Origin of the sequence: Paenibacillus xylanilyticus (assembly GCF_047246825.1) — a bacterium.
In the GTDB taxonomy this organism is placed as follows: domain Bacteria; phylum Bacillota; class Bacilli; order Paenibacillales; family Paenibacillaceae; genus Paenibacillus; species Paenibacillus xylanilyticus_B.
In genome coordinates this window covers 530,273-645,615 of the sequence record NZ_JBFOLB010000003.1, presented here as the reverse complement: position 1 = coordinate 645,615, position 115,343 = coordinate 530,273, and the positions used below count along the sequence as shown (strand labels likewise).

Sequence of the window (115,343 nt, the reverse complement as noted above, 5' to 3'; positions counted from 1 at the left end):
GAATCGTACATAATTAGGTTCACCAAAAACAAACGGACTAAGAAAAAGTGAAGTAAGTAATGACCTTAGTGATGGACAAAGCAATGAAGATCTGCAAGTATCAGCGAAAGATATGAAGTTTGAGACACTAATTTTAAGGAGAATTCCTATGCCTAATCAATTCGCAAAAAGTATCATCGTATTTTGTTTGGTTCTTTTATTATTACCGACAACAACAATTTTGGCAGCATCGGTTATCAAAGATCCAGTTTTGGCAAAAATCATTCGAGCAGATCTGAAGCTGTCGGCTAAAAAAGAACTAAAGGCAAGCGATTTGAAAAAATTAAAATCCTTGTACTCTATGGATGCAAAAAGTAAGATTTCTAATCTCCAAGGGCTTGAATATGCGGTTAACATAGCGGAGTTAGTTCTGCCCGGTCATAACATCAAAAATATAAAACCGCTCACCAAGCTGAAAAAGATAAATTTCTTGGCTTTAGATGGGAATCAAATTACAGATTTATCTCCACTCTCAGGATTAAGTAAACTGGAGAGTTTATTGATTAGCGATAACCATATCAAAAGTCTGGAACCTTTAAAAAATTTACGCAATCTTACAAGTTTGCTTGCAAGCGGCAATCAGGTGTCGGACCTAAGACCTCTCCAGAAGACAAATCTTGAATGGATTATTATGGACCATAATAAAATTCAGGATTTGACACCGCTAAAGAACCATCCAACATTAGAACATCTTTATCTGGAAAATAACCTCATTCAGGATATTGCAGTGCTCGAAACCATTCCTCATTTAACTGAGGTATATTTGGCCAACAACCCACTGAATGAGCGTGCAGAGCAGGTTGTGCAAAACTTGGAGAGGAACGGTGTGATTGTAAGTTTGGAAAATGATGAAGCGGATCAATCGGAATAAATTCGGATTGAGAAGACAAATTCAGAAAAAAGTTTGATTATTTTACTCTTTATAAAGGACAAAAAAGGCCGTAGATAAAATCAACGGCCTTCTTTGTCTGTGGTGAAAGAAATTTACGTTAATACGCGCATCCACCACTATGTTATTCCACCTCAATTTCCTTCACCGTTTCGCCCTCAATCAGGACAGGCTGGTAATAGGTATTGGTGGGCAGATCCTTTTTGCCTTGCAGCTTCTTGATGACCCAGTCGGCGGCGTCACGGCCCATTTGCTCCTGGGGATGGGTTAGTGTCGTGAGTTGGATATTGGCATTCTTGGCGATGTATGAATTGTCCTGTCCAATAATGGATAACTCATCCGGAATGGATATGCTCAGTCTCCGGCAAGCATGAACCACTTCCAGCCCAACCTCGTCGTTATAGCACACAATGGCAGTTAGCGCCTCCCTGTTTTCATTCAGGAACGTTTCCACATTGGTGGACAGATCCGGCTTCGACGCCGTATCGAACGAAAGCACCTGCTCTGGATGAAACCGCAGTTTGGCTTCGCCTAACGCTTTGATGTACCCCTTCATCCGGTACTTTCCTTGTAAATCATCCATTTTTGCAATAAGCCCAATCTGGGTGTGTCCTTTGGCAATGAGTTCCCGGGTGGCGAGATAACTCGATTGCACGTCATCCAGACAGAAGAAGGGAACCTCCAGCTCTTCGTAAAAGGCATTGATCATGGTGAACGGGACATCCTGTTCCTTAAACGACAGATAGTACGCAATGTTAGGGTTATATAGATTGCTTTTGGTCGGCTCCACAATCAGCCCATCGACGCCATAGGAAAGCATCATTTCCAGTGCCTTTTTCTCTTGTGCCACATCATTATTGGTGCTGGCCAGCAGCAGCGAATAATTATCCTCATTCAATCGGCTTTCTATGCCGCGAATGATCGAGGGGAAGATGTAATCGGAAATGTACGTTGTGATGACGCCGATCGTCTTTTTCATCGTATTTCCGCCGGATCTGGATCGGTATTGGTTGCTGACATAGGTGCCCGAACCCTTTTCACTTCTCAAAAAACCTTCGTTTGACAGCTCCAAAATGGCCTTCCGAACCGTCTGGCGGCTCACGTTGTAACTCTCCTGCAAAGCGGACTCCGTCGGAATCTGTTCGCCTACATTATATGTCCCCGAAAGGATATGGCTCTTTATATCGTCAATAATGATCTGGTATTTTGGCTTCACGCAATCCACTTCTTTCATCATTACTCATCTATAGAAACGGTATTGTTCAAATAGTTGTACGTACATATTTTATCATGATTCTGTTCTAATGAAAATGAAACAGCATATTTTCCGAAAAGAACCGTACAATTCTGGACTTATTACATGAAACTGTACCCTACAGCATACCTTAAATCAAGTAGAGATTAGCACAGGAATAGGCAATATCGTGTTTATTGTAAGTATAACTATTATATATTATTGACAAATGTACGTACAAAAAATATACTAAGGCTGTCAGAAAAGGAAAGCGCCTTCTTAAATAGGATGGTTACTGTTCTCTCACTTGAGAGACGTAACAGCAGGAAATATTTTTATACGAATTCATGAATTCATCATAAAGTCACTGCAGTTTTAGAGCTTCAACATAACGATCAGCCTTCGGTTATAAAACTGCGATCAGAGAGGGGACAACCATGGTTATGAGTCATGAAGAGATGAAAGAGGCGATTGCGAAGGGAACCACTTCACTTGGCATCGAATTCGGATCGACACGGATCAAGGCCGTATTGATTAACGAACGTTTCGACACCATCGCATCCGGGAGTTATGAGTGGGAGAATCTCCTGAAAGACGGATATTGGACATACAACCAAAAGGATATTATTGCAGGCATGCAAACCGCATATCGCGAGATGAAGCAGGATGTGGAACAGAAATACGGCATCACGCTGCAAACCATCGGTTCTATCGGATTTTCAGCCATGATGCACGGATATGTTGCATTGGATCGCACGGGTGAACTGCTGGTGCCGTTCCGGACGTGGCGTAACGCAACCACGGGGGTTGCTGCCAGGGAACTAACGGATCTCCTTCAATTCAACATTCCGGAACGCTGGAGTATTGCGCACCTGTACCAGGCGATTTTAAACGAAGAGGAGCATGTGCCTCGTATCGATAGCCTGACCACGCTGGCAGGATATATTCACTGGTTGTTGACCGGGAATAAAGCGATCGGGATTGGTGACGCTTCGGGCATTTTCCCAATTGACGAGTCTACACATAACTACCACCCATCCATGATCGGGCAGTTCGATGAGTTGATCGCAGGCAAAGGTTATCCGTGGAAGGTCGAGGACCTTCTTCCGAAGGTATATCTCGCTGGCGAGCATGCAGGTGCATTAACGGAGGCAGGAGCGAAGCTGCTCGACCCTGCGGGAGACCTGCAAACAGGCATCCCGCTATGTCCGCCGGAAGGCGATGCCGGGACAGGTATGGTCGCAACGAACAGCGTCAGAAAACGCACAGGCAATATATCAGTTGGCACGTCAGTTTTTGCCATGATTGTGCTGGAGAATGAGCTGTCCAAAGTTTATCCCGAGATCGACATGGTCACGACGCCAGATGGCAGTCCGGTGGGCATGGTGCATGCCAACAACTGCTCCAGCGACATCAACGCCTGGATCGGATTGTTCCGTGAATTCTCTGAAGCAATGGGATATGAAGCCGACAACGGCAAGCTGTTCAGCGTCCTGTTTAACAAAGCGCTTGAAGCAGACCCGGATGGCGGTGGACTGCTGAGCTACGGATATTACTCCGGCGAGAACATTACGGGGATCGACAAAGGCCGTCCATTGTTCGTTCGCTCACCGGAAAGCCGTTTCAACCTGGCTAACTTTATGCGCACGCATCTGTTTACCGCATTCGGCGCGCTGAAGATCGGAATGGATATTTTGACGAAGAACGAGCATGTCGCCATCGACAGCATTTTGGCCCATGGTGGATTGTTCAAAACGCCAGTCGTTGGACAGCGAATCGTAGCCGCCGCCATGAATGTACCGGTATCCGTTATGTCTACAGCGGGTGAAGGCGGAGCCTGGGGCATGGCGCTTCTCGCTTCGTACATGATCAACAAGGATGCGCAGGAGAGCCTGGATGTGTTCCTGGAGCAGAAAGTCTTTAGCGAAGTTGCTGGGGAAGAGGTTGCCCCGGATCCATCGGATGTCAAAGGGTTTGAAGCATTTATCGAACGCTACCGGAAGGGCTTGGCCATTGAGCAGGCGGCTGTCGACCATCTGGTAGAGAACGGGAGGGACTAGGATGTTAGAACAACTGAAACAAGAGGTTTATGAGGCGAATCTGGAATTGCCGAAGCATGGACTCGTAAAATTCACATGGGGCAACGTCAGCGCGATTGATCGGGATAGCGGGCTATTCGTCATCAAGCCAAGCGGCGTTAGCTATGATGCAATGAAGCCAAGCGATATGGTCGTTGTTGATCTCGACGGCAATGTGGTGGAAGGCGAGATGAGACCATCCTCGGATACAGCGACACATGCCGTTTTATATAAGCATTATTCTGAGATTGGCGGCATCGTGCATACGCACTCCACCTGGGCGACCATCTGGGCGCAAGCCGGATTGGATGTACCTGTAATGGGAACAACGCATGCGGACACGTTCTATGGGGCGGTACCTTGTGCGCGTTTCCTGAATCAGGACGAGGTTGATCGCGGATACGAAGCGGAGACAGGACGCGTCATTATTGAAACGTTTGAACAGCGTGGGATTGATGTTATGGCAGTTCCAGCAGTACTGCTCCATGGTCATGCACCGTTTACGTGGGGGAAAGATGCCAAGTCTGCGGTGGTGAACAGTGTCGTACTGGAGGAAGTGTGCAAAATGAACCTGTACGCGCGGCAATTGAATAACTTCGCGAAAGAACTGCCGCAAGGCATTTTGGATAAACACTATTTGCGGAAGCACGGAAAAGACGCGTATTACGGACAGAAGTAATTTGGTTATGTAGCGATCGGTTGATAATAATTCAAGCGAATAAGTTGTTTGTAACTACTACCAATGAAGTTGTATAAAAACTTTTACACGATAACGGAGAGTGCAGAACCAATCTGGAGAAGCGAAGCTAAAAGCTTTCTGCAAGAAAGCTACTTCGGAAGGATATACTTCGCCTTTATCCCCGGATATCATCCTTATTAGATCAAAGAAATCCGGGGATAACCAGCGATCGAAAGATGGTACTGCAATCGGAGTGGTAAGTGTAACCCACTTGTTCAACTATAAAAATGAAATGAGGATGATTATATGTCAGCAGCAAAAGAGTTCTGGTTTGTGGTCGGTTCACAGCACTTGTACGGAGAAGAAGCACTGGGCGAGGTCAAAGCCAATGCACAGAAAATCACGGACGCTCTGAATGCAAGCGGCGTTCTGCCATACCCGCTCGTATTGCAGGATCTGGCGGTAAGCGCAGATAAGATCACGAGCATTATGAAAGAAGTCAACTATCGCGACGATGTAGCGGGCGTGATTACATGGATGCATACATTCTCTCCGGCGAAAATGTGGATTCGTGGTACGAAATTACTGCAAAAACCTTTGCTGCACTTGGCTACCCAATTCAATGAAAGCATTCCGTGGGCAACCATCGATATGGACTTCATGAACCTGAACCAAGCGGCACACGGTGACCGCGAATATGGTTTCATCAATGCCCGTCTCAGAAAACAGAATAAAATCGTGGTTGGCTACTGGGAGCGTTCTGAAGTGCAGCAGCAGGTTGCGGATTGGATGGACGTGGCTGTTGCCTATAATGAAAGCTTCAACATCAAAGTTGCCCGTTTTGGCGATAACATGCGTAACGTGGGCGTAACCGAAGGGGACAAAGTGGAAGCACAAATCCAATTTGGATGGACTGTCGATTACTTCGGCATCGGTGACCTCGTACAGGTTGTAAATGCTGTAACCGAGCAGGAAATCGATGATCTGATCGCTCAGTATGCGGAGCTGTATGAATTCGATTATGGTACCAACAGCAAGGAAGCTTGGGAGGCTAGTGTACGCGTTCAAGCAAGTTATGAGATTGCCATTAAACGTTTCCTGGACGAAGGTGGTTACAGTGCCTTCACTACGAACTTCGAAGATCTGCATGGCATGAAGCAGCTTCCGGGTCTGGCTGTGCAACGTCTGATGGCTCAAGGATACGGTTTTGCCGGTGAGGGTGACTGGAAAACAGCTGCGCTGGATCGCTTGCTAAAAATCATGGCCCATAACGAGAACACGGGCTTCATGGAAGATTACACATACGAGATGGCCGCTGGACAGGAAGCTATCCTGCAATCTCACATGCTTGAAGTAGATCCTACACTCGCTAGCACGAAACCGAGAATCATCGTGTCCCCACTGGGTATTGGCGACCGTGAAGATCCGGCGCGTCTGGTATTCGATGGCAAAGCTGGCGAAGGTGTTGTCGTATCCATGGCTGACTTCGGTACACATTACAAACTGCTGATCAATGAAGTATCTGCATTCGAGCCTACCGTACCAGCACCGAATCTGCCAGTGGCACGTGTACTGTGGAACGTGAAGCCAAACTTCCAGGATGGAGTCAAGGCTTGGATCGAGAACGGTGGCGGTCACCACACGGTCGTTTCCTTGAACCTGACAACAGATCAGATCGTAACGTATGCAAAGCTGGTTAACCTGGAGTACGTTGTCATTAAATAAGCGTGAAATAAATTATTATAATTGGACTCATATCCATTATTGCCTAGCGGCCGGGGGATTCCCTCGGCCCTTTGTCATGCAGTGAGACTGAAGGTGTGGCAAACTGCAATCCGTGTTAGTGTCAATCTCAGGAGGGGGCTCAGTCTACCGGAGAGCTCGCTTTATTTTGCTATAATAGCCCAAAGGAGGTTATCCATTAACCATGCATACTCAAGAAAGCTTGCTTGATCAACTGCACGAGCTTGGCATTGACGGACAAGGCACGCTGCTCGTGCACTCTTCGATGAAAAGTTTGGGTGAGGTCGAAGGTGGAGCAGACACCGTGTTGGATGCCTTTACTGACTATATGAAAGATGGACTGCTGGTGCTGCCAACGCATACATGGTCCACCATCAATGCGAGTAACCCGATGTTCCACGTGGAATCCTCGCCATGCTGTGTTGGGATCTTACCCGAGCTTTTCCGTAAACGGCCAGGCGTGGTGCGTTCATGGCACCCTACACATTCAGTTGCAGCAAAGGGCTTCGATGCAGAGACTTTCACGAAGGACGATCACCTATATGACACACCCTGTGCGAGAGGATCGGCCTGGGGGAAGCTGCTCGATCGTAAAGCGACCATTCTCCTGGTCGGCGTTGACCTGAAACGAAACACGTTTATCCATGGCGTTGAGGAATGGGTGGATATTCCGGGACGTTTAACGGATGAGCATGAGCAGTTAGTTACCATATTGCCTGATGGAACAGAGATTTCAGTGCCTTCCCGCAGGCATTGTGGGTTATCGTGGTCAGAGCATTTTTGGAAAGTAGATGAAGTGCTGGAGCATAAGGGGGCGATGCGCCAAGGAAAACTTGGCGATGCAGTCGTAAGAGTGTGTGATGCGGCCAAGGTGGCAGAGATTATCACAGAGATGCTTAAGGAGAATCCGGATTTATTCTCGGATAACCTCCCGCTGGCGCAAGCTTAGATACAACTCAATGCCGCTCGGTAACGGGCGGGGGATTGCCTTGCTTTTCTATGATAAACGTTCTAAACCATTCACAAATGGGCAAAAATAGTTGCAGAAATAAATCAGTGCTTGGCTGTATTTCCATTGTATGGCCTACTCACCCTTTTAGCTGTATGATAAGATATGGGTAATTTAACCAAAAGTTTTTGTAGAGGAATAGCAGTTATAGTTTTAATGGAGCATCACTTAGGGGTTACGAAACAACCTAGCTCATTGATATCGTAGTAGTCGCAACCAAGAAGGAGAAGATTTGTGAGCCCATTGGTATGGTATGATCTTTTTTTATTCGTCCTGTTGTTTGGTGTATACGTCTATATTTTTGCTACTGCTAGAATTACGAATTTACATAAGGTTTACTTTTTATTTCATGGTTTGATGATGCTCTGGCCCTTCTGTCAATTTGCCATCGTGTTGTCGGATAATCCAGGCTGGCAGTTATTTTATGTGACCCTATCTTTCGTCGCCGTCTCACTGCTTGGAAGTGGTTGGCTTCTGTTGACCATCTTTATCACCGGATATGCTGATCGATTAGGTAAAAGAAGATCCTTCCTGCTGTTTACTCCAGCAATTGTTGCAGCCGTAGGAGTGGTGATGAACCCGCTCAATTGGTTTGTAACCCCTTTGGAGGGAGGTTATGTAGAACGGGCATACGGACCATGGTTCTGGTTTGTGATGATTGTTCTCGTAAGTTATTTTGTGGCTTCCCTCTTTATTTTGTTTGGGGCACTTCGTGCCTCCGATAAATCACCAACGATTAAAAAACAGGTGAAAATCACGCTGTGGGGCATATTCGTGCTGGCTATTTTCGCGGCGATTGATGCCCTTCTGAATGTAGTTTTAAGAGCATGGATACCGTTCATCATTCCCGGACTGACTTCGCTGGGGATTTTTCTGTCGGATTTATTTTTTGTATATGTCATTAAGCGATATAATGTCTTCGACCTGGTGTCCATTGCCCATGAGGATGTCATTAATACGATTCCATATGGGATTCTTGTATTGGATGAGAATGATACCATTATTGAAGCTAACAAGGCATCCAAATCCGTTATAAATCTGTATGTCGGGGATTGTTTTGATATGGAGGCGTTTCTGAGGTCTGTTCGCGTAGAGGGCAGTAGCCAGCCGTTTCTGGATCAGTATAAGAAAAAAGAAAATAAGTTGTCTCAGATAGAAGTTATCGTGGAGCGTGACATCGAGCGTCATTTCATACTCCAAACGTCTCCAATCGTTGATACGTTCCAGCTGCCTATTGGTTATATCCTTACGCTTCAGGATGTCTCGCAAGAGCGCTACTATGTAAAGGAAATGAACCGGCAGAATGAAATGCTTCAGGAACGCAACCATGCCCTGGATCGCATTCGGCAGGAGTTATCCGAGGCCAATCGTAAACTGGAGGAGCTGGCCCTTACGGACAGTTTGACCGACTGTTACAATCGCCGTTATCTGACACAGCAGCTAACGCATGAGGTGATTACGAATGTTCATTATAAGACCCCGTTTTCACTCCTTCTCCTGGATGTCGATTACTTCAAAGCGATTAATGATCGCTATGGTCATGTCATCGGGGATGAAGTGCTGTACCGTACGGCTCAGGCAATAAAACAATCCATTCGGGGTACCGATATTCTGACGCGCTATGGTGGAGAGGAATTCATGATCTATCTGCCGCACACCGAGCGCCAGTTAGCTCAGAAAATAGCGGAACGCGTAAGGTTATCCGTAGAGTCCAACCACATGGTGGTGAATCATGAGATTGGGCAGGTATCCATTACGATCAGTATAGGAATTCTCTCCATTGAGGATTTTGAAGTTGAGCATGTACCGGATAATCCCGAGGGGTATTTGACTCAGCTGTTCGCTACGGTAGACAAGGCACTGTACCAGGCGAAGCAGAATGGGCGTAATCGGATTGAGTTTGCGGAGTTTGAGCGGGAAGTTTCTTGATTAAGATGAGAATAAAGGCACTTCTATAAATATAGCTTACAAATGGCACCAAGCGGATTGGTGCCATTTATTTTTCTCTGAACCCATTCAAAAATTTATAGCACTAATTTTATGCCAGTTGAATGGTAAGTGATTTAAAGTGGGTATATGCATATAGGACCATAGCACCGATGCTCAGAACAAACACAGTTATTAATTAGGTAAAATCAGGATGTTAGCCAGATGTATTGCTGCCAGACTTCTGCTAACATAGTTTAATCCTATTATAAATGAGCGGAGATACATATGAGTACAATCAAAGTTACCCCTGAGCAGCTGCATCATGTATCCAATCAGGTAGATCAGGCCAGACAACAGTTGGAGAGTATACAAGGTGATCTTACCAGGCAGATTATGTTCATCCAGGCGATGTGGATGGGTGCAACGCAGGAGCGTTTTTACTATGAGTTTGAACGTTCCAAGCCTATACTAGAGAAAGCACTAGAGAGTATGGTTAACACATCCAAGGATTTGAAGGATATCGCTACCCGCTTCCAGGAAGCAGATGCTGGGCAGGTAAGTCTGGCAGGTGCAACCGGAGCCGTTGGTGCGATGGGTATGATGACGAAATCAGCAGGTGATTCAAGTTCGGGTGATAAGGGCTATCGAATGGCAAAGATCGATATGTTTGGAAAGTGGACGTGGATGCCTGTCAATGAGAATGGTGTTGCGGATCAGGCTGCTTTTCAGGCTTATGAGAAGGATAAGGGACATCTTAATTTCAATCGTATGCAAGCTGTGAACGTTGAACCGCCTGGGGAAGATATTTTTGCGTTACAGATCAAGGCGTTTGAGATGGGCATTCATCCTACGACAGGAGAACCTGTATCAGATAACTTTGCTCAGATGATGGTGACATCTCTGAAGTTTAGTCAGATTTTTATGGCTGTTTCGATGGTTAAAGGGAGTATGCCGGGAGGCAAAGGTCCATTCCGTTTGCCATCATCCAGCCCAGCTGTGGCGAAGATTAAGAAGAACATTGAGGCTTCTAAGGCTAAGAAAGATAATACAGAAGGTGGAGTTCTAGGTGAAAATAATAAACCTAGAATCAGTGAGGGGAATATTCGGACTGAACCATCTTTAGCAAAAGGTGCTTCACCTGAAGGTAACTATGCTGTGGGGAAAGATAGAGGCTGGACTAAACAGAATGAGTCAGCAAATACCTTCGCTAAAGAGGGCTATCATATTAAAATGCTCGATGAAATTGATGGAGGAAATGGGTACGGCATTAAGGAAGGAAGTAATCCTGACTTCTTAATTGAAGGGAAAGTATTTGACCATTATGCACCTATTAATACTAAAAGCGCCAATGGAATAGCTGAAGAGATTAAGCGTAAGACTAAAGATCAGGCAGATAGGGTTATCTTAAATTTAGATGGTTTCACAGATGCAAGAGTAGCAGAAGTGAGTCAAAAAATCTTGGGGAAAACTAACCCAAATGGAGATTTAAGACGGCTACAGGAATTATTTATTATTAGAGACGGGAAAATAGATCTGCTCTTCTGGAGGGAATAGTATGGATTTAGCATTGTACCTATTTTATAAAAAAGACACGAAACAATTAGCAGAATTATTGTTGAGTTCTCTAAAAGATTTTTCACAGGAGACTCATATGAAATCTAAAGAGGATTATTACTCAATCACCAATCCAAATTTCTCGGTTATTGTACAAGACGATGATGAATTAGTGAATTTTACGAGAGAGGAGTTAAATTTAAATATTAATTACTGTATCAATATTTCTGTTTTTTCACGTTCACCCGAAGAGGGATTACAAGTCATATTTCAAGCGATTAATACTCTAACAGACAGGTTGGATGAGGATATTGCATTGACAGATAGTGAATCTGGCGTGATCTTTCTGCGGTCTGACGGTCAACTTGTCATTAACTCGCATTGCAGAGAGAACCCTGATATCTATAATTGGCCTTATGATTTACTGGATGGAGACTTTATTGAGAAGGATATGGCAGGGTTGATTTGAGATTTGGAGCTCCATTGATGCATTCATGACCGGGTAATTTTGGGTAAATTAATATACTCCGTAGATCAAGATGTTCAGACAGAAAATGCCGTTTTGAAAAAAATCGATATAAATCCCGGATTAAGATCCCTGAACGTGTAGGTATGATCTCATTTAAAGAGGGAGATTAGCATAAAAAGGGAGTGCCTAAGTTCACTCTGTTAGAGCAGAGATAAGGTCCTTTACAAGCGTTGGAGAGTTAAGCTATGAGAGAAGAAAAAGTTAATGATACTTACTATGTTGGATACGAAGGATATCCTAAAATCCTAATGTTATTTGAAAACTCTACCGAACAGAATGTTCTAAAGATGTGGAATGGATATCTTGAGACATTATTGGATCTTATGTGCCATTATGAGTCTACTGACAATGGTATTCTACAAGAACACTATGCCCATGAAGGTTGGTATGAGGAAAGTCCATGGGAAATACAGGACCTTGATTCAGCTATTCATTTATTTAAATCCTTCAATGTGAGTAAAGTAACTGGTGAGCAAATAGAGAATGTTAAGAATATTGTTCCTACTCTCCCAGAAGCAGCACATCAGATATCAACATTTTTAGAATTAGCCAAAACGAACGGTTGCAGCGTGTATATTGAATACGACTGATAAAGATCAAGGAACATACTTTCAAACGATAACGCAGTTGCTAGGGCTGCGTTATTTAGTCTTGTACGTAACTCTAAATAGGTTAATAGTCGATTGATAGGGGAGCAGCGCATGGGGCATCTACTAACCACAGCTATTGAACGTTTGTCGTCTATTTCATTTGAGGATACCGAAGATAGCTCACTAGAATCGTTTCATGGTCTGATTAAAGAATATCTGAGAAGCGTTATTCAATTATTAAATGAGATGGATGCTTCAATAGATCAATATCCCCTATTTAGTATTGCTAAAATCCTTGGGAAAAGCCATAGATGAAAAAGTATATCGAGCCTGTTCAAAACTGGACACGCTGGGAAATCCTTATGTGAAGGTAATTTGCTATGGTTATTTAGAAGTCTCCGAATTAGCAGATCAAGGAGTAGATGAAGCAATTCAATACATCGACCTCTACGACCCGATAATAAAATTCTTTGAACGAGGTGGGAGTTTTACCATAAGACAAGGCGAAATGGTTGTAGGTGGTTCAGCGTATCCACTAACGTATTGGAGAAATTAGAATATTTCTATTCAGGATATCAACGATGTTGCTTTAGAGAGAGTGTCGGTAAGGAAGGATAATAGATATAACTAAGTTTGCATGGGCTGCCCCGACCATATTAGAACGTAGACAATCCTTTTCTTTACTGGAAACCGTATATAGAAGGGAACTCCTACCATTAATCTGGAATGAAGAACATTCGTTTAGAAACCAGAAAACCCGCTCTTTTTTAGAGAGTCGGGTTTCTTTTTGCGTGCTTCAACATGATATATATCTTGTAAAAACGTAATCATTACGATATGATAATACTCATTGTTCAAATCATAATGATTACGATTAAGAAAAAGATAGATAGAGAGGGGCAATACCTTGAAAAAAAAGACGCCGCTGCTGGTGCTGACCTCCCTGGTCCTAGGCGCCGGACTGCTGAGCGCCTGTGGATCTTCCGAAACGAGTCCCGCTGCGCAGCCTTCCACCGACAAAAACGTTCACTTCCTATATAATTTCTCCACCAGCTCATTGGACCCGCATGTTGATTCCAGCTACGTTCCGCTTCGTGCGGGCATCACGGAAACGCTGGTTCGTCTCGACGAAGAGAATCTGACCGTCGCTCCATGGCTCGCCGAGAGCTGGGAGAGTGAAGACGGCCAGCATTGGACGATTGACCTGCGTGATGATGTGACGTTCCAGAACGGTAAGCCAATGACTGGAGACTCCGTCAAGGCATCACTGGAACGTGCGCTGCAGGAAAGCGCTGCAATTCAAAATGCACTCAAGATCGATACCATTGAAGCTGAAGGCGACAAACTGGAGATCACAACGACCCAGCCATTCCCGGAATTTGCGTCCGAGCTGGTTAATCCGAATACGGCGATTATCGATGTAAGCGAGCCGGACATCGTAAACAAGCCGATCGGCACCGGGCCGTTCAAGCTGACTTCATTTACCCCGGGCAGCAAGCTTGAACTGGACCGTTACGATGAATATTGGGACGGTGCTTCACCACTCGACTCGGTAACGTTCTCGTTCAACGAAGATGCCAATGCCCGCACGCTTGCGCTTAAATCCGGACAGGTCGATATCGTTTATCGCCCGGAAGTTGAAAGTCTGGATTCTCTGAAAGCAATCAACGGCATGACTGTTGAATCCACATCCACGTTTCGTGTCCACCAGATGACGATGAACATGGAGCGTGAGAGCATCAAGGATTTGAATGTTCGCCGTGCGCTGGATGCACTGATTGACCGTCAGGGTATTGTCGATACGATCTTGCTCGGTTATGGCGAGGCGGCTATCGGACCGTTTCTGCCGTCTCTACCGTTCGCACCCACCTATGATAAGACAGCATCACAATCAGGTGAAGACGCTGCGGTGAACTATCTCAAGGAAGCAGGCTACACACTGGAGAATGGGGTCATGACCAAGGACGGTAAGCCACTGCAACTCACGCTGCTTACATATTCGGCTCGTGCCGATCTGCCGCTGATTGCTCAGGTCTTCCAGTCTGACGCCAAGAAGATCGGTATCGATGTCCAAATTCGCCAGATCGACACACCGGAAGATTACATGGCGTCCAACCGTGATTGGGATCTAGCGACCTACAGTAACCTGACAGCACCACGCGGTGACGCTGGTTACTATCTGAACGCGACGTATCATCCAAATGGCGCGCTCAATTTCAGCGGATCAGAAGATCCGGAACTGACTGCAATTATTGATGAGCTGAACCTTACGGTTGATCCGGAGAAGCGCGCGGAGCTTGCCGAAAAGGCCGCCAACTACGTACATGACAACGTACTGAACTCATTCGTCCTGCATCCGGGTACGATCGTTGCCTATAACGGCAAGAAGATCAAGAACTGGGTGACAACACGCAGTGAGTATTACATGATTACCAATAAGCTGGATGTGATGTAATGTTTCGCATTTTGCTTCGCAAGTTTCTTGAAGTGTTTATATTTCTGCTTTTCATTATGTTTGTAAGCTTCCTGTTCATCCGCCTTGCTCCCGGCGATCCGGTCCTGACCATTCTGAACGTGGACGAACTGTCCGTCAGTCAGGAGCAGGTTGAGGCCGTGCGAGAGGAAATGGGCTTCAATGATTCACTGCCAGTCCAATTCGGGAACTGGCTGCTCGACTTCGTCCGGCTGGATTTCGGTGTATCGTATTCAACGGGGCAGCCCGTTATGCAGACACTGATGCGTGCACTGCCGGCTACGGCGGAACTGACGATCGGCGCGCTGCTGGTCATGCTGGCTGTAGCGATCCCACTCGGATCACTATCTGCGCTCCATCGTGGCAGCTGGATCGACCGGGGCAGTCGTATGCTCTCCATTGTCGGTGCGGCCGTGCCAAGCTTCTGGCTGGGTCTGATTCTGATCGATCTGTTCGGTGTGCGCTTTGGTAATCTGCCAACGATGGGTCGGGATGGGTTCGTATCACTTATTTTGCCATCTCTGACGCTGGGACTTGCCATCTCCAGCGTTTATGTGCGTCTTCTGCGCTCCAGTTTGCTCGATTCACTGAGCCAAGAGTTCGTGCGGTCGGCCCGGGCGAGGGGACTGTCCGAAGGCCGCATCTTCCTGCTGCATGCTTTCCGGCACAGTCTGCCGCCGGTCATTACAGTATTCGGCGTTAGCCTCGGCAGCCTGATTGGCGGAGTCGTCGTTATCGAGGTGCTGTTCGCCTATCCGGGTATCGGCAAGCTCGTTGTCGATGCCATTCGCCAGCGCGATTACCCGCTGATTCAAGGTTACATTTTGATTATGGCAATCATCGTATTCCTCGTGAATACAGCAGTAGATCTATCTTACCGATATTTGAATCCAGAAATGAAACTCAAGGAAAAGGAGGCCCACCGATGAAAACGATGCTCTTGCGTCCTCTGGCCGCTAAATCAAAAAAACATAACTGGCAGGCAATGATCGCTCTGCTGTTCGCGCTGCTCGTCATCGGGGCCTCCTTGTATACCTTCGTATATCTGAAACATGACCCTACACTGACCGATCTGCGGGGTAGATTGCAGGCAGCAAGCGCACTGCACCCGCTCGGCACCGACCATTTGGGCCGCGACGTCCTGACACGCTTGCTGCTTGGCGGTGGGCAAACACTCGGCTACAGTTTGCTGGCGCTCGCCGCGGCCCTGCTCATCGGGATTCCATTTGGATTGATAGCAGGATACAAGCGCGGGTGGATCGACAAGTTGTTTATGCGGATCGCGGACGGCTTCCTCGCTTTTCCCGACACCATCGTTGCGATCGTGCTAAGCGGCCTGCTTGGCGCGGGAATCGGAAATCTGGTGCTGGCAATCGTTATCGTCAAGTGGGTCAGCTATGCACGCCTTGTTCGCAGTACCGTCCTGTCCGAGTCACAAAAGGATTACATCCGTATTGCCCGGACGAACGGACTGTCAGACGCAAGAATTATGACCAAGCACCTTCTTCCACATATTGCGGGGCATGTTCTCGTGCTGGCAAGCCTCGATCTAGGCAAGATCATTTTGCTAATCTCCTCGCTGTCCTACATTGGATTAGGGGCTCAGCCACCAACTCCGGAGTGGGGGGCGATGCTGAATGACTCCAGGCCGTACTTTCAGTCCAGACCAGAGCTGATGGTTTATCCGGGTCTTGCAATCGTCTCGGTGGTACTGCTCGCCAACATGCTGGGTGACTATCTTAGAGACCGATTCGATGTGAAAAAGGAGGTGCAGCCGTGATTCTCTCCATTGAGGAACTGAGCATCGCCAGCCGTGACCGTACGATTGTAAACAATGTCTCGCTAGCCGTTCGCGAAGGCGAATTCATGGCACTGGTCGGACAGAGCGGCAGCGGCAAAAGTCTACTCTCCCAGGCAATCGGTCGGCTGCTTCCGCCAAACCTGCATGCATCGGGACGAATCATGTTTGAAGGTAGCAATCTGCTTGAACGGAAGCCGAAGGAGATGCGCGCCCTACGGGGAAGCCGCATCTCGTATATTTTTCAGGACTACCAGGGGGCGTTCACGCCGTTTCGCAGCATTGGCGGACATTTTGACGAATACCAGAAAGTCCACGGAGAAAAATCTTCTGCTGTCCGCCGTGACCGCGCTGTCGAAGCGTTGGAATCGGTTGGCCTCGGCGCAGAGCTGCTCCGCCGTTACCCGTTTCAGCTAAGTGGTGGGCAGCTTCAGCGCGCTTCAATTGCGACAGCGCTACTGCTGTCCCCCCGTCTGCTGATTGCGGATGAGGCGACGACAGCGCTCGACAGTGTCTCGGGTCACCGTGTATTGGAACTTCTTGCGCGCAAACAGGCGGAGACCGGCTGCGCCATCCTGTTCATAACGCATGACTGGCGTCATGTGCGCAGCTATGCCAGCCGATTGGCGGTCATGAAGGAAGGGCAGATCGTTGAATCCGGCGGAAAGCACCGGATTCTCGATCATCCGCAGCATGAATATACCCGTCAGCTGATCGAGGCGGCTCCCGTTTTGAGCCGCTCATTGAAATCGGGACTGAAGGAGGCGGGAACGCAATGAATATGCCTGAACATGAAGAACGGACCGAATTATTTCAGAATGGTGTCTCCTTTATGAAGGATCAGGAACATTCTACGTCGTCTACAACGCCAGTACTGGAGGTGGGACATCTCAGTCGAACCTATGCTGGCGCGGACCATCCAGCTGTGAACGACGTCTCCTTTGCCCTGAGTCGAGGCGAGTGCCTCGGTCTCGTAGGTGAGAGCGGCTGTGGCAAGAGTACGCTGGCACGTTGTCTGCTGCGGATAGAGGATGCGGATACCGGCTCGATTATGCTCGGTGGACAGGACATTGCGCGCCTGAGTGGCCGCCGCTTGCGTACTCATCGCCGGAAGATCCAGATCGTATTCCAGAACCCTGCTGCAGCGCTGAACCCGAAGCTCAAGATTGCAGATTCACTGATTGATCCTTACGAGCAGCTCGGGAGGGACATCAAGTTATCCCACTTCGCCTATACCTCAAAGGACGCTTATGTGCGGCAGCTTCTTGAAGCTGTCGAGCTTCCACATGAATTGGCGGGACGTTATCCGCATGAGCTGAGCGGTGGACAACGTCAGCGTGTCACCATTGCGCGTGCCATTGGTATTGAGCCGGAAGTTGTTGTCCTCGATGAACCGACAGCCAGCTTGGATGTGATCTCGCAGGGTGCTGTTCTGCAATTGTTAACCGACCTTCGGACATCGCTCGGCCTGTCGTATCTATTTATCTCGCATGATCTGGCTGCCGTACACCGAATGAGCCAGCACATCATCGTGATGCGAGAAGGACAGATCATTGATCGCTTTGGTGCGGATATGCTATTCGCTGAAGAGCGGCATACATATACCAAGGAACTTATTTCAATCTTCTGAGTACAACCGGATTTACAGGGAAATTGGGCAAGCCAAATGGAAAGCCGCTTTCGATTCGGGTCGAAAGCGGCTTTAGCCTTTTTATTACCTCTTATGATAGGTAGGCATTCTCTGCTTACTGATTCTAGATAACTGAATGAACTAGATATATAACCCGCTGCGTAACTTCCGATAGTATGCATCCATATTTTTTATTGACAATATATCAAAACAAATGTAGATTTGTGATATCGATAATCATTATCAGTATTACATTTAGTAAAAATGCATAAAAATACGAAACTCAGGTCTCTACTTTGGTTACAGGGTGTTTCGCATCAACCATCTAGAGTCGGGTTTCAGACAAACAGATGCATGCCACACTCTGGGCTTCAGCATCATTCAATCGCGCGGGTTGACTGAAAACGTTCTCGTGCTGGTTGTGAACGATGCTACAGCAAGACAGGATAGTCAGTCTTCATGTTCAAAAAATTATATGGAGAAAAGGAAGGGTCTACACATGAAGGGGAAGCAACACATTTCATTGAAAGCATTAATCATCTCGATGATTATGATCTTGGCACTGGTGGGCTGTTCAACGCAGCAATCTGAATCAACAACAGCTTCAACTCCGGCTGCGAACAGTTCATCAAACACGGATGAAGCAGCGACAGAGACAGAAGTTACTCCAGATGCGAATGCGCAATATCCGATCACAATTGAGCATGCTTTTGGCGAAACGGTCATTGAAAGCAAGCCTGAACGAGTGGTTACCGTACAATGGGCCAACCATGATATTGCTCTGGCTCTGAACGTTGTACCTGTCGGATTTTCAGCAGCAAACTTCGGTGTTCAGGATGATAGCGGACTGCTTCCTTGGACCAAAGAAAAACTGGATGAACTTGGTGTAACCGATCCGAATGTGTTCCAGGATACAGACGGTCTTGATTTTGAAGCCATTTCCGATGCTAACCCGGATGTCATTCTTGCGGCATACTCCGGTATTACACAGGAAGACTACGATACGCTTAGTGAAATTGCACCGGTTGTAGCGTACCCAACGGCTCCTTGGACCACGACATGGCGTGAGCAAGTGAACCTTAACGCCAAGGGCATGGGTATGGAAGCGGAAGGCGAGCAGCTGATTAAAGATACCGAGGATATGATTAAGGAAAAACTGAGTGCCTATCCTCAAATCGCAGGCAAAAAAGTGGTTTGGGTTAACTTCTCTGAGCAGGACCTGTCCAAACTGCATATTTATACGCCTATCGACTCTCGCGTAGCTTTCTTGGAAGAGTTGGGATTGACTAATCCTGAAAGCATCACGGCACAAATTAAGGACCCGAACAGCTACTCTCTGGAACTTAGTGCAGAAAATGCCGAAGCTCTTAACGATGCAGATCTGCTGATCGGATACGGAAATGATGAACTGCTGCAGGCTATTCAAGCCGATTCCTTGCTGGGTAAAATCCCTGCGATCGAAAGAGGCTCTGTGGCCTTCATTGATAGCGACACACCTTTGGTGGCAGCGGGAACGCCAAACCCACTTTCCATTGCATATACGATTGATGAATACCTGAAATTAATCGGGGCAGCGATCGACAAGATCAATGAATAGTTCAACGAATCCTCAAAACAAATCATTAAAACTAAATATTCCCAAAAATTTCAAGACGGTGCTGATTCTATGCATCGTCTTGCTCGGCGTTTGCGTGTTGGCTTCGCTGGTCCTGGGTTCCCGTCTGGTGAAATGGAATGAATTGATGGATGGTTTGTTTCATCCGAATATCGACACTTACGGGGCAAACATCGTTCGCAAAAGGATATCCCGCACGGTATTCAGTTTGTTTTGCGGAGCGGCACTGGGTGTATCGGGGGCGTTGATGCAGTCGGTCACTCGCAACCCGATTGCTGATCCAAGCATCCTGGGTGTCAATACGGGAGCCTCCCTGTTTGTTGTATTCGGTATTGCGTTCCTGGGAACCACTACGGCTAGTCAATATATTTGGCTTGCGTTGGTAGGTGCAGCAATTACAGCCGTATTTGTATTCGGAATTGGCTCCATGGGTCGGGGCGGTGCCACACCGATCAAACTGGTTCTGGCAGGAGCGGCCACAAGCGCCGCCCTTTCTTCGTTGGTTACGGCTATCATGATTCCGCGCTCATATGTCATGGATCAATTCAGATTCTGGCAGGTGGGCAGCGTCGGTTCAGGCAATTGGGGGGATATTGGTACGTTTGCCCCGTTTCTGATCATTGGCATGCTGATTGCCTTCGTTACGGCTCCGGCGCTGAATGCGATGGCGCTGGGAGATGACGTGGCAACCGGACTTGGCGTTCGAACTGGCGTATTGAGGTTTGATGCGGCGCTTGCTGCCGTTCTGCTGTGCGGAGCCGCGACTGCACTGGCAGGTCCAATCGGTTTTGTGGGGCTTTTGTCCACCCATGTGATTCGCCTTATGCTGGGCCCGGACTTGCGCTTTGTTATTCCCATGTCTGCTATTGCAGGAGCCGTTATTCTCACGCTATCAGACGTCCTCGGGAGGCTCATCGGCAGCCCGGGCGAGCTTGAAGTTGGTGTCGTTACAGCATTTATCGGAGCACCTATTCTCATCATCCTAGCCATGAAATCGAAAGTGCGTTCATTATGAAAAATCAAACCATTGAAATTATTGTTGCAGGCCGACGTCAAAGACGCCGTAGGTGGATCCTTGTAACAGGCTCTCTCGCCATACTTGCGTGCATTCTGTGCTGCGCAATGCTGTTGCTGGGGAACACCATCTATCCACTGGGAGACGTAATTCGTGCGCTCTCGGGAGAAAAGATCAAGGGCGTCTCTTTTGCTGTAAGTACCATTCGTTTGCCGAGAATGCTGGCCGGTCTATTTGCAGGCTTTGCTTTCGGCATAGCGGGGTACATCTTCCAGACCATGCTGCGTAATCCACTGGCCAATCCGAATGTCATCGGAATTACCTCGGGTTCGAGTGCAGCAGCAGTTTTTTGCATCACTGTCCTTCATGCCAGCGGGGCTGTCGTTTCTGTCGCTTCCGTGGTGGCGGGGCTGGCAACGGTTGTTGTCATGTATATATTGTCCAGGGGCAGAACGTTCTCGATCGGGCGTTTGATTCTTGTCGGGATAGGTATACAAGCCATGCTGGATGCTGTCGTGTCTTACCTGCTGTTAGTCAGTGCACAGCAAGACATCCCCAGTGCGCTTCGATGGCTGAGCGGCAGTCTGAATGGTTCGAAAATGGACGAGCTTCCACCTCTGGTGATATCAGTCGTCATTCTGGCACCAATCTTAATCGTGCTTGGAAAACACCTCAATCTAATGGAGCTCGGTGAACAGTCTGCGACGACTCTTGGGGTAGCCACAGACAGGACAAGAGTTGTGCTCATTTTATGTTCTGTCTGCATGATTGCTCTTGCGACTGCCACTACGGGGCCAATCGCGTTCGTTTCTTTCCTTTCGGGACCGATTGCGAAAAGATTAGCCGGAGCGGGCTTCTCCAATGTGATTCCGGCCGGTCTGGTCGGTGTCAATTTGGTTTTGGCGTCAGATCTGATCGGACAGTTTGCTTTCGAGGTTAGATATCCCGTAGGCATCATCACCGGAATACTCGGAGCACCGTATCTGATCTACCTGCTAATCCGAATGAATCGAAAGGGAGAATTATAATGAAACCGACCCATATTTTCCAAGCCGAGGATTTAGTGGCTGGCTATGATCATAAAGCGGTTATCCAGGGCATAAGTCTGGAGATTCCCAGCAATAAAATAAGCGTCATTATTGGTGCGAACGGCTGCGGCAAATCCACACTGCTGAAAACCATGGCCAGGCTGATCAAGCCTATATCCGGGGAAGTCAAGCTGGATGGCAAGCCGGTCAGCAAAATTCCGCCGAAACAGCTGGCCCGAATTATCGGGTTACTGCCGCAATCCCCAATTGTACCGGAAGGCATCTCCGTAGCCGACTTGGTCGGCAGAGGGCGTTTTCCACACCAATCCTTGTTCAGCGGCTGGACCAAAAAGGATTATGAAGCCGTTGCCGAAGCGATGAGCATCATGGACATTACCGAGTTTGCCAACCACAATATCGACGAGTTGTCGGGCGGTCAGCGGCAGCGTGTTTGGATTGCAATGGCTCTGGCGCAGCAAACGGATATTCTGTTTCTGGATGAGCCAACGACCTTTCTGGATATTACGTATCAGGTTGAAATTCTTGACCTGCTTACGGATCTTAATCGTAAGCACGGGACAACAATTGTCATGGTGCTTCACGACATCAACCTGTCGGCCCGTTATGCAGACCATATCATTGCGCTGCATCAAGGCAAACTCGTGGCAGAGGGTACGCCGTCTGAGGTTATTACAAGTACGATGGTAAAAGACATTTTTGGTCTGGATTGTACGGTAGTTGAGGATCCGTTGTCAGGATCTCCTCTGGTTGTTCCCCGGGGGAGATACCATGTCCATGCTTCCGAATGACATACAGAGCTGAAGTTTCCTGATGCAAGAGAGGACAATCGATGTAAAAAGCTTATTTCCATGGCATTTTCATGTGGAATAGGCTTTTTACATGCATAGGATAGAAATAATGATTCACGATTTTTATCATGGTGGTAATTGATCTGTACAGGATGCCGGGTTAAGGGGACGCGTTACGCTCTGCCATGTTTTCTATTATCTTGAAAAAATAAATCTTTCACCCCTATAAGCGGGTTAGCGGTAAGATTGAAACTAAAGTATACTAACATGTAGATCAAGTCACTTAAAATTGCATATTTCAATCTAACCGTAATATTGATACACTATGACCAAGGTTAATTTCGTTCAGAGAGGTTTGGGCCAGTTCAAGAACGGGCTCGCTGCAAATGCCAAATCGATAACGCTTACATCCTTTTGGCAAATATAGGATATAAGGACGGTAGACATGAGCCAGGGACAAACGAGTACAGATGTTATCTTGATTGGTGCCGGAATTATGAGTGCAACTTTGGGGACCTTGCTGAAAGAATTGGCACCAGATTGGAATATTAAGGTTTATGAGAAACTCGCCAGTGCAGGAGAGGAAAGCTCCAATGAATGGAACAATGCCGGAACCGGCCATTCTGCACTATGCGAATTGAACTATACCGTTGAACGACCGGACGGAACCGTAGATATTAGCAAAGCCATTAAGGTGAATGAGCATTTTCAAGTCTCAAGACAATTTTGGTCCTATCTCGTCAATAGCAATCTGATTCGTAATCCGCGGGACTTCATTATGCCGCTCCCCCATTTGAGTTATGTACACGGAGAGAGCAATGTCCTGTTTTTGAAAAGACGTTTTGAGGCTTTATCAAACCATCCTCTATTTGAGGGTATGGAATTCTCGGATGACCCAGCGAAACTGCGGAAATGGATTCCTCTCATGATGAAAGGCCGTAAGGGAAAAGAGCCGATCGCGGTAACCAAAATCGACTCCGGTACGGATGTTAACTTTGGTGCTTTAACGCGCATGCTGCTGGATCACCTGAAAGATCATAACGTGGATATCCACTACCAACATAGTGTGAAAAATATAAAACGCAAAAGCGATGGAGCCTGGGAATTAACGGTGAAAAATCTGCGCAGTGGTGCAGTTGAGCGCCATACGGCCAAGTTTGTCTTTATCGGTGCGGGTGGAGGAAGCCTGCATTTGCTGCAAAAATCCGGCATTCCGGAAGGCAAGCATATTGGCGGATTCCCGGTTAGCGGACTCTTCATGGTATGCAAAAATCCGGAGGTTGTAGAGCAGCATCATGCCAAGGTATACGGTAAAGCTTCAGTGGGAGCTCCACCGATGTCTGTTCCGCATCTGGACACCCGATTTATCGACAACCAGAAATCATTGCTGTTTGGCCCGTTTGCCGGCTTCTCGCCCAAATTCCTGAAGACGGGTTCCAATGCTGACCTAATCACGTCCGTAAAAACACATAATCTCCTAACCATGCTTGCGGCAGGTGTCAAAGAGATTTCACTGACCAAATATCTGATTCAACAGTTGATGCTGTCCAAAGAGCAGCGTATGGAGGAACTGCGTGATTTTGTTCCAGATGCCAAGAGCGAAGATTGGGATATGGTCCTGGCAGGCCAGCGCGTACAAGTCATTAAGGATACGGTTCAAGGCGGCAAAGGGACGCTTCAATTCGGTACAGAAGTCGTTACTGCTGCCGATGGCTCAATTGCGGCATTGCTCGGCGCATCGCCAGGGGCTTCGACTGCTGTGCAAGTCATGCTTGAGATTCTGCAGCGATGCTTCCCGCAGCACATGGACTCGTGGGAGCCAAAGATCAAGGAAATGATCCCTTCGTACGGCGAGTCACTGGTGGAGAATCCGGAACTTCTTCGCAAAGTTCACAAGACCACCGCTAAGGCGCTTGGACTAACGGATGAGAAGAAATTTGCTTCTGTGTAAACGAATGAAACATGGATCACAAAAATGCAGGCAGTAACCATATGATCAATATGTAATACGATTGAAAAAGCCTTTGCTGACATTGCGAGTCGGCGAAGGCTTTTCTGTGTTTCATTTTGGATCAGGTACAATGATTAAGAGGCTATATGTAGATTTTTTCTGCTTCCTCATCAAAGAATGAAATGACATCTGGGTACGCAGTGATCTCAATCTGTTTCTGTCTCATCATCCTCTGAATGAAGATGGTGTCCGCGAAAGTTTTATTGATGATGATCCCGCACCACTGCGGGGTGTTTTTGAAATAATTCACCAGTGCATGGATCTCTTCAAACCGGAAGTAAAGAATATACAAACCATAATTCTGAAGCAGCATAGTGAAGCAATGGTCGCGATATGGCGTGGAATGATCTTCAGCCAGAAAGTCCCTCATGATGTCGAACAGAGCAGTTTTATTTTCAGTATACATCCGTATCATCTGATCTACGTCATTAATCTGTTGTATGACAGCCTCTAACCGTTCCTCAGAAGGCATGCTCAGCTTGCTTGCTTTCCCTTCAATGGATCGTAGGAGCTCCACTGTAAGGCGCTTGCAGGCTTGTATTTCATGTGGCGCTATGACGATCTGGTTGCTGTATTTATCATAGTTTTCACTCTAAGGCTCACCTAGTGGTATTCGACGCCTACCGGACTTTCCCTACATTCGACAGTTCATCAAGCGAGCTGTACTCTTCACAGGCTATATTGCCCAAGGATTTATGGAGTCGTAATACTTTCACCCTGTTGGGAGATCATGGAATCTGAGATGATGGGTTCACCAAAGGTTCGGGTCACGAACTTGGGACCTCTGGCCTTCAGGCTATTGCGATCCTTCCTTCTAACTCAATTGGATGAAATAGGGTTGCAGCTTCCCTGAAGGATTTCATTTCAGAGAGGAGGCGTCCAGGCTATCATATTCCTTCCTTCTCAGCCAAAACCATTATGTTTAATAGGGATATGGCTTTCCTGGACTCTTTTATCATGAACAATACCATTTATTTGCGAAGAGCGAACAAACTTATTATCGAACAACAAGAAGGGGAGAAACGGCTGCCGAAGGCTTATCTGGCCACTGCCCTTAAAAATATGGAAGCACTCGGATATACGTTCTCGGATGAGCTAATGCGAGCAGTACGAAGCCTATCCAAGGAACAATTTGAAGCGTTATATGTGCAGTTGGTAGCTGACCTGAGAATTATGGTTGGTGCACATGTGGAGTACAAACCGATGTATTCCGGATTTCCCATGCAGGTGATGCAAGAAGATGAAGCGGATCTATATCTCAACGCAATCATTCACTATCTAACCTTGGTCTATCCCGATCGTGAACCTGTGGAAAGAATGCCTCTCATGGAGAAGACAGACTTGAAAGTAATCCGCCTGGGAAACCAAGAGGAGTTTCAAACCTTGATCCGCCAACTGATCGAAGCGAAGGGCTCCATTTCGCCAACCGACAAGGAAGATATTGATACCGTGCTGGAACATGCGGACCCGGATGAAGTGGATGCCATATTGCCTTCCGAAATTCCATTCAAGGAGAATGTGGGATTTGTGGTGGCTGCTCTATTGAAGCATGAAAAGGCGGGAATAGAACGAATTGGCCCCTATTTCAAAACGGCAACGGACGTCCTCCGTCTGGCTGTCGCTTGGTCGGATGGGGATGTCAGCCTGGCTGCAGCCACTGCCTTCCGGAAGTTCAAACGGCGTGAGAGACGTCTGCTGCTCGGGCTGCTGGAGCAGTGCGGACAAATCACCGAGGATATGCTGCGATACAAGGACCGATGGATTCGCTTGGGCGAGATTCTGCACCCTTCCGAATATAAACTCCGGTATCCACGCTGTGAAGAAGCTTTTGATATTTTGCGCAATAACAAGCCGTTTGCGACTTTTAACGGGAGTGTGGAGCTTGCGTTTCAATATCAGAATATCTGGAGTCTGATGGATCTGTTATCCCAGCGCCCTGGTGAGTTCGCCAGAAGACTGGATCACTTGTTGCGGTCCACGGAAGAGCAGGAATATATATTGCTGGCATTTGCTGAAGTTCTGGAGAAAATCTCGACCCCTGTTTTGTTACTGGTCAAACATCATTTTGCCCGGCGTAATGTGCCGCAGGATCTGCGTGTGTTCTTCCCGAAAGGAAATGTCGCCAAAGCTTTCGCCATTCCGAATGAACTTCCGGTAATTGATGAGGCCACCTGTCGCGAAGTTGTGCAATTGTGTGAGCAGGCACTGGTTCAGCGTTTTGCCGACCTTCCTTCCTTGGGGAAAACGTATATCGATCCGCAGCTCCACAACTACCTTGTGCCCTTTTCCCAGAGATCAGCAAGCAAAGCTCTTCATACCATTGTTCGGGGGAGCCGGGTACCGATGGGAGAGGGAGATACAATCCGTTTCTTCAACTGGTGGAAAGAAGGCAAGGTTAACGGGCAGGACACGGGACGTGTCGATATCGACCTGTCTGCGGTGATGTATGATGAGAACTGGAACTACGTTGAACATATATCCTATACGAATCTTCGTTCAGCCATGTACCAAGCTGTCCACAGCGGAGATATCGTATCCGCCCCGAAGGGGGCTTGTGAGTTCATTGATCTGCATATTCCGTCGATCGTTAACTATGGTGGCCGGTATGTAGTTGCTTCACTGCTGTCGTTCACCAGTCATCCGTATTGTGACCTTCCGGAATGCTTCGTAGGCTGGATGATGCGCAAGAAGCCGGGATCGGGCGAGATTTTCGAGCCTTCTACAGTGGCTAACAAAATCGACATTACTGCCGATACGCAGATTGCGATTCCTGTTATCCTTGATCTGGTAGACCGCACGGTCATCTGGACTGATCTGGCGCTAACCAGACAACCGGATTACTATAACAATGTGGAAGGCAATGAAAAAGGAATGGTCTTGATGGGCAAAGCTATGACTGGACTGCGCAAGCCAGATCTGTACGATCTGTTCATGCTCCATGCCAAGGCCAGAGGTGAATTGGTGGATACGCTGGATCAAGCTGATACAGTCTATTCCGTAGGGCAAGGGGTTACACCCTTTGATATGGAGCAGATTATGGCGGAGTATCTGGTATGAATAAAAGAGAGATAGCTTATTAAATTAGAAGTTGAAGAAGAGCAGCACTTAGCCAGCTCTTCTTTTGCGATTTCATTCTATTCTTTATTTGATCCTCAACCAACCTGTTATCCGCTCATGCAAGCTAGCGTTCACATACAAACTTTCTCGGATTTTTCACTTTCAGCACCTTCGCATTTTTTGTCAGAAGGTCTTTATCACTCACAATCCACGTGTGATCAGAGGAGTTTCTCCTCCGGATCGCAAGGAAGTTAGATGGACTTCCCGCGTAAATCTTGTAGCCTTTTGTAAGGCTGTCGGAACAAAACGTTACGCATTCTCCTCGATTTTTATCACGAAAACCAACCTCGGTGATTACATTTCGTTTGGCGAGAAGGGTTGCACCTTGAATTAGGGGGACATATTGATTCGCCTTGGCAGGATAACGAAGCAGAAGGAGTTTCCTGCTGTTTAGGTACATATAATGGGCCCGTTTCCCTACAATATCTGCGTTGGTCTTTAGTAAGGTCTGCACACTATCCGTTAAATAGCCTGGCGCATAATAATCGTCATCATCGAATTTGGCAATGAGGCCATGTCTAGCCAGTGCAGCCCCATGATTGAGGCAATGACCGAGCGATACGTTTTCTGGCAAGGAGAGTACCCTTACGTTCTTATGTTGATTGGCGGCCTTTATATACTCGCTCACCTTCAGCTTGTCATTATTTAAAATGACGATAAGCTCCTTATTCTTGTAATTTTGCCGGCTGTAGTTATGAAAAAGGTTGTGCATGCATTGTAGCCGCTTGGTACAGACCAAGATGGAAACGGCATTCTGACGATGTGATCGAACTGAAGTAGCCATTAGAATACGCCCTTTGGTTTCTTCTGTACAAATTTCTTGTAGTGCTTAACCGTCCGAATTTTTTTGCTATGCGAGAGCAGCTCCTTATCGCTGATGATCCACGTATGATCGGATGAGTTTTTCCTGCGGATCGCAACAAAGTTATGTCTCCCCGCCGAATAGACCTTGTAGCCCTTCCGTTTACTTCTTATGCAAAACAGATCATCTTCACCGACGTTTCGATTCGGAAACTGCACATGGCTGAGTACATCCCGTTTGAAGACAAGAGTTGCGCCAGGGATCAGGGTTACAGGACGATGTTCATCCTGAGGAAAACGAAGGATTAGATTCTTGGAGCCGCGTAAATACAGATAGTGTGACCGCTTGCCAATGACATCGGCATCGGTTCGCTGAAAGGTCTGCAGGCTTTCAGTCAAATAATAGGGAGCATAATAATCGTCATCATCAAACTTGGCGATATAGTTATATTTTGTTTTCTTGATCGCGTAATTTAGACAAGCACCGAGAGAGGTCCGTTCCGGAAGACGAGAAACGTGTACGTTTCGAATTTTTTTGGCTAAGCTTTGATAGGGAGCAAGAGGGATGTTATCGTTGTTAACGATAATGATCATTTCTTTCTTTGGATGCTTCTGTCGGCTGAAGTTATGAAACAGGTTTTTGATATAGCTCTGGCGTTTGGTGCAGGCAATAATAGATACGCCCTGCTTGTTAATCAGGCTTTTCGGGCTGGCTCCCATTCGATCTCTCTCCTTATCCGTGATGTTCAAAACTATCTTTCTATAAAATATGTGAATGGCAAGTAAGAGGAACGGCATAACTGTAAAATGGAGAATTCGCCGCCTGTTTGGACGCCTGCCAATGAATAGCGAGGCATGCAGAATGGTGCAGGGAATGTCGGATGTGAGAAGAAAGGTTTTGTTATGCTTGGATCAACGGGGGAGGGAATGACATGAATACACTGGCACGACTGAATGAGGGATTGAGCTACATTGAGGCTAATCTGACAGAAACACTGGATATGAAAGAGGTAGCACGAATCGCTTGCTGCTCGGAATATCATTTTACACGCATGTTTTCCTTTCTTAGCGGTATTACCTTGTCCGAATATATCCGTCGTCGGCGCTTGACGCTGGCGGCACTCGAATTAAGCCGGAATGACAGCAAGGTCATTGATGTTGCCCTTAAATATGGATATACCTCTCCGGATTCCTTCGCCAGGGCGTTTCAAGGCATGCATGGTATCACACCTTCCGAAGCACGGAATCATGGGCCATCGCTCAAGGCCTTCCCCCGGATGACATTTCAATTGACCATTCAAGGAGGAAGCGAAATGAATTACCGTATTGAAGACAAAGAGGCCTTTCGGATTGTAGGGATTAGCAAAAGGGTGCCGATCGTGTTTAACGGGGTAAACCCGGACATCGCTGCGATGTATCAGCTACTTACGCCGGAGTTGATCGAGACGATTAAAGGGCTATCCAATGTCCAGCCGCTCGGGCTCATTAGTGCTTCGGCTCATTTTAGCGAAGGACGGATGGAGGAGAGAGGGGAACTGGATCATTATATCGGTGCAGCGACCACTCAGGTGGCTCCCGAGGGTCTAGCATGCCTGGAAGTGCCTGCCTCGACGTGGGCCGTGTTTACTTCCGTCGGTCCTTTTCCGGAAACGCTTCAGGATGTGTGGGGACGAATCTATTCCGAGTGGTTTCCATCCTCGGACTATGAGCTGAGCGAGGGACCGGAAATCCTTTGGAATGAGCACAAGGATACCACTTCTCCGCAATACAGAAGCGAGATATGGATACCGATTCGGAAGCAATAAACTGTTGTTCCATCCTTCCTATGATTCATCAGGAAAAAACAGGTGTCATCCAAGTCGACTGAGAAGACTTGAATGACACCTATTTGATCTGCATATGTAGACAGCACATTGCTGGAGAAGGTGATCGGATAAGTGGTATAATTTTCAACAAGTAATGTAGAGTGAATGAACGGGAGGCAGCCGAATGAGAGAAGAGCTATTGGAACAGCTGGAGGAGTGGCATGAAGAGGACGAATTCCTGGAGATCGTGAATGCGGTTCAAGACATTCCTGCAGATAGCAGGGATTATGTGCTGATCAATCATTTGGGGAGAGCGCTGAACAATCTGGAACGTTATGAAGAGGCTGTTGAGCAGTTCTTGACGGTGGCGGAAGAAGGGAAGGAGGACCCGCTGTGGCATTACCGCATCGGACTGGCGTACTACTATTTGGAGCAATATGAGAATGCCCGTACAGCTTTTGAAACGGCAGACCGTCTGGAGCCGGGAGATGAAGATACACAGGAATTCCTTGGCTGGATTCAGAGTAAAACGGCTGAGAAGCCTGCTGCGGAGGAAGTTCCGTCTGCTCCCGAATCCCCAGTTGAACACTTACACTTAAGTATAAGCGATACGGAATCCACCGATTTTTGGGACGATAACACCGAAGCACTGGAGAGATGGGTATTGCCTTCCCCTACGGATGAGCAGATCGAGTCGGTAGAGGAGCGGCTGGTCTTCAAATTGCCAAGAGCCTATGTCGATATGATGAAAGTGCATAATGGCGGGATACCTCGTTATCGGTATATCCCTGTTAGCGAAGCGGGAGACACAGAGAAGAGGCTGATTGAAATCTCGGGAATACTCGGCATCGGCCAGGAGAAGAAGCATTCTCTGTGTGGTGAAGAGGGCAGCAGGTTCATCATTGAGCAGGGGGGATATCCGGAGATTGGTGTTGTACTATGTAAGTGCCCATCGGATTCCGAAATCATCATGCTGGATTACCGTGCATCCGATAATGCGGGTGAGCCCGAGGTTGTTCATGTGGATAAGGAAGATAATTATAAAATCACCTGGCTTGCTCCCGACTTTGACACCTTTGTCCGTAGTTTGGTCACTGAGGACAATCGTCGTCCGGATATCGATGGTTCAATATAAAATTAATTCCAATACCCCTCAACCCTTTCATGTAAATGAGAGTTGGGTGGGTATTTTTTAGTTTCGGCCTCTTCCAATATAAGTATATTGGGACATGGACGTTGCATAAGGAGTAATCCAGTGCTATTATTTAGACATCTAATAGTTTTATGTCTAAATAATATTCGAAGGGCACAGTAGGTTTCTTATTTAAGCATCAATCCATTCAATTTAAGTGAGGAGCAAATGACATGGGAAAATTAGAAAATAAAATAGCGATTATTACAGGTGGAGCCTCAGGAATAGGCGAAAGTATGGTGGATCTTTTTGCACAGGAAGGCGCTATCGTTATTGCCGCGGATATTAATGATGCAGCGCTGGAGACAGCCAGTCAGAAGCAGAATGTGTATGGAATGAAGTTGAACGTGGCTTCGGATGAGAATTGGCAGGCACTGGCGAAGGCAGTCAACGAGCGCTTTGGCAAAATAGATATCCTGGTCAACAATGCCGGTATTTCATCCGAAAAACCATTTGAAGAAATTAATGCGCAAGATTGGGAGAAGATGCTTTCCATTAATGGTTTTGGTCCATTTGCAGGCATCAAACATGTCACTCCTTATATGGCAGCCCAAAAGAAAGGCTCGATCGTCAACATTTCTTCGTACACTGCAATGATCGGACAAGGCTTCAATCACTACTCCGCATCGAAGGGTGCAGTGCGTGCGCTGTCCAAAGCGGCTGCTACGACCTTTGGTCGTCAGGGAATCCGTGTAAATGCCCTGTTCCCGGGGATTATAGAAACACCAATGACCCAATCTTTGAACACGTCCAAAGAACTGCTGGGTCGACTAATCCAGGCAACGCCTTTGCAGCGTTTGGGACAAGCCATTGATATTGCCAATGCGGCGCTGTTCCTGGCTTCAGATGATTCTTCGTATATTACCGGCTCCGAGTTGGTTATTGATGGTGGATACTCCGCACAATAGTGTGTAGAATAATGACAGCTCTTAATCTTCATTAGGGGCTGTCTTTTTGATGAGGAGGAAATTATGGAAGAGAAAACGATTTTTGAAATCATACACAATATGGATCATTTCACAAACAAGTTAATTATACAGTGGAACAAAACATTTAATGAGGACCTGGGTGTTTCTCATGTGCTTGTGCTTTCTCATTTGAAGAAAAACGGAAAAAGCCGCCCATCGGATATTGCGAAAATACTGGGGCTCACCCCGCCTACCCTCAGTTATTTATCGGACAAGCTCGTCGCAAAAAAATTAGCCATCAGGGTAGTCGATGAGTCCGACCGCCGTATTAACTATTTGGAGATTACCGACAATGGTGCCGAAGTTCTCAGCAGAGCAACCATGGAGGGGCAAAAATTGCGCAGAGCGTTATTCCAAAAGTTAACCGAACAGGACCGGGAGAAGTTAGCAGAGATTTTCGAGAAGTTGAATCGTGAAAATTGAGTTTTCATATGTAAGGATTTAGTGGAAGTTGACAGAGGGCAACTTTTTTTCTTATTATAAGTGGGACTGCATCATTTCGCTCTGAAGGAGACTGAGCCGTGATTGAAACCAACACGTCAAGACGCAACGAATCTCTTTTGCAAGTGCTGAACGTGCAGCACAAGGTCACCACTGACAATATTGCCAATGCAGACACACCCAATTACAAAAAGAAATCGGTGGAGTTTGAGGAAGCGCTGAGACGTATCGTCGAAAACGGTACAACCAGGGAGCTGGATATGCAACGGACGCATCCGAAGCATCTGCCTGCCAAGGATCTCAATTCTTCTGTAGTCCCATACCGGATTGTGGAAAACAACGAGACAACAATGAACAACAATGGCAATAATGTGGACATTGATATTGAAATGGCGAACCTTGCGGAGAACCAACTCATGTATAACTACATGGTTGACCGGGTAAGCGGACATTACAACAAAATGAAAAACATTCTGCAGACGTTAAAATGAAGAATGTCCAGCGGCCCCCAAGGGCTGCTTTTTTTATTGGCTGATAACGATGCATCATGGTCTATAATTAAACTGCAAAGTGGATTGTACTGTAATCTAGAAGGGGAACGGGTATGGAAGGGAGGCAGAAGATATATGCAGGAACCGATCAAAGTATATAACACTGCGGTCGAAGCTCTACTTGAAGTGATCGGCGGCAAGTGGAAGCCGGTTATTCTGTTCCATCTTACTTTTGGCAAAAAACGTAATGGTGAATTGATGAAGCTCATGCCTGCCATTGCTCAGAAAGTATTGACCCAGCAGCTTGGTGAACTTATGGAGGCGGGGATCGTATCCCGTATTTCCCATCATCAAATTCCGCCGAAAGTGGAATATGAGCTAACGGAATATGGGTGGAGTCTTAAGGAGATTCTCCATTTGATGTGCAGATGGGGCGATACCCATGTTGAAAAGGCATATGGTAATCGTGCGAAAATTCTGTTTAAGCCACCGACCTCAGATGGTTGATCGAGAAATACAAAACAAGCGGATTCCCGAGGTTAGGGATTCCGCTTGTTTTGTATTTTATATTCAATTACGGAATGATCTTGCGCTCACGCAAATCTGCGAATATATCCATAAACATCGTTTCTGTTTCAACAAAATCATGAAAGCCAAAGCGGCGGGCTTTGGAACCATCTGCGAAGAAATCATAATCCCATGAGAATACAAAGTCGCCGAAGCCCCAGGAAGAGACGTCATCATAGGAGGTTTCCATCAGGCCATATTTCTCAATCATGGATTTCCAAAGACTTTCTTTGTCTGCCATCACTGTTGCAAGCGAGAGCGGTAGTGGAGGCGCCGTTTCCAGTTCAAAAAAAGCAGCGATTTTGGGCCAAAGTTCATTCCAGCGAAACAAATCGCCATTGGTAATATTGAACGCCTGATTGGCGCAGCGGGGGTCGGTCGCCGCCCAAACGGTAGCGCGAGCCAACAGGGCAGCATCGGTCATTTCGAGCAGAGAATTGTAAGCACCAGGCTTACCGGGGAAGCGAAGTGGCAGGCCAAGTTCCTTGGAGATGGACGCATATATCCCAATAACCATGGCGAGATTCATTGGATTGCCGAGAGCGAAACCACATACAACAGACGGGCGCAGGGCCGACCAGGTCCAGCCGCTTCCGGGTTGCCTTCTCTCAAGAAATTGCTGCTGATCAACATTGAATTCAGGTGGCATATGGTGTGCATCCGTTTCCCGTGCGGGTGTTTTAAACGGGCCCAGATGAGCACCGTACACCTTATAACCTTGCATAAGACTGATATGCTGGAGGTTGAGGGCAACAGGCTCAATGGCACTGACCACATTGACGAGCATTGCCAGGTTGGGTTGTACCAATTCGGACCATGTAGGGCGATCCTGATAAGCAGCATAAAAAATATGAGTGACCGTCGTCAAATGACTCAGTTTGGCCTGAGTATCGGCTTCATTCAGTAAATCCACTGATATATAACGAAGTCTGGGAGAATCCTGCCCTCCGCGGCGTGATACCCCAATGACATTCCATTCTGGAAGTGTCGTCAGATAATCAATAAGGTTACTTCCAATGACGCCGCCCGCACCAATAACGAGAGCGGTATGGCGAGTAAGAGGTTGATCAGGTTTCAATGGGCATGCTCCTTTCTTTTCCTGTACATTATTGTGAGCCAGCAAAAGGAAGGTGTGAAGTACGCACCTCAAAGTCACATACGCACTTGAAAGTAATATTTGGTTGTTAAGCAGGTTCATGGGCTGCTATATCGTAAATTTTCTAAAGATGAATCCGTATGTTACGATATACAACATTAGAGGCGCGAACTGTATTTGCAAGCGCTAATCGGGGTCATGGTAGGAGAAAGATATGCGTACTTGGTTTAAAAATGAAAATGTACAAATGGCGGCGATCGCTTTGGCTACGGCCATAGGTGCACAATTTAAGATTAATCCCTTCCAGGAAGATTATTTTCGAATCGGCTTGGGCGTAAGCATCCTATTGTTTCTGCTCATGATCATGCCTCATCTGTCTTATGTGAAGACGGGGATTCTGACGGGTTTTACGAGCTTTATTGTTCAATCTGTAGATTTGCTGTACGATGTGAATTCCATATCGGTTCTGGAAAGTTTGCATGACAATATTGGAGCGGGCATCTATTATATCGTGTTCTCCTATGGTCTTAGCAAGTTTAAGGACAGGTTTCATGAGATACAACCGCTTCTCCTGGGTGGCTTAATCACGTGTGTTGATTTTTCTTCCAATCTCGTGGAGCTTATCATTCGCGGCGTGTTGAATGGAACCAGTATCCTTGATATGAAAGAATGGCTGTATCTGCTCGTTGTGGGCGGGCTGCGCAGCTACTTTGTCAGCGGCCTGTATAACAGCCTTGCGGTAAGGCAGATGCGAGTACTGCATGCAGAGCAGGAGAAGCGGATGGAGCAGATGCTCAATGTTAACTCCGGCCTGTACGGCGAAGTCTTTTATCTGAAGAAATCGATGAAGACGATTGAAGGCATTACGGCTGACAGCTATGACCTGTATCGGGATCTCAGAGAGCAGGACATGAATCAATACAGCCACCGGACACTGGGGATTGCCCAGCAGATCCATGAGGTGAAGAAGGACTCACAGCGCATTTTGGCAGGACTGCTGAAGTTATACGATAGTGAAAAGGCGGTCAACATGAGCCTGTCAGAGGTTCTGAACTTCGCAACCAAAGGCAACCGTAAATATAGCGAGATGCTGAACAAAAGAATACAGATCGAGCTGGAGCAGCAGTATGATTGCGATTCCCCTTTTTACATTCCGCTACTAACCGTGATGAACAACCTGATCGCTAATGCAGTGGAAGCGATCGAGACCGAAGGGACCATTCGGATACAGGTATTGGAACAGGAAGAGGATGTGCAATTTATCGTTACGGACTCCGGCCAAGGTGTATCTGAAGCCAAACGAAATATTATTTTCGAACCTGGCTATACCACCAAATTCAATGAAGTAGGCATTGCAGCGACGGGCATCGGCTTATCCCATGTGCGCGATATTGTTCAATCTCTGGAAGGTCATATTACCATTGAATCTGTGGATCAAGGCGGAAGAGGGACGACCTTTGTTGTTTCTATCCCCAAAAGAAATCTGGTTAAAGGCGCGGAATTGGAGGATTCTTTCCACCGAGATGAATGAGGCAAGCTAAGATAGCGACTTTTCCTTGCAACGGAAGAATCGCTATTTTAGCATCAACATGTTCAGTCCAGAATGACTTCTTTGGCCGGATGATCAAGAAACTCAAACATGGTCTTTACCTGTTCTGGGGTATTCCTTTCCAACGAAAGTTCAGGCAGATCATGTCTTTCGAAGAATTGGACTGCGCTGGTTTCCACGCCAGTTTCCGCTTTTCCTCCTGTAATTTCGCATTGAATAAACATCTTGTATATATGATAAGGTTCGGGCGGATGATCATGAAATTTTTTGTCCAGTACAGCCAAAAGCCGTACGGGCGCAACATCGAATCCGGATTCTTCCTTGATTTCTTTCACAACTACTTCTGAAGGTGACAGGCCTATGTCGCTCCATCCCCCTGGCAAAGCCCACGCTCCATCGATTTTCTCCCGAACCAAAAGGATTTTATTTTCTTTGAAAACAACACCGCGAATATCTACTTTGGGTGTGGCGTAACCGGAATCACTTGCAAAGGTGAGTGATATCTTTTCCTTGTTTACAGAAGTATAGTTAGCCAGGATATCGACACTGATCCGTCTCAGTTCCTCGTAACGTTCGATATCGTATACATCTTTGCCATAGGTTAAACCGGTCTGTGCAATAGCCTGAATCTGTTTCGCCCATTCCAACCACTTCATGTCCATGTTATGATCCCTCTTTCTATAGGTAGCTACATAGGAAATAAATCCATTATAGCAGAGGAATCCCAGTGAATAATTACAAATAAGGGACAAAATTCAAGGAAGCTGGACCACAGAAAGAATAAATCTCGCTTAAAAATGCATTGCTTTTCATGAGCGGATTGCGAGATATTATAGAGAAATCAGAAACGAAGGAGTGTGTGAAATGAAAATTACGGTGGATCAACAGGGTACCTCCAAGGTTGCTATAATCGAGAGCGATGACATGATCATCAATAATGTGCAAGATGCACTGGATTTGATGGCTTCCGTGAATTATTCGAATGAAGCTTACAAGCTCATCATCGACAAATCGAATATTGTGGAAGCTTTTTTCGATCTGAAGACCAAGCTCGCGGGTGATATTCTGCAAAAGTACGTTAACTATCAGGTGAAGCTTGCCATCATTGGGGATTTCGACGGATACGACAGCAAAAGCCTGAAGGATTTCATCTATGAGTGCAATAACGGCAAACATGTTTTCTTCTTGAAAACCAAAGAGGAAGCGCTTCAAATCTTGCACGGCCTGAGTTAACCTGATTAGAGGAGGTCTACCTATGCTTGCTGAGTTGAAATTGGCCCCGAGCGGGGTTGTGGCCCGTTTCGAGCGTGAGTGGAAACATGATGTACAGAAGGTGTGGTCCTTTCTGACGGAGAACGACAAACTGTCCAAATGGTTCTCCGAATTGCAGATCGAGGATCTGCGAGAGGGTGGATTGGTCAAGTTTGATATGGGTGATGGAACGTTTGAGGAGATGAGAATCACACATTTTGAGCCGTACACCGTTCTTGCATATACCTGGGGAGAGGACGAAGTAAGATTCGAGCTCCAGCGAGCACAGGAGGGGTGCCAGCTCGTTCTGATGGAAACCATCCATAACATTACCAGTCACACGGCCAAAGATCTTGCCGGCTGGCATGTCTGTCTGGATGCAATCGGTGCGCTGCTGGATGAACATACACTGGAGTCGCGTGAAGATGAGTGGAAAACGTGGTACAAGAAATACCAAGATCATGTCGATTATTTTCAGAAAAATAGGCTTCAGTAGCCGTCCCTTTTGGGGTGGACAAAAACATGCTGGAGGAATGCATGGTGAGGGAGAATAACAAGCTGCAGGTGCATGCCCTGTCAGAGATTCAGAACCTGAAAGTGCATGGCAGAACGACAGGGCAACGGGCACCCTTAACGTTATTTTGGACAGGAAGTGCGATTGAACTCCAGGTCACAGGCTCCGAGCTTTGGGTTGAAGTGGAGTCCGACTATAATCTGTACGAACCATGGATCAGCATCCTGATCAATGGTGTCCCTGTGAGCAGGCAGATGCTCACGGAAGGACGATACTGGGTCTGTGTATTTCGGGGCATGAGCGAAGGAACAGTGAAAAATGTACGTATCGTTAAAGATGTGCAGGCGATGAGTGCTGACCCAGGTTGCTCGTTGCAGATTTATGCCGTTAAATCGGATGGAGCATTCCTGCCAGTGGCAGAGAAGCCATATAAGATAGAGTTTATTGGTGACAGTATTACATCTGGAGAAGGCGCAATAGGCGCCAAAGCGGAAGAAGACTGGATTCCGATGTGGTTCAGCGCCATACATAACTATACATTTAAGACAGCAGAGGCATTGGACGCAGACTACAGGGTGATCTCCCAGAGTGGTTGGGGCGTACTGACGAGCTGGGATAACAATCCGAATGGTAACATTCCTGCATATTATGAACAAGTCTGCGGTCTTCTCACTGGTGAGAAGAATCAGGAGCTCGGTGCCGGGGACAGGCATGATTTTGAGTCCTGGCAGCCGGATGTGGTTGTGATTAATCTCGGCAGTAACGATGGGGGTGCTTTCCATACACCTGAATGGAAAGATCCGATCACAGGTGAGGTATATAAGCAGCGTTTGAATGAAGACGGGAGCTATCACGAGGAGGATTTGACTGCTTTTGAGCATGCGGTGGACCATTTCCTGGTCAAACTTCGAAAGAGCAATCCAAAGGCACATCTAGTCTGGGCCTATGGCATGCTTGGATCTCCAATGATGCCTGCCATCTATCGTGCGGTTGATCGCTATACGAAGCGGACAAACGACCGGAAGGTTTCTGTTATACAGCTTCCTGATACGACGGAAGAGACCATAGGGGCTCGAACGCATCCGGGTGAATTGTCCCACCGACGAGCGGCGGAGACGTTAGTGGGTTACCTGCAAGGAATTCTGGCTGAAGTCTGAATATTAAATTTGCTCCCATAAGTCAAAGACCACCCTTAAGCCCTTCGGCAAAGCGTGGTCTTTTTCTTATCGGGATCTCTGTTATACCTGAACTTGATAACGGATGGATATGATCTGACCCAACGTCTGAGTCCCGATCATCTTCAGATGACTCGGTACGGTTCCCGTTGGAAATAAGGGGATGCCTTCACCAAGAATTTTGGGAATGATGGCAACCTCAATCTCATCCAGCAGCTGCTTTTCCAGAAAAGCCTGAACCAGTAGGCCGCCTCCAACAATCCATAGATCGTCATCGGACGCCTGTTTTAAACGGGGAATAAGGGTTTCTACGTACTCGGTCGTAAACTGTACATGTGGTGCGGGTGGTTGTTCCGAACGGGAGAGTACATATGTTGGCCGGTCTGCATACGGGAAATCCTCTGACAGCGTAAGCACTTCTTCATACGTGGACCGCCCCATGACTACCGTTCCGATCGTTTGATAAAATGCAGCGTACCCGTTATCTCCGCCATCGCCTTCCACATCAAACAGCCAATCCACTGAACCATCCCGTCTTGCAATGTAACCATCCAGACTCATCGCAATATACAGCACTACTTTATTGGACATTATTCATCGCTCCCTTCTGTTTCATATGATACACTTAAACTATGACAAATCTTGACGTAGTTAGGTGCTGAAATAATGAATAGTCGAAAACTCGCCATTATGAGATTGATGGATTCAAGAAAAAAATTTACGGCTCGTGAACTGGCAGAGCGATTTGATGTATCGGTCCGTACCATTCAGCGTGACCTGGATGCGCTGCAGGCGCTGGGTTTTCCTTTGTATACAGAGGTGGGTGTGAATGGCGGTTACCAGGTTTTGCCCAATCGAATTTTGCCGCCACTTCAACTTACACAGAACGAGGCACTGGGTCTGTTCATGATGATTGAATATTTGCAGCAGGTGCCGGATTTTCCGTATGGGTCGATGCGCGAGCATCTGGCAGAACAATATTTCTCCACGCTGCCGCAGGATGTACAGGATCTGATTGTGCGAATGAGGGAACATGTGACGTTTGTACAGCATCCGGGTGAGCACACAGAGACGTTAACGACTGAGATCTTGAATGCAGCCATAGATAAAAGAGAGATTGAATTTACGTATCATTCCCGGAACGGTTATAAAAAAACAGAGGCTTATCCCATTGGCATCTATTATGATGATGGATATTGGTACATGCCCGCTCGTCATAAGGAGCGCGTGTTGTTGTATCGCGTGGACCGTATGCAGCAGCTGAAATTGCTGGACTCCATAGATGAGTCGATTCCTAGTCTTCAAGCGTGGTTGAAGTCCGAAGATGACCGGAAGGGTGTAGAAGTGGTGCTGCAATTCACCCCGTTTGGGACGAGACTTGCGCATTCAGACGTGCTGTTCCATTCGATCCAAGGCAATGAATGGCGAGGGTTGGTTCCACCAGAGGAATTCCCGTTCACAGCCCGGAAGCTCCTTGCCTATGGTGCCGAAGTGAAGGTAATATCACCACCGGCATTGCAGCAAGCTGTCCGAGAGATGCTGGAGAAGAGTTTGAACCAGTATTCATGATGCCTATGGGGTGGCTGGCCTTCTCCGGACGATGAACAAGCCGGCGCATAAGAGGAGTGAAGGATCTGCCGGAATCGGGTAGTTTCGTTAAAAGGATATTCAATTGCACTTATCGAATGGTTAAGAGTGCAGATGAAGCAGCACCTATGCAGGAATGCCGGAATGGGGGGCTACCATGATTCGATTCATAAGAGGTTTCACGATCCGCTCTATGCAGAGTTCATGCGATGGACAACGGCGGTTGTTTGCATAGAGCCTTGATCTTTCTTCCGCCAGCATAAAAAAATTTATAAAAGTGCATCGTGTGACTCTGCTGCCTTAAAGACCAAATTTAAGGAGCGGAGCAACATGAAATATATAAATGCAGATGCCATTTTGCCAGAAGAATTATTGAAGGAAATACAACGACACATCCCAGGGGGATTGGTCTACATTCCGAAGCCCAAGGATGCGCACAAAAAGTGGGGCGAAAACTCAGGCAGCAGGATTGTTGTAAACAAGCGAAATGAACAGATTCGCCGCCTTTTCGCTGCAGGTGTGTCCATGGATGAACTAACCGGACAGTTCTTTTTATCCATCGACAGTATCAAGAAAATTGTGTATTCCAAAAGGTAAGGAAGACAAGCCACATTAGAGAAGTCTAATGTGGCTTTTTTGTGCAAAAGACGGTTGTCTCAAACCCTTGAGGAACAGCAGCGCAAAAAAGACCGTTTTCCTTGGTGGGAAAACAGCCTCGTTGCATCACTCGTCAGAAGCTTCCGATGAAATATTGATACTCTGAATTCACCTCGAAGCCAACACTGCGGTACAAATTCAGAGCACGTTCGTTTTCAGTAACAACGGACAAGCGAATATCCGTATATTTCTGCTTCAGAAGCAGTTCCACCAGCAGAGTCAGAACCTGACGCCCCAGCTTCTGGCCTTGGTATGCAGGCAGGATACAGAAGTTATGAATGAATGCGGTTGTCTCATTAATGGAATTGATTCGGATCAATCCAACAGGCAGCTCATCCTTCCAGGCCACATAGGTTACCCGGCTGGGTTCTGCCGTTTGTGTGAAATAGTCACGCGTCCATTCCTCCGAATCCCCAAAGGCCTGAGCTGAGCAGGTGACCATAAATTCAAAATCCTGTGCTTCGGCAACAGACAAGGTGAGCTCAAGTTGTCCGACATCCGGGAACGATGTGTTCACAAGCTGCATCGAATACTCCGAACGATCATGAACAGCCCCAAGCGACTGAGCGGTACGAAGCCCAGAGGGTAAGCTCTGAGGTACGCGATAGCTGAGCCGGTTAATTCCCTGTGGCTTCATATCTGCAATGGCACGCATCAGTAATTTGCGAAAAACACCTTTGCGGCGATCATGCGGATGCACAATGGCATTGATATTTCCGGTTACACCGTCAGAGGGATACCAACTTAGGAGTCCAACCAGTTTGCCTTCCTGATAACATAGGAGAGCGTGGTCTCCATCTTTTTTGCTGATATGATCAAGGTCTGCCTTCAGATGAATGGAATCGAGCTGTTTACATTGTTGTTCAAGTAAAATAATCGAATGAATCTGTTCCTTGGAATCATATATCATGGGAACGATTTGATATGTTGACATGGCATTCACACCTTCACGGGTGAAGGAAATACGCAGTTATTGGGCCAGCAGGCGCTATCCTTCAAAAATGGGTCCAGACGTCATGATTGTGTTTAGCATAGTTATCCCTCCAAATCACTTCACGTCGACTATAACACACCCTATTATGGAGAACCAGCTTTATGCAACCGGATCCGTAATTCTTTCGAATGTGTCAAAACACTGGACATTTTAACCAAATAAAGGTGATAATTGAAAGTAATGAAGATACGAAAGGGTTTGATCAGCTATGCGTAAGTTAGTCTGTGTTATGAGTGCGGTGCTACTCTCATCGGCAATGATCATGGGGTGTACGGAATCCGAGACGATCGATCGTGCTCAAGAAACAACAACTCCAACCAATGAGCCGAGTATGGAGACAAACCAGAAAGCTACGGCCCAGGATGAACAAAAGGCTCTGGAGATGTCATTGGAGTATAAAAAAACGGAATTGACTGTGGATTACGCGGATTATGAAGATACACTAACTGTGGAGGGAGTCTTGGCCAAAGGGGAGACGATAAAGCCATTTTTGACGGAGAAGAACTATGAGTCCTATATGGCTAATCGGTATGCAACGTTACCCTTACTTGTGGCAGACAAGGAAAAGGCTCTACTGCATCCGGAAAATATGCTAGTTGAGATCAAAGAGAGCAAGAACGATTGGATCCTCGTAGAATACAGACTGAATCTGGTCTTTACAGATCGCGAAGGCAAACAGTTGAAAAACATACCGTTATCAGGTGATATCACCTTTTTACAGGACCAAGGAGAATGGCGCATTCAGGATGACACCTATAATATCAAAGAACTGCAAAATATCGCTTATGAGGTAAAAGAGTAGCATGATACGATGCGACCAAGACTATAAAGGCTGCAATCTCGGACCATAGTTCTGAGAAGCAGCCTTTTGACTATTGTGGGATTGTACGAATCAGATAAGAAATCACATCTTCAAATTAGAAATATAGACTACCAGTGGAAAGAGTACTCGAATGACATTGCAGCACTTGTACAGGGAATGTCACCAATCCCGGACAGTAAAAATCAGTAAGAGGGAGCGCCGCATGGCACTCCCTCTTAAACTCCGGTCAATATATTTACTGAGCTTACGCGTTTTTACCTTTACGAACCTTCAGCTGTTTTCCCTTGACCGTTGTATTTTGCATCATTTGCAGCACGAGCGGGCCTTTGCCGTTCAGAATCTCCACATCGGTTACATTATCGAGAATGGTAATAATCCCGATATCATCGGCGGTGACGCCTTCCAGTTTGGCAATGGTACCCACAAAGTCCACGGCACGGAGTTTCTTCTTCTTGCCGCCATTGAAATTCAGCTTCATGATCTGCTGGTTCAGCTGCTCGCGCTTGTCCTTTTTGCGTTCAGGTACAATTTTCAGACGCTTCTCGAATTCTTCCCTGGAGCGATCAACGGTCTCCTCGGTAGGTGCTGGAACAACCGGGATTTCGAATCCGATATAGGATTCAATCTCGGCCAGACGTCTGCCATCCTTCGGGGTAACGAGCGTAATGGCTTTACCCGTCTTGCCAGCGCGTCCCGTACGGCCTGTGCGATGCACATAGCTCTCTTTTTCCAGCGGAATATCATAGTTGATGACATGGGTGATATTCGTGATATCAATCCCTCGCGCAGCTACATCGGTTGCGACCAAATAACGGAACTGGCCTCTTCGGAATGCATTCATCACTTCGATCCGTTCATCCTGCTCCATGCCCCCGTGGATCCGATCTGCTGGATAGTCCAGGTCAGCCATGACCCGGAACAGTTTATCCACGTTCTCTTGCGTACGGCAGAACACAATACAGCTGTCCGGATTCTCCACAATGAACAGGTCCTGAAGTACAGCGGTTTTGTTGACTTCGGACACACGAACAACCTCATGTTCTATTGTTGCTGTCGTGAGACCACTTGCTTTAATTTCAATCTCTGCCGGATTGTTCATGTATTTGCGTGAGAGACGGGCAACATCCTCAGGGAACGTAGCGGAAAACAACATCGTCACACGCTCGCGAGGCAAGGCCTGAATAATGGCCTGTACTGTCTCGATAAAGCCCATATTTAGCATTTCATCGGCCTCGTCGATCACGAGATAGGCAATGCGTTCAAGCGGCAATGTGCCGCGTTCGATATGGTCCAGCACACGTCCCGGTGTTCCTACAGCGACATGTGTTCTTTGTTTTAACTCTGCCTTCTGGATATGGAAAGGAGACTGTCCGTATAGTGCAGTAGATTTGATACGCTTATAGCGTCCAATATTGGTGATGTCTTCGTTTACCTGCAAGGCCAGTTCCCGGGTTGGTGTGAGAATCAATGCCTGAGGTTTGTTTTCATTCCATTCCACCAGTTCACAGACCGGAATGCCATAGGCGGCCGTTTTACCGCTACCTGTCTGGGATTTGACCACAAGGTCCTTATTCTCCAGAGCTACCGGAATGACTTCAGTCTGAACCTCGGTTGGAGTTTCATAACCCAGGCTGTCCAGTGCTCTGACAATTTCTTCACTAAGTTTATAATCTTTAAATTGTTGCTGGCTCATCGTTAACCTCTTTTGCGTTAGTTTTGAATACAGGAGCGTAGTGCATCAATCCAGGAAGTGTATCCCAATCAGTGGGAAATGGATTGAAGACAAACGCTTATATACAAGCATTGCACCGTACATATATCGTATACCCTATTCATTATACTCTATATGCACCGAGGTTAACGGAGCAATTGATTGGAATGCAAAATAATCCATTACATGCTGGAACCAGGAATTGGAATGTGTTACCATGGGAGTAACTTACTGAACGGAGGGATACGTGTGGTAAATTTTTTCCGATTGAGATAGTAGCGAAACGCTTGTTTGCGCTTGCTGTTGTACTGCCTGTGTGCAGATCATCGGGAGAAGTTTGCCTATTTACACGTATGCCGTTATGGTAGTGGACACTCTTGCGTGAGAGTGGTTCTTTGATGTACCACTACTGAGACTGCACACATCTAGGTATGCCCCTATTCCGAGATCAAGGCACAGGCAGAAATGTCTGTGTTTTTTATTTTTCCAAGGAACAGGGGAGGTTTGGATATGACAAAGTCATATGAACAGGTGGATTTTACACAGGATATATGGTTGCTGGCAGAACAAAACGGACTTCGAATCCGTAAGGAATCGATGGAAATCAATGAGTCCGGGATGGATTTCAGGGTGGCCTTCGCTACGGATGAGGACGGACAAAAGTGGGTTCTGCGCCAGCCGCGACGTGACGACGTATGGGAGCGTGCCGAGAATGAGGGTAAAGTGCTGGACGTGGTCCGGGGAAGTATTCCGGCGCAGGTACCGGACTGGCGAATCTGCACGCCCGAACTGATCGCTTATCCACTATTGGATGGCGACCCGATTGCCGTGGTAGATCCTGCTGGCGCAGGATACGCATGGCGCTTCCCGCAGGAGACTTTGTCTGACGAGTTCCTGGATTCACTGGCTGCTGCACTTGCCGCATTGCACAACATTGATCCTGAGAAGGCGGCCAAGGGCGGAGTTCGGATCAAGACGCCTATGGAAGCTCGCAAAGAGTTTGCGGCAAATATAGAGGAGATTAAAAAGAATTTTACGGTACCGGATCAACTTGCGGAACGCTGGACGGTGTGGCTGTCTGTAGGCAGCTATTGGCCGAAGCACTCGACGTTTAATCACGGTGATCTGCACCCACCGCATATCATTGTCGATGATACACAGCGGGTAACCGGGCTCATTGACTGGACGGAAGCGGAGATCGCTGATCCGGGTAAGGATTTTGTAATCCTTTATGGACTTTTCCAAGATGATGGGCTGCGCGATCTGCTGAAGCGATACGAGAAGGCAGGGGGAAGGACATGGCCTCAGATGTTTGAGCATATTCGGGAACAGTGGGCTGCTTACCCGGCACTGGTTGCCAAATTTGCCCTCACCACAGGGGAAGAGTCAACGATGGAAATGGCAAGAGCCATGCTGGCAAACTGGAATGTGAGTCGGGATTGAGCTTAGCCAGGGTGTGAACCTGAGTACGTCAAGTGAGGGAGATCCAGAACGTGTCAGAACGCTAAAGGGTTCCATACATGAGGGTAGTTTCTGTAACATCCGTAAAATGACGTGAACATGAAAAAGGCGATCCCAACCATGATATCCATGGTGAGTATCGCCTTTTGCTGTTGTATGCTTCATTGGACATGTGTTTGACTTATCGAAGAAATGCGGGAGGAGAATTTAATTTTAATCCCAATCAATATAAAGGCAATTAGTGCAAACAGGATACCGCACCAGATCAGTTGATGTATCCCCAGGTTCGCAATGAACCATCCACCAATGGCAGTGCCCAAGGTAATACCGAGATTGGAAAAGGAAACAAACAGACTGTTGCCGAATTCAGGTGCCTCCTGTGCTTCCGTGGTTAACCATATTTGGCTGACAATCAATCCTCCGGAATGAACGGCTGCCCAGATAATGATCACCATAACCATCCACACGAAGTGACTACCAGCCCAGTAGACGAGCGTGTAAGCTGCCATATACAACAGGGGAAAGATGAGAACGGTACGGACGATGCTTTTCCGCAGAAACTGTCCAAACCCCAAATTTCCTATAATCATGACAACACCAAAAATAGTGAGCATAACGCTAATCCATGATCCGCTCATCCGGGTGACCTGTCCAAGATATTCGGCAAAATAGCTATACACGGAGAACATGGCTGAGAATATGAAAATGACTGCAGCAATATTTAGCCATAAACCAGGTTTGCGCAGAATACCGAGCTGCCTGCCAGAAGACATTTTTTCCCGAACGGGCATTGAGGGAAGCCAAACCCATATGCCGACAAACGCGATCAGGCTGACCACTGCCCCGAAAAGGAAGGCGACTTCGAGAGACAGGCGCTCCGCGAGATAGGATGTCAGTGGCACGCCAAATGCAAAGCCGGCCGTAACGCCGGTGAAAACTTTGGCGACAGCCTGGCTACTTTTCTCTGCAGGAACGAGTTTGGCACTTGTTACGAGAGCAACAGAAAAGAAGACAGGATGAAATAGTGCAGGAATGATTCGGAAAACGAGCATCATATCAAACGTTGTAGCGTAGGCATATACGATGTTCGAGATGGCAAACATCAACACAGCCGCCAAAAGGGTGATCTTTCGATTGATGCCGGATGCCAGCAAGGTCAGGAATGGGCCTGCAATTGCTACGACCAGTGCAAATATGCTCACCAGCCAGCCTGCCTGTGCCGCCGAGATACCAAATCTTTGGGCAACCTGAGGCAATACCCCGATAATCCCCATCTCCGTTGTAATAATACCGAATACACCCAAAGCCAGGATCAGGATAAGCAGCGGGTTGACCTGTTGTGATTTCATTTTAAAGCGTACCTCCAATGAATTTAAATATACAGAAAAATAGATATATTATCTCGAAAATGATTATTTCCCCTTCTGTAGAATAAGTCTGCTGTGAGGGTAAGTTCACTGGATTACATTATATCTAGATTTATAGATTTGTAAATACATAGGCTAAAAATGACCTTTGGTAATGTCATCATGAATGGCTTTCCGCAGGGGCGATAGGTTTGGATAAAGAAGACGGAAAAGTAGCGCTGACCCCCGGAGAATACCGGATCATGGTGCTACTTTTTCAGCATTTTTCACTGTGGTTAATGGGTTTGAATCACACTGTTGTTGAAGGAGTCAGCCTCCAGCTCGACCTGAACCGTCCCCCCTTCGTATGCCAGACAGGTCACGGCTGTCCTTGAACGGATTGTTGATCACAATGACAAGACGATTGTCCTGATTTCGGAATGCTACCGATCTGCCACTCCAGGCTCTGGACAGACCAAGATGAAGTTCGTAGGGTTTCTAATCGCCGAATGATTATATTAATTTGTTTTAATGTAATAGGAGTTAGATCGTCAGCGTCCAAACCGTTAGAAAATAAGCCTTCCTTATGTATTTTGTACGATAAATACACTAAGGAAGGCTTTGTTATTGGAACATTCTAGGACGGCAGATTATTGTCTATCTGTCTATTTTCAAAAATCAGAATCGTTTTGCTTCTTCCGATATAACCGACAGTGCTGTTGAGCTGCTCCGAAACGAAGCGCACAGGCACGAATGCTGTACCGCTTACTATCAACAAGGGTGCATCATTCATCATGAGTGAATCATCCACAATCACCTGCTTGTTGCCAGCAGTCCAGCGGATGATTTTATCGCCTTGTGTGATCTCGGCTTCTCCCTTGCTCTGATCCCAGTTTACACGGGCATTCAGTTGCTCGGACACAAACCGCAGGGGTACATAGGTACGTCCTTCATGGATAAAAGGTGCGGCTTCCAGTGCATACGTGCGATCGCCGACGTAAGCTGTGGTGGACCCTTCAATCAGGCGTTGGAAATGGCCCTGCGGAGTACGTTTCTGCTCCCGCACATTCATTTGGTTAAGCAGGCTCATCGTATTACTGCCATTCGATACATCCAGGTAGTTGTTCTGTACAGTTAATCCTGCTGCTTCTGCTTCATTGGTTGTAGGTTGTACGCCAGAAGACAGAGAGGCAGAAGCAGAGATATCCTGCACGGCATTCATCGGGTTCTCCCGTGTAAAAGTAAATCCGGCAATCGGTGTCAGATCCCATACCCGGTTGTTCGCGAGCTTCAGCACTTCCAACCTGTTTAGTTGACGTAGTGGCTCCAGATCGTAGATCTGATTGGATTCGGCATTGAGCTCGGTTAACCTCACCAGTCCTTCAATCGCCTTAATGTGCTGGATCTGGTTACCCGAGATGTCGAGTGCCCGAAGACGCGTCATATGCTCCAGTGGGGTCAGGTCGGAAATCCCGTTGCCTGCCACGTTTAATTCCAACAGTGTGTTCGGCAGATCGGCCAGCACATCGAGTGATTGAATCCGGTTGTTTGCTACATTAAGCTGCTGCAGCCCGGATAGGTTCGCCACAGGAGTCAGATCTGTAATCTCGTTGTTGGAGATCTCCAGCCACTTCAGATCATCGATATCAGACAAAGCGGAGAGACTGTAAATCTGATTGCCGCTGGCATAAAACGTATGTAAACGGGTGAATCCACGAACCACTTCTATGGAAGATATGGAATTGTTGCTGATGTACAGCCGTCCAAGTTCTTTCAATTCAGCGAGTGCATCGATGGAAGTTATGTAATTGTTGCGTACGTCAATTTCCCGAAGCTGGCTTAGATGCTGCAGTGGTGTCAGATCGTCAATCTCATTGCCGTATAGGCGGAGGTGGGTCAGGTTAGTCGCATATTCCAGTCCCGATAAACTATGAATGCCTGCATTACTCAGGTCAACAACGGTAAGCTGCTCCAGATCGGTGGAGGTCAGGGGTGAATCTACAGGTTTGTTCAAGATCAGTTTCAATCCGTTCTCCAGTGCAGGGTCTTCAATGATGCCTTTGCCTGAGTCCACTGTTGCGTAGGCCGAGGCTTGACCGGAAGCCCCGATACTCAGAATGAATATTAGTAGTAATAGCGTCACTCTTCTCATTGCGTGAATTCCCTCCGATAATCAAAATTCTTCTCGTTTCTATGTAGATCCAATGAATAGTAAAGGTCAGTTACGATCAGGAATACATCATCAACATTTCTCTAGTTATTAACCCGTCAGCAGATAAAAGGAACAAGAAATTCAGGGACAGCTGACAACCCTACATCTATTCTATATGAAACAAGCCTCTATCTGTACTCCTTCAGGTGATCTTTTCCAAAAAAAATGGAGTCTTACTGGGTACCTTATTCAACTTCACCCCGGAAGGGGTATAAATGAAGTAAATATGCAGGTGGAGGGGAGAGGCGGTTATGCGTCAAGCCATGATTATTAGCAATCCGTCATCGGGAAAAGAAGAGGCACAGCAGTACGTGTCCCAAGTTCAAGCCATTTTGGAATCACAGCAGTTTGAAGTGACGGTTAATGAAACAGCCGGGGAAGGGGATGCAACCAGCTATTGTTTGGATGCCTGCCTAGGTGGCTGTGATCTGGTCATATCCATCGGCGGAGATGGCACACTTCATGAGACCATTAATGGCATGATGGATCAGGATCATCGTCCCAGGCTTGGTATCGTGCCACTGGGCACAGTGAATGATTTTGCACGTGCGCTCCATCTCTCTCTCGATCCCCAAAAAGCCATTCAGCAGCTCGGTTCAGACCAGATGCGCCGGGTGGATCTGGGCAGAATCAATGATCGTCTCTTCGCCAATGTCGTAGCAGCAGGCTCTTTGGCCGAAGCATTGTCTTCCGTGTCATCGGAAGAGAAGTCGAAGCTGGGCTCACTGGCCTATCTGAAGGAAGGTTTGAAGGATCTTGTGAACTCACCCGCCTATCCCCTGAAGATTGAACATGACGGGTTGACGTGGGAAGGTGATTCTCCTTTGTTTCTCGCGGCACTGACCAACTCGGTTGGAGGATTTGAGAAGCTGTCTCCGGATGCAGTGGTGGATGATGGACTGATTCATTGTTTTGTGATCCGCAACATCAGTGTGTTTAACAGCCTGACACTGGGAACCTCCTTGTTGTTCGGGCATCTGAAGGACCATAAAGACGTCGACTATTTTACGGCAAAAGAAGTTCGGGTCAGCTCCAGCGGAACCGTTCGCACCAATGTGGATGGGGAAGAGGGCCCGGCTTTGCCTATTCGGATCAGTGTCCTGCCTCAACATATTGAAGTCATTGTGCCTGAAGAACGGTAAGACTGCCGAAGGATAAAAAACGACCATTTTTCCATATAAGATGTCTAAAAATCCATTGAAACCGATTGCAGATCTGTGTCACAATCAAAGCTGGAAGACAAGTATATACCAATCTATCCGAATATGGAGGGGAATCACCTTGAGAACAATAAAACTTGGCAGCAGCTCACTCGAAGTTCCAGTTGTAGCCGTAGGCTGCATGCGCATCAACTCACTCAGCAGCAAAGAGGCAGAACAATTTGTTCATTCCGCTATGGAGGTAGGTGCAAACTTCTTCGACCATGCTGATATTTATGGAAACGGGGCATGCGAAGAGATTTTTGCTGAGGCGGTACAGATGAATCCCCAGGTTCGTGAAAATATGATTCTTCAATCCAAATGTGGTATCCGCAAGGGCATGTTTGATTTCTCCAAAGAGCACATCCTGAACTCAGTGGATGGTATCCTGCATCGTCTGAAAACCGAGTACCTTGATGTTCTGCTGCTGCACCGTCCGGATGCACTGGTAGAACCGGAAGAAGTAGCTGAGGCGTTTGATCAGTTGGAGCGCGAAGGTAAAGTACGCCACTTCGGGGTATCCAACCAGAATCCGAATCAGATTGAGCTGTTAAAAAAATACGTGAAACAGCCGCTGGTAGCCAACCAGCTGCAGCTGAGTATTACGAATACAACGATGATCTCCAGCGGAATCAACGTGAACATGGAGAACGATGCAGCTGTGAATCGTGATGGCAGCATTTTGGATTATTGCCGTTTGCACGATATCACCATTCAGCCATGGTCCCCGTTCCAATACGGATTCTTCGAAGGTGTATTCCTGGGCAGCGACAAGTTCCCTGAACTGAATGCCAAGATCGATGAGATCGCAGCCAAATATGATGTGAGCAATACCACCATCGCAATTGCCTGGCTGCTGCGTCACCCGGCCCATATGCAGCCTGTGACAGGCACAATGAATATTGAGCGCCTTAGAGATTGTGTCAAAGCCGGTGATGTTCACCTTACACGTCAGGAATGGTACGAAATCTATCGTGCTGCCGGCAACATCCTGCCTTAATTAAGTTTCAAAAGTAGAGCGGCAGAATCTCTGTATTATATGAAAACACGAGCATCCATTCGGCTCGTGTTTTTTGTTTTTTTCCTGATTTGCTGCCCGTTCAATCCCGGTATAAAATAAGGATACCGAGGTTTGTTGTTTTAAAAGGATTAAATTGTAATTAATACAAATTAGTTGAATTTATTATATTGACCCATTCTTTCCGATTACATATAATTACTTTTGCATACCGTTAATCCTGTATATGGCTTTTATTTTGGAGGGTGGTGTTCGTTTGGAGCCGACAACCACGATACGCGATCATTTAGAGAGTTATTTGAAGCGCGAGCAGATGTCCATTAGTCTTTTTTCGGAAACGTCAGGAATTAATTCGGGTACGCTTAGTAATATATTGAACAAGAACCGCCCGATCGCGATGCAGCAGTTGGATCGAATCACTTCAGCTATGAAACTTGAAGAGGGTTACTTCTATGAATTGTATATAGATGAGTGTTTCGTCCATGCCACCCCTGACTGGCGAAGACTGGGCCCCTTCCTTCATCGTTGTGCTGAGCTAGATAAGTTAAACTGTATTGAAGAGGTTATCCAATTAATGATGGATAATCTATCTTATATTCCGTTGTTATTTGATTTGGCTGAGGAGTTCTACCACGAAGGTAGATTTAAACCGGCCATTCTTTTGTATGAAACCATTGCTGAGAGTGAGAAAATGCAGCATTCGGAGCGTCTCGCTCTATGTCAGTATCGTCTCTTCAAATTGGGACTGACCAATGACCAGCAAAGAAACCTGATCATCGCCGCCAAGTTCGAATATTATGTAGATCGTCTGGACGAGCGTTATCAGCTGGACGCTCTGAATGAGCTAATTAATGCTTTTGCTTCTCTACACCGATGGAATAAGGTTCAGGAGCTTTCCGAGAAATTGAAGGTGAAAGCCACTATCCATTATGAATTGAATGGGAGAAGGAAACAGGAAGAAACGAAAAGACCAATTGTCTTTTATATCATGTATGCTTACTTGGCTTCAGGGAGCGCGCACTTTCATCTAAATGATTATAAAAATGCTTTGTATTTTGTTTCCTTATATACGGATTATAGTTGGGTAAAAGATCCGGATGAACAAGAAATGGTTGTTATTAATCAGTTTCAGGAATGGGCTGAAGGGAATCGTTATATATATCAATTGATGGCTGGGCAGTTCGAGGTACTCCCTGATTATTTGGAGTACATATCAACTAAAGAAAACGAAATTTTTCCTGCGTTGTGCGATATTGTTACTGCAGCTAACCGCTATGATATCAATATTGATTTTGTACTTGAGCAATACAAGTCATACATCACGTATCAGGAACAGAGTAACCGAATTGGAAAAGTGAGCAAACAGGTCACGGATGATCGGTACGTTCGTCTTTTAGCGGGATTAGGCACCTATTACCTTAAGAAAAATGAGTTTGCTAAAGGGCTGGATTTTGTTCTCAATAGTATAAGGTTTTCTATTGAAATTAGTGATGGACGAGGTATGCTTAGAGGTGTCGGACTATTTGAGCAGTATAGGGATTATGCGACCGACACAGCTGTACAGCTGTACAAAACTTTGATTAGTGAGGTGCAGAAACTCAATGAAGAGAAAGCTGTCTTTGCTGATAGTTACATGTAGCATTGTGGTGAGCATCATAGCTCCAGTCCCTGAACCTGTTGCAGACAATGATGTCCCTAACCCTGCAATTATGAAAACAACAGACCATGGATTGGGAACCTAATTTACAGAATCAGAACGCTTCTGAATATTCATTCAGAGGCGTTTTTTTGCATGTGTGTGAAAACCAAATCAGAAAAATGCAATTATAGGCTATTCGGCTATTTACTTTTGGATTTCCATGTACTATAGTTAGTTACACAAGTAACTAACCAATTAACCTAAATAACGAAAGTTGGATTGGCATGAAATCAACTTTGGATGAATCTCAGCCCATATTCCATCAGATTGCCATGATGATTATGGACGATATTGTGGAAGGCAGATTACAAGCGGAGGAGCAGGTTCCATCGACCAATGAGCTCTCGCGGTTCTACAATATCAATCCTGCAACAGCACGCAAGGGGCTGCAGGAGCTTGTGGACAGAGGAATGATATACAAACAGCGAGGTGTTGGAATGTTTGTCGCCAAAGGGGCAAGAGATGCACTGCTTATCGAGCGAAAACAGCATTTTTACGAAGAATATATTAAGCCATTGCTCGAGGAAGCCAGACGGATTCACATGAATGAAGACATGATTATTGATCTGATTAAGGGCAAGAGAGATAAGGAGAGTGAGTCATGATTCGTTTTGATCAGGTAAGCTATGGTTATCATCAGACGCCCGTTTTGAACAATATTACATTACATGAAAATGAGCCGGTTATTAGTGCGATCTGGGGGAGGAATGGCGCCGGAAAAACAACACTTATGAGCTTGCTTGCAGGGCATAACCGTCCTGATGGCGGCCGTATTCAAGTGATGGGGGAAGACCCGTATAATAATTTGGCTGCTCAGAAACATCTTTGCTACATTCAGGAGAATCATCCTCTAGGCAGGAACTGGACGATGAACGACTTGGTACGATTCGGGCAGTACTTCCATCCCCAGTGGAATCAGGAATTCGCGGAGCGATTGATCGATCTATTTGAATTGCCGTCCAAAAAAAAGATCGTCAAATTTTCCAAAGGCATGAAAACGGCTGCCCAGATGATTCTTGGCCTTGCAAGCTATGCTGATATTACCATTCTGGATGAGCCGACCAATGGACTTGATGCCGAGAAACGCAAATATTTCTACAATGCTTTACTGGAAAGTTATGAAGATCATCCCCGTTTGTTTCTGATTTCTACGCATCATATTGAGGAGATTCAGCCCTTATGTGAGTCACTCATTGTGCTCCACCAAGGTGATGTGATGTATCATCAGCAGATGGAAGAGATACGTGAGAGAGGAGTTCTACTAACAGGGTTAATTGGTGATATAGATCAAGTCACCAAAGGTGAGAAAATCATTGAATCTGCACAACTTGGCTCAACCAAGAAAGTGATGATTGATGCTTCATACTCCAGAGAATGGAAGGATATTGCGCAAGCAAATGGTCTTTCCATCGAGAAAGCAACACTGCAGGACTATCTGGTCAATCTGACCCGGAAACACGAGGAGGTTAAAGGATGAACTCCGTAAAAGGAACAAATCGACTGATTCTGGATGATATGGGTTGGTATTTAAAAATATTTTCATACATTACCCTTATGCTTACTGTAGTATATCTGGCAATTGGATTCATATTTGATGTTGCGTACAGCACACAATTGCTTGGTCCGATGTATGGAGGGATTTGTGCTTTTGCCGTAGCGGGAATCATTACTTTGTATCCCGTTGCGATCAGTTTGGGCAGTACACGAATTCAGTTCCTGAAATCTTTTTATGTTATCTCGGCCTGGATGGTTGTGGGAGCCATGGCTATTCTGAATGTGATCTATCTCATCATGTATCTTCTCCAGGAATATGGATCTCTTGGCGTAACCTTTTACCAACTAGGCATGCTGTACTCCAAAGAGTATCATTTTATCTCCTATCTGTGGATCGACCTGATGACTGGTTTTCTCGTGCTGGGATTGTCGATCTTTTTAACCGTCTGCTGGATAAGACTGGGGATGCGCAATTTTCTGATCTTGTTCTTCGGGTTGACTGTGGTCCTTACGTTGGCCGTTGTTCTGTCTGACCTCAGCGTGTGGGTGCAGTGGTTTACGAGTGTCAACTGGTTAGCTTTGTTTACTGTCACAGGAGTGATTGGTTGGGCTCTAATTCTATGCACCTATCCCATGATGAAGAATGCTCCGCTTACGATGAAAGGCAGAAAAGATTGAGGGTTAACAGGTTTTCTTAAGGATGACCTTGTTGGCTAATATGGATACAAACAAACACGAGTGCATCCGTGCCTCGTGTTTTTCTGTGTTTTTAAACCATCATGGACACTGAAACTTATCAGCTCGTTTCAAGCAGAATGCTTCGTCCCAGTTCTTTCAAATATTCCATCGCTTGCTGATATGGATAAGGTCCATAGCTTACGCGGGATACTCCCAGCTTGGCGAGTTGTTTCGGTGTTGGCTCATCGGATGTAACCATTACGTTCACTGGAAGCGTGGAGCGCTCACATAGCTCCTGAATCAGTTGTTGATTTTGCAACCCTGGAACGAATAGACCGCTCGCTCCTGCTTCTGCATAAACCTGCGATCGTACGATTGCTTCTTCCAGGTGGGATTGAGCATGCTGATCTGGTGCAGTTTGCAGAAAAATATCCGTGCGTGCGTTAATAAACAAAGGGATGTCCGCCAGTTCTGCAGCTTCCCGAGCAGCTTGTAAACGCAGACCATGCTCTTCCACCGAGTAGAGACCTGTTCCTCCTGGAAGCTGATCTTCAATGTTGATACCTATGGCTCCATGCTCGATTACCCGAAGGACATTTTCCTTCACTTCTGACGCAAACCTGCCATGTCCTCCCTCAATATCTATCGTAACAGGCAGTTTTGTACTTGATGTGATGCGAGCCAGGTTGGCAAGTACCCATGGGAAGGGCATTTCTTCTCCATCTTGTTCACCGTGGGCGGCGGCAACGGACCAGCTTCCGGTAGCGATCGCTTTGGCTCCAGTGGACTCTATAGCTAGTGTACTTCCGGCATCCCACACATTGACCAACACAAGGGGATTACCTTTTACATGAAGCTGGTGAAACAGTTCTGCTTTCTCTTTAAGGGTTTGCATCGGTTGACTCTCCTCCGTTATATCACTACAAATTGAATGGCTTTTGTCGATCATGCCTCAATGCTTGCTGTCACAACCAGCCTTCTCATGCATTAACAGCCAGTTCTTGCGAGTTAGGCCACCGCCGTATCCACCCAGATCACCACTTGCGTTAATGACCCTGTGGCACGGAATCACAATGGCCAGTTGATTGGCTCCATTCGCCTGTGCTACCGCACGGCATGCAGACGGTTTGCCCAGTGCTGCGGCGATATCCTGATATGACCTTGTCTCGCCCGGTGGAATCGCAATAAGCTGTTCCCAGACGCTCTTTTGAAATGGTGTTCCTAGACAGAACAACGGGGTATGAAATGCTGTTAGAGTCCCTTCGAAATACTGCTCCAGTTCCCGTTCTATGGAGCGAATGGGTTCAGTTACACCAGGCACAATCGCTGACTTGGTTCGCTTTCGCAGCCGCTCGACTTCCCGTTCCAGGCCTCTTCGATCCACAAATTCAAGCAAATATAGGGCATTATCATCTGCGACGGCCATCATGGGTCCAAGACGTGTATCGATCCAGGAGGCCTTCAGCACCTGTCCATCGTCCACTTGAGTAGGGGCGGCGCCCATGATTCGGGAGAAAGCATCCCGGAAACCGCTGCTGGATTCGTAGCCAGTGGATAACTGAGTATCAATGATCGTGCGACCAGAGCGGATGTTTTTCAGGGCGAGTCCCATACGACGTGCGCGGGCATATTCCACAAAGGTCATTCCGAAACGCTTTTTGAACTGACGGCGGGCCGTGGACTCATCAATGGACAGGTTTCTGAAATCCTGGCCCTTCCAACGCTTTTCCGGATTGTTTTCGACTGCCTCAACCAATACACGTACTACATCAGACACCTGATTGGGATGGGACAGGGGGCGACAGCGCTGACAAGGCCGAAATGAAGCAAGAAGTGCTTGTTGTGCAGTTTCGTAAAACTCACAGTTCTCGAATTTGGGCTTCCGTGCAGGGCAGGTTGGGCGACAGAACACCCCCGTCGTTTTGACGCCGACATAAAATAAACCTTCATATTCCGAATCTTTGGCCACCAGGGCCTGATAGTATTGTTCTTTTAGTTCAGCAGAGATCATTGAACGCACGTCCTTACGATTTTTGTTCCAGTCATCAGATTATAACTCCTTCAGAAGGTTACCCTTCCTTGATATTATAAAAAAACGATCCATGAGGCGTCGCCGAAATTCAGGCATTAATATTTTTATTTGAAGAACATACATGGAAATGAATTTCTTGACCTTATTGAGATAACACATGTCCATTTTAAGGATCGCCGAGGCAGGTGCGGTAAAGAATTTATGAATGATTTACATATAATGGAGCTTCATGAGGGACGATATGGTGTAGTGATTATTAAGACATGTGTTGTTTCGATCTATTAGACCAAGGTGGAAGGAGTCCCAGTGATGAAAAAGAATATAAATAAATCTGCTCTATGGGTGTCGATGCTGTGCATCCTGCTGCTGATCAGCGCCTGTGGCGCGAAAAATAACAATGAATCGGTTCAGGAACACGCCTATCCGCAATCGAAGGAGCCTATTGAGGAAGCGGGGAACAGTTCGGTTCCCAACTCGGACGCCAAACAGGGCAATGAGGACCCCGCAAATACGGCGGAGGGGAATGAAGGTAAACTGTCAGCCCAATCCGATTCATCTGCGAACGCAGACAAACCCATTACAATTAGCATTGATCAGTCGGACAAGCCAACGGAGAACAAGAGCTTTAATTTTTCCGTGAATCAGGTACCTGAGGGGTATACCCTATCTGAATTGCGGTGGACATCCAACCAGATCACCATTGTAAACACGCCAGCAGAAGCCATTCAGCACGGGGGTGACGGTAAAGAAGGCTTTTATATCAGCGGTAACGGACAATTCTCCGGCTTTAAGTACACGGATGAGATGAAGGGTGAACGGGGCAAGATCACTCTTGTTTACGAAAACGAAGCGGGTCAGGAGATCATGGCAGAGAAGGAAGTTGAATTGAAAAAATAAGTCAAAGCAGCCGGAGACGGCTGCTTTTCTTGTTATATCAAAACAGGTGCCTGACATCGTAAGCCCTGTCCTTCTACATAAAGTCAAAGAAATAACGCACTACATGAAACATGACCGGAGAGGTGTAGGTCAGGCTGTCGACCCGGCTCAAATAGCTTTTTTTGAGTGCATCAAATTTATTGTCGTCCCCGATCAACAAGTCACGCTTCAGCACAGACACCGTCAGACTTCCGAAGAAACCGGCGAGGCTGATCAATACACCGATGAAGATTCCGAATTGCCAATCAAACGGAGTCAGATAAGGGTGAATGAAGTAAGAGGCAGCGGTAGTGATAACGAATGCACAGACGAAACCTTCCCAGGTCAAAAAGGGATTGGCCGTGGGCACCACTTTGCGTTTGCCCAAGTAAAGAGAAACCAGATAGTGCACCACATCGTTAAGCTGTGTCAATACAACCAGGAACAGCACCAGCTTCGACCCATACTCCGACGTTGCGAACGGGAAGTAGGCCAGATGGCTGAGCCCGAATACCATCAGCATCAACCCCCACTGCGTAGAACTCACGCTTCGCAGAAAGCCGACCGTTCCCTTGTTAATCAGGCGTGGCAGCGGCAATACGAGGAAGACGTACAGTGGAATAAAGACGATAAACATTCCATACCATCCAATATAGATCCAGTAGAACTGAACCGGTATGGCGAGATACGCCCACAGAAAAAGTCTGCGATCCGCCTTGCGTGTGGTACGGATCATGGAGAAATACTCCTTGAGCGCAAAGAACGCGAGCACCATCAACGAGATTAGGGAGACAATCGGATTGAAGAGGGTGGCAAGACAGAAAATGACGAGCATGCCCCACCAGGTCTTGATTTTGTTGCCAATGCCCGAATAATCCTTGTCCGGCTGAAGCTTTGCAATGATTTTGTACACGATATGTATGACGAGTAAAGCTGCGAAAATGAGAGTTAATGTGAAGAGCGAACTGCTCACGTACCGATCACCTGCTTATTCCAGAAGTAAGATCCCATAATAGGGTACCTATGTTATTATGAAGGAATAGTGCCAACTTGATAAGGGGAAATTTCGTCATGACAGCTGAACACTCGATCTATATCCTGCTTACGAATACAGGGACATTGTTTACCAAAGTCATTCAAAGCTACACCAGAGCACCATATAATCATGCCTCGATCTCCTTTAACCGGGAATTATCCGAGCTGTACAGCTTCGGCCGCAAGCACCCCAACAACCCGCTGAATGGTGGTTTCGTGAAGGAAGACATACAGACAGGTACATATAGCAAATATCCGAATACGACATGTGTCATTTACGAGCTTCAGGTTACGGATCGTGAAGTGGAAAAGATGAAGCGGGTGCTGCAGATCTTTATTCGCAGCCGCCAGAAATATATGTACAATCTGCTGGGTGTGATCGGCATTACCTTGAAGGAACCCGTAGAATTCAGCAACTCCTACTTCTGCTCCCAGTTCGTGGCTGAAATTCTCCAGCGTTCTGGCATCAAGCTGTGGAACAAGCTGCCCGCGCTCGTAACCCCGGATGATTTCCGGCAGAGTGATCGATTGAAGCTGGTGTATGAAGGAAAGTTAAGTGACTATAAGCCGGGTGCATAAATGCTGAACAGCCTGCTGCCGCAGATCATTGGGCAACAGGCTGTTTCTGTATTTCACCGGGAGGTTTTCACCGACTCGTCAAAATCAACCTCAATATTGTCCTTTTTCTTAGAGTTGTGCATATGAACAATGAATTTCGTCCTTTTATCAATATTTATTAAACGTTCCAGCGTCTATAATGAAAGCGTGTTCAACAAGTGCATGGGGGGCAATTGACAATGGAACCTTTAACAATTAGCTGGATCGGCGCACTGGCAGGGCTTGCTATTGCCATCATATTGATCTTGAGAAAGCTGAATCCGGTCTATTCTTTATTTCTGGGAGCAATTGTAGGCGCTTTAATTGGTGGAGCGAACCTGGATGAGACCGTAAATATACTGGTGAATGGCACCCAAAGTGTAATGGGCACCGTGCTCCGCGTGCTTGCGGCAGGGGTGCTGGCAGGTGTCATGATGGAGTCTGGAGCGGCGGAGACGATAGCCCAGGCCATTGTACGGAAATTTGGCGGCAGCAAGGCGATATTGGCGTTGGCACTGGCCACGATGATTATTACAGCCGTTGGGGTATTTATCCCCGTAGCCGTCTTGATCGTAGCACCAATTGCACTGTCTGTAGGTAACAAAATGGGCATTTCCAAACTGGCATTGATTCTCGCTCTATCTGGCGGTGGCAAGGCGGGGAACATCATATCCCCGAATCCCAATACGATTGCAGCAGCACGAGGATTCGAACTGGATCTCAGCAATGTCATGCTGGCAGGCGTAATTCCAGCCATCTGCGGATTAATTGTAACCGTTATCGTAGCTTCGATGCTCAAAAACAAAGGCGTTATGGTCACCGATCAGGAAGCGGAGCAGGGTGAAGTGGATACCTCCCAATACCCTCCGCTGAAAAAGGCAATTGTAGCGCCATTGGTAGCCATCATTCTGCTGATGATTAATCCAATTGGTTCGATCACAGGAATTGAGGCATTGTCCACGTTCAAAGTAGATGCGATGTATATTCTGCCGCTTGCCGGCATCATCGGCATGCTGGCGATGGGACAAGGCAGGAACATTGTGAAATATACCACTTCTGGATTGAATAAAATGACAGCGACGGTCCTTATTCTGGTGGGTGCTGGCGGGATCGCGGGACTAATCTCTGCTTCCGACCTGTCGGGCCAGGTTGTCAGTCTGATTGAAGCATCGGGTATATCAGGTACCTTCCTGGCACCTATTGCAGGTATTCTGATGGCTGCAGCGACAGCATCCACATCAACAGGTGTTATTCTGGCGACAGGTTCGTTCGGCGACGCAATCCTGAACATGGGAACGGCTCCGCTGGCCGCAGCAGTTATGGTGCACACCGGGGCAACCGTCATCGACTCCCTGCCTCAGGGCAATTACTTCCATGTTTCGGCAGACAGCATGAAGATGACCATTCGGCAGCGGATGGGCGTCATTCCTTATGAAGCAATTGTGGGTGGAACGATGGCAATTGTAGCCACATTATTATATGGATTTATCCTCTAATAACAAGGATGGGGTGAGAAGAATGGGAGAGAAGACATTTGTACTGGCACCGGATTCATTCAAGGAGAGTATGACGGCGAAGGAAGTTTGTATCGCGATGGAAAAAGGATTGCGTAAAATTTATCCGGCAGCGAGTTACATCCATGTGCCCATGGCAGATGGCGGCGAAGGGACGGTGCAATCGCTGGTAGATGCCTCCGGTGGTGCCATTCACCGTAAAGAGGTGAGTGGGCCGCTTGGTCAGCCGGTCATGGCAAAGTACGGCATTCTGGGTGACGGCACAACGGCAGCCATCGAGATGGCTTCGGCCAGCGGGATTCATCTGGTAACCAAGGACACCCGAGATCCACTCCGGACGACGACATATGGAACAGGAGAGCTGATTCGGGAATGTCTGGACCTCGGAATTCGCAAAATTATTATCGGAATCGGCGGTAGTGCCACCAACGATGGCGGTACTGGCATGGCCGAGGCGCTGGGGGCGAAGTTTCTGGATGCTCAAGGTCAGCCGCTTGCCCGTGGTGGCGGTGCTCTGAACCAGTTAGCCCATATCGATGTATCCGGCTTGGATCCACGTTTGCAGGAAGTGGAGCTCATTGTCGCTTGTGATGTGACCAATCCGCTGTGCGGGGAGCATGGTGCTTCCAGGGTGTTTGGGCCGCAGAAGGGTGCTACACCGGAAATGGTACAGCTGCTGGATGCCAACCTCTCCCATTATGCGGAGGTGGTGAAGCAGCAGCTGGGTAGAGATATTCGGGATGTTCCAGGTGCAGGGGCAGCGGGTGGACTGGGTGCAGGATTGCTGATTTTTACCCAGGCCGTTCTGCGTAAAGGCATTGAGATTGTCATCGAATATACAGGTTTGCAGGGCAAGCTGAACCATGCAGATGTGGTGTTTACAGGTGAGGGTGGAATCGACTTTCAAACAAAATTCGGCAAAACACCATACGGTGTTGCAAAGGCAGCCAAGGAAGCAGGCAAACCGGTTATTGCCATCGCAGGATGTGTTGGCGAAGGAATCGATACACTGTACAGTGAGGGAATCGATGCCGTGTTCGGTATTGTCCCGGGCGCAGCCGATCTGGGTGAGCTGCTTCGTGCAGGGCCAAAGAATGTGGAGCGCACCATGGAGAATATTGCGAGGGTACTGAAGTTGCGCTTCTGATCGTAGATCTAAACGTTGTAATTGAAGATAAAAAAATGATTGAGACGGGGGATGGTTCCTGCAGGAGTGCAGGTATCGTGTGCCCGTCTCTTTGCTGTTTAGAGCTGGTGCTACTGATAGAACGCAAGCAGTCCATGGGTAAGTTCAATCAGTTCGAGCAAGTTTCGTGGATCCTTGCCCGTAACGCTCTGTATGCGCTTGAGGCGATATTGCAGGGTGTTTCGATGAATATTAAGGTCAGCAGCTGTTGTGGTCATGCTGCCATTATGATGGATAAAGCTGCGCAGGGTGTCCAGCAGATCCGCATGATCTTCCAGCCTGCTGACGATGTTGGCCTGAGAAGTCAGGCGGGCATTGCTGAATTGCACCAGAAATTGCACCTCATCGTAACGGATGAGAGATGCAGCCGGCTGAAGTGCCAACAAAATATTCATGGCGGACCTTGCCTGTTCATAACATACGGCGATGTTGGGTTCTCTCCGGCTAACAGAGATAAAGCAGTGAGGTTGTTCCAGTTGTAATCGCTGAACCAGGGGATCAAGGTCTGATTCGCTCTGAATCATGACGATGTGTGCATTGCCTTCGTCCTCAATGGAGAAGGAAGGGAACTGTACTACTATTTTGCCGAACTCTTCATTAAATCCAGGTGAATTCACGAGGGCCCTCATATATAGGAGAACCGTTGGCAATTGCAGATCCAGATTATATTGCAATGCTTCCTTCCTGAACTTCATAGAGTAGGAACCGGAATGATTCAACAGACGTTCCAGAAAAGCCTTTTTGCGGGAGGCTTCATGCGCCAGGTTCTCCAGTTGATTCCGTTGTTCGATGAGGAGAGAAACAGTTGTCCGCACAATGTTGCAGAACGGACGGACTTCGTCCGGATGACCGGATATCCCGATCACACCGACATGCTGATTGTTGATACCAATCGGCTCATTGGTGCCCATTTTCTCCAATCGGCCATCCTGCCAGACCTCAATTCGGTTTCCTGTAGTTAGTGCCCGAACAGCCCCCTGATGAACCGTACCGACCCGCTCCTTCTGACCGCTCCCTATAATAATGCCTTCCTCGTTCATAATATTGATGTTGTAAGGGATGTCCTGCATCATTTTGTCGACGATATCCTGTGCCTGTTTCTCAGTAAGCTGCAGCAATGCAGTTCCTCCTTTCCATCGGTTCAGTCTCAGTAGATCATCTAATTTCCAATTCCCGTTCCAAAGTTATTCAATATTGTGCATATGAACGAAATTATAGATGATTGATAAGGCTTACACAAATAATTGCGTTCACGTAATTACTGACCATTACTTTATATCTGTCAGCACGTAGATTTTGCAAGGTGGAAAGATGCTGATTGGATGCAAAGGAAGAAGGGCAATGTAGGTCTCTATCATTACATATAAATCGAAAAATGATGAATAATGACGAAAAATATTTAAGATTCGACCTGATTTTCACCTCTAGAAAGGGTGTTTTACCATTTTTTAGATCGATTGTTCAGAATCCGTTCAGACTAAAGTACTAGAATGAGATTAACGGTGTTTGTAAACCGAATGAGTTTTATTAAAGGAGCGGTGCTGTTCATTAAACAGTTTGGAACAGAAAGTTAACCAGAAATAGACGAGAACCGGGATAAGTAGAGAATAAATCAAGCATTTTTTAACATGGGGCTACAAGCTCAAGGAGGAAGAAATGAATAAGTTAGTGAAAAAAACAGTTAGTATGTTATTAATCTTTGTCATGGTATGTCCATGGTTAGCATCTACGTGGGTGCAAGCGGGGCCGTCGGCATCAACGCCTGTAGTAGCGAATCCAACCATCGATGTTTCCGATGTGACTGCTAATTCGGTAGAGTTAAGCTGGGCGAGAGCAGCAGATGATTTAACAACTCAAGAAGAATTGAAGTATTCTGTATATCGATCTACTCAAGACAACATCAGCACTGTAACGGATGCAGTGTATAATGGTACTCCGATTGCAATCGAAGTTAATGATCTTGTTACGATAATGGCGACAGAGTTAACTGCAGATACTACTTATTATTTTAATGTCGTGGTTTCTAATTCCCATGGAAATAAAGCCGCATATATGCCCGAAAAGACAACTACGGAACCAGATGTATTTGTACAAGCTTTAACACCGTTAGAGAAACTGAATCGGGCCAAGCAGAATAAAAGTGTAAGCGAAATGGTTGCTTTTATCGAAAACTCTTCTAATGGAATTGTACTCCCACAGAATTACATTGATTGGGACGGTGAATTGAAAGAAGCTGTGGCCACCAAACTTTTTTCGTTTGAAGGAGTTTATGAAAGTGTAGAACAGGCTCAGTATTTATTGGATATGTATGCAAGTTTGACTGGATTATCTGACTTTTTTGGTGACAGAACATTGAATGGTTACATGAATAGCATTAGTACATTTTTTAATCAATTGGCATACCTACCAAACATGTTTCCAAATCACTCAGACTTCATTAGCGTGTCTCAAACTGGAGTTAAGTTTGGCTCCCTCACTATTTATGAAAGATTCATTTTTGCTTATAAAATCAAACTTGAGCAGTTGCGTAACCCAGTATCGACAGCTCAATTTATAGATCATGTTCCAGCCGTATTTCCAACGTATACATCGATCAATACTGCAAAAAATGCTATTTATATGAAAAATGCTTTGGTCCGCTTGCGCTTGATGCAGAAGGAAGCAGATGAATACAATGCGTCAAATCCACAGCAGCCAATGGAACCATTTTGGTTCAATTTTGATAAAGTAGATGATCCCTCATTTACTTATTCACGGTACCAGGAACTTGCTCAATGGATGGTAGACAAGAGACCTGCCGGTGGTTTTGCAAGTTTCTCGCAAATTCAACAAACCTTTGACTTATTTTTTAATCCAGTTCCACCCACAGCACCCCCTGCACCTAATGTTCAAGCGGATGATATGAATAACACCATAATCGGTGCGGATTCTACAATGGAATATTCATTGAATGGTGGTTCGCAGTGGTTCTCTTACGTGCCAGAAGAAAATCCCCGCATTGATGGGGCGTACACCGTCTTGGTTCGGGTTAAAGCTAACGGTAATGTCCCTGCTGGTGAATCGGCGACGTTAACTTTTACAGAAAATGTGCTGCGGACACCAATGGAACAACTGAACCAAGCGGTGGATGCAGAAAATGTAGATGATGTTCTATCTATTATCCGCAACAGCCCTGAGCTTGTAACACTTCCTGCGGGGTTCAATGATCTTACCCTTGAAGAGCAATTAGCTGTAGCCCAAGCTTTGATTGATTTGCTTCCTGATGAATATGATTATGATGTTGAAGGACAAGTGAGGTATACAGTTGAGCTGGCATATGAAGCCGTGCTTGCCTACAAGGCAACCAGTCAGTCTGAGATGCAAAATCACTTGGATAATTTCTATTTGAAGCTTTCTCAAGTAGATGATTATTTCTCCATTGAAGAGTTTGAAGAATTCCGTATGCTCAGCAAAAAATATGTGGATGGATCTGTTGTAGATCAGAAAATGATTGCTTATTTGGCCCGCCTTGTGATGGAACAAGAGGAGTTGTCAGTGGATCAGGCTGTGCTCGGCATGGTTATGATCTTGACCATTTCTCCTTCCTTTAATGTAGACACTACGGACGAGATGAGTCAGACTTTGGTTACACTTCTGATGATCCAACAAGAGGTTGAAGAATTCAACAACCAGGCAGGAGAGGGGGAATTTGAGGATTTCCCATTGAACTTTTCGAGATTGACAGAGTTGTCGAGCGATGAGTCTAAGATCGAAAAGCTTGCACAATGGATGCTGGACAAGAGACCGGCTAATGGTTATGTAAGCTATACGGAGGTTCAATCCGCATTTGACGAGTTTTTTGAACCCAAAACTCCGGTTACCAATCCGCCAAGCAGTGGTGGAAGCACTGGTGGCGGATCTTCATCCACTCCTGTAACATCGGCGGCAGCAACAAACCAGGAAACACTTACGGTTGATGTGAATGGTACCAATGGGACCAATTTGGTGAAAACAACGATTACACGTACAACCAATACAGACGGTACAGTGAAGGATCTCGTAACGATGTCCGAAGCCATTGCCAAAGAGTCTGTAGAGAAAGCGAAACAGCTTGGCATGGATACAGCGCGCATCGTTATTCCGGACGCCAAAGATACCGTTTCCGAGACTCGCATTGAACTGCCAAAAGCAGCGGTAAAACAGCTGAATGATGGTGGACTTAAGCTGGAGATCTCAACAGAGAATGCAATCATTTCGATTCCAACGGCCTCGACCGCTGGCTTCGACCAAGATTTGTACTTCCGCGTGGTTCCGATGAAGCAGGAATCCCAGCGCCAAGAAGTGGAAGAACGCGCGAAGAAAGAGCAGCTGATCCAGCAAATTAAACCTGATGCAGACGTAAACGTATTGGCTCGTCCGGTAGAGATTGAAACGAATATGCAAAGTCGTGAAGTCACACTGACGTTGCCGCTGCGCGACAGTCTGCCAACGGATGCAGCTGCACGTCAGCAGGCATTGGACAACCTGGCTGTGTACATTGAGCACAGTGACGGTACCAAAGAGCTGATTCAAGGCAAGCTGGTCAAGCTGAACGATGGCAGCGAAGGCATCGAATTTACAGTAAGTAAATTCAGCACGTTCACGCTGGTTGTTGTGGATGGTCTGAAAGCATCGCAAGATACACATAAACCATATATTAATGGCTTTGGGGATGAGTTCCATCCAGATGCATTCGTGACACGTGCACAAATGGCAGCCATGCTGGCGCGCAACCTGCCGGAGGGAACAGAGACGGCGAACTCCGTCAGCTTTATGGATGTAGATGCAACTCACTGGGCTGCCAGCAACATTGAACAGGCCCAGGCTGCAGGCATCATGAAGGGTATGAGTGCGACTCAATTTGCGCCAGAAGGTTCAGTCACTCGTGCGCAAATGGCGGCCATTGCTTACCGCTGGATGCAGCAGCAATCCAATGCTGCAGCAGCTAATGAACCTGGCGCATCCTTTGCAGATGTATCTACAGACTCCTGGGCTGCTGAAGCAATCGCGTATGTGCAATCTGCTGGTTTGATGACCGGATACACGGATGGTACGTTCAAACCGGACAACAAATTGACTCGAGCTGAAGCAGTAAAAGTGTTAAATGTGCTGTTCAACCGTACACCGGTAACAGGAACGTCCAGTGTTACATTTACCGATGTACCTGCAACACACTGGGCTTATGCAGATATTGAAGCCGCAGCACAGAAATAAGCGTCAGTAGAAGAGAACACCAAAAAGGCCACCCGAAGGGGTGACCTTTTTTTGTTTTAACGAACTATCACATACGAATAGAGGTAATTTTACATGTGTGTCATTGTAACGAACTGTAGGTGCTTTATTCATCACATTGTTTATACTTTTGCACGTTTGTGCCGAGATAAGGTCGCTGAGGTCCCATAGAATCTCTATTTCAGGCTAGTCCTCACAACAGAGTGCTTCCGGTTCCTTAGCATTTCAGTTTCAACTGCTTTGTCCGCTTTCTTGTGGAGCATTTTCATAAAAACCGCCATCCCGCAGTTGGTTTACAAATCCCTGCAGCCACTGATAATACTGCTCTGCATGCTGCAGCTTATGCAGGTCCCGTAGAGCTTCCTCCCGCTCCTCTGGCAGCGTCGTTCTGGCGAGAATAATCTCGGATAACTCCGGAATAACCTCCTGAAGGCTTTCCTGCATGACGTCGATTTCCCGCTGGAGTTTGGCTCCAAAGAAGTTTTGGAACGTTCGGAAAAAGTCTGTTTCTGCCAAATAAAGATCCTGCCGCTCTCGCTTTTCCTCCAGTTTGTAAATCATCTGTGACTCTGTAAGAGAACGTACCGCATAGCTCATATTGCTCTTGCTCATGTTCATGGAAGTCTTCATTTCTTCCAGTGTCATGGGTCGATCCTCGAAATACATAATGCCATACAATTGGCCAAAGGAATGATTCACTCCGTATAAATCCATGGTATGGGCAATCGCGTCTATGACTTTCTCCCTCAGCTCACGCCGATAGGACATCGAAACATGATCCTGATCCCCGGCTGCATCTTTTCCCACAATCTCACCTCTGGTATATGGATGGGATTTCCTTTTACGTTTTCATATTTTACATGACTTCCCGAGATTTTAACATAACCCGGAATTTGTTTTTTCAAATGTATTATACAATCATTTTTGTACAGAAGAGAATATAGAGCAATTTTAACCGAGTTTATTCTTAATGTTAAATAAAAATTGAACGATGAGGAGTGTGTGAATTGCGTGTGAAATTATGGAGGGAAACAGAGGCAATTCTGTTCACCCTTCCCGCTCTGGTCCCGCTGCTGGTTTTCTGGCTCGGGCCTCTGGGATACATTGTTTATCTGAGTTTTACGGATTGGGATTTCATGAGTCCGGACAAACTGTTCGTTGGTTTGGAGAACTACAGCTATCTGCTAACCAACTCTGAATTCTACCAATCGCTGAAGGTGACCTTATTGTTCGGATTAGGGAGTGTTGTGCCCACCATCGTTGGTGGACTGGCGCTGGCACTGCTCATGAACAGCCGGATCCAATCATCCGGACTGTTCCGGACGCTGCTGTTTTCCCCTTGGGTGACACCAACGGTAGCCGTATCCATTGCATGGTCATGGATATTTGAACCGGAGGTTGGACTTGCCAACCTCATGCTGGGCTGGGTTGGTGTATCTCCCATTGGCTGGCTTCGGGATGCCGACTGGGCACTTGTGGCTGTTCTCATCGTCACCCTTTGGAAATCCATTGGCTGGTCCATGGTGTTCTATCTGGTTGCCCTGCGCAACCTGCCATCCGATCTGTTGGAGGCCGCTTCCATAGATGGGGCAGGGAGCTGGGACAAGTTTCGAAGTATTACACTGCCATTGATCTCGCCAACCACATTCTTCCTGTCTATCATTCTGACAATCCAGTCCCTTCAGGCCTATGATCAGATCAATGTAATGACGCAGGGGGGACCCGCCGGATCAACAAGAACACTGCTCTATATGTATTATCAGTCTGCGTTTGAATCTTTCAACGTAGGCGAGGCATCGGCGATTGCTGTTGTCATTATTCTGATCTGCGTACTGCTGTCGGGCATATCGTTCCTGCTCAGCAGACGCCTGGTGCACTACTAATGGACATGACCGCAATAAGTAAACAACAAACAAGTAAAGGTTCGAGTCGTGAGAAGACGCAAAAGAAGAAGGTTCCTCGTGCAGGGAAATTCTGGGGTACCGCAATCCGTTATCTGCTGCTCGCGTTAATCAGCCTGGGCATGGCCTTTCCTTTTTACTGGATGGTGATCAGCGGCTTCAAGACCAATGATGAGATCTGGCAGTTCCCGCCGACCTTCTGGCCGGAGACGTTCCGCTGGAACAATTATGTGGATGCATGGCAGTCGGCGCCATTTGCCCGTTACATGTTGAACAGCACAGGTGTAGCTGCTGCAATCTGTCTGTTCCAAATTATCAACTCCAGCATGATGGCTTACGCCTTGACCCATATGCGTTTTCGAATAAAGGGCGTACTCACCGGACTTATTCTGGTCGGGTATATGATTCCGAGTACGGCAGTCTATCTGCCCAGTTATCTGGTACTCAGCGAGCTTCGGTTGCTGGATTCCTATACAGGCTTGATTGTATCCAACTGTGTCAGTGTGTTCTCCATTTTCCTGATCCGTCAGGCGTTCATGCAGGTGTCTCATGAGCTGGTGGAAGCCGGGCAGCTGGATGGGGCGTCTCACTTCCGCATTTTGTGGACCATCATAGCCCCGCTGGTTCGCTCGACATTTGCCGTGATGGTATTGATTACGTTTATCGACCAGTACAACAACTATTTCTGGCCGATGCTCATTACCAAAGATCCCAATCTGCAGCTGGTGTCAGCAGGTCTGCGCAGCTTTTTCGTGGAGGGCGGAGCCTATGGACTGGCTTGGCCGCAGATTATGGCTGCCAGTGCGTTTACCATCGCACCGCTGCTCATTCTCTTCCTGTTTACCCAGAAAACGATCATGCAAAGTGTAAACATGACCGCTGGCGTGAACAAAAACTGATTTTTACAACATATCTATATAGGAGGAATCAATATGAAATGGAATCTGGCGAGTACAGCGTGGAAGAAAAAATTAAAACTCAGGTGGAAAGGCGGCATGTCACTGGTATTGGCGGCGAGCTTTGCTCTGATCACAGCATGTGGTTCCACAGCGGACAGCGGTTCAGGTACAGGATCAGATGCAGCGGCAAGCGGGGCGGATTCGGCGCCCAGCGGTCCGGTAGAGATTGAGTTCTGGTACGGCCTGGGGGGTAACCTGGGGGATAACATGAAGAAAACGATTGACGCCTTCAATGCCTCCCAGAACGAAGTTGTCGTCAAAGGTATTGTGCAAGCGGATTATACAGAAACCGAACAGAAACTGCAGGCAGCGATTGCTTCCAAAAAGGTACCCGCAGCCGTACTTAGTGCCAATATGGACTGGGCCCGCAAAGGGTATTATGCATCCATGGATGAAATGATTGCTGCCGACCAGGACTTCAATAAAGAGGACTATGTCCAAACGTTCCTGGACCAGGGGAAAGTGGATGGCAAGCAGTACTTTTTGCCGATGTACGGGACCACCCAAGTGATGTATTACCGTATGGATACCCTAAAGGAGAATGGGATCGACCCTGCAAGTCTGACGACATGGGAAGCGCTGGCGGATGCTGCCGCGAAGATGACCAAGCAGGAGAATGGCAAAACCACCTTCTACGGCTGGGAGCCGATGTGGGGCAGTGATAACATGATCGACGCCGTGCTTGGGAAGGGCGGACAGATTCTGAGTGATGACGGCAAGATGGTGATGATCGATTCACCGGAGTGGGTAGAGACATGGGAACTGTTCCGCAAATGGATTCATGAGGACAAGATTATGGGCATTCACTTTGGCGGACAAGGCTGGGAGTACTGGTACAAAACGATTGATGATGTCATGAAAAATAAAGCAGCAGGCTACACCGGCTCCAGCGGTGATCAGGGCGACCTGGACTTCAGTATCGTGGCAGCCATGGAGCAACCAGGCTGGGAAGGTGTAGGACAAGGCAAACCGGTAGCGAGTGCAATCATGGCCGGCATCCCGGCTGAAGCAAGTCCTGAACAGCAGCAAGCAGCATACCAATGGCTGACGTATTTCTCGGAGACTGCCAACACAGCGGCTTGGTCCATGAACACAGGATACATTGCCGTCCGTCAGTCTGCGCAGGAAGATCCGGATTTCAAAGCGTTCAGTGAAGAAAATCCACAAATCAAGGTCCCTCTTCAACAAGCAGCGCATGCTTCCGCTCCATTCCAGGATCCGACTGGCGGCAAGATTAACGAAGCGTTGAAGGATGCGGCAGACCAGGTGCAGATTAACAATATGCCTGCTGAACAGGCCCTCAAGGAAGCCAAAGAGAAGGCTCAGAAGGAACTGGATCGGGTGAAATAAGGAGCTTAAACGATGTCTGAATTGAATTTGGGGATTTCGTCTACCCCGATTGAGGCGATTCTGTTTGACAAGGATGGAACCCTGCTGGATTTTACGGTCATGTGGGGCTTCTGGACAGATTGCATAATGGAAAACTTCAGGGAAGAGCTTGCCGCCCGCGGTCTTCTGTTTGCTGAGGAAGAGGTCCCCCAGATCTGGGGGACCTTCCATGATGAGCAGGGCCGAATGAACGGCTATGATGTGCGGGGACCCCTGGCTATGGGGACGATGGAGGAAGTGTATGCGGTGCTGACGTGGCATGGGTACCGGGCGGGGCTGAGCTGGGCAGAAGCCAAAATGATAGTTAGGGAATGCCTTCTGCAGGCGGAATATGCCATGAACAAGGTACGTCCCGTTCAGCCGCTTCCCGGTGTCCGCGAATTCTTGGAGCAGTGTCGCGACAAGGGGTTGAAAATGGGTGTGGTCACGGCAGATGATACGGAGAGCGCTTTACGCCACCTGCAGTGGATGGGAATCGACTCCTTTTTCACCGTGGTCGTGGGGACAGATCAGGTTGGACGGGGCAAGCCGTTTCCTGACATGCTCATGCTGGCCTGTGAGCGTATGGGTGTCTCAGTTAACAGGTCTGTGGTCATTGGTGATACCGATGGTGATATGGAAATGGCACGCGCTGCAAGAGCTGCATGGAAGATTGCTGTAGGCGACCCTGCACAGATCCAACTGTCCGACCGTACGGTACGTTCATTTCATGAACTGCTGGAAGTCAGGGTGACTCGATGACGAGCCATGCCTACACAGGATGGGTATTGCTCGCACTGGCCATAGGGCTGGAACTGAGTGGCACAATTCTGATGAGAGTATCCGATGGTTTTACCCGCCTGTGGCCTTCCATTCTTATGTTTGTCTGTTATGGAGCAAGCTTTACCCTATTGAATTTTGCAGTGAAATATATGCCTCTCGGTGTTGCTTATGCGATCTGGTCAGGGGTAGGCATAACGCTAATTGGGGTTGTGGGACATTACTTTCTGGGAGAGCGTCTGAAGGCAATGTCAATTGTCTGGATGGGCTTCATCCTGATTGGTATTATCGGACTGAAATGGAGTGATTCCTAATGGAGAATGAGCACAATCTTGAACAACCACTGGTCAGCTTTCAGGTCATCACCGACACCCATGTGAGAGATCAGGCTGACCATATTTACAATCGTCATCTGGAGAAGGCGCTCGCTGATATCACATCGTATGCGAAGGACAGCAGTGGGATTATGCATGTGGGCGATGTGACCGATCGCGGTCTGCCGGAAGAATACCAAGAGCTGCAGCGTATCCTGGATACTCAACGGGATGCACTGCCCGAGATACGTTATACCGTAGGCAATCATGATATCGGAGCCATTCTGTGGCAGGATCCACCATTAAATCTCACGACGATGACACCGCATGAGGTTGGTGAAGTGCTGGGTCATCCAGAGCGTATGGATGAAGGGAATAATACAACTGGTGACGCTCCTATTACAACGGAGGGATTATGGCAGAAACGATTGAATGATTTCACAGCCACCACAGGCATGAAGGGTTCGTATCACGACCACTGGATCCATGGTTATCATTATATCTTTCTGGGTTCGGAGCAGCCCCATCCGAAGGATTGTGATATGTCTGCCGAACAGCTAGCGTGGTTGGAAACAACATTGTCCGAGCAGGCTTCTCCTGACCGACCGATTTTTGTCTTTTTGCATCAGCCGCTGATGGATACCGTAGCCGGTTCGATGAAAGATCAGGGATGGTATGGCGTGAATCAGGATGCCGAAGTAAAGGCTGTTCTGAGTCGCTATCCTCAAGTGATTCTGTTCTCAGGACATACCCATTGGCAACTGGAGGCACCCCGCACCATGGTTGAAGGCGTCGGTCAGCTGCCAACGATGTTTAATGCCGCTTCCGTAGCATACTTGTGGACGGATGAGGATGAGCATCTGGAGGGAAGTCAAGGTCTGCAGGTGGATGTGTACGCCGACCGGGTTGTCGTCAAGGGACGGGATTATGTTAAGGGGACTTGGATCGAGGGTGCAGAGTATACAATATCATATCCAGTGAAAGTGAAGGTCGACATGTAGGGTAATGATTCGTAAGACAGCATCCAATCATGTGAACAATCTAAGATGGATGTATGCAGCGGATACGATGTTCAAATGTTAGCTGGGCATAGAAGACTTCGCCGGAAACTCGCGGCGGGGTCTTCACTGTGTAAGTAAAAGTTCCACGTGAAACGTAGCCTTCGGGTTGTTTTTGGGTAAACTTGTAAATTGGTCTTGTGGAGTTCTATACTCAATAGTAGTTGAAAATTGAAATAGAGAGGATGTATACGCCACATGAAAGAACTTCAAGTTAACACGAGGTACGGTACAGTTGAGGGTGATCATCTGCATGGAACAAGGGTATGGAGAGGCATCCCTTATGCCAAACCACCCGTGGGTGAATTGCGTTTCCAAGCCCCGGTTCAGCCCGAGTCCTGGGATGGGATCAGAGAGGCCAAGAAATTCGGCCCTGAAAATATACAGCCAAGAAATCACCAAGCGGAGGGGATGGCCGGAGAGCCTCCCGTTGAATCGGAAGACAGCCTATACTTGAACATTTGGGCACCTGAAAAAGAAAGTAGCGATCCACTCCCGGTCATGGTATGGATTCATGGTGGATCATTTACTTCGGGCGCGGGAAGCCAGCCTCTGTATGATGGAACACAACTGGTCCTCCGGGGGAACGTTATCGTTGTGACAATTAACTACCGTCTGGGGCCGCTCGGATTCATGCATATGGCGCCGCTGGGCGATGGTTTTGCAACCAATGTGGGTCTGCTCGATCAGGTTACTGCCCTGCAGTGGGTAAAGGATAACATCGGAGCTTTTGGTGGTGATTCAAGCAATGTCACGGTGTTCGGTGAATCTGCAGGCAGCATGAGCATTGCGGCCCTAATGGCAATGCCGGCGGCCAAGGGATTGTTCCACCGGACCATTATGCAGAGTGGTGCATCCCAATTCATGCCGGCAGAGCAAGCCGCGGAGATCCGCAGTGCGATGCTGAAGGTTCTTGGCGTGGAGCCGCATGATCTACATAAGCTGAAATCCATTCCGGCTGAACAAATCATTGCAGCTGGCGAAGCGGTCAAAAAACACAGCGGTGCTGCCATGGCCTTGTTATTCCAGCCCGTGCTGGATGGCGTAACCTTGCCGAAATCTCCATTAGAAGCTGTTCGTGAGGGCGCTGCCCAGGACATCCCTGTTCTGATCGGTACTACCCTGCATGAAGGTTCACTGTTCATTCAGCCGCATGTACCCTATTCGGAAGAGATCAATATGGTAAAAGCAGTTGACTTTATGACGCCGGATCTGGAGAATCGTGCAGCGATCGCGGACGGCTATCCCAAAACGGCAGACGGACAGGCCCAAGTCATGACCGATCTGTTCTTCTGGCGGTCCGCACTGCAATATGCCGCGGCCCAAGAGAAATACGCTCCTGTATGGATGTATCGCTTCGATTGGGTCATGCCGGAGCATCCGCTGCTGAAAAAGTCGATCCACAGCATTGATATCTTCTTCGCATTTAATACATTACCTGTTCTGAAATTCATGAATGCAGAACCGGATGCTGCGGCTGCAGAGCTGGCGGGCAAGGTGCAGGATGCCTGGCTTTCCTTTGCCAAGCATGGCCGGCCTGAGACGGATGGTGTGAACTGGCCTGCTTATAAGGAAGATCGTGCTACGTTGATATTTAATCATGATATTGAGTTGGTGCATGATCCAGAAGCATCCAAGCGGGAGCTGCTCGGCGTGTAAACGAACGGCTCGTGACGTCGCGGTCACACACACATCAAAGGCGCCTTCCGTCATTCCTGACGGGAGACGCCTTTCTTTTGCCAATTTCCAAACGATTGCTCACCGAGCCGTAATACGGACTGCTAAATTTACTTGCGGGAAGCGTTAATACCGGATACATGATCACAATAGAATGCCCGGCTGCCTCTGGAGAAGAGCACCAGCATAACATGGATGAAGATTGCTGCAAACATAAGCATATAGAGGCCAATAATACCGATCGAAATCCATACTTTATATGGCTCAAGCACTGAATCGTTATTTACAAATGCATAGTCGTTAATGAGCCGGATCATGGTGAAAATAAGCCATGGAACGTAGAGGGCAAGCCAGCGTTTAAACAGGGATCTAATGGACGGCTTACCCGTCTGCCTGCGGACATACCGGAAACGCATGAGGGCGGAGCCTGGCGTTTTCCCTTCTCGAACGGTTGGAATGAAGAATAATACAATGAGCAGCGCAATGGTCGTATTTGCTGCACTGGTGATGATATTGGCACTCGATAAACTGAAGATGGAGAGCAGGTTCGATATGAAAACAACGACCACACCATCAATGATCAGTGCGAGCAGCTGCGGTATAGGATATACCTTGTTTTCCTCCACAATCTGCTCACTCTTCGCCTGAATGCTTGCACGCGATGGGAACAACGCAAGCAGTATAGGAGCTGCAAAAAATCCAAGCACGGCTCCTGACGTATTTGACAGCAGATCATCAACATCGAACAGGCGGTAGGGACAGTTGTAATAACCGTAGAATCCGGTGATTTGCGTAATTTCAAAGAACAGGGAAAGGCCAAATCCGCCAATTAAGGCATACTTCCAGTAGGATCTCTTTTGAAAGAAATACCGGATATATACACCCAGCGGCATGAGGAGCAGGACGTTAAACAATATTTGCAGGAAGGCTCTGCCCTGAATCATCCCGACATAGCTGGCTGGCTGTGACCATACAATCGGTGTTTCTTTCATAATATCTTTTACAAAACTGAATGGAACGAGATTGTAATATACCGTGTCGGCTGCCTGCTGCGCGCATGTGTTTCGCGTCGTCGGGAATGGCAGAATGACAAGACAATACGCAGCCAGAATATAAAAGATAAAGGAAAAGCTGATGCCAAACCGGGACCAGCTAAAAAATCCGTCTTTGCGATAACCATAGATCAGCCACGGAACAAGCAGAAACATGGAGATGATCACAAAGATAAAAAAAGCGGTTTGCACAGGGAAAACATAGGATGACATGGACATGGACATGAAAAGGAACTCCTTTGATTAGAAATATGTCATGGACGGGCTGCAACCCGGCTCTAATTATGCAATTTAGCATGAATCTGAATTTAAATATGTTCGGGAATCTCTTCCGGATAGGTATATCGTATAAGATTAGTTTTAAAGTACGGAGAGGTGAACCTTAAATTTGGTTTAAATTCCATTAACCGAACGTGGAGTAGGACTATCATGGCCTTAACGTGTCCCATAGGCTGGAAGGAACATGAGGAATCCCTTATACTTGCGAGAAGCCACAAAAAATGAATGGAGCGTTTAAACCATATGTCTAATTTGCCTAACTGCCCGAAATGCAATTCTGAATACACGTATGAGGACGGTAATCTGTTGATCTGCCCGGAGTGCGCACATGAGTGGACGTTGGAATCCGAAACCGAAAGTGCCGAAGATACCAAAGTCGTACGTGACTCCAATGGCAATGTGCTAAATGATGGAGATACCGTGACGGTCATTAAGGATCTGAAGGTTAAAGGCAGCTCACTGGTAGTTAAACAGGGAACTAAAGTGAAAAACATTCGTCTGATTGACGGTGACCATGATATTGACTGCAAAATCGAAAGTCTGGGCGCAATGAAGCTGAAGTCTGAATTTGTGAAAAAGATCTAGTTCATCATGTGTGTTACATAGTTGAAGAGATTATCTGCGCAGTTGATCTGAATGAGTTGGCAGGAAATATATGGGTGATATATACTGTCTGAAATTTAACAGCAAAACGCAATGATCAGGAGCATTAAGGATAAAGGCTGGCCCAGAGAACTGCCGATATGGTGCAAGGCAGTCCATCCCTGTCCCCAACTCGCCTGTGAGCGGCAGGATTAACCATCAGTCACACATGCTGACTGCAAAGAGATCCTGACGGCTAACCCCCGTCATCCGGTCCGAGTTCCTATGACAGTAAGTTTTGGTGATCTACCATGTCACTGTCCATGGATGAAGAAGAGTGGTACCGCGAAGGGCAAACCTGTCGCCTCTTAATTGAGGTGGCAGGTTATTTGTGTTTTATAGCCTCAATATGAGAAGAAGGCAGGTGTCGGACGGATGACAAGAGATCGAATCATTAACTATTATTCCCGATTTGACGAATGGGGCAGGCTGGAACGGGAGCCACTGGAGTTCATCATTAACATGCATTACATCAGAGCACATCTTCCCGCAGCAGGACTTGTCCTGGATAATGGGGCAGGGCCAGGGAAATATGCAATGGAACTTGCGAGACTTGGATACCATGTGACACTGTCAGACCTGACACCTGCTTCCGTGGATATTGCTAGGGAGAAGGCTCAGGAGTTCGAGCTGACGAATCAATTCGAAGGATTTCACGTATTGGATGCGACCCGACTGGATGGGATGGCTAACGATACGTATGATGCATCGCTGATGTTGGGACCGCTGTATCATCTGCAAGCGGAGCAGGAGCGGGTAGCGGCTGTGAAGGAATTGCACCGGGTGACGAAGCCGGATGGCGTGGTCTATATCGCGATGCAGAGCCGAATGAGAATGGGCATTACTTCGCTCCAGTCTCCCCGGCAATGGAAACCAAATGATCAAATGGGAGCCATTCGTTCTTTTGTGGAAAAGGGGACATTCGATCATCAGGATCAGGGTCGATTTACAGGAGCGTACTATTTCAACATTCCGGATATTAAGCCGTTTATGGAGGAACAGGGATTTGAAACGATAAATCTGATTGGATCATCCAGCATAGGGACCATGCTCACCGAAGAGCAGCAGCAGTATTGGAAAGAGCGTGGCGAGTATGATGAGCTGATCCAATTGATGATTGAGATGGCTCAAGATCCCTCAATTCTGGGAATCTCGTCACACCTGCTGTATATCGGGAAAAAGAAATAATCATCAATTCATAGGAAATTGAGAATAATACGTTGTAATATTGCCCTCTGGAGACAGGGGGCTCTTGTGTTTTTCTTCAAAATAGTTCAATATTAAGATACATAACAAAAGGTGATCTACTTACAATAGGTTAGATGAGCAACGAATCGCTTCATAAACAGGGAGGAACAAAACATGGAAATCGGAATTAGTACCTTTGTAGAAACAAATCCGGATGTGAACACCGGAGAACTCATCAGTCACGCGCAGCGTATTCGTGATGTTGTGGAGGAGATTGTCCTGGCTGACGAGGTTGGTCTGGATGTATATGGAGTGGGTGAGCATCACCGTGCTGACTATGCAGCTTCTTCCCCAGCCGTCATTTTGGCAGCAGCAGCTTCACAGACCAAACGCATTCGGCTGACCAGCGCCGTAACCGTTCTGTCTTCGGCTGACCCGGTCCGGGTATTTCAGGATTTTGCGACGTTGGACGGCATTTCGAATGGACGTGCAGAAATTATGGCGGGCCGGGGTTCATTTATCGAATCCTTCCCTTTGTTCGGCTATGATCTGAACGACTACAATGAGTTGTTTGACGAGAAATTGGATCTGCTGCTCAAGCTGCGTGATTCGGAAAAAGTAACCTGGGAAGGCCAGCATCGCCCTTCCTTTAATAACCTGGGCATCTACCCGCGTCCGGTACAGGAGAAGCTTCCGGTATGGATCGGTAGTGGTGGTAACCAGGAATCGGTTGTTCGCGCAGGGCTGCTCGGTTTGCCACTTGTGCTCGCCATTATCGGTGGTCGTCCGGTTCAGTTTGCCCCACTGGTTGAATTGTACAAAAAGGCAGCTGCACATGCAGGGCATGACGCTTCCAAACTGACAGTGGCATCGCACTCCCACGGTTTCATCGCCGATACAACGGATGAAGCGGTTGAGAAATTCTTCCCGCCTGCACAGGCGGTCATGAATATATTGGGCCGTGAACGTGGTTGGGGACATTACAGCCGTGCAACGTTCGACGCTGCACGCAGCCTTGAAGGTGCGCTGTACGTGGGTGACGTGGAGACGGTAGCTCAAAAAATTATCTATCTGCGCAAAGAAGTCGGCATCACTCGTTTCATGCTGCACACCCCCCTCGGCACGATGCCGCACAATGAGGTGATGAGAGCGATCGAGTTGCTCGGTAAAGAGGTTGCTCCAATCGTGCGTAAAGAAATCGCGCGTTGGGAAGCCGAGAATGGAGAAGCGCGTTAATTCAATTTGCTGAGCAGAGAATATAGTACATCGTGTATTTATACACGCAAAAAAGGAGCGAGGTTCAGCGTGACAGCTGAACTTTCACTCCTTTTTTGTGTTTCGGGGCTGGCTATCCTTACATGTCTGTTTCAAAAAGTGATTGAACAATCATGGACAGAGTATGGTCATATAGCCTTCTGGCAGCCTCTTCACTCTCAATATGGCCTCCCAGGTATAGATGAATAACACCGTGCAAGGGAGCCCAGATCATTTGAATCGCAAGCAGCGAATCATCTTCACGAAGCAACCCTTGTCCCTTCGCAGCTTCCACCAGATTGGTGAGCTGCTTCAATGCTGTTGCAGTTCCCTCCAAACTTTCTGCATCCGGTTTGAATTCGGCGAATGAACCACCAAACATCAGCTGATAAAAGCTGGATTGCGTCATACCGAAATTCCAGTAGGCGAGGGCGAGAGCACGGAAATGCTGTTGGTAAGAAGCTTGCTGTGGCACGGCTTCAAAGGATTGAGACAGGAGGGTGCACCCCTCCAGATACAGGTACTTGGCTAATCCCTCTTTCTTGCCGAAGAGGTTGTATATGATTTTGGTGGAGCACTCCATGCGTTCTGCCACACGCCGTACCGTGACAGCTTCGGGTCCATGCTCTTGCAATAGCGCTGCAGCAGCATGCACAATATTTTGCCGCAGATTTTCGGAGTGCTGGAGTCTCGCCTCCTGAAAAGTTGTCACGGTGTGAATCGACTCCTTGGAATTTGACAGGTGATCGTTCATCTTGTTCATCCTCGTAGCATCATATTTGTTTTCTAACAGAAACTACGTTTCTTATGAGTATTTTACTGTTTTACGCCTGATATCGTCAATTTTCCAAATGTGAATTGACAGAATCAAGAAATAATAATACTATGTTTTCATTAGGAAACAATGTTTCCAATAAAAAACGTATGTACGAAAAGGTGGATGAGCAATGAAAAATAATCAACATCAGTGGGCACTGATTACAGGGGCCTCCTCGGGAATTGGGCAGGCTTTTGCATTAGAGATGGCATCAAAGGGAAATCATGTGGTACTTGTGGCCAGGTCTGAATCCAAACTGAAACAGCTGGCGGAACGCATTGAACGAACCTATAAAGTGAAAGCAGAGGTCATCGTATCGGATCTATCTGAAGCGCATTCGCCACAGCAGATTTATGACGAATGTAAAAATCGGGGCATACAGGTAGATACCTTAATCAACAATGCGGGCTTTGCCACACATGGGTGGTTTGAGCAGGTAGATGGCTCACGTCAGCAAGAAGAGATCATGCTTAATGTACTCGCTGTAACCAACATGACCCATCTGTTCTTGCCAGGGATGCTGCTAAGTCGAAACGGAACGGTTATTAATGTTTCTTCTACGGCAGCCTTTCAACCTGACCCGTATATGGCTGTATATGGGGCTACGAAATCATTTGTTCTTTCGTTTACAGAGGCGTTATACGAAGAGAATAGACAGCGTGGAGTTCGCTTTTTGGCCATATGTCCCGGTGCGACGGAGACCTCCTTCTTTGATGTCGTGAATGCCGAAGAGGCCTCCGTAGGGAAACGGGATACGCCTGAGCATGTGGTGGAAGTGGCGATGAAGGCACTGGAATCAGGCAAGCCCTACGCTGTGCCAGGCGCCTCGAATTATTGGACAGCTCAATTATCCCGTATTTTACCCCGCAGACAGATCTTGCGTGTAGTTGGAGGGATGCTGAGTCCGCGTTCCAAGAATGACAAGGCGCAAAGAGCCCGAGCCTAATCTTCATGAAAAAAAGCTGACAGCAAATTCCCTGCTGTCAGCGTTTATGTAGTAACAACATTTAATATTCCATAAAGAAGGCTGGTCCCGGCCGCGCTGAGTGCAATCAGCTGTACTTTCAGGCCTAATCCGCCAAAGTTGAACACTTTTGGAAGCAGCCAGTACAGGCTCATCGTTGTCCAGAGCGCGTTCAGAATTCCAGCATTTAGCAGCTGTCTCCCGGAGGCTTCCCTGATCGCAGAACCCAGCATGCCAGGAAAGGTCGTATCACCTATCATTCTCAAATTCCAGGAGGAGAGGAGGAAGTACACAAGCACAACACCCATCGTTCCCATAATCATCAGGGTATCCTTGCTCATTAGTAAACTGCCAAGGGTATGAGACCTGTTCTTCATTCCCCCGAAACCGATCAGGAAAAAAACAAATCCTACCACCAGCCCAACACCGGCACCTGCCGTGCACAGGGTATTCAGTATTATACTGACGGTGCCGAGCATCCATAACATGTCATCACCTTCTTCAATAGCCTTATGAATTTCAATCCATCTGGTCTTCAACCTTTTGCTGGGGGCCGAAGGCGGTCGTTTCATGGAACTCCTTTAAATGGGGTATCATCCTATTTCAATTGTGAGTTGGACGTAATGCATTATATCAAATGGAGCATCTGTATGAATCATGTAATTTTCACCCATGAGCCTATTCCTTCTCTGATTCGTACTTTTCCCGATGCTGCTTTTTCATCTCAATATAGTCCGGGTCAGTCTTGGCGATTTCCCACTGTGCCTTGAAAATGGCTGCAGCTTCCGCTTTGACCTTGTCATTCTGATATGGCAGGATTGAACCGTCCTCCTTCGAGTATTTGCGCCCGCCTTTGTGGTTCGTATAGCGCCTGGCCCGTGTGTACCCCATCTGCAGGAACTTTCGCGCCATATCCATACCAACGAAATCCTCCTTTTTTTTATATTCCAAAAATAGCTCGTAGATCTTCTCTGATGATTCTGTCGCAATCTCGGGTGTCTTGAAACGCCAATAGGGCAGAATCTCGCTCTTGTAGGGTTCAACCATCAGTACACCCTGCTCTCCCCGTCCAACAGTGTACAGTTCAGGATGCTTGCGCAGATCTAGCTCTTCATAATTTAAGCTGTAATCGAATTTTTTCATCCGTTTGGTTCCTCCTTGAAATGACATGTGTTTGCTATAATTGAACATGTAACTTCATTGAAGATTATTGTTCCTTTCCACCTTTTACCCCGATTCTTTTACATCAAGCACGGTTAATGGGGAACATAAGAAGTAAATACATAGGAGGGATCATGATATGGGAATGTCCGGCAGATACCTGGTAGTCACCCAGGATTTGATTGAATCAATCAAGTCGGGTGAGATCAGTGTGCATGATTGTTCAGTCGACCTGGATATCGATAAAATGTGGCAGATGCTTCAGTTCACGTTAACCGGTAATCTGGCAGATGGAGAGCCGCCTCTCGGATATGTAGTACCAATGTCAGGTGAGCAATATTTGGGGAACTACTCGGATATGGATCTGTTTCTGCTCTCGAGCGAACAGGTACTGGAAGCTTACATGGCTCTGGAGCAGCTGGATCGCGATGAATTGAAGGCGCGTTTTGACCTGGATAAAATGATATCGGAGGGCGTCTATCCGGTCAGGGAAGGTTGGGACAAGGAGGGGACTTTCCAGGAAATCGTTCAGACATTGAACGAGGTTCAGGCTTTATATCAGGCAGCCGCAGCGAGTGGAAACGGGATCGCCTTTTATATTTTCTAGATAAATTTATGTTAACGTTGCATTATGTTTGATCCGCTCTGATTCGGGTTATTGATAGAAACAGGCGGGTGCCTTGTGAAAATCCGGTAGAAGAGAGGGAATGCGATATGACACAGAATCAGAATGAAGAGAACAAAGCCGTTCAAGAGGATGAGCCGGATCAATTTGAAACCCCTGTAACGACAGAGGAGAATGAACCGACTGAAGAAAATGGCGAGGAAACTGAAGAGTAATTGACGAGGTCATCTAAATATAGTTCTATCCAAAGGTCGGACACATTTCCGGCCTTTTTTTGGTATTTTTACAATCCATCAGTTTACAACAATTACCTGAAGGCCTCATAATAGGGATGAACCACATTTTTCCTAAGGAGGAGATCGTATCAAAAATCGCAGGTTAGCTAAGTGGATCGCCGTACCACTCGTTTTAATGATGGTTGCGCTTACGGGATGTCAGGCTGTAGGTGGGGTGGATATTAGTAAAGCCATGGCCAACAGTACAACGGTAAAATCCGGTGAATCGAGACAGTCCATGCACGTTAACATAGAGCCGGCCAAAGAATTCGCTACGGAGAAAGACAACGAAATCATTGAGCTTATTAATTCCCTTTCCCTAGATATTGAAAATGCCAAAGTGAAGGATGCCCAAACGGCGTCAATCGAAGGCTCGGTAAGTTTCCAAGGAACCAAGCTGCCTTTCCACCTTTCCATGGATGAGACCCAAATGGTGATCGACCTGGACGGAGCGCAAAAGCCGCTGTACATATCACTGGAGGCGCTGGAAGGAACAGAAACGCTTCCGATGATGGACACCAAGGCTCTGGAAAAGCAGATTGAGGAGCTGTCTCCGAAATTGCTTTCTTTTGTTCTGAAGCACTTGTCCAATCCGAAAAACATCTCGGTTACGCCTGTACAGGAATCGGTTAATGGTGAATCCCTCAGCCTCTCCAAGCTGCACATGGAGATCACTGGGGAAGAGATTCTTGCGATGGTAAAACCATTCCTGACGAGTGTTGCCCAGGATGAGCAAGGGCTCAAGGATCTGATCGGAGATCTGTATGATGTGTTCTATCCGTTACTGAACGCAATGTCCCAGATGGACGAAGTGGACGCATCGGGGATTTCTTCCTTGATGCCAGAATCGAAAGAGGCAACCGTTGCATTAATGTACACCACGATCAAGACCGGACTCGACGAGCTTCTGGTTAACTATGATCAGGGGTTGAATGAATTGTTGAATGAAGTACCTGAGCTGAAGACGGTATTTGGCACAGATACAACGTTTAAACTGGATTTCTATCTCGACAGCGAGCTGAACATCCGCAAGCAAAACGCAGAGTTGAAAGTGGCACTGCCTGCCTCAGAGGATCTGCCTTTGCAATCCGTTACTCTATACGCAGATAGCGAACAGTGGAATATCGGTGGGCCTGTGACAGTAGATGCTGTTGATACAACGGGTGGCGTAATTGATCTGATGAAGGAAGATATCACTCCTGGACAGATGCTGCGTAACTTTGATTCCAATTCCGTGATATATCAGTTATTGAAAGATGAAGCTGGCATCACTCGGAAAAGCGTTATGCTGTATCCGGAAGACGAAAGCTTCGGAGCCGTTACTGTGAAAAACACAACATTTGTTCCTCTGCGTTACCTGTCCGAGGAATTGGATGCAGAAGTGAAATGGACCAAGGGCTCCGATACAATCGTTGTCATTGACGATATTACCGGGAATGAGATTGTCCTGACCGTCGGTTCCAAGAACGCAACAGTCGCTGGCAAGGAAGTGACCATGGTTGAATCGGCTTATGTGGGCAAAAACGGCAAGACCTATGTTCCACTGCGCTTCATGGCCGAGTCTCTTGGAGCAACCGTGGATAAGGAAAAAGAAACGGGTTGGATCTTTATCGATCGACCATAAGCAATAACATATTGTCAAAAACGCCTGTTCCCAGCGATATTGTTGGGGACAGGCGTTTTATTATCATGGCTATCGACCTTTAGGCATGCTGAAGAGCCCGCGGTTTTTTGCTAAATCCGGTACTCCCAGCGGTAAAGCCCAGCTGGCGATAGAATTCATGTGCCGCTTCACGATCGGGCCGGTTTCCGCTGTTCAGGGACAGGGAATCTACGCCTTGGGAAACGGTCCATTGCTCTGCTGCCAGAATCAGCTGTCGGCCTATGCCGGTCCCTCTGAACTGGTCATGCACGATGAGTGCCATGATGCGGCAGTGCTTCCCGTTTTTCTCATACATGTAAGATGTCTGCATTCCAATCAATCCGACCACACGTCCACGGACCTCGGCAACCAGTGTATTAAAATTCGCATCAGCCGCAATGTGGGCATAACGATCCTTCATTTCGGCGTACGTTGTGGGGTAACCGAGCTGATCCATGAGAATGACCATATCCTGCAGATCTTCCGTTGAACTATTGCGTATCGTTACATCCAGGCTCATGACAGCTTCGCCACCTTCGTTCGTTCCTTTAACGACAGATCGATGATGGTATCCAGTAACCCCGAAAAGGAAATTCCCGCAGCGGCTGCACTTTTCGGCAGCAGGCTGTTACGGGTAAGACCTGGCAGTGTATTCACTTCGAGCACATAAGGCATGCCGTCTCGAATGATCATATCCACGCGAGCGTAGACGCTGCATTTCAACACGCGGTAGCAGGCGAGCGCGGCATCCTCCACACGTTTGTGGATGTCGGCAGGGAGCTGGGTGACCTGCTCTTCAGCACCGCCGTCATTATATTTGGAACTATAGTCGAAGAACGCAGCGTTTGAACGAATCGAGATGATAGGGAGCATCTTGCCATCTACAATGGCACAGGTAATTTCTTCGCCTTCGATATATTGCTCAATCATGGCCGTATCATCCCATCGCAGTGCCGCTTCGACCGCAGCATGAAGAGCCGACGGCTCTTGGACAATTTGGGTACCGATACTGGAACCACCTGAATTGGGCTTCACCACAACCGGATACGTCATTTGCTGCACCGCTGTGGATGACAGTTCTTCCAAATGGCTCACCTGCACCCATTCTCCGGTTGGTATGCCTGCATGGTGCATGAGCTGCTTGGACATGTCTTTATCCATACATACACTGCTGGACAGGACACCGCATCCGGTGTACGGAATACCGAGCGACTCCAGTGTGCCCTGAACCGTGCCGTCTTCGCCGTATTTGCCATGCAGAGCGAGTAGGGCCACATCAATGCCCGCCGACTTGTCGATCAGATCCCGTTTGCTGTTCAGCTCAATGGGAACGACCTCATAGTTATCCCTGTCCAGATGGGCAATCATCTCCTGTCCGGTGAGCAGGGAAATATCCCGCTCCGAAGATGTACCCCCCATAATCACGCCAACCTTCATGTATAATCCTCCCATTCTGTCGTTCAGCCGCTTCACTCCATCTGGGCAGCTGTCTCACCAATGATGCGAATGCCTTTGCGAATGTTCTCGTCGCTGACCCTGGAGAAGCCCAGTCGCATCGTATTTAATCCCTGACCTGGTTCCAGATAAAAGGTATCCCCAGGCGTGAAGGTCACACCCTTCACCTTGCAGGCAGCCAGCAATTCCCTGGTCCGGTATTCCGGAGGGAATTGTACAAACAGATGCAGACCGCCTTCGCCGGAGATTTGGCACATCGGCAGATGCTTGCGCAAGCAGCGCACGACCAGTTCATATTTTCGCTTATATTCAGTGCGGGCCCGCTTCAGATACTTCTCAAAATTCCCGTTGCTCAGATACTGATAGAGCAGCGACTGATCCAGCGTTGAGGTATGGATGCTGCGAGCCCGTTTCATGCTTTCCAAATAATCGATCAGGGCTGCATCCGCAATGACCCAACCCACGCGGAGCCCAGGAAACAGTACCTTGGAGAAGCTGCCCAGATACACCAATCCATTCCCCTTGCCCGCACTAGCGATCAGAGGAGAAACGTGGGAACCGGAATAACGCAGTTCCTCGTTGAACCCGTCCTCGATAATGGGAACCTCGTATTGATTCATTAACCGGATAATTTCTGCCCGTTTGGCAGGAGAAGTCACGGTTCCGGTTGGATTGTGATAAGAAGGCACCAGATATGCCAGATCGTAGGGACTTGCGGCGAGTTCACGTTCCAACTGCTGCAGATTCAGTCCGTCCGGCTCCATGTCCACACCGGTAAGCTGGAACTCGTGAAGTTTCAGATTTTTGATGGCCGTATGGTGCGTTGGATTCTCACACAGGGCTTTCCCACTTTGTTTGCGCAATGCACCGAGCACCAGATCGAAGGCTTCTGTAAATCCGTTGGTAATGAGAATATCCTTGCCGCTCAGATCTAAACCCTTGTTCTCCATGTACCGAAGCAGATAGTTCATCAAAGGTCGGTATCCTTGCGCATATCCGTAGTTCAGCAGCACTTCCCCTTCAAGCGACATGCGATCGAGAAAGGCCCGTTTCACGTTGTGCAGATCGAACAATTTCTCATCCGGGGCGATACTTGTAAATGAGATCTCGCCACGTTCCGCACCGGAACCGTGCTTCATCAGATCATATTGTTCCGCCTGGATCGCATAGTCACTTACACGGTTGTTCCAATTCAGCTGCCAACCTGTAGTTGGCTCAGGTGCTTCAATCGTGGAACTGACGTAGTTGCCTTTGCCTTTGACTGCATAAATGAGACCTTCTTCTTCAAGCTCGGCATACGCGAGCAGGACTGTGCTGCGGCTCACCTTCATCAGTGTACTGAGTTCACGGGTGGAAGGAAGCTTTTGCTTCGCTTGCAGGCCGCCTTTGAGCATCAGTCGCTTCATATAATCTTTGACTTGTATATATACAGGGCGGTCCTCCGTCAGTTGTAGATCGGAATACATCCCATCACTCCCTCTTTTGCTATCTTGCCATATTATAAACCCCGCAGAAAGAACCACGATACCTCTGTTTCCGGGAAGAAGTGGTTGGATATGGGTGCACAACGTAAAAAAGCCCTGGCATCGTGCCGGGCTGGGGGTGTAGCTTGATCCAATTCTATATAGATCTGCTGTTATAAAGTTATGTCTTACTAAGATTGCATGGCATGACCATTCTTTTCTAGGATCGATAGCTATCGGTTCTTCTACGTGTGTCTATTTTGCTTGATTACTGACGATAATTGCAGGCTTTCTAATTCGAAACTACGACTACATCTACTTCTTTTCTACGTTACATTCTACAATTAATGTCTTTCTACATTTGCTTGCTGCAAGGGTCGTATTGATGATGAATCCAAAAGCTATAGTCTTGCTTACTTGCTAACTGTCCTCTTGTCGTGCGCACATTACAGAATTCAGTATGAAAAAGAACACGTTTCATAGGGTACAATAGACGGAAATAGATATAAAGACATATGTCTTAGTGCCCAATTTCTTCCTCATACCCCTATAGTACCACTTTGAATCAGGGAAGTTAACCTTTTTTTTGAAATTATTGTCGTAATAGTTGAAAAAAGCGTGAATTGTGCATCTTATAGGATGAAATGGTTTCCTTTCAGAATGTATGATAGGATGTAACCCTATAGATAATGAGGAAGTGAGCCCAATGATTCAGATTACTGTGCCAACACCGGATGTAACCATCACGAAGCAAGTTAACCCGCAGCTTAGCCATATTTACGGATTTACCGATTTCCACCTGATCACGCGCGAAAAGGGCGGCATTTTCATGTTTTACAATGCCGATGGAGAGTTGTTATTTGTCGGGAAAGCAAGGAAATTGAGACCACGGATCAAGAAACACTTTGAGGATACTGTTTCTCCAATGAAGAACCATCGGGAAGAAGTGGCGACCATTGAAGTTTGCCTGGTGGAAGATCCGGTAGACCGCGAAATTTACGAGACCTATATCATTAACTCGATGCGTGCGAAATATAATGTAGACAAAGTGTTGTACAAATAAGTATTTAACCCAATTACACAGCACCAAGTAGAATAAAGAAAAAGCCTGTACCAAGCTTGAGAATGCATTATACAGTTTGGGACATATGTCCTATAAGCTGTAACCATAGACAAGGATGTGATCAACCGATTGCATCCGATGTCTGCATTTGGACATATCATAGATTTTTTTTAGCATTAGCCACAGCAATGAGAGAACGTAGAGATTGGTTTCAAGGATTGACCCAATACATAGAAGAGGTGATTGTTTTGATCGGTCGTAGTGGCAACCCTACACTCAAGGACAGTACATTTGAAAATTCCGGTGGATACGGAGATGACCGTTATCAGAGTTACATGACGATTAACGGCACGGTGAATAAGGCGTTTATAACACTGGTGATCCTGCTGGGCAGTGCATTTGCGACATGGATGATGTTTTTTAACGGACAGGAAGTGCTGCCTCTGGCGATCGGGGGTGCAATTGTCGGATTTATTCTGGCACTGATTATTTCGTTTAAGCCTGTGGCTGCACCTTATCTGGTTCCCATCTATGCCATTGCGGAAGGTATGTTCCTGGGCGCACTCTCCGCCACCTATGAGTCATTGTACAACGGGATTACCTTGCAGGCTGCTTTGCTCACAATGGCTGTATTTATTGCCCTGCTGGTAGCTTACAAAACAAGACTGATCAAAGCTACAGAGAACTTCAAGCTGGGTGTTGTGGCAGCAACCGGTGGCATTATGATCATGTATTTGCTCAGTTTTGTACTGGGATTGTTCGGAATTACCGTTCCCTATCTGCATGACAATAGTCTGATCGGAATTGGGATTTCGGTCGTAATCGTTATTGTGGCTGCATTGAATTTGGTGCTCGATTTTGACTTTATTGAAAATGGTGCTGAACAGGGTGCTCCGAAATTTATGGAGTGGTATGGTGCATTTGGGTTAATGGTTACCCTGGTATGGCTGTATATTGAAATCATCCGTTTGCTCAGCAAGCTGCGGAGCCGGGATTAGGAAGCAAGTTAAACCCATAGATAACTTTTAGAACGATAAGCTAACGCGTGTCCAGACACGTCGTTAGCTTTTTTTTGGATATATGGATGACGATGATGTTACAGCCGGAGCAGTGCACATTTTTCCATATATGGATTGACTGTTATGAAAAGAATGTGATACCTTAATTGATAATGATTATCATTGTCGATAAATGATGAATCAGTATATCTGACCTTTCACGTACGCTGTACGCTTCATATCAAACTGATCAAACAGATCGAAAGGAGTGGCCTCATGTTACTGGAGAATGAATCGCACAGCGCTGTGCGAACACCCGTTATGAGTCGCAGCCCCAAGACGGATCTTGCTGAGGTAAAAGCATATATGGACGAGCACTACGACAAGGCATTGTCTATCGCCGATCTTGCTCAGAGAGCGAACATCAGTCCGAAGTATTTTGTGGATCTTTTCAAAAAAACCTACGGTCACAGTGCGATGGAGTATCTGACGGATCTCCGCATCAATCGTGCCAAGCGATATCTGAAGGAATCCGGATATAAATTACGTGATATCGCACTCAGAGTCGGATACAGTGACGAGTACTATTTCAGCCGCAAATTTAAAAAGGAAGTGGGCGTTTCTCCTTCGGATTATGCCAAAAACGCCAGAAAACGCATTGCCACCTGCTCCTCCAGCGTCATCGGACAGCTTCTGGCCCTCAATGTCATGCCCATTGCTGCGCCTATCGATCCCAAATGGACAGCGTATTATTATAACGCACACCGTACCGACATCCAGTCACATCTTAAACTGACAGATCCGTATACGAGCTGGAGATTTGAAGCGAATGTAGAGCGACTTGTCCATATCCGGCCGGACGCCATCATTGGTACCGATCAGATCAATGAACAGGATCAGGCGGGACTCGCCGAGATTGCACCTTGCTGTTTTGTGCCCAAGCATCAGACCGATTGGCGTGCACAACTGCGCATGATTGCTGCGTTTCTGGAACGGGAGGAACAGGCAGAACAGTGGATTGGACTATATAACAAGCGGGTGGAAAAAGCCCGGGATTCCATACAGAAGGAAGTGGGGCGCGAGAAGGTAGCCGTTATCCGGGTATACGGCCAGCGTCTCTATCTCTATAGTAATTCTGGAATTGAGGAAGTGCTCTATGGTGCTTTGCAGCTGGAGACCTTTCCGGATGCCAGCACCAACACGCCGTTAACGCTGGAACAATTGACTTCAATGAACCCGGACCGGATTCTGATCATGGTATGTCCAGAGGCCGTTTCACGAGCTTACTGGCTCAGCCTGCAGCACTCGCCTGTATGGAGACAGCTCAAGGCTGTACGTCAATATCAGACTCATCTGATCACCGGTGATCCCTGGTTCGATTACTCCGCAGTAGGCGTAATGCGCATGCTGGATGAAGCGCTGCTCATTTTCACGGGATATTGTCCAAATGTATATCTGGATAACGTCCATGGTGATTCACGAGCCACCTGACATATAATCCTTCTATCTAAATGAGAATGTTTATCAAGGGGGATATACCATGCATCAGCAGAAAAAAGAGAGCGGACAACGTTCCGTTGTTAGCAAATTCGTGTACAATCGGCTGTCAGCCTTGATTGTGCTGGTATTATTGGTGGGGTTATTATCAGCCTGTGGCTCCAAGTCAGAACATGCAGGAGCGGGACAGCAGGAGCAGAAGACAGCTGAAGCTTCAACAACAGCATCGTCAGAAACCGTCATACAAGAAGAGGATGCCGCAGAAACTGCAGCGAGCGAACGGACTGTAAAAGATGAATTGGGGCATGATGTTGTTGTTCCTGCCAAGGTGGAGCGTGTATTTGCACCTTATCTGGAAGATTCACTGCTTACACTCGGAGTTACACCGGTTGCCCAATGGGCCAGTGGTACCCAAGGGCATGTTTACTTACAGGATCAGCTTAGCGGCGTTCCTACCCTCGATTTCTCGAGCGGGCTTCCTTCGCCTGAAGCACTGATGGCATACAATCCGGACTTTATTATTCTGCACACAGCGAATTATGCCGAGAATGGCGTCTATGAGAGTTACTCTAAGATTGCACCGACATATGTGTTTAACAATGCATCCGGGGATGTAGAGAAGTCTCTGGAGGTCATTGGCGATCTGCTCGGTAAAACGGCTGAGGCCAAACAAGCCATCGAGACATATCACGCGAAGGTAGACGCTGCTAAGGTGGAAATTGCCAAGGTAGCGGAAGGCAAGAAAGCGGCCATTATCCGTTTTGCACCACGTGGGATCAGCATGATGGGTGGAAATTACTTTAGCGGCTACGTTGTATACGAACAGTTGGGACTCGGCAAGCCGAAACTTGTCGAGAAGGAGAACAGCGCAATCGTATCCACGGAAGTGCTGCCCGAGATTGATGCGGATTATATTTTCACTGTGGAACAGGGTCCTGGCAGTATGAAAGAAATGACAGATACCAAAGTGTGGCAGAGCATGCCTGCAGTCAAGGCAGGACAGGTGTATGCAGTCGAGCCGGCTCCATGGCTGGGCGGCGGATTGATTGCTTATGGTCATGTCATTGACGATACACTGAAGGCGTTGACACAATAATCAGAAATGAAGCAGCTCCCTCTTGGGGTGCCTGGAATCGGATATTATTCCCCGTTTTCCAAGGTACAACAGGAGGGAGCTTTTGTTTTTGGCAAGACATCAATTCATTAAGAAGAATATGCAAATATGGAGATAATCAAAATGAATTCTGGATATCGTCCATGGGACAGCTGAAAGCACTCTTCTATAATTGGTAATGAGAATCAATCTCATAATAAATCGATACGATCTATTTACACATACGATGTAAGTTGAACAACGAGGAGGATCCATCCGTAATGACGTTTCAGCCCAATCAATCAGCCTCTGGGACATTTGATCAGATGGCAAGAAGTACGGTTCAGATTCCACGTGCTGAACAATGGACCATGAAATCACGAGCAGGAAGTCATGCCTATCAGATCATGGTGTTTCAACCCGCAGAAGCACCCCCGCCATCTGGATATCCGGTGATCTACCTGCTCGATGCCAATTCCGTATTCGGTACGATGGTGGAAGCGGTTCGTATACAAGGACGCAGGCCCGAGAAAACCGGAGCCGTCCCGGCTATCGTGGTTGGGATCGGATATCCGACGGCAGGTCCGTTCTCGCCACATCGGTATTACGATTTTACTCCGCAGGCCACGACGGAATATACCCATAAGTCTGATGGAACGCCTCTGCCGAAGCAGGGTGGAGCTGATGCGTTCCTGCAATTTATTGAAGAAGAGCTGAAGCCGGACATGGAGCAGCAGTTCAACATCGATCGCAGCAGGCAGGCCATTTTTGGTCATTCTCTTGGCGGGTTGTTCGTTCTGCACACACTGTTTACGAAACCGGATGCTTTTCATTATTACATTGCTGGCAGCCCTTCGCTTCATTGGAATCAGAAGGTGATGCAGGCGGAGGAACAGGGGTTCATCACAGGTCTGGAGCAGAAGCCAGTCAACGTCAAGGTCTGGATTGGCATGGGCGAACAGGAGAAGACGCATCCTGCACGCAACAATGACAAGGCATCAAGCTTAACGGAACGTTTATCTGCACTGAAACAGCCGGGGCTGGATATCAAATATACCGAATTTGAGGAAGAGAATCATGTCTCGGTGCTGCCGTTTCTGATTAGTCGTACGATCCGTTTTGCCTGCAGTCCGGAATCATAGGACAGAAGAAGGCAAGTTTTCGAACGAGCAGTTGGAAGGACTAAATCGCTTTTGGATTGGATGAGATGTCACCGGATGACTGAATGGGTTCAACGAGTTCATCAACTTTTAGCAGTACAGTGAGTCAGGGGAGGTACACATCGTGAGTTATACAGGGATTCATGGAAAAGTGGCTCTGGTTACCGGTGCAGCACAGGGAATCGGCGAAGCGGTGGCCAGGGCTCTGGCTGAGCAGGGTGTGATTGTGGCGGCAGTAGACATCCGGGAAGAGCAGCTGTATCAGCTGGTTGTGGATCTGAACAATCAGGGCCATCAAGCGGCTGCTTATCCTGCTGACATCACAAGTCGCGAGTCCGTGGACGATACCGTTCAGCGGATTGAAGCAACACTTGGACCGATTGGTATTTTGGTGAATGCCGCAGGAGTACTGCATACAGGTACAGTGGAAGCCTTGAGTGATGAGGAGTGGACAAAAACGTTCGATGTAAATACCCACGGTGTATTTTATATGTCCCGGGCTGTTATACGGAATATGGCGAGTCGCCATGCCGGAGCAGTGATTACCGTTGGCTCGAACGCATCCGGCGTACCCCGGATGTACATGTCAGCCTATGCGGCTTCCAAGGCGGCTTCAACCATGTTCACCAAATGTCTCGCTCTCGAATACGCGGAGCAGCATATCCGCTGCAATATTGTATCTCCAGGATCGACAGACACCCCCATGCAGAGGGCGTTGTGGCAGGATGAACAGGGTGCACAGGCCGTCATTGCAGGCTCACCGCAGGCATATCGTCTGGGGATACCGTTGAACAGGCTGGCACTGCCTGCCGATATCGCGGATGCGGTGCTCTTTTTGGCATCGGATCAAGCCAGACATATTACCATGCATGATTTGTGTGTGGATGGGGGCGCCACGCTCGGTGCCTGAATCAAGATAAGGAGATGATAAATATGTCAAAAGCGGGTGCAATCACTGCAACCTCCGCCTTACACCTTCTGGAACAATACCGGGAGGGGACGTCCTTTTTCTGGTCTTCACCGCAGCATACCTTGCTCGCTCAGGGTGAACGGATGAGATTTCCTGTATCAGCAGTTCAGCAGCAGGTGATATCCGACTCTTCAGGATCTTCAGGAACCCTAGATTATATCGATGGTGTACACGTTGCAGGAGTATCCTCTGTTATCGATCAGGTTAAAAAAATGATTCAGGAAGCACAGCAGTCTGGTGTTCGGAAACCCATCGTGGTAGGAGCGATACCTTTTGATCCACATCAATCTGCTCCCGAACTATATATCCCGGAAACGGTACAATGGGCAGACCCCCCAAGCCCGGCTGCGAACGGATCATATGAGAAACGGCCGGCAGCTACGGGTTGTGTAATCGATGAAGTGCCCGCTGCGGAGGTTTATCAACGGAGTGTCGATCATGTACTGAAGCAGATGGAGCAGGGTGAACTCGATAAGGTTGTGTTATCCCGCACACTGCATGTGACTTCAGAACATATTGTGAATACGCATCAGCTGCTGCGCAATTTGTTCAGGGATAACGCTCACGGATACACATTTGCCGTTCCAATGAGTAAACTGCCCGAGAGGAAAAGTATCATAACAACGGATAAATGCAATTCTGCTGAAGTGAATAAAGAGGGCAATCGTACGTTCATTGGAGCAAGTCCGGAGCTGTTGGTTACTCGAAAAGGCACCATGGTAAAAGCAAATCCGCTGGCAGGCTCTGCTGCCCGAAGCGATGATCCTGCGGAGGATCGTCGCCGCGCAGAGGCGCTGCTGGCCTCGGCCAAGGATCGGTATGAGCATGCCGTCGTCATTGATGCCGTTGCAGCTGCGATGCGTCCGCTCTGCAAACAATTATCCGTTCCGGCAGAGCCTTCCCTGATTCAGACAAACACGATGTGGCATCTGTCTACCGAGATTCATGGTGAGCTGTTGGATGAAGGCACATCATCACTGGAAGTGGCTTTTGCGCTTCATCCAACCCCGGCGATATGCGGAACGCCTGTACAAACGGCTAGAGAGGCCATTGGAGCACAGGAACCGTTTGATCGGGGGCTGTTTACCGGGATGGTTGGCTGGTGTGATTGTGAGGGCGACGGGGAGTGGGCCGTGACCATCCGCTGTGCGGAAGTGGAAGGCAATGCCCTCAAATTGTTCGCTGGGGCGGGCATTGTAGCAGGTTCTACAGCGGAAGCGGAACTGGCGGAGACCTCCGCCAAATTCAGAACCATGCTGCTTGCCATGGGTCTGGAATCCCCCGTATCCCGTTCGAAGGAGGAATAAATGATGCTGCCAGGATATCAGGCTTGGCCTGAGGAATTTGCAGAGCTTTATCGTCAGGAAGGTTGCTGGGAAGGCATTACATTTGGAGAAATGCTCCGGCAGCGTGCGAAGTTATATGGCAATCGTACTGCCATTATCAGCGATGAAGAGCACTTAACCTATGCAGAGCTGGACACACGAGTCGATCGGTTGGCGGCCGGGTTGTATGCCAAAGGAATACGGCAGTATGACCGCGTCATTATCCAACTGCCGAACATTGCGGCTTTTGTGGAGGCCGTTTTTGCTCTGTTTCGTCTGGGAGCCCTGCCGGTGTTCGCACTGCCTTTGCACCGCAAGAGTGAAATTGAGTACTTTGCCCGGTTCTCTCAAGCTGTGGCATACCTGATCCCGGATCAGGATGGAGGATTCGATTACCGCAAACTTGCAGAAGAAGTACAGGCAGAGGTACCGAGCCTCAGACATATCATCGTGGCGGGAGAGGCGGGTTCGTTCACTTCGCTCGAGGATATGTATACGGATCCCGATGACTTGCAGGATGGACCTGACTCTTCGGATGTGGCCTTTCTTCAGTTATCCGGTGGAAGCACCGGGCTGTCCAAGATGATCCCTCGCACCCATGATGACTATATCTACAGTTTGCGGAGAAGCGTGGAAGTCTGTGGACTCGGTCCGGAGAGCGTGTATCTGGCTGTTCTGCCTGTAGCGCATAATTACCCTCTGAGTTCACCAGGTATACTGGGCACGCTCTACGCGGGAGGTACGGTTGTGCTGTCACGGGGGTCGAGCCCGGATGAAGCTTTCCCGCTTATTAAGAAACACCAGGTGACCATCACGGCACTGGTGCCACCGCTTGCTCTGATCTGGTTGAACGCGGCTGCTGCCCGAGGGACCAAGCTGCCTTCTCTCCAGGTGCTTCAGGTTGGAGGAGCCAAATTCAGCGCTGAGGCGGCTGGGCGTGTCAAACCTGTCCTGGGCTGTACCCTGCAGCAGGTATTCGGCATGGCCGAGGGTTTGGTGAACTACACCCGTCTGGATGATCCTGAGCACATCATTATAAACACACAGGGCAAACCCATGTCCCCATATGATGAGGTACGGATCGTGGATGACGAGGACATGGAAGTGGAACAGGGGCAAGCCGGACATCTGCTGACCCGTGGGCCCTATACCATTCGCGGATATTACCAGGCTGAAGAGCATAATGCGAGGTCCTTCACCACAGACGGGTTCTATCGGACAGGAGATATTGCAAGCCTTACGCCAGAGGGTTACCTCATTGTGGAGGGGCGGGCAAAAGACCAAATTAACCGCGGTGGCGACAAGGTGGCAGCCGAGGAAGTCGAAAACCATCTGCTTGCTCATCCTGGTGTGCATGATGCAGCGCTGGTGTCCATGCCGGATGAATATTTGGGCGAGCGCTCCTGTGCATTTATCGTGCCCAGCGGTGAGATTCCTGCTGCAGCGGAGATCAAACTTTTTCTGCGCAATCGCGGCCTGGCAAGCTATAAAGTCCCGGACCGGATTGAATTTGTGCAATCTTTTCCCAAGACCGGCGTAGGCAAGGTGAGCAAAAAAGCGTTACGCGAGATGCTGACTGTGAAGCAACCCATACAACAATGATCATGATGCAAGGCAACAATGAAACTCCTTTGAACTAAATGACCTGAAAAGAGGGATATTCATGGCACTTCCAGTGATTAAGCCATATGCAATGCCTGTAGAGTCGGAGCTTCCGGTCAATAAGGTAACGTGGATGCCGGATGCGAAACGTGCAGTACTTCTAATTCACGATATGCAGCAATATTTCATGAATGCTTTTACGGCAGGGGAATCACCTGTAGTGGAGCTGATCAATCATATTGGGCAACTTCGTTCGAAGTGCCATGAGCTTGGCATTCCTGTCGTGTATTCTGCCCAGCCGGGTGGACAGACACCGGAGCAGCGCGGCCTGCAGCTGGACTTCTGGGGAGCAGGCATTGACGGGGGACCCACGCAAAAACAGATCATTGAATCGCTGGCACCCGCTCCTCAAGATACGTTTATGACCAAATGGCGCTATAGCGCCTTCCAGAAGACAGAGTTGCTTAGGCTAATGCAGGAACAGGGGCGAGACCAGCTGATGGTATGCGGCATTTATGCACATATCGGTTGTCTGATGACCTCCTGTGAGGCATTTATGCAGGATATTCAGGCATTCCTGGTTGCAGATGCGGTAGCTGATTTTTCAGCCGAAAAACACCGCATGGCGCTGACCTATGCATCCGAACGCTGCGCAGTAACGTTGACAACCGGGCGATTGCTTGAATCGCTTGATTCCTCTGTCCAAGGCACGGAGCCAATCAAGGCGGCCATTTCGGAGGGAAGGTCACATACTGCGGCAACATTGGAGACGTCAGGGACAAGTACAGACAGTGGGGTTGCGGCGAGGCTTGAATCATTGAGAGTACAGGTCGCCGAACTGCTGCAGGAGCAACCATCCCTGATCGGGGAGCATGATGATCTGATTGAGACATGGGGACTCGATTCCATTCGCATCATGAGTCTTGCTGAACGTTTCCGTATGGAAGGAGCAGAAGTAACTTTTGTTGATCTGGCCGAGCAGCCGACGTTAGCTTCATGGACAGTACTGCTGGATGAGCAGCCGCATAGGGCGCTGCCAAACGGAGATTACTTTTGAACGGGGCGGTGAACTTGCCGCAGCGTCGGAATGGCACGTGGTCCATGTCGGCCGCCCAGTCCGGGATTTGGTATGCACAGCAGCTGCATCCGGACAACCCCATGTACAATACAGGTGAATACGTGGTTATTCACGGCAGTGTGGATATAAAACAGTTTGAGCAGAGTGTTCGTCAAACCCTTTCGGAAGCGGAATCGTTAAATATGATTTACGGTGAGAACGAACATGGACCATGGCAGTCGCTGAACCAGAACCATGATGATTGGCCCTTTCATGTACTGGATGTCCGTGGGGAACAGGACCCACATGCAGCGGCCATGGCGTGGATGCAGCGGGATCTGGCCCGTCCCGTCGATCTTGGAATAGGACCGGTATTTACCGAAGCGTTGTTCCAGGTAGGCGAAGGATGCTATTACTGGTACCAGCGTGTGCATCACATTGCAATAGACGGATATGGCGTTTCGCTAATGACCCGAAGGGTAGCAAGTTTGTATACGGCAAGGATACAAGGTGAAACAGCTGAAAAGACCCTGAGGACAGGGGCGTTTGGCCCGTTATCTTCCGTTATTCAGGAAGACGAAGCCTACCTTGAATCTGCAGAGAGAGAGCGGGATCACAAGTTTTGGATGGAGCGGTATGCGGATGAACCGGACGTCGTAAGCTTGGGTGAGAAGGCATCACGCACAGCGGACTACTTCCTGCGGCAAAGTACTGAGCTCAAACAGCCCGATCGCGATCGTCTTCAGGCATCAGCAGCCCGGTACGGGGTGACCTGGCCTGACCTGTTTATTGCGGCAGCAGCCATTTATGTGCATCGAATCACCGGTACGACCGACGTGGTGCTGGCATTGCCAGTGATGTGCAGGCTCGGCTCGGCATCCTTACGTGTTCCAGGGATGGTTATGAACGTGCTTCCGCTGCGGCTAAATTTCGAACCTGACATGCGTTTGTCTTCCTTGACCGAACAGATTGTGCGGGAGATTCGGGCTGTGCGTAAGCACCAACGTTATCGGCATCAGGATCTGCGGCGTGATCTGAAGCTGCTCGGAGAGAACCGCCGATTGTTTGGACCGATGATCAATGTCATGCCATTTCATCATGAGCTGAATTTCGCTGGGCAGCGCGGGATGATTCATAACTTGTCTACGGGTCCGGTGGATGACCTGTCCATTCATGTCGTGGACCAAGGGCATGGTCATGGACTTCGTATTGATTTTGACGCTAATCCTTCGGTCTACAGTGAATCGGAATTGCTGAGCCATCAGCTCCGTTATTTGCAGCTGCTTGATTTGATGATGCAGGAAGGGATAGAAGAGCAGTACTTGGGTCAAATGGAATTGCTGCTTCCAACAGAGCGTGATCAGGTTCTGAAAGAATGGAATCAGACGGAGCACGCCGTACCTGAACGGAATTCGGCAGCGATGTTCGAACAGCAGGTTCGGCGAACGCCTTCGGCCACGGCAGTAACGTTTGAAGGCGAATCTCTGACCTACGCCGAGCTGAATGAGCGTTCAAACCATCTGGCCCATGAGCTGATCCAGCATTATCAGGTGGGACCTGAGCAGATTGTAGCCATTGCTCTGCCGCGTTCTCTGGAGGTCGTGGTTGCCATCCTGGCTGTTCATAAGACGGGAGCAGCATATCTGCCACTTGATCCTGATTATCCGGAAGAGAGACTGACTTACATGCTTGAGGATGCTAGTCCGGCATGCCTGGTCACGGTTAAGCACAATCTGTCCGGTCTGCCGAAAATGACTGACGTTCCCCTGGTGGTCATGGATGACCCGGAAGTTGCGTTAGAAGTCAGTCGCCAGTCCGGGAGCAATCCCGAACCAGAGGATCTGACAAAAGCGGCCTCGCCCCTGAATCCTTCCTATGTTATCTATACTTCAGGCTCAACGGGTAAACCCAAGGGCGTGGCGGTTACCCATCTGGGGCTGGCGAATCTGCTGGAGGATATGAAGCTAAGATTGAAGGTTGGTCCGCAGGATCGCTGGTTATCAGTCACTACGATTGCTTTTGACATTTCTGTTCTGGAAGTGTTTCTGCCCCTTACGACAGGAGCAAGGCTTGATCTGGCTCACAAAGAAACCATTCTTGATCCGGTGGCGCTGGCTGCCCAGATGAGAGGGCAAGGAACAACAATTATGCAAGCCACGCCAACATTGTGGCAATCTCTGGTGACCAGCAAGCCTGGCTCGTTCGATGGTCTGACGGTCATTACCGGTGGAGAGGCTCTCTCGGAGGAATTGAAGCTTTCTTTGCAGGAAATGGGTTGCCGCGTTAATAACCAGTACGGTCCGACGGAGACCACGATTTATTCCACAGCTGCCGCCATGGCGCTTGAATCAACGGGTAAACCTTCCATTGGCGGACCGGTTCGAAATACACAGCTGTATGTGCTGGATCAGGGTCTGAATCTTGTCCCTCCGGGAGTTGCCGGGGAACTGTATATCGCAGGGGATGGGCTGGCTCGCGGTTATTTGGGAAGACCTGATCTGACTGCCGAGCGATTTGTAGCCAATCCGTTCGGACAAGCGGGCAGCCGCATGTACCGTACAGGAGACTTGGCGAAATGGCTGCCCGATGGTTCAATCGACTATCTGGGCCGAGCAGATCACCAGATCAAGATCAGGGGTTTCCGTATCGAATTGGGAGAGATTGAATCCGTAATTTCCAGATATCCGGGTGTAGCCCAGGTTACTGTAATGGCACGTGAGGATCAGCCGGGAAATCAACGGCTGGCTGCATATGTTGTTCCAGAATCCGCATATTCGCCAGGATTGGATCTGTCATCGCTTCGGGCGTACGTGGCAGATGAACTGCCGGATTACATGGTGCCGTCTGCATTCATGAACCTTTCCGAAATGCCGCTGACTCCTAATAAAAAGATTGACCGCAAGCAGCTTCCTGTTCCTTCCGTACTGTCACATGCGAATGGGCGGGAGGCGCGGACGCCTCAGGAGGAGATCCTGTGCAGTCTGTTCGCTGAGATTCTGGGTGTTGCTCGTGTAGGTATTGACGATGATTTCTTCGAACTGGGTGGTCATTCCCTGCTTGCAGGTCGAATAACGGCTCGGATTCGGGATGTATTTGGCGCGGAGCTGAATATTGGCAGTGTATTTGAGTCACCGACTCCAGCAGGCCTCGCCAAGAGGCTGGATCAGGCGAAGTCAGGCAGACCCGTGATGCAGCCTGTTCCACGCCAAGGTGACATTCCTCTCTCCTTTGCTCAGCGGCGTCTGTGGTTCCTGTATTGTCTGGAAGGCCCAAATCCTACGTATAATATTCCGCTCGTGGCTAGGTTGTCAGGGAAGCTCAATGTACATGCGCTTCAAGCCGCGGTTCAGGACATTGTTGATCGTCATGAAACGTTGAGAACGCTATTTCCGCCAGAGTTTGGTTCAGCAAGTCAAACCATTCTGGATGCAACTGACGTTCGTGTGAATCTCCATATCAGAGAAGCTGTGGAGGAGCTGGATGAACTTTTGACGGAGGCTTCCCGTTACAGCTTCAAGCTCTCGAGTGAACCAGGCATTCGTGCCGAGCTGTTCTCATCAAGCGAGGACGAGCATGTGCTGTTGTTACTGCTTCATCATATTGCCGGAGATGGCTGGTCCCTGTCGCCGTTGATGCGGGACTTGTCTCAAGCATATACGGCACGTGCTCAGGGGTCAGCACCTTCCTGGGAACCTCTGCGCATTCAATATGCCGATTACGCGGTGTGGCAGGAGAGACTGCTTGGCGATGAAGGCCAGCCGGACAGCCTGATAGCCAGGCAGCTTGAATTCTGGACCCGTGATCTGGAAGGCTTGCCGGAGCAAGTGACGTTTCCAGCCGATTATCCACGCCCAGTTGTCTCCACCTACCGAGGCGGGACGATCCCTTTTACCATTCATCAGAAACTGCATGAGCAGCTCATGACCATAGCCAGGGAAAACAAAGTCAGTCTCTTCATGGTGCTGCATACGGTATTGTCGGTCCTGCTTACACGTATGGGAGCGGGTACGGACATTGCGATTGGGACGCCAATTGCCGGACGAAGCGATGATGCACTGGACGAAGTGGTAGGCATGTTTATCAACACGCTTGTGCTGCGTGCAGATACATCAGGGGATCCGACGTTCCGGGAGCTGCTGGCACGTGTGCGTGAGGTGGATTTGGCGGCTTACGAACATCAGGATCTGCCTTTTGAGCGCTTGGTTGAGGTGTTGAATCCGTCCAGATCCCGCTCCAAGCACCCGCTCTTCCAGGTGATGCTGGTTCTGCAAAATACGCCAGACATTCAGCTGGATCTGCCTGGTGTTGCATCGCAAACGAGTATGCACGGCGTAGGCTCATCCAAATTCGATCTGACCCTGGAGTTCACTGAACAACGTGAGCATAACGGTTCCCCAGCAGGGATCGAAGGGGTGCTGGAATACAGCATGGACCTCTTCCGGGAGTCTACTGCGGCTGAACTTGTGGTTCGATTGATCCAGGTGCTGGAGGAGGCCGTACAGCAGACGGATGAGCGAATTAGCCGCTTTAATGTGATAACACCTACAGAGCGTGCACATTTGGAGCAGGAATGCACGTTAACAGCGAATGAAGCATCTGAATCCGGGCTGACCATTGCCGAACGGTTTGAAATTCAGGCAGCGGTCAATCCGGTTGCACCAGCCGTGTGCTTAGGGGAAACGGTCATTAGCTATAAAGAGCTCAATGCAAGAGCAAACAGGCTGGCAAGATTGCTGATCTCAGAAGGTGTGGCTCCCGAGCAGATGGTTGCTCTGGCATTGCCCCGTTCCATTGATATGGTTATTGGAATTCTGGCCGTGTTAAAAGCTGGCGCTGCCTATCTGCCACTTGATCCAAATTATCCAACGGACCGATTGACGCATATGCTGACAGACGCAGCTCCGAGCGTGATGATTACGAATTCGGAAGTGGAGTCCCTGCTTCCTCCGATGGAAGCTGTACAATCTATGAACTTGGATGATTTAGAAATGATGCAGAGGCTGGCTGTTCAGGATGAACGAAATCCGGCAGATGGTGAACGCAATGGACGTGTATCTCATCTTAGTCCGGCTTATATGATCTACACCTCGGGTTCCACTGGCAAACCCAAGGGAGTGGTCATCCCTCATGCCAATGTAATCCGGTTATTTGAGGCAACACAGCATTGGTTCCAGTTTGAAGCCAGTGATGTATGGACGTTATTCCATTCTTATGCATTTGACTTCTCGGTCTGGGAAATCTGGGGCCCACTGCTCCATGGAGGGCGGGTGGTCGTTGTACCGCATGACATTAGTCGCTCTCCAGGGGCATTTCTGCAGCTTCTTGCCGAGCAAAAGGTAACGGTGTTGAATCAGACCCCGTCGGCGTTCTACCAACTCATGCAGGCAGATCGGGAACATCCGGAATGGGGACAGAAGCTTGGGCTCCGTTATGTGATCTTTGGAGGAGAGGCACTAGAGCTCGGGCGTTTGGAAGATTGGTATGAGCGCCACTCAGACGCTGCACCAAAACTGATTAATATGTATGGCATCACAGAGACCACGGTTCATGTCAGTTATCAGGAGCTGCATGCAGGCAGCGCCGCGGAAGGAGCCAGCAGCTGGATCGGCTGCGCCATTCCGGATCTTCGGGTATATGTGCTCGATGATCATCTGCAGCCAGTGCCTGCAGGAGTGACGGGTGAGATGTATGTGGCCGGGGCAGGCCTTGCCCGAGGTTATTGGGGCAGACCGGATCTTACGGCAGAGCGATTCGTTGCAGATCCATACGGTCCGGCAGGAAGCCGCATGTACCGGACGGGAGATTTGGCGAAAAGACTCCATGATGGTTCGCTGGATTATTTGGGCCGGGCCGATCAACAGGTGAAAATCCGTGGTTTCCGCATTGAGCTTGGTGAAATTGAAGCTGTACTCGTTCGACATTCCGATGTTGCTCAGGCTGCTGTCATTGTCCGCGAAGACCAGCCGGGAGATAAACGCCTTGTGGCGTATATTGTTCCAGCCTCGAAGACCGGTTCAGGACCCGAATCTGCTGCACTTCGTCTTCATGCGTCAGCAAGTCTCCCAGATTACATGGTTCCATCAGCGTTTGTGACGATGGGGGCCATACCGCTCACCGCCAACGGCAAGCTGGATCGTAAAGCATTGCCTATACCGGAAATGCAGTTGACTTCCGGTGGCCGGGCACCGCGTAACCCGCAAGAGCAGATTCTGTGTGATCTGTTTGCCGAAGTACTGGGATTGCGCAGTGTCAGTATTGATGATGGTTTCTTCGAACTGGGTGGACACTCGCTGCTTGCTGTTCGTTTGATGAGCCGTATTCGCGAGGCCATGGGCAAGGAGCCGGGGATTGGCGTTTTGTTTGAAACGGCGACTGTTGCCGGACTGGCCGAGCGACTCGAAATGGACTCGGATACGGGGAAAGGCTCTCTTCAGGTGCTGCTGCCTCTTCGCACACACGGAGCGCAGCTCCCCTTGTTCTGTGTCCATCCTGCAGGAGGATTAAGCTGGTGTTATGCCGGATTGATGAAACATCTGGGTATGGAATACCCGATTTACGGATTGCAGGCTCGCGGGATTGCCGAGTACGAGACCCTTCCGGCTACGCTGGAGGATATGACTGCAGATTACATCCGTCATATTCGGTCAGTGCAGCCTGTGGGACCTTACCGCCTGCTGGGCTGGTCTCTTGGAGGCAACGTTGCTCAGGCCATGGCTGTACAGCTTCAGTCCGAAGGAGAAGAGGTGGAGTTCCTGGCCATGTTGGACGCCTATCCAAGTCATTATCTCCCGATTCGCGGGGAACCGGATGAAGAGGAGGCCCTTACTGCCTTGCTTGCATTGGGCGGATATGATCCTGACAGTATTGGAGATGGTCCGCTGGATATGGCGACAGCCATGCGCATTCTGCGCAGTGAAGGCAGTGCACTGGCCAGTCTGGATGAGGAAACGATCCTGAAGCTGCGGAAAACCTATGAAAATTCCGTGCGGATCCTGGGGGCTTACACGCCTTCCCGATTCGAAGGAGATCTGATCTTCTTCCGCTCAACCATTATTCCAGACTGGTTCGATCCGATTGATCCAGAGATGTGGGATGCCTATATTGGAGGCCGCATGGAACGGCATGATATTGCCTGCCGTCACAAGGATCTATGCCAGCCTGGACCACTGGCGGAAATATGCCAGACGCTGACAGCCAAGCTGGAGATGCTGAACCAGCACCAAGTTCATCTTAAATAGGAGGATAAGCCGATGAGCAACCCTTTTGAGCAAGAAGACAGCAATTATCTGGTATTAATCAATGAGGAGGGCCAATACTCACTCTGGCCCGCATCCATTTCGGTTCCCTCAGGCTGGATCCAGATGCTGGGCAAGGCGAAACGCCGGGTATGTCTCGATTACATTGCCGAGCAGTGGACCGACCTGAAGCCTTTAAGTCTCTGTGATGAAACGGGTATGCCAGGGGTGGTTCATGAGGCTGGCGGATGATTAGTTATTCTGCCAATGTTTAAAACTGCTAAAATTCGTTTTTGCATGATTGAAGTCTACAAAGCCCCTGACGCAATGTCAGGGGCTATTAGCATGGTTATGGTATCGTCATGAAATGAAGCTCCCTAGATTGAATCTTGATATAGCTCTTCGATGGTAATCACATCAGGTTGAGTGGGGAGTTCCATTTCTGCGGAACAGGCAGCTGCCAGCATATGACCTTCATCCAGACGCTGGCTGAGAAAACGATAGGCTGCGGCTTCGGGACAATGCCAGATTCCGTCGCTGCTGCGAAGCATGGAGAAGGAGTCCAGCGGCATGGATAATCCCATGCCAACAGCTTTGATATAGCTTTCTTTCAGCGTCCATAGTCGATAAAAGGTTTCCATCTGTTGTTCTGCGGGCTCTGCTGCCAGATGGCTGCTCTCCCTTGGCGAGAAGAAGCGTTCTGCGATCTTCATGTCGATAGGCGCTATTTTCTCCACATCCACGCCCAGTGAATTGCTGCCTCCCGAGATCATTGCAACCCAATCACCGGAATGTGATAGATTGAAGGGCAGGTTAGGATGGCTGGTGAGGGATGGTTTGCCGTAGGAATTGCGAATAAAAGAAAGTTCGTCAGGCTTTCTTCCCGTCAACTTCCCCAGAGTCACACGAGCTAAAACCTCACCCAATACAGAACGGTAGGCATCTGCCTGATGTATAAAACGCGAAGCCTGCTGCCGCCGCTCATCCGAGACGAGCGACAAGAATGCATCCCAATATTCCTTTGATATTTCTGCGGGAATACGCAGAATTTGAATAGTTATCATCAATTATCACCTGACGATATATTCGGCATGTGTTGTGAACTTCCCTTTTTATCCACCTGTTCCCTCAGCCAACATCTGTTTTACTTAAACCGATTGCGTTCTCTTCCACACCTCGTGTGCAGTTCGAATGCGTCCCCACATCTCTCTGCGTTCCAGTTCACTGTATCGTACAAGCGGTTCATGGAAGGTCGCCTCCAATAAGTCTCTCCACTCCGCATAGCTCTGGATCTCGGTCTTTTCAATACCTTCGATGCTATGGGTTCGCAGCATACATCCGCGCAGTTCGCTGCTAACTACAGCATCTCTTTGACGAAGAAGGAAAACGTTGTGCCAGGGCGACTCGGCAGATTGACTATAGAATTCATGCTTTGGGATGAACTCATCCAGGGTGTTAACCACCTCGGGGGCATAGTCCACGCCCTCACTGGGTCCATTCGGTTCATATTCGAGACGCCATCCCCCAGAAGCAACAGCAGAAGATGTTAAGTTGTAGGTAAAGGGTGCTGCTCCGTAGGTTCCGAAACGAAGTGGCAGAGGCTCAAAGGGCATGCCGCCCAGACCTACATCAACAATCCAGTGCTTAGCCTCCGATTCATTCTCCGGCAGTAGTACAGTCAGCCCAAGATGAAACGAGTTCACTCGCGGCTGCTCGCCATGGGGCTGAACTCCGGCCCGATGCCACTGTACTGCATAGCCAAGTGAACGAAGCAGGAGGCTGAATGCACCGTTCAGATGAAAACAATATCCACTGCGTCCTTGCAGAATAAGTTGGACTGAATTCGCAGGATGAATCCCCTCGGGACGTCCAGCAAAAATATCTATCGTTTGCCAAGAGAGATACTGCACGTGTGCACGATGGAGTTCGGACAAAAACTCCAGTGTTGGTGGTTTAATATGATCAATGCCGATCCTTTTCAGGTAGGACATCAGATCCGAATGTGTCAATGTGTCCAAGCGGAATCACCTCCAATCAATTCGTTGGCCACTGTAAATGCAAGCAGCTGGCCATGAGTTTATTTTAGGAGCGGAAAGTTCAAAAGGATACGTAAAATTGCCTTGATTGTACCGGTACAGTTATATGGCGATAAACGTAAATAAACGAGGGATGAATTTCTTTTTCTCGGGTATGTTAACCGTTTGGAGTGGATATAGGTTAGAATATAGATAGAAAGCAGGATTAGGAGATGGAAAAATGGCTAATGATGAAGTAATTTTGACACAGGAAGGCTTGGAAAAGCTGGAGGACGAACTGAGGGAATTGAAGACGGTGAAGCGTAAAGAGTTGGCCGAGCGTCTGAAGCTTGCGATCAGTTACGGTGACCTGAAGGAAAATAGTGAGTATCATTCAGCCAAAGATGATCAGGCATTTATGGAAACCCGCATTTTGATTCTGGAGAAGATGCTGACCAAGGCAAGAGTCATTACTTCGGATAATGTGGATTCCAACAAAGTAAGCATTGGCTCAACAGTGCTGCTTAATGATATTGAATTTGCAGAAAAGATTGAATACCAAGTAGTCGGCCCAGCCGAAGCCGATGTTGCGAACAACAAGATTTCCTACGAAAGCCCTCTCGGCAAGGAAATTATGGGCAAAGAAGTGGGCAGCGTCATTCATGTAAATGCGCCGATGGGCGTCATCAAATATGAGTTGCTTGAGATTAAATCGCTCTAATTGAAGATTGGAGAAGGGTTACGTTGCTGCCATGGGTATGGCAAGCGTGATCCTTTTTTTTGTGCATGTAAACGGTAATTTAGAGGGTTAGATGAAGTCTTCTTTCCTTACAGGATTGGCCTTAGGGTTGGAGGGTCCAAATTTGTCCCATACTGTAATGTAGGTGGAATGCAGAATAAGAATCTATCTGACACTAGATGTAAATAAATAACATTTCGATAAATTTCGATTTTCGAATGACCTGACACGAGGACTGTTATATAATAACGGGAAAACTTTAGAACAGATGGAGTAGATACGATGAATTTTAGTAAGCCAAACCTGGAGCAAGACAATACTGGCAAAGGTGAGCGCTTCTCGCGCGCCGGGTTTATTCTAGCCGCCATCGGTAGTTCGGTCGGTCTAGGAAACATGTGGAAATTCCCGTATATTACGGGAGAAAACGGGGGAGCTGCGTTTTTCCTGCTCTTCATCGTGTGTCTGCTGCTTATTGGTCTGCCTGTTCTCCTTGCGGAGCTTGCCATTGGACGAAGTGGCAGAGGGAGTGCGGCTACGGCCTTTATCAAGGCTGGTGGACATAAGGGCTGGCTTGCGGCAGGCTTATTGCAAGTACTGACGCCGTTTATCATTCTTTCCTTTTACGTCATCATTGCGGGCTGGACGCTGCAATATGCAATTACGTCCTTCAGCGGCACCCTGTATAACAATCCGGATTATGCCGGACAGTTCGGTGACTTTGTAGGCGGCTATATGCCGATTGTGTGGCAGCTGGTAGCCGTTCTGATTACGGGCTGGATTGTTGCCAAAGGGATATCCAACGGAATTGAGAAGTTCAATAAGGTACTGATTCCGGCGATGCTCGTCCTGCTCATTATCCTGATGGTCCGTGCGGTAACATTGCCGGGAGCTGGCGCGGGAGTTTCCTTCTTTCTGAATCCTGACTTCTCACAGCTGACGACTGAATCGGCGCTTGTTGCTCTTGGACATGCCTTTTTCTCCCTGTCATTGGGGATGGGTATTCTCGTAACATATGGTTCGTATGTGGATAAAAATCAATCACTCGGTGCGGCAACCGTCGCTGTAGGTGCGGGTGATCTGATCTACGCATTCATCGCCGGTCTGATCATTTTCCCAACGACGTTCTCGTTTGGCATTGCACCGGACCAGGGGCCATCGCTCATCTTTGTAGCTCTTCCGGCTGCTTTCTCGGCGATGCCGCTCGGGTTCCTGTTTGGTGGACTATTCTTCATCCTGCTGGCGATCGCGGCATTGACGTCGGCGGTATCCTTGCTGGAAGTTCCGGTTAAATATTTCATGGAACGTCTGTCCTGGAGCAGAAGCCGTGCGGTATGGATTATCTCACTGGCTGTCTTCATCGTAGGTCTGCCTTCCGTACTATCGCTCGGTTTGTTACCTGAATGGACGATTGGGTCGAAAAGTGTATTCGACTGGATGGACTTCGTGGCATCCAACATCATGCTTCCGGTAGGTGGATTGCTGGTCACCATTTTCGCAGGGTACTTCTGGAAAACGGCAGCGGAAGCATCCGGTCTGAATGCAGGCTGGTTCCGGATCTGGCTGTTCATGCTGCGTTACGTGGCACCCATCCTGGTCATTCTCGTACTGCTGCACACATCGGGAATCATCCACTTCTAAACATGAAGATCAGGTAGGGATGAACGGTGTCCATTGTGCAGATTTGCCATAGATAAAACCTCTTGGAAGAAATGCAAAAGCCCTTGTGTTCCCTCGTTAATTTTGGGACAATACAGAGTAGAGGTTTTTTGATAAGACCGATAAGCCATATGCTTTTTTGCGAAAAGAGGACTATACAATGAACAAATCATCCATTTATGGATTAACATTAGAGCAACTGCGTTCCTGGCTGCCGGAGCACGGGCAGAAGAAATCCCGCGCTTCCCGCATCTGGGAATGGTTATATCAGGAGCGCGTACATGATTTCCCCGAGATGACCGATGTCCGTCAGGAATGTTTGGATGTTCTCTCGGAGCACTTTACCATGAACTCGCTGAGTGAACATGTGAAGCAGGAGTCGGCAGACGGTACAGTGAAGTTTCTGCTGCGGATGCAGGACGGCAACCTGATTGAGACCGTATTGATGCGGCAGAAATACGGACTTACCGTATGTGTAACCACCCAAGTGGGCTGTAATATCGGCTGCAGCTTCTGTGCGAGCGGGCTGATCAAGAAAAGCCGTGACTTGTCCGCTGGAGAAATTGTGGAACAGATCATGCATGTGCAGCGATATCTCGATGCAGCTGGTCAAGCCGAACGGGTGACGAACGTTGTCGTGATGGGTATTGGCGAACCGTTTGACAATTTCCAGAACATGAGTGACTTCATCGAAGTCATCAAGGATCGCAAAGGACTGGCGCTTGCCGCCAAACGGATTACCGTGTCCACGAGTGGTCTGCCTGACAAGATCAAGGAATTTGCAGACAGCAGTTTGCAGGTCAACCTGGCCATCTCTTTACACGCACCGAATAACGAATTGCGCACTCACATCATGAAGATCAACCGGGCCTTCCCGATTGAACAGCTGATGGACGCAGTCGATTATTATCTGGCTACCACGAACAAACGCATCATGTTCGAATATATTCTGCTTCGTGATGTTAATGATCAGCGGGAGCATGCCGCTGAGCTGGCTGAACTGCTGTCCAGCCGTAAAAGTATGGTCAGCGTGAATCTGATCCCATACAATCCGGTCGATGAGCACAGTCAATATCAGCGGAGTACGGAAGAATCCATTCTGGGCTTCTATGATACGCTCAAGAAAAATAACATCAACGCAACGGTACGCATGGAACATGGTACCGATATCGATGCCGCCTGCGGACAATTGCGCAGCAAACAGATGAAAAATAATGCCGCTGAATCTCAACCGGGCCGTCTGGCATTGGGATAACCGATTCTTGAAATGAGTTTACGGCACGGTAAAGCATAAGCAGACAAAACGCCTCCGTATCTCACTGAGAAGTGAGTACAGAGGCGTTTTTTGATATCTATTTCAGCATTTTGGTCATCAACAGATGAGGAATGCCATCTTCCATAAACACGTCTGAGGCTGCCGCATAACCAAGACGCTCATAGAACCCCGAGGCTTGCACCTGGGCGTGCAGCTTGGCCTTCTGAAGCCCTTGATCCAGAGCCATTTGTTCCAGTTTGTCGATCAGCACCCGTCCGAGGCCGTGTTTGCGGTAATCCAGCATCACGCAGATCCGTTCCAGCTTGGCAACATTCTCGACCACACGCAGCCTGGAGGATGCGGCGGGTACACCGTCCACGTAAACTAGAATATGGCGGGCTTCCGTGCCCAGCGCATCATACGCATCAAATTCATCTTCTGCAGGAACCCCCTGCTCTTCCACAAAGATGGCGGTGCGGATTGCGAAGCAAGCGTCGAGCAATTCCTGGTTATTAACTTCAACAACGGTGGTATTCATGAATGTTCTCCTTTGGCCGATAGTAATGTCATTCAGGCATGATAAACTGGTACAAAAGCAAAATAGGATACTCCAAAATGATAAGGTCATTATAGTTCATTTTTAAGATGAATTAAATGTAGTTATATCACTAATTATGTTGCGAATGCAACAAAAATGATAAGAGGGCGTGTGTACAATGACTGAGAAAAAAGAAGTGCTGCGCGAGATTGGCATGATAGCGCGCTGTTTGGATTCCATCAGCAATGTCGAATTTCAACATCTGAACCTCTCCCGTGGACAGTATCTGTATCTGTATCGCATATGTGAGAACCCTGGCATCATTCCCAACCAGCTGGCTGAATTGATCAAAGTGGACCGGACCACAGCAGCCAGAGCGATCAGCAGGCTGGAATCGGATGGCTTTATCATCAAGAAGGCTGCATTGGGTAATAAGAAGAACAAGCAATTATATCCAACGGAGGCTGGACTCGACGCATGGGCCTTCATTCGGAGAGAAGGTGTGCATTCCGATCAGGTAGCCCTGGAGGGACTGACAGAAGAAGAGATTCAGCTGGCCGTTAATCTTCTGCGCCGGATGCGTCACAATATTGAAGTTGACTGGAAGTTTGTCAAAAAGGGCGGCCGTCGGGCCTACATGAATGAGTCCGAATGAGCAGACCCCATATCCTTGATACCTACATCCCAGACCTTAGCCGATCTCATTTCAAGGAGAAGAATGGTTTTTCCACAGATTTAATAGCACAGGAGGAAATCATGAAGAGCATCAAGCGAAGAAGATGGACATGGCTAGTCGTGATACTCGTTGCTGCAGCAAGCATTGTGGCCTTGTCATTCCTGTTCAAGAAGGAGAGGTTTGTGATGAACGAAATATCCCCTACGGTTTCATTTGTCCAGAATCATATGACCAATCCGAACGGTACACTGGCATCCTATTTGCAGGATGCTGCTTCCGAGCAAGCCGATATTGTGGCCGGCAGAGAGGCCTTGTCGGAATCACTTGGGTTGTGGATGCAATATGCGGTTGCCAAGAATGATCAGGCATTGTTTGAACAGAGTTATGAACTGCTGACGACCTATTTCCTGATGCCCCAGAAATATATTGCCTGGAAGCTGGATACGGAGGGGAAATCTCATGTGACCACCAATGCGTTGGGTGATGATTTTCGAATTGTAGACGCCTTATTGAAGGCTGCAGACCAATGGGAGCAGGGTAGAGAAGCGAAATTGGCCACCGCC

104 protein-coding genes (1 of these 104 cut by a window edge) are annotated in these 115,343 nt (G+C 47.9%); 78 read left to right on the top strand and 26 right to left on the bottom strand.

The genetic code is table 11. The features are described from left to right. The first annotated feature begins 148 nt into the window (after positions 1 to 148). On the top strand, positions 149 to 910 hold the full coding sequence (locus tag AB3N00_RS22230; protein ID WP_413036541.1) for a leucine-rich repeat domain-containing protein: 762 nt from the start codon (positions 149 to 151) through the stop codon (positions 908 to 910). Between the two features lie 142 nt (positions 911 to 1,052). Here the strand turns inward: AB3N00_RS22230 and AB3N00_RS22225 are convergent, their stop codons facing one another. Then, positions 1,053 to 2,144: a GntR family transcriptional regulator gene (locus AB3N00_RS22225; protein ID WP_413036614.1), complete on the bottom strand. Its 1,092-nt coding sequence runs from the start codon at positions 2,142 to 2,144 to the stop codon at positions 1,053 to 1,055. Positions 2,145 to 2,605: 461 nt separating this feature from the next. On the opposite strand from AB3N00_RS22225, the gene AB3N00_RS22220 reads away from it, so the two are divergent. The 20 genes from AB3N00_RS22220 (at position 2,606) to AB3N00_RS22125 (ending at position 24,592) form a co-directional block, all read left to right on the top strand. Further along, complete coding sequence (locus tag AB3N00_RS22220) at positions 2,606 to 4,222, top strand: xylulokinase (RefSeq protein WP_413036540.1); 1,617 nt, start codon at positions 2,606 to 2,608, stop codon at positions 4,220 to 4,222. A 1-nt stretch (position 4,223) separates the two neighbouring features. Next, positions 4,224 to 4,919, top strand: a complete 696-nt coding sequence (locus AB3N00_RS22215; RefSeq protein WP_413036539.1) for an L-ribulose-5-phosphate 4-epimerase — start codon at positions 4,224 to 4,226, stop codon at positions 4,917 to 4,919. A gap of 306 nt (positions 4,920 to 5,225) precedes the next feature. Then, a complete protein-coding gene (gene araA / locus AB3N00_RS22210; RefSeq protein WP_413036538.1) occupies positions 5,226 to 6,644 on the top strand; it encodes an L-arabinose isomerase in 1,419 nt (472 codons plus the stop codon). A 202-nt stretch (positions 6,645 to 6,846) separates the two neighbouring features. Further along, positions 6,847 to 7,611: an AAC(3) family N-acetyltransferase gene (locus tag AB3N00_RS22205; RefSeq protein WP_413036537.1), complete on the top strand. Its 765-nt coding sequence runs from the start codon at positions 6,847 to 6,849 to the stop codon at positions 7,609 to 7,611. Positions 7,612 to 7,905: 294 nt separating this feature from the next. Then, positions 7,906 to 9,600 carry a diguanylate cyclase gene (locus AB3N00_RS22200; RefSeq protein WP_413036536.1) on the top strand — a complete coding sequence of 565 codons (1,695 nt, stop codon included), beginning with the start codon at positions 7,906 to 7,908 and terminating at the stop codon, positions 9,598 to 9,600. A gap of 285 nt (positions 9,601 to 9,885) precedes the next feature. Next, positions 9,886 to 11,154 carry a WXG100 family type VII secretion target gene (locus AB3N00_RS22195; protein ID WP_413036535.1) on the top strand — a complete coding sequence of 423 codons (1,269 nt, stop codon included), beginning with the start codon at positions 9,886 to 9,888 and terminating at the stop codon, positions 11,152 to 11,154. Position 11,155: 1 nt separating this feature from the next. After that, complete coding sequence (locus AB3N00_RS22190; protein WP_413036534.1) at positions 11,156 to 11,623, top strand: hypothetical protein; 468 nt, start codon at positions 11,156 to 11,158, stop codon at positions 11,621 to 11,623. A gap of 245 nt (positions 11,624 to 11,868) precedes the next feature. After that, positions 11,869 to 12,273 carry a hypothetical protein gene (locus AB3N00_RS22185; protein WP_413036533.1) on the top strand — a complete coding sequence of 135 codons (405 nt, stop codon included), beginning with the start codon at positions 11,869 to 11,871 and terminating at the stop codon, positions 12,271 to 12,273. 111 nt (positions 12,274 to 12,384) lie between these two features. Next, a complete protein-coding gene (locus AB3N00_RS22180) occupies positions 12,385 to 12,588 on the top strand; it encodes a hypothetical protein (protein WP_413036532.1) in 204 nt (67 codons plus the stop codon). Next, positions 12,569 to 12,829 carry a hypothetical protein gene (locus AB3N00_RS22175; protein WP_413036531.1) on the top strand — a complete coding sequence of 87 codons (261 nt, stop codon included), beginning with the start codon at positions 12,569 to 12,571 and terminating at the stop codon, positions 12,827 to 12,829. The genes AB3N00_RS22180 and AB3N00_RS22175 overlap by 20 nt, the downstream gene beginning before the upstream one ends. A gap of 351 nt (positions 12,830 to 13,180) precedes the next feature. Beyond that, complete coding sequence (nikA, locus tag AB3N00_RS22170) at positions 13,181 to 14,728, top strand: nickel ABC transporter substrate-binding protein (RefSeq protein WP_413036530.1); 1,548 nt, start codon at positions 13,181 to 13,183, stop codon at positions 14,726 to 14,728. Next, the gene (gene nikB, locus AB3N00_RS22165) at positions 14,728 to 15,675 is read left to right on the top strand and encodes a nickel ABC transporter permease (RefSeq protein WP_413036529.1); all 948 of its coding nucleotides are present in this window, start codon (positions 14,728 to 14,730) and stop codon (positions 15,673 to 15,675) included. Before nikA ends, nikB begins: the two co-directional genes overlap by 1 nt. Further along, positions 15,672 to 16,526: a nickel transporter permease gene (gene nikC / locus AB3N00_RS22160; protein ID WP_413036528.1), complete on the top strand. Its 855-nt coding sequence runs from the start codon at positions 15,672 to 15,674 to the stop codon at positions 16,524 to 16,526. Before nikB ends, nikC begins: the two co-directional genes overlap by 4 nt. Further along, positions 16,523 to 17,323 carry an ABC transporter ATP-binding protein gene (locus AB3N00_RS22155; protein ID WP_413036527.1) on the top strand — a complete coding sequence of 267 codons (801 nt, stop codon included), beginning with the start codon at positions 16,523 to 16,525 and terminating at the stop codon, positions 17,321 to 17,323. The genes nikC and AB3N00_RS22155 overlap by 4 nt, the downstream gene beginning before the upstream one ends. A gap of 53 nt (positions 17,324 to 17,376) precedes the next feature. Then, positions 17,377 to 18,174 carry an ABC transporter ATP-binding protein gene (locus AB3N00_RS22150; protein WP_413036613.1) on the top strand — a complete coding sequence of 266 codons (798 nt, stop codon included), beginning with the start codon at positions 17,377 to 17,379 and terminating at the stop codon, positions 18,172 to 18,174. A gap of 499 nt (positions 18,175 to 18,673) precedes the next feature. Next, positions 18,674 to 19,771 carry an iron-siderophore ABC transporter substrate-binding protein gene (locus AB3N00_RS22145; protein ID WP_413036526.1) on the top strand — a complete coding sequence of 366 codons (1,098 nt, stop codon included), beginning with the start codon at positions 18,674 to 18,676 and terminating at the stop codon, positions 19,769 to 19,771. Then, complete coding sequence (locus AB3N00_RS22140) at positions 19,764 to 20,804, top strand: FecCD family ABC transporter permease (RefSeq protein ID WP_413036525.1); 1,041 nt, start codon at positions 19,764 to 19,766, stop codon at positions 20,802 to 20,804. Before AB3N00_RS22145 ends, AB3N00_RS22140 begins: the two co-directional genes overlap by 8 nt. Beyond that, a complete protein-coding gene (locus AB3N00_RS22135; protein ID WP_413036524.1) occupies positions 20,801 to 21,832 on the top strand; it encodes a FecCD family ABC transporter permease in 1,032 nt (343 codons plus the stop codon). Before AB3N00_RS22140 ends, AB3N00_RS22135 begins: the two co-directional genes overlap by 4 nt. Beyond that, on the top strand, positions 21,832 to 22,641 hold the full coding sequence (locus tag AB3N00_RS22130; RefSeq protein WP_413036523.1) for an ABC transporter ATP-binding protein: 810 nt from the start codon (positions 21,832 to 21,834) through the stop codon (positions 22,639 to 22,641). The genes AB3N00_RS22135 and AB3N00_RS22130 overlap by 1 nt, the downstream gene beginning before the upstream one ends. A 445-nt stretch (positions 22,642 to 23,086) precedes the next feature. Beyond that, positions 23,087 to 24,592 (top strand): malate:quinone oxidoreductase, encoded by a 1,506-nt coding sequence (locus AB3N00_RS22125; RefSeq protein WP_175397004.1) that lies wholly within the window; start codon positions 23,087 to 23,089, stop codon positions 24,590 to 24,592. A 142-nt stretch (positions 24,593 to 24,734) separates the two neighbouring features. On the opposite strand, the gene AB3N00_RS22120 is transcribed toward AB3N00_RS22125, so the two are convergent. Further along, entirely contained in the window at positions 24,735 to 25,169 is a 435-nt protein-coding gene (locus AB3N00_RS22120) for a hypothetical protein (RefSeq protein ID WP_413036522.1), read from the bottom strand. A gap of 440 nt (positions 25,170 to 25,609) precedes the next feature. On the opposite strand from AB3N00_RS22120, the gene AB3N00_RS22115 reads away from it, so the two are divergent. Next, positions 25,610 to 27,709 (top strand): TerD family protein, encoded by a 2,100-nt coding sequence (locus tag AB3N00_RS22115; protein ID WP_413036521.1) that lies wholly within the window; start codon positions 25,610 to 25,612, stop codon positions 27,707 to 27,709. Positions 27,710 to 27,833: 124 nt separating this feature from the next. On the opposite strand, the gene AB3N00_RS22110 is transcribed toward AB3N00_RS22115, so the two are convergent. Then, entirely contained in the window at positions 27,834 to 28,553 is a 720-nt protein-coding gene (locus AB3N00_RS22110) for a glycosyltransferase (protein WP_413036520.1), read from the bottom strand. Continuing rightward, complete coding sequence (locus AB3N00_RS22105; RefSeq protein WP_413036519.1) at positions 28,553 to 29,290, bottom strand: glycosyltransferase; 738 nt, start codon at positions 29,288 to 29,290, stop codon at positions 28,553 to 28,555. Before AB3N00_RS22105 ends, AB3N00_RS22110 begins: the two co-directional genes overlap by 1 nt. A 212-nt stretch (positions 29,291 to 29,502) precedes the next feature. Here AB3N00_RS22105 and AB3N00_RS22100 point away from each other — a divergent pair, with 212 nt between their 5' ends. From AB3N00_RS22100 to AB3N00_RS22075, 6 genes are all read left to right on the top strand, one after another. Then, the gene (locus tag AB3N00_RS22100; RefSeq protein ID WP_413036518.1) at positions 29,503 to 30,375 is read left to right on the top strand and encodes an AraC family transcriptional regulator; all 873 of its coding nucleotides are present in this window, start codon (positions 29,503 to 29,505) and stop codon (positions 30,373 to 30,375) included. A gap of 184 nt (positions 30,376 to 30,559) precedes the next feature. Beyond that, positions 30,560 to 31,510: an SMI1/KNR4 family protein gene (locus tag AB3N00_RS22095; protein ID WP_413036517.1), complete on the top strand. Its 951-nt coding sequence runs from the start codon at positions 30,560 to 30,562 to the stop codon at positions 31,508 to 31,510. 230 nt (positions 31,511 to 31,740) lie between these two features. After that, positions 31,741 to 32,475 carry an SDR family NAD(P)-dependent oxidoreductase gene (locus tag AB3N00_RS22090; protein ID WP_413036516.1) on the top strand — a complete coding sequence of 245 codons (735 nt, stop codon included), beginning with the start codon at positions 31,741 to 31,743 and terminating at the stop codon, positions 32,473 to 32,475. 63 nt (positions 32,476 to 32,538) lie between these two features. After that, positions 32,539 to 32,958, top strand: a complete 420-nt coding sequence (locus tag AB3N00_RS22085; RefSeq protein WP_413036515.1) for a MarR family winged helix-turn-helix transcriptional regulator — start codon at positions 32,539 to 32,541, stop codon at positions 32,956 to 32,958. Between the two features lie 98 nt (positions 32,959 to 33,056). Further along, positions 33,057 to 33,467: a flagellar basal body rod protein FlgB gene (gene flgB / locus AB3N00_RS22080; RefSeq protein ID WP_413036514.1), complete on the top strand. Its 411-nt coding sequence runs from the start codon at positions 33,057 to 33,059 to the stop codon at positions 33,465 to 33,467. A gap of 135 nt (positions 33,468 to 33,602) precedes the next feature. Continuing rightward, positions 33,603 to 33,974: a winged helix-turn-helix transcriptional regulator gene (locus AB3N00_RS22075; RefSeq protein WP_413036513.1), complete on the top strand. Its 372-nt coding sequence runs from the start codon at positions 33,603 to 33,605 to the stop codon at positions 33,972 to 33,974. A 67-nt stretch (positions 33,975 to 34,041) separates the two neighbouring features. On the opposite strand, the gene AB3N00_RS22070 is transcribed toward AB3N00_RS22075, so the two are convergent. Continuing rightward, a complete protein-coding gene (locus AB3N00_RS22070; protein ID WP_413036512.1) occupies positions 34,042 to 35,112 on the bottom strand; it encodes an SDR family oxidoreductase in 1,071 nt (356 codons plus the stop codon). Positions 35,113 to 35,344: 232 nt separating this feature from the next. Here AB3N00_RS22070 and AB3N00_RS22065 point away from each other — a divergent pair, with 232 nt between their 5' ends. Further along, the gene (locus AB3N00_RS22065; RefSeq protein WP_413036511.1) at positions 35,345 to 36,661 is read left to right on the top strand and encodes an ATP-binding protein; all 1,317 of its coding nucleotides are present in this window, start codon (positions 35,345 to 35,347) and stop codon (positions 36,659 to 36,661) included. A 62-nt stretch (positions 36,662 to 36,723) separates the two neighbouring features. Here AB3N00_RS22065 and AB3N00_RS22060 read toward each other — a convergent pair whose 3' ends face one another. Continuing rightward, positions 36,724 to 37,341, bottom strand: a complete 618-nt coding sequence (locus tag AB3N00_RS22060) for an NUDIX hydrolase (protein ID WP_413036510.1) — start codon at positions 37,339 to 37,341, stop codon at positions 36,724 to 36,726. Between the two features lie 202 nt (positions 37,342 to 37,543). Here AB3N00_RS22060 and AB3N00_RS22055 point away from each other — a divergent pair, with 202 nt between their 5' ends. Genes AB3N00_RS22055 through AB3N00_RS22045 form a run of 3 tightly spaced genes read left to right on the top strand, consistent with a single transcriptional unit; the run spans position 37,544 to position 39,601 of the window. After that, a complete protein-coding gene (locus tag AB3N00_RS22055; RefSeq protein ID WP_413036509.1) occupies positions 37,544 to 37,912 on the top strand; it encodes a DUF4180 domain-containing protein in 369 nt (122 codons plus the stop codon). A 22-nt stretch (positions 37,913 to 37,934) separates the two neighbouring features. Continuing rightward, positions 37,935 to 38,426 (top strand): SRPBCC family protein, encoded by a 492-nt coding sequence (locus AB3N00_RS22050; RefSeq protein ID WP_413036508.1) that lies wholly within the window; start codon positions 37,935 to 37,937, stop codon positions 38,424 to 38,426. 41 nt (positions 38,427 to 38,467) lie between these two features. Beyond that, entirely contained in the window at positions 38,468 to 39,601 is a 1,134-nt protein-coding gene (locus tag AB3N00_RS22045; RefSeq protein ID WP_413036612.1) for a GDSL-type esterase/lipase family protein, read from the top strand. An 81-nt stretch (positions 39,602 to 39,682) separates the two neighbouring features. Here AB3N00_RS22045 and AB3N00_RS22040 read toward each other — a convergent pair whose 3' ends face one another. Then, positions 39,683 to 40,210, bottom strand: coding sequence for a dihydrofolate reductase family protein (locus AB3N00_RS22040; protein ID WP_413036507.1), 528 nt, complete (start codon positions 40,208 to 40,210; stop codon positions 39,683 to 39,685). 75 nt (positions 40,211 to 40,285) lie between these two features. On the opposite strand from AB3N00_RS22040, the gene AB3N00_RS22035 reads away from it, so the two are divergent. Continuing rightward, positions 40,286 to 41,188 carry a helix-turn-helix transcriptional regulator gene (locus AB3N00_RS22035; protein WP_413036506.1) on the top strand — a complete coding sequence of 301 codons (903 nt, stop codon included), beginning with the start codon at positions 40,286 to 40,288 and terminating at the stop codon, positions 41,186 to 41,188. A gap of 348 nt (positions 41,189 to 41,536) precedes the next feature. Continuing rightward, positions 41,537 to 41,803, top strand: a complete 267-nt coding sequence (locus AB3N00_RS22030; protein WP_413036505.1) for a CD3324 family protein — start codon at positions 41,537 to 41,539, stop codon at positions 41,801 to 41,803. A 133-nt stretch (positions 41,804 to 41,936) separates the two neighbouring features. Here AB3N00_RS22030 and AB3N00_RS22025 read toward each other — a convergent pair whose 3' ends face one another. Next, positions 41,937 to 42,797, bottom strand: coding sequence for a GNAT family N-acetyltransferase (locus AB3N00_RS22025; RefSeq protein WP_413036504.1), 861 nt, complete (start codon positions 42,795 to 42,797; stop codon positions 41,937 to 41,939). A gap of 268 nt (positions 42,798 to 43,065) precedes the next feature. On the opposite strand from AB3N00_RS22025, the gene AB3N00_RS22020 reads away from it, so the two are divergent. After that, the gene (locus AB3N00_RS22020; protein ID WP_413036503.1) at positions 43,066 to 43,659 is read left to right on the top strand and encodes a hypothetical protein; all 594 of its coding nucleotides are present in this window, start codon (positions 43,066 to 43,068) and stop codon (positions 43,657 to 43,659) included. 265 nt (positions 43,660 to 43,924) lie between these two features. Here the strand turns inward: AB3N00_RS22020 and AB3N00_RS22015 are convergent, their stop codons facing one another. Next, positions 43,925 to 45,373, bottom strand: a complete 1,449-nt coding sequence (locus AB3N00_RS22015; RefSeq protein ID WP_413036502.1) for a DEAD/DEAH box helicase — start codon at positions 45,371 to 45,373, stop codon at positions 43,925 to 43,927. Positions 45,374 to 45,901: 528 nt separating this feature from the next. Here AB3N00_RS22015 and AB3N00_RS22010 point away from each other — a divergent pair. After that, the gene (locus tag AB3N00_RS22010) at positions 45,902 to 46,834 is read left to right on the top strand and encodes a macrolide 2'-phosphotransferase (RefSeq protein WP_413036501.1); all 933 of its coding nucleotides are present in this window, start codon (positions 45,902 to 45,904) and stop codon (positions 46,832 to 46,834) included. A gap of 179 nt (positions 46,835 to 47,013) precedes the next feature. Here AB3N00_RS22010 and AB3N00_RS22005 read toward each other — a convergent pair whose 3' ends face one another. Beyond that, positions 47,014 to 48,201: an MFS transporter gene (locus AB3N00_RS22005; RefSeq protein ID WP_413036500.1), complete on the bottom strand. Its 1,188-nt coding sequence runs from the start codon at positions 48,199 to 48,201 to the stop codon at positions 47,014 to 47,016. A gap of 209 nt (positions 48,202 to 48,410) precedes the next feature. On the opposite strand from AB3N00_RS22005, the gene AB3N00_RS22000 reads away from it, so the two are divergent. Continuing rightward, a complete protein-coding gene (locus tag AB3N00_RS22000; protein ID WP_413036499.1) occupies positions 48,411 to 48,593 on the top strand; it encodes a hypothetical protein in 183 nt (60 codons plus the stop codon). Positions 48,594 to 48,835: 242 nt separating this feature from the next. Here AB3N00_RS22000 and AB3N00_RS21995 read toward each other — a convergent pair whose 3' ends face one another. Beyond that, positions 48,836 to 50,350 carry a leucine-rich repeat domain-containing protein gene (locus AB3N00_RS21995; protein WP_413036498.1) on the bottom strand — a complete coding sequence of 505 codons (1,515 nt, stop codon included), beginning with the start codon at positions 50,348 to 50,350 and terminating at the stop codon, positions 48,836 to 48,838. Positions 50,351 to 50,661: 311 nt separating this feature from the next. On the opposite strand from AB3N00_RS21995, the gene AB3N00_RS21990 reads away from it, so the two are divergent. From AB3N00_RS21990 to AB3N00_RS21965, 6 genes are all read left to right on the top strand, one after another. Continuing rightward, complete coding sequence (locus AB3N00_RS21990; RefSeq protein WP_413036497.1) at positions 50,662 to 51,552, top strand: diacylglycerol/lipid kinase family protein; 891 nt, start codon at positions 50,662 to 50,664, stop codon at positions 51,550 to 51,552. Between the two features lie 139 nt (positions 51,553 to 51,691). Further along, positions 51,692 to 52,609: an aldo/keto reductase gene (locus AB3N00_RS21985; protein ID WP_413036496.1), complete on the top strand. Its 918-nt coding sequence runs from the start codon at positions 51,692 to 51,694 to the stop codon at positions 52,607 to 52,609. 244 nt (positions 52,610 to 52,853) lie between these two features. Then, the gene (locus AB3N00_RS21980) at positions 52,854 to 54,266 is read left to right on the top strand and encodes a transcriptional regulator (RefSeq protein ID WP_413036495.1); all 1,413 of its coding nucleotides are present in this window, start codon (positions 52,854 to 52,856) and stop codon (positions 54,264 to 54,266) included. Between the two features lie 284 nt (positions 54,267 to 54,550). Next, positions 54,551 to 54,931: a GntR family transcriptional regulator gene (locus AB3N00_RS21975; RefSeq protein WP_413036494.1), complete on the top strand. Its 381-nt coding sequence runs from the start codon at positions 54,551 to 54,553 to the stop codon at positions 54,929 to 54,931. After that, entirely contained in the window at positions 54,928 to 55,803 is an 876-nt protein-coding gene (locus AB3N00_RS21970; RefSeq protein WP_413036493.1) for an ATP-binding cassette domain-containing protein, read from the top strand. Before AB3N00_RS21975 ends, AB3N00_RS21970 begins: the two co-directional genes overlap by 4 nt. Then, complete coding sequence (locus AB3N00_RS21965; RefSeq protein WP_413036492.1) at positions 55,800 to 56,498, top strand: hypothetical protein; 699 nt, start codon at positions 55,800 to 55,802, stop codon at positions 56,496 to 56,498. Before AB3N00_RS21970 ends, AB3N00_RS21965 begins: the two co-directional genes overlap by 4 nt. Positions 56,499 to 56,616: 118 nt before the next feature. Here AB3N00_RS21965 and AB3N00_RS21960 read toward each other — a convergent pair whose 3' ends face one another. Together AB3N00_RS21960 and AB3N00_RS21955 are read right to left on the bottom strand one after the other, a co-directional pair. Then, complete coding sequence (locus AB3N00_RS21960) at positions 56,617 to 57,393, bottom strand: isocitrate lyase/PEP mutase family protein (RefSeq protein ID WP_413036491.1); 777 nt, start codon at positions 57,391 to 57,393, stop codon at positions 56,617 to 56,619. A 57-nt stretch (positions 57,394 to 57,450) separates the two neighbouring features. Next, positions 57,451 to 58,509, bottom strand: coding sequence for a bifunctional transcriptional activator/DNA repair enzyme AdaA (locus tag AB3N00_RS21955; protein WP_413036490.1), 1,059 nt, complete (start codon positions 58,507 to 58,509; stop codon positions 57,451 to 57,453). Positions 58,510 to 58,839: 330 nt separating this feature from the next. Between AB3N00_RS21955 and AB3N00_RS21950 the strand changes: the two genes are divergently transcribed. After that, the gene (locus AB3N00_RS21950; protein ID WP_413036489.1) at positions 58,840 to 59,427 is read left to right on the top strand and encodes a hypothetical protein; all 588 of its coding nucleotides are present in this window, start codon (positions 58,840 to 58,842) and stop codon (positions 59,425 to 59,427) included. A gap of 73 nt (positions 59,428 to 59,500) precedes the next feature. Here the strand turns inward: AB3N00_RS21950 and AB3N00_RS21945 are convergent, their stop codons facing one another. Continuing rightward, a complete protein-coding gene (locus tag AB3N00_RS21945; RefSeq protein WP_413036488.1) occupies positions 59,501 to 60,418 on the bottom strand; it encodes a phosphatidate cytidylyltransferase in 918 nt (305 codons plus the stop codon). A gap of 98 nt (positions 60,419 to 60,516) precedes the next feature. Here AB3N00_RS21945 and AB3N00_RS21940 point away from each other — a divergent pair, with 98 nt between their 5' ends. The 3 genes from AB3N00_RS21940 (at position 60,517) to AB3N00_RS21930 (ending at position 63,738) form a co-directional block, all read left to right on the top strand. After that, the gene (locus AB3N00_RS21940) at positions 60,517 to 61,059 is read left to right on the top strand and encodes a hypothetical protein (RefSeq protein ID WP_175396973.1); all 543 of its coding nucleotides are present in this window, start codon (positions 60,517 to 60,519) and stop codon (positions 61,057 to 61,059) included. Positions 61,060 to 61,277: 218 nt separating this feature from the next. Then, positions 61,278 to 62,573 (top strand): GntP family permease, encoded by a 1,296-nt coding sequence (locus AB3N00_RS21935; protein ID WP_413036487.1) that lies wholly within the window; start codon positions 61,278 to 61,280, stop codon positions 62,571 to 62,573. A 22-nt stretch (positions 62,574 to 62,595) separates the two neighbouring features. After that, a complete protein-coding gene (locus AB3N00_RS21930; protein ID WP_413036611.1) occupies positions 62,596 to 63,738 on the top strand; it encodes a glycerate kinase in 1,143 nt (380 codons plus the stop codon). 110 nt (positions 63,739 to 63,848) lie between these two features. Here the strand turns inward: AB3N00_RS21930 and AB3N00_RS21925 are convergent, their stop codons facing one another. Next, a complete protein-coding gene (locus tag AB3N00_RS21925) occupies positions 63,849 to 64,895 on the bottom strand; it encodes a CdaR family transcriptional regulator (RefSeq protein ID WP_413036486.1) in 1,047 nt (348 codons plus the stop codon). A 538-nt stretch (positions 64,896 to 65,433) separates the two neighbouring features. Here AB3N00_RS21925 and AB3N00_RS21920 point away from each other — a divergent pair. After that, a complete protein-coding gene (locus tag AB3N00_RS21920) occupies positions 65,434 to 69,009 on the top strand; it encodes a DUF4073 domain-containing protein (RefSeq protein WP_413036485.1) in 3,576 nt (1,191 codons plus the stop codon). 249 nt (positions 69,010 to 69,258) lie between these two features. Here the strand turns inward: AB3N00_RS21920 and AB3N00_RS21915 are convergent, their stop codons facing one another. Next, positions 69,259 to 69,795, bottom strand: a complete 537-nt coding sequence (locus AB3N00_RS21915) for a GbsR/MarR family transcriptional regulator (protein WP_413036610.1) — start codon at positions 69,793 to 69,795, stop codon at positions 69,259 to 69,261. 239 nt (positions 69,796 to 70,034) lie between these two features. Here AB3N00_RS21915 and AB3N00_RS21910 point away from each other — a divergent pair, with 239 nt between their 5' ends. The 7 genes from AB3N00_RS21910 (at position 70,035) to AB3N00_RS21880 (ending at position 77,066) form a co-directional block, all read left to right on the top strand. Further along, on the top strand, positions 70,035 to 70,910 hold the full coding sequence (locus AB3N00_RS21910) for a carbohydrate ABC transporter permease (RefSeq protein ID WP_413036484.1): 876 nt from the start codon (positions 70,035 to 70,037) through the stop codon (positions 70,908 to 70,910). 5 nt (positions 70,911 to 70,915) lie between these two features. Beyond that, the gene (locus tag AB3N00_RS21905) at positions 70,916 to 71,827 is read left to right on the top strand and encodes a carbohydrate ABC transporter permease (protein WP_413036483.1); all 912 of its coding nucleotides are present in this window, start codon (positions 70,916 to 70,918) and stop codon (positions 71,825 to 71,827) included. A gap of 33 nt (positions 71,828 to 71,860) precedes the next feature. Beyond that, complete coding sequence (locus AB3N00_RS21900; RefSeq protein ID WP_413036482.1) at positions 71,861 to 73,237, top strand: ABC transporter substrate-binding protein; 1,377 nt, start codon at positions 71,861 to 71,863, stop codon at positions 73,235 to 73,237. Between the two features lie 12 nt (positions 73,238 to 73,249). Further along, positions 73,250 to 74,017, top strand: a complete 768-nt coding sequence (locus AB3N00_RS21895) for an HAD family hydrolase (RefSeq protein ID WP_413036481.1) — start codon at positions 73,250 to 73,252, stop codon at positions 74,015 to 74,017. Further along, positions 74,014 to 74,349, top strand: coding sequence for a DMT family transporter (locus AB3N00_RS21890; protein WP_413036480.1), 336 nt, complete (start codon positions 74,014 to 74,016; stop codon positions 74,347 to 74,349). The genes AB3N00_RS21895 and AB3N00_RS21890 overlap by 4 nt, the downstream gene beginning before the upstream one ends. Beyond that, positions 74,349 to 75,350, top strand: coding sequence for a metallophosphoesterase family protein (locus AB3N00_RS21885; RefSeq protein ID WP_413036479.1), 1,002 nt, complete (start codon positions 74,349 to 74,351; stop codon positions 75,348 to 75,350). The genes AB3N00_RS21890 and AB3N00_RS21885 overlap by 1 nt, the downstream gene beginning before the upstream one ends. Before the next feature lie 255 nt (positions 75,351 to 75,605). Further along, positions 75,606 to 77,066, top strand: coding sequence for a carboxylesterase/lipase family protein (locus tag AB3N00_RS21880; protein WP_413036478.1), 1,461 nt, complete (start codon positions 75,606 to 75,608; stop codon positions 77,064 to 77,066). Positions 77,067 to 77,194: 128 nt separating this feature from the next. Here the strand turns inward: AB3N00_RS21880 and AB3N00_RS21875 are convergent, their stop codons facing one another. After that, a complete protein-coding gene (locus tag AB3N00_RS21875; protein WP_413036477.1) occupies positions 77,195 to 78,361 on the bottom strand; it encodes a VanZ family protein in 1,167 nt (388 codons plus the stop codon). 297 nt (positions 78,362 to 78,658) lie between these two features. Here AB3N00_RS21875 and AB3N00_RS21870 point away from each other — a divergent pair, with 297 nt between their 5' ends. The 3 genes from AB3N00_RS21870 (at position 78,659) to AB3N00_RS21860 (ending at position 81,481) form a co-directional block, all read left to right on the top strand. Beyond that, a complete protein-coding gene (locus tag AB3N00_RS21870) occupies positions 78,659 to 79,000 on the top strand; it encodes a zinc ribbon domain-containing protein YjdM (protein WP_413036476.1) in 342 nt (113 codons plus the stop codon). 432 nt (positions 79,001 to 79,432) lie between these two features. Then, complete coding sequence (locus AB3N00_RS21865; protein ID WP_413036475.1) at positions 79,433 to 80,245, top strand: class I SAM-dependent methyltransferase; 813 nt, start codon at positions 79,433 to 79,435, stop codon at positions 80,243 to 80,245. Between the two features lie 174 nt (positions 80,246 to 80,419). Continuing rightward, positions 80,420 to 81,481, top strand: a complete 1,062-nt coding sequence (locus AB3N00_RS21860; RefSeq protein WP_413036474.1) for an LLM class flavin-dependent oxidoreductase — start codon at positions 80,420 to 80,422, stop codon at positions 81,479 to 81,481. 118 nt (positions 81,482 to 81,599) lie between these two features. Here the strand turns inward: AB3N00_RS21860 and AB3N00_RS21855 are convergent, their stop codons facing one another. Then, entirely contained in the window at positions 81,600 to 82,253 is a 654-nt protein-coding gene (locus AB3N00_RS21855) for a TetR/AcrR family transcriptional regulator (protein ID WP_413036473.1), read from the bottom strand. Positions 82,254 to 82,446: 193 nt separating this feature from the next. On the opposite strand from AB3N00_RS21855, the gene AB3N00_RS21850 reads away from it, so the two are divergent. Further along, positions 82,447 to 83,262, top strand: coding sequence for an SDR family NAD(P)-dependent oxidoreductase (locus AB3N00_RS21850; protein WP_413036472.1), 816 nt, complete (start codon positions 82,447 to 82,449; stop codon positions 83,260 to 83,262). Between the two features lie 44 nt (positions 83,263 to 83,306). Here the strand turns inward: AB3N00_RS21850 and AB3N00_RS21845 are convergent, their stop codons facing one another. Further along, entirely contained in the window at positions 83,307 to 83,819 is a 513-nt protein-coding gene (locus AB3N00_RS21845; RefSeq protein WP_413036471.1) for a hypothetical protein, read from the bottom strand. A 139-nt stretch (positions 83,820 to 83,958) separates the two neighbouring features. Continuing rightward, positions 83,959 to 84,423 carry a DUF4385 domain-containing protein gene (locus AB3N00_RS21840; RefSeq protein WP_413036470.1) on the bottom strand — a complete coding sequence of 155 codons (465 nt, stop codon included), beginning with the start codon at positions 84,421 to 84,423 and terminating at the stop codon, positions 83,959 to 83,961. A 157-nt stretch (positions 84,424 to 84,580) separates the two neighbouring features. Between AB3N00_RS21840 and AB3N00_RS21835 the strand changes: the two genes are divergently transcribed. The 3 genes from AB3N00_RS21835 (at position 84,581) to AB3N00_RS21825 (ending at position 86,965) form a co-directional block, all read left to right on the top strand. Beyond that, positions 84,581 to 85,048, top strand: a complete 468-nt coding sequence (locus AB3N00_RS21835) for a YfbM family protein (RefSeq protein ID WP_413036469.1) — start codon at positions 84,581 to 84,583, stop codon at positions 85,046 to 85,048. Between the two features lie 107 nt (positions 85,049 to 85,155). Continuing rightward, positions 85,156 to 85,281 carry a hypothetical protein gene (locus AB3N00_RS21830; RefSeq protein ID WP_413036468.1) on the top strand — a complete coding sequence of 42 codons (126 nt, stop codon included), beginning with the start codon at positions 85,156 to 85,158 and terminating at the stop codon, positions 85,279 to 85,281. A gap of 196 nt (positions 85,282 to 85,477) precedes the next feature. Beyond that, positions 85,478 to 86,965, top strand: a complete 1,488-nt coding sequence (locus AB3N00_RS21825; protein WP_413036467.1) for a copper amine oxidase N-terminal domain-containing protein — start codon at positions 85,478 to 85,480, stop codon at positions 86,963 to 86,965. A 79-nt stretch (positions 86,966 to 87,044) separates the two neighbouring features. Here AB3N00_RS21825 and AB3N00_RS21820 read toward each other — a convergent pair whose 3' ends face one another. The 3 genes from AB3N00_RS21820 to AB3N00_RS21810 are packed head-to-tail and all read right to left on the bottom strand — an operon-like array spanning position 87,045 to position 89,904. Next, the gene (locus AB3N00_RS21820) at positions 87,045 to 87,503 is read right to left on the bottom strand and encodes an N-acetyltransferase family protein (protein WP_413036466.1); all 459 of its coding nucleotides are present in this window, start codon (positions 87,501 to 87,503) and stop codon (positions 87,045 to 87,047) included. Further along, positions 87,500 to 88,420 (bottom strand): D-alanine--D-alanine ligase, encoded by a 921-nt coding sequence (locus AB3N00_RS21815; RefSeq protein WP_413036465.1) that lies wholly within the window; start codon positions 88,418 to 88,420, stop codon positions 87,500 to 87,502. Before AB3N00_RS21815 ends, AB3N00_RS21820 begins: the two co-directional genes overlap by 4 nt. Before the next feature lie 32 nt (positions 88,421 to 88,452). Next, a complete protein-coding gene (locus AB3N00_RS21810) occupies positions 88,453 to 89,904 on the bottom strand; it encodes a PLP-dependent aminotransferase family protein (protein WP_413036464.1) in 1,452 nt (483 codons plus the stop codon). A 703-nt stretch (positions 89,905 to 90,607) separates the two neighbouring features. On the opposite strand from AB3N00_RS21810, the gene AB3N00_RS21805 reads away from it, so the two are divergent. From AB3N00_RS21805 to AB3N00_RS21755, 11 genes are all read left to right on the top strand, one after another. Next, entirely contained in the window at positions 90,608 to 90,964 is a 357-nt protein-coding gene (locus tag AB3N00_RS21805) for a nucleotide excision repair endonuclease (RefSeq protein ID WP_413036463.1), read from the top strand. A 248-nt stretch (positions 90,965 to 91,212) separates the two neighbouring features. Next, entirely contained in the window at positions 91,213 to 91,962 is a 750-nt protein-coding gene (locus AB3N00_RS21800; protein ID WP_175396951.1) for a Bax inhibitor-1/YccA family membrane protein, read from the top strand. A gap of 276 nt (positions 91,963 to 92,238) precedes the next feature. Next, positions 92,239 to 93,453, top strand: coding sequence for a helix-turn-helix domain-containing protein (locus AB3N00_RS21795; protein WP_413036462.1), 1,215 nt, complete (start codon positions 92,239 to 92,241; stop codon positions 93,451 to 93,453). 49 nt (positions 93,454 to 93,502) lie between these two features. Continuing rightward, a complete protein-coding gene (locus AB3N00_RS21790; RefSeq protein WP_413036461.1) occupies positions 93,503 to 94,555 on the top strand; it encodes an ABC transporter substrate-binding protein in 1,053 nt (350 codons plus the stop codon). Positions 94,556 to 94,833: 278 nt separating this feature from the next. Next, entirely contained in the window at positions 94,834 to 95,694 is an 861-nt protein-coding gene (locus tag AB3N00_RS21785) for an alpha/beta hydrolase (protein ID WP_413036460.1), read from the top strand. 142 nt (positions 95,695 to 95,836) lie between these two features. Continuing rightward, positions 95,837 to 96,622 (top strand): 2,3-dihydro-2,3-dihydroxybenzoate dehydrogenase, encoded by a 786-nt coding sequence (locus AB3N00_RS21780; RefSeq protein WP_413036459.1) that lies wholly within the window; start codon positions 95,837 to 95,839, stop codon positions 96,620 to 96,622. Positions 96,623 to 96,645: 23 nt separating this feature from the next. Beyond that, the gene (dhbC, locus tag AB3N00_RS21775) at positions 96,646 to 97,989 is read left to right on the top strand and encodes an isochorismate synthase DhbC (RefSeq protein WP_413036458.1); all 1,344 of its coding nucleotides are present in this window, start codon (positions 96,646 to 96,648) and stop codon (positions 97,987 to 97,989) included. Between the two features lie 3 nt (positions 97,990 to 97,992). Beyond that, positions 97,993 to 99,609, top strand: a complete 1,617-nt coding sequence (locus AB3N00_RS21770; protein WP_413036457.1) for a (2,3-dihydroxybenzoyl)adenylate synthase — start codon at positions 97,993 to 97,995, stop codon at positions 99,607 to 99,609. A 61-nt stretch (positions 99,610 to 99,670) separates the two neighbouring features. Beyond that, complete coding sequence (locus AB3N00_RS21765) at positions 99,671 to 100,666, top strand: isochorismatase family protein (protein WP_413036456.1); 996 nt, start codon at positions 99,671 to 99,673, stop codon at positions 100,664 to 100,666. Positions 100,667 to 100,680: 14 nt separating this feature from the next. After that, positions 100,681 to 107,904, top strand: a complete 7,224-nt coding sequence (locus tag AB3N00_RS21760) for an amino acid adenylation domain-containing protein (protein WP_413036609.1) — start codon at positions 100,681 to 100,683, stop codon at positions 107,902 to 107,904. Positions 107,905 to 107,916: 12 nt separating this feature from the next. Beyond that, positions 107,917 to 108,153 (top strand): MbtH family protein, encoded by a 237-nt coding sequence (locus AB3N00_RS21755; RefSeq protein WP_413036455.1) that lies wholly within the window; start codon positions 107,917 to 107,919, stop codon positions 108,151 to 108,153. Between the two features lie 125 nt (positions 108,154 to 108,278). On the opposite strand, the gene AB3N00_RS21750 is transcribed toward AB3N00_RS21755, so the two are convergent. Together AB3N00_RS21750 and AB3N00_RS21745 are read right to left on the bottom strand one after the other, a co-directional pair. Next, positions 108,279 to 108,965, bottom strand: coding sequence for a 4'-phosphopantetheinyl transferase family protein (locus AB3N00_RS21750; protein ID WP_413036454.1), 687 nt, complete (start codon positions 108,963 to 108,965; stop codon positions 108,279 to 108,281). Between the two features lie 84 nt (positions 108,966 to 109,049). Further along, positions 109,050 to 109,919, bottom strand: a complete 870-nt coding sequence (locus AB3N00_RS21745; protein ID WP_413036453.1) for an arylamine N-acetyltransferase family protein — start codon at positions 109,917 to 109,919, stop codon at positions 109,050 to 109,052. Between the two features lie 238 nt (positions 109,920 to 110,157). Between AB3N00_RS21745 and greA the strand changes: the two genes are divergently transcribed. From greA to rlmN, 3 genes are all read left to right on the top strand, one after another. After that, a complete protein-coding gene (gene greA / locus AB3N00_RS21740) occupies positions 110,158 to 110,637 on the top strand; it encodes a transcription elongation factor GreA (protein ID WP_175396939.1) in 480 nt (159 codons plus the stop codon). 300 nt (positions 110,638 to 110,937) lie between these two features. Next, positions 110,938 to 112,293 carry a sodium-dependent transporter gene (locus tag AB3N00_RS21735; protein ID WP_413036452.1) on the top strand — a complete coding sequence of 452 codons (1,356 nt, stop codon included), beginning with the start codon at positions 110,938 to 110,940 and terminating at the stop codon, positions 112,291 to 112,293. Between the two features lie 178 nt (positions 112,294 to 112,471). Next, complete coding sequence (rlmN, locus tag AB3N00_RS21730; protein WP_413036451.1) at positions 112,472 to 113,566, top strand: 23S rRNA (adenine(2503)-C(2))-methyltransferase RlmN; 1,095 nt, start codon at positions 112,472 to 112,474, stop codon at positions 113,564 to 113,566. 97 nt (positions 113,567 to 113,663) lie between these two features. Here the strand turns inward: rlmN and AB3N00_RS21725 are convergent, their stop codons facing one another. Next, positions 113,664 to 114,104 carry a GNAT family N-acetyltransferase gene (locus AB3N00_RS21725; RefSeq protein ID WP_413036450.1) on the bottom strand — a complete coding sequence of 147 codons (441 nt, stop codon included), beginning with the start codon at positions 114,102 to 114,104 and terminating at the stop codon, positions 113,664 to 113,666. 178 nt (positions 114,105 to 114,282) lie between these two features. On the opposite strand from AB3N00_RS21725, the gene AB3N00_RS21720 reads away from it, so the two are divergent. Further along, a complete protein-coding gene (locus AB3N00_RS21720; protein WP_413036449.1) occupies positions 114,283 to 114,759 on the top strand; it encodes a MarR family winged helix-turn-helix transcriptional regulator in 477 nt (158 codons plus the stop codon). Positions 114,760 to 114,860: 101 nt separating this feature from the next. Continuing rightward, a protein-coding gene (locus AB3N00_RS21715) for a glycosyl hydrolase family 8 (protein ID WP_413036448.1) crosses the window boundary here: on the top strand, positions 114,861 to 115,343 show its beginning. Its footprint extends 636 nt past the window's final position; the window shows 483 of its 1,119 coding nt (coding positions 1–483); its start codon is at positions 114,861 to 114,863; the stop codon falls past the right edge of the window.

Coding starts and splice junctions, on each gene's coding strand:
- rlmN (WP_413036451.1), top strand. CDS start 112,472: ATGAACAAATCATCCATTTATGGATTAACATTAGAGCAACTGCGTTCC.
- AB3N00_RS21785 (WP_413036460.1), top strand. CDS start 94,834: ATGACGTTTCAGCCCAATCAATCAGCCTCTGGGACATTTGATCAGATG.
- AB3N00_RS21965 (WP_413036492.1), top strand. CDS start 55,800: ATGAACTCCGTAAAAGGAACAAATCGACTGATTCTGGATGATATGGGT.
- AB3N00_RS22085 (WP_413036515.1), top strand. CDS start 32,539: ATGGAAGAGAAAACGATTTTTGAAATCATACACAATATGGATCATTTC.
- AB3N00_RS22010 (WP_413036501.1), top strand. CDS start 45,902: ATGACAAAGTCATATGAACAGGTGGATTTTACACAGGATATATGGTTG.
- AB3N00_RS21765 (WP_413036456.1), top strand. CDS start 99,671: ATGGCACTTCCAGTGATTAAGCCATATGCAATGCCTGTAGAGTCGGAG.
- AB3N00_RS22060 (WP_413036510.1), bottom strand. CDS start 37,341: ATGGACATGAAGTGGTTGGAATGGGCGAAACAGATTCAGGCTATTGCA.
- AB3N00_RS21935 (WP_413036487.1), top strand. CDS start 61,278: ATGGAACCTTTAACAATTAGCTGGATCGGCGCACTGGCAGGGCTTGCT.
- AB3N00_RS22125 (WP_175397004.1), top strand. CDS start 23,087: ATGAGCCAGGGACAAACGAGTACAGATGTTATCTTGATTGGTGCCGGA.
- AB3N00_RS22110 (WP_413036520.1), bottom strand. CDS start 28,553: ATGGCTACTTCAGTTCGATCACATCGTCAGAATGCCGTTTCCATCTTG.
- AB3N00_RS21795 (WP_413036462.1), top strand. CDS start 92,239: ATGTTACTGGAGAATGAATCGCACAGCGCTGTGCGAACACCCGTTATG.
- nikB (WP_413036529.1), top strand. CDS start 14,728: ATGTTTCGCATTTTGCTTCGCAAGTTTCTTGAAGTGTTTATATTTCTG.
- AB3N00_RS21990 (WP_413036497.1), top strand. CDS start 50,662: ATGCGTCAAGCCATGATTATTAGCAATCCGTCATCGGGAAAAGAAGAG.
- AB3N00_RS21885 (WP_413036479.1), top strand. CDS start 74,349: ATGGAGAATGAGCACAATCTTGAACAACCACTGGTCAGCTTTCAGGTC.
- AB3N00_RS21960 (WP_413036491.1), bottom strand. CDS start 57,393: ATGCAAACCCTTAAAGAGAAAGCAGAACTGTTTCACCAGCTTCATGTA.
- AB3N00_RS22045 (WP_413036612.1), top strand. CDS start 38,468: ATGGTGAGGGAGAATAACAAGCTGCAGGTGCATGCCCTGTCAGAGATT.
- nikC (WP_413036528.1), top strand. CDS start 15,672: ATGAAAACGATGCTCTTGCGTCCTCTGGCCGCTAAATCAAAAAAACAT.
- AB3N00_RS22015 (WP_413036502.1), bottom strand. CDS start 45,373: ATGAGCCAGCAACAATTTAAAGATTATAAACTTAGTGAAGAAATTGTC.
- AB3N00_RS22075 (WP_413036513.1), top strand. CDS start 33,603: ATGCAGGAACCGATCAAAGTATATAACACTGCGGTCGAAGCTCTACTT.
- AB3N00_RS21850 (WP_413036472.1), top strand. CDS start 82,447: ATGAAAAATAATCAACATCAGTGGGCACTGATTACAGGGGCCTCCTCG.
- AB3N00_RS22220 (WP_413036540.1), top strand. CDS start 2,606: ATGAGTCATGAAGAGATGAAAGAGGCGATTGCGAAGGGAACCACTTCA.
- AB3N00_RS22090 (WP_413036516.1), top strand. CDS start 31,741: ATGGGAAAATTAGAAAATAAAATAGCGATTATTACAGGTGGAGCCTCA.
- AB3N00_RS22035 (WP_413036506.1), top strand. CDS start 40,286: ATGAATAGTCGAAAACTCGCCATTATGAGATTGATGGATTCAAGAAAA.
- AB3N00_RS22150 (WP_413036613.1), top strand. CDS start 17,377: ATGAAGGATCAGGAACATTCTACGTCGTCTACAACGCCAGTACTGGAG.
- AB3N00_RS22020 (WP_413036503.1), top strand. CDS start 43,066: ATGCGTAAGTTAGTCTGTGTTATGAGTGCGGTGCTACTCTCATCGGCA.
- AB3N00_RS22030 (WP_413036505.1), top strand. CDS start 41,537: ATGAAATATATAAATGCAGATGCCATTTTGCCAGAAGAATTATTGAAG.
- AB3N00_RS22180 (WP_413036532.1), top strand. CDS start 12,385: ATGGGGCATCTACTAACCACAGCTATTGAACGTTTGTCGTCTATTTCA.
- AB3N00_RS21770 (WP_413036457.1), top strand. CDS start 97,993: ATGCTGCCAGGATATCAGGCTTGGCCTGAGGAATTTGCAGAGCTTTAT.
- AB3N00_RS21810 (WP_413036464.1), bottom strand. CDS start 89,904: ATGTATTCCGATCTACAACTGACGGAGGACCGCCCTGTATATATACAA.
- AB3N00_RS21735 (WP_413036452.1), top strand. CDS start 110,938: ATGAATTTTAGTAAGCCAAACCTGGAGCAAGACAATACTGGCAAAGGT.
- AB3N00_RS21970 (WP_413036493.1), top strand. CDS start 54,928: ATGATTCGTTTTGATCAGGTAAGCTATGGTTATCATCAGACGCCCGTT.
- AB3N00_RS21915 (WP_413036610.1), bottom strand. CDS start 69,795: ATGTCCTATCGGCGTGAGCTGAGGGAGAAAGTCATAGACGCGATTGCC.
- AB3N00_RS21750 (WP_413036454.1), bottom strand. CDS start 108,965: ATGATAACTATTCAAATTCTGCGTATTCCCGCAGAAATATCAAAGGAA.
- AB3N00_RS21790 (WP_413036461.1), top strand. CDS start 93,503: ATGCATCAGCAGAAAAAAGAGAGCGGACAACGTTCCGTTGTTAGCAAA.
- AB3N00_RS22195 (WP_413036535.1), top strand. CDS start 9,886: ATGAGTACAATCAAAGTTACCCCTGAGCAGCTGCATCATGTATCCAAT.
- AB3N00_RS21835 (WP_413036469.1), top strand. CDS start 84,581: ATGGGAATGTCCGGCAGATACCTGGTAGTCACCCAGGATTTGATTGAA.
- AB3N00_RS21975 (WP_413036494.1), top strand. CDS start 54,551: ATGAAATCAACTTTGGATGAATCTCAGCCCATATTCCATCAGATTGCC.
- AB3N00_RS22105 (WP_413036519.1), bottom strand. CDS start 29,290: ATGGGAGCCAGCCCGAAAAGCCTGATTAACAAGCAGGGCGTATCTATT.
- AB3N00_RS21725 (WP_413036450.1), bottom strand. CDS start 114,104: ATGAATACCACCGTTGTTGAAGTTAATAACCAGGAATTGCTCGACGCT.
- AB3N00_RS21805 (WP_413036463.1), top strand. CDS start 90,608: ATGATTCAGATTACTGTGCCAACACCGGATGTAACCATCACGAAGCAA.
- AB3N00_RS22065 (WP_413036511.1), top strand. CDS start 35,345: ATGCGTACTTGGTTTAAAAATGAAAATGTACAAATGGCGGCGATCGCT.
- AB3N00_RS21995 (WP_413036498.1), bottom strand. CDS start 50,350: ATGAGAAGAGTGACGCTATTACTACTAATATTCATTCTGAGTATCGGG.
- AB3N00_RS22055 (WP_413036509.1), top strand. CDS start 37,544: ATGAAAATTACGGTGGATCAACAGGGTACCTCCAAGGTTGCTATAATC.
- AB3N00_RS22205 (WP_413036537.1), top strand. CDS start 6,847: ATGCATACTCAAGAAAGCTTGCTTGATCAACTGCACGAGCTTGGCATT.
- AB3N00_RS22095 (WP_413036517.1), top strand. CDS start 30,560: ATGAGAGAAGAGCTATTGGAACAGCTGGAGGAGTGGCATGAAGAGGAC.
- AB3N00_RS21860 (WP_413036474.1), top strand. CDS start 80,420: ATGGAAATCGGAATTAGTACCTTTGTAGAAACAAATCCGGATGTGAAC.
- AB3N00_RS21930 (WP_413036611.1), top strand. CDS start 62,596: ATGGGAGAGAAGACATTTGTACTGGCACCGGATTCATTCAAGGAGAGT.
- AB3N00_RS21830 (WP_413036468.1), top strand. CDS start 85,156: ATGACACAGAATCAGAATGAAGAGAACAAAGCCGTTCAAGAGGATGAG.
- AB3N00_RS21855 (WP_413036473.1), bottom strand. CDS start 82,253: ATGAACGATCACCTGTCAAATTCCAAGGAGTCGATTCACACCGTGACA.
- AB3N00_RS21815 (WP_413036465.1), bottom strand. CDS start 88,420: ATGAAGGTTGGCGTGATTATGGGGGGTACATCTTCGGAGCGGGATATT.
- AB3N00_RS21820 (WP_413036466.1), bottom strand. CDS start 87,503: ATGAGCCTGGATGTAACGATACGCAATAGTTCAACGGAAGATCTGCAG.
- AB3N00_RS22135 (WP_413036524.1), top strand. CDS start 20,801: ATGAAAAATCAAACCATTGAAATTATTGTTGCAGGCCGACGTCAAAGA.
- AB3N00_RS22100 (WP_413036518.1), top strand. CDS start 29,503: ATGAATACACTGGCACGACTGAATGAGGGATTGAGCTACATTGAGGCT.
- AB3N00_RS22050 (WP_413036508.1), top strand. CDS start 37,935: ATGCTTGCTGAGTTGAAATTGGCCCCGAGCGGGGTTGTGGCCCGTTTC.
- AB3N00_RS22005 (WP_413036500.1), bottom strand. CDS start 48,201: ATGAAATCACAACAGGTCAACCCGCTGCTTATCCTGATCCTGGCTTTG.
- AB3N00_RS21900 (WP_413036482.1), top strand. CDS start 71,861: ATGAAATGGAATCTGGCGAGTACAGCGTGGAAGAAAAAATTAAAACTC.
- AB3N00_RS21955 (WP_413036490.1), bottom strand. CDS start 58,509: ATGATCTCTGCTGAACTAAAAGAACAATACTATCAGGCCCTGGTGGCC.
- araA (WP_413036538.1), top strand. CDS start 5,226: ATGTCAGCAGCAAAAGAGTTCTGGTTTGTGGTCGGTTCACAGCACTTG.
- AB3N00_RS21870 (WP_413036476.1), top strand. CDS start 78,659: ATGTCTAATTTGCCTAACTGCCCGAAATGCAATTCTGAATACACGTAT.
- AB3N00_RS21875 (WP_413036477.1), bottom strand. CDS start 78,361: ATGTCCATGTCCATGTCATCCTATGTTTTCCCTGTGCAAACCGCTTTT.
- AB3N00_RS21755 (WP_413036455.1), top strand. CDS start 107,917: ATGAGCAACCCTTTTGAGCAAGAAGACAGCAATTATCTGGTATTAATC.
- AB3N00_RS22145 (WP_413036526.1), top strand. CDS start 18,674: ATGAAGGGGAAGCAACACATTTCATTGAAAGCATTAATCATCTCGATG.
- AB3N00_RS21865 (WP_413036475.1), top strand. CDS start 79,433: ATGACAAGAGATCGAATCATTAACTATTATTCCCGATTTGACGAATGG.
- AB3N00_RS22115 (WP_413036521.1), top strand. CDS start 25,610: ATGAACAATACCATTTATTTGCGAAGAGCGAACAAACTTATTATCGAA.
- AB3N00_RS21950 (WP_413036489.1), top strand. CDS start 58,840: ATGAAAAAGAATATAAATAAATCTGCTCTATGGGTGTCGATGCTGTGC.
- AB3N00_RS21920 (WP_413036485.1), top strand. CDS start 65,434: ATGAATAAGTTAGTGAAAAAAACAGTTAGTATGTTATTAATCTTTGTC.
- AB3N00_RS21890 (WP_413036480.1), top strand. CDS start 74,014: ATGACGAGCCATGCCTACACAGGATGGGTATTGCTCGCACTGGCCATA.
- dhbC (WP_413036458.1), top strand. CDS start 96,646: ATGTCAAAAGCGGGTGCAATCACTGCAACCTCCGCCTTACACCTTCTG.
- AB3N00_RS21825 (WP_413036467.1), top strand. CDS start 85,478: ATGATGGTTGCGCTTACGGGATGTCAGGCTGTAGGTGGGGTGGATATT.
- AB3N00_RS22190 (WP_413036534.1), top strand. CDS start 11,156: ATGGATTTAGCATTGTACCTATTTTATAAAAAAGACACGAAACAATTA.
- AB3N00_RS21905 (WP_413036483.1), top strand. CDS start 70,916: ATGACCGCAATAAGTAAACAACAAACAAGTAAAGGTTCGAGTCGTGAG.
- AB3N00_RS22230 (WP_413036541.1), top strand. CDS start 149: ATGCCTAATCAATTCGCAAAAAGTATCATCGTATTTTGTTTGGTTCTT.
- AB3N00_RS21940 (WP_175396973.1), top strand. CDS start 60,517: ATGACAGCTGAACACTCGATCTATATCCTGCTTACGAATACAGGGACA.
- AB3N00_RS21840 (WP_413036470.1), bottom strand. CDS start 84,423: ATGAAAAAATTCGATTACAGCTTAAATTATGAAGAGCTAGATCTGCGC.
- AB3N00_RS21895 (WP_413036481.1), top strand. CDS start 73,250: ATGTCTGAATTGAATTTGGGGATTTCGTCTACCCCGATTGAGGCGATT.
- greA (WP_175396939.1), top strand. CDS start 110,158: ATGGCTAATGATGAAGTAATTTTGACACAGGAAGGCTTGGAAAAGCTG.
- AB3N00_RS22215 (WP_413036539.1), top strand. CDS start 4,224: ATGTTAGAACAACTGAAACAAGAGGTTTATGAGGCGAATCTGGAATTG.
- AB3N00_RS21720 (WP_413036449.1), top strand. CDS start 114,283: ATGACTGAGAAAAAAGAAGTGCTGCGCGAGATTGGCATGATAGCGCGC.
- AB3N00_RS22040 (WP_413036507.1), bottom strand. CDS start 40,210: ATGTCCAATAAAGTAGTGCTGTATATTGCGATGAGTCTGGATGGTTAC.
- AB3N00_RS22130 (WP_413036523.1), top strand. CDS start 21,832: ATGAAACCGACCCATATTTTCCAAGCCGAGGATTTAGTGGCTGGCTAT.
- AB3N00_RS22140 (WP_413036525.1), top strand. CDS start 19,764: ATGAATAGTTCAACGAATCCTCAAAACAAATCATTAAAACTAAATATT.
- AB3N00_RS21980 (WP_413036495.1), top strand. CDS start 52,854: ATGGCTTTTATTTTGGAGGGTGGTGTTCGTTTGGAGCCGACAACCACG.
- AB3N00_RS22185 (WP_413036533.1), top strand. CDS start 11,869: ATGAGAGAAGAAAAAGTTAATGATACTTACTATGTTGGATACGAAGGA.
- AB3N00_RS21880 (WP_413036478.1), top strand. CDS start 75,606: ATGAAAGAACTTCAAGTTAACACGAGGTACGGTACAGTTGAGGGTGAT.
- AB3N00_RS22025 (WP_413036504.1), bottom strand. CDS start 42,797: ATGTCAACATATCAAATCGTTCCCATGATATATGATTCCAAGGAACAG.